The sequence below is a fragment of the Arthrobacter sp. LT660 genome (genome assembly GCF_056172845.1).
In genome coordinates this window covers 1,141,204-1,256,546 of the sequence record NZ_CM149651.1, presented here as the reverse complement: position 1 = coordinate 1,256,546, position 115,343 = coordinate 1,141,204, and the positions used below count along the sequence as shown (strand labels likewise).

The following is a 115,343-nucleotide window of genomic DNA, read 5'->3' as shown; positions in this document are numbered from 1 at the left end:
CGGATCTCTGGCCATCGGCGGCGCCATCGCGGCCTTCGCCATCCTCTCCCGCACCGAACTGCTGCTCGTGGTGCTGGCCGGCCTCTTCGTCATCATCACCCTGTCTGTCATCATCCAGGTCGGCTTCTTCAAGCTCAGCGGCGGCAAGCGGGTCTTCCTCATGGCTCCCCTGCAGCACCACTTCGAGCTCAAAGGCTGGGCCGAGGTCACGGTGGTCGTGCGCTTCTGGATTGTGGCCGGGTTGTTCGTCGCCGCGGCTCTGGGCATCTTCTACGCCGAATGGGTCGTCGGGCTGTGACGCACGCACACTTGGACGAACTGACCACCTGGGACGCCGACTGGGCGGGCCTGCGCGTGGTGGTCGCCGGGCTCGGACTGTCCGGGTTCTCCGCCGCCGACACCCTGATCGAGCTGGGCGCCCGGGTTGTCGTCGTCGACGGCGCCGACACCGACGAGAACCGCTCGCGCGCGGACACGCTCCGGATCGTGGGCGCGGCCGACGTCCTGCTGGGCGCCGCAGGCGCCTCCGCCCTGCCGCCGGTCGACGGACTGCCGCCCGAACTCGTGGTGGCCTCACCCGGATGGAACCCGCGGCATCCCGTGCTCGTGGCGGCCGAGGCGAGCGGCATCCCCATTTGGGGCGACGTGGAACTCGCCTGGCGCGTGCGCGAGCGCCGGGGGCGCAAGACGGCGGAATGGCTGGTCATCACCGGAACCAACGGCAAGACAACGACGGTCGGGATGGCCGAATCGATGCTGCGGGCCGCCGGCCTGCGGGCGATCGCGGCCGGCAACGTGGGTACGCCGATCCTGGACGCGATCCGCGATCCGGAGGGGTACGACGCCATCGCCGTCGAGCTCTCCAGCTTCCAACTGCACACCACACACACGATGTCCCCGCTTGCCTCGGTGGTGCTCAACGTGGCGGAGGACCACGTCGACTGGCACGGATCGTACGCCGAGTACCTGGGCGCCAAGGCCAGGATCTATTCGCGCACCCGGGTCGCGGCGATCTACAACGCGGACCAGGCCGAGACGGAACGCATGGTGGAGGACGCGGACGTCGTCGAGGGCTGCCGTGCCATCGGGTTTACCACCGACGTGCCCGGGCTCAGCATGGTGGGCGTCGTCGAGGGCCTGCTGGTGGACCGCGCCTACGGCGAGGATCGGAAGACCTCCGCAGCGGAGTTGGCCGCCCTGACCGACCTGGGCGATATCGCGCCGAGGCACACCGTGGCGAACGCCTTGGCCGCCGCGGCGCTGGTGCGGGCGTACGGCGTCGAACCCCGCGCCATTCGCGACGGTCTGCGCGCCTTCGACCCCGGGGAACACCGGATCCAAGCCGTGGCCCGTCGCGACGACGTCCTGTGGATCAATGACTCCAAAGCCACCAACCCGCACGCCGCGGACGCGTCGCTTGCGTCGTTCTCCTCGGTCGTGTGGATCGCCGGGGGTCTGTCCAAGGGCGTCGACTACGACGAGCTCGTTGCGCGCCACGCCGGGCGGCTCGCCGCGGTGGTCCTGATTGGCGCGGACAGTGCGTCACTCCGCGGCTCGTTACGGCGACACGCGCCGGACGTGCCGCTGATCGAGCCCGGGGTGCGGGAAACTGGAGGCGGGACACCGCCGGCAGACGGAGAGACCGGTTGGACCATCATGGCGGAAGCCGTCGCCGCGGCGGCCGGCCTCGCCAAGGCGGGCGACACGGTGCTGATGGCGCCGGCGGCCGCCTCGATGGACCAGTTCTCTTCATATGCCCACCGCGGAAACGCCTTCATCCAGGCCGTCCGCGGGCTGATGGAGGACACCACTACGTAAAGGAGTACCCGTGCCAGCCCCCACCTCGCCGCCGCGCGGCAGCGATGGCCGCAAACCCCGGGTACGCTCCTCAGGTCCCCGCGGCGGTCCAGGGAATGCCACGACAGCCTCCCGGGCCACGGCAACGACTCCGACCATGGGCCGCGCCGAGGTTGCGGCCTCCGACGCCGACGCCCGTCCCATGGCGAGGCTGTGGCGGATGGTCGAGGGGGACGCGGGTTCCGGGGCCAACACCGGCTACTACATGATCCTGGGCAGCGCCCTGGCCTTGACACTGATCGGCCTGCTGATGGTGCTGTCCTCCTCCGCGGTCGAAGCCATCACGCGGGAGACCTCCTCCTACCTGCTGTTCATGAAGCAAGGTGTTTGGGCCCTTGCCGGTTGCGCCCTGATGGTCACCATGTCGCGGCTGTCCGTGGCGACAATGAAGAAGCTCGCCGGGCCGGCCATCCTGCTGGCCCTGTTCCTGTTGCTGCTCGTGTTCACGCCGCTGGGCGTCGAGGTCTACGGCAACCGCAACTGGATCGGGATCGGCGGTTTCACGGCTCAGCCCTCGGAGGCGGCGAAGCTGGCGCTGGCGGTGTGGGCGGCGAAGATGCTCGCCAAAAAGGCGCCGTTGATACACCGCACCGGACACGCACTCATTCCGGTCGTCTTCCCGGGCGGCTTGGCGGTGCTGGCACTGGTCCTCGCGGGGCGGGACCTGGGCACCGGGCTCGTCCTGATCCTGATCATCGTCGCCACGCTGTTCTTCGGAGGGGCGCGGCTGAGGATCTTCGGCATCGCCGCTGCGGTCGCGGCCGTGGGCGCCGTGCTCCTGGTGCTGCTCTCCGGAAACCGCATGGGGCGCATCAACGCCTGGCTGGGCATCGACTGCGGCGCCAACGACGCCTGCTACCAGTCCCGCCAGGGCCTCTACGCGCTGGCCTCGGGCGGATGGTGGGGCGTGGGGCTCGGCCAGTCGAGGCAGAAATGGAACTACATCCCCGAGGCGGAGAACGACTTCATCTTCGCCATCATCGGCGAGGAGCTGGGCCTGATCGGGACCACGGTCATCATCGCCCTGTTCGGCATCATGGCGGTTGCCATGTACCGCGTGGCCGTCCGGCACTCGGATCCGTTCGTCCGGATCGCCACCGGTGGCATCATGGCGTGGTTGATCGGGCAGGCGTTCGTGAACATCGGCATGGTCACGGGCCTGCTTCCGGTCATCGGCGTCCCGCTGCCCTTCATCTCCTACGGAGGTTCCGCGCTCACCTTCGCCCTGATGGCCGTGGGCGTGGTGCTCTGCTTCGCACGCCAACATACGGACCCACCCGCCGCCGCATGACCAGCCCACCGACGACTCCCGAAAGCCGTGAAGACATGAACCCTGGACCCTCGATCGTGTTGGCCGGTGGCGGCACCGCCGGCCACATCTCGCCACTGTTGGCCATCGCCGACGCCCTCCGCACACAGGCGCCCGAGGCGGGCATCGTCGCCGTGGGAACGGCTTCCGGCATGGAAACCCGCCTGGTCCCGGCTGCCGGGTACACCCTGGAGACCATCGAGCGCGTGCCGATGCCGCGGCGACCATCCGCCGACCTGGTGAAGTTGCCGTTCCGCATGGTCCAGGCGGTCCGGCACGCCGGCGCCATCCTGGACCGCGCGCGGGCCGACGTCGTCGTGGGCGTCGGAGGATACGTCTGCACCCCCGTCTACCTCGCCGCGCGCAAGCGGCGGATTCCGGTGGTGATCCACGAGGCCAACGCGCGCGCCGGACTCGCGAACAAGCTGGGCGCACGGTTCGCGGCCCGCATCGCCACCGCGTTCCCGAACACGGAACTCGCCGGTGCCGAACTGGTCGGCATGCCGATGCGGTCGGCCATCGCCGCTTTGGACCGGGCCGCCGACCGGCGGTCGGCGCGCGAGTCGCTGAGTCTCGAACCCGGCGTTCCGACGCTGGTCGTGACCGGCGGGTCGTCCGGTGCCGTGTCCATCAACCACACCATTCGCACGTCGCTGCCGCTGCTGGCCGATTTGGCCGCCGCCGGCAATCCCGTCCAAGTCCTGCATGTCACCGGGCGGGGGAAGCAGATGCTCGACGACGACGGCGTCGTGTTCGCCGCTCCGGGCTATGTCCAGGTCGAATACGTGGACGGCATGGAATCGGCCTATGCCGCCGCCGACCTGATCGTCGCCAGGGCGGGCGCGGGAACGGTGTGTGAGATCGCCGCGGTGGGGCTGCCTTCCATCCTGGTTCCCCTGCCGATCGGCAACGGTGAACAGCGGCTGAATGCCGGACCCCTCGGCGACGCGGGTGCCGCCGTGGTCGTCGACAACGACTCGTTCACTCCGAGGTTCTTCGCGGGAACCGTCCTGCCGCTGCTCTCCAGCCCGGACAGGTTGGACATCATGGGCCGCGCGGCACACGCGCTGGGCAACCGGGACGCCGCGCGCCGCATGGCCCAGATTGTTCTCGAGACGGCGGGCCGCGCGCCGGCCCCCGGCGTGGGAAGGTAGAGGCATGCAGCAGAACCCGAGACTTTCCGAGCTGGGCCGCGTACACCTGATGGGGATCGGCGGCGTTGGTGTCTCCGCGGTCGCCCGGTTGATGCTGGCCCGCGGGGTCGCCGTCTCCGGCAGCGACGCCAAGGATCTGCCCGTGCTCCACGAGCTTCGCGCTCTCGGGGCACGGATCCACGTGGGCTACGCACCCGAAAACCTCGGCGATGCCGACACCTTGGTGGTCTCGTCTGTCATCAAGGCCGGCAATCCGGAGTTCGACGCCGCCCAACGCAACGGCCTACGGATCCTGCACCGTTCGGAAGGGCTCGCCGCCACGATGGAGGGCCACCACGTGGTGGCCGTCTGCGGCACCCACGGAAAGACCACCACGACGTCGTTGATCGCGGTGATGCTCCGGCACGCGGGCTTGTCGCCGTCCTTCGCCATAGGTGCGAACGTCGCGGGCCTCGGTGTCAACGCAGAGCAGGGGGCGGGACGGATTTTCGTGGCCGAGGCCGACGAATCCGACGCGTCGTTCATGAACTACCGCCCCGACGTCGTGGTCGTCACGAATGTCGAGGCGGACCACCTGGACCACTACGGCACCGCCGAGGCCGTTCACGAAAGCTTCCGCCGGTTCGTGTCCCTGCTGCCGGAGGACGGGCTCCTGATCTGCTGCGCGGACGACGCCGGGTCCAACGCGCTGGCTGTCCGGACGCGGCGCGAGCGACCCGACGTGCGGGTGCAGACGTACGGATTCAGCGAGACGGCCGACCGGCGCCTCCTGGATCCCACACCGTTGGCCGGCCAGCGCTACGGCTGCTCGCTCGAGTGGGGGAGCGGCGAGGAGGGACGGCTGGATCTCGCGGTCCCCGGCGACCACAACCTGCTGAACGCGGCAGCCGCCTTCGCGGTGGGTCTCGACTGCGGCCTGGAACCGGAGTCGGCGACATCGGGGCTCGCCGCCTTTGCCGGGGCCGCGCGACGGTTCGAATACCGCGGAGAGGCCTCGGGCGTCCGGGTCTACGACGACTACGCCCACCACCCCACGGAGGTGCTGGCCGCGCTCAAGGCCGCCCGGGCCGTCGCCGGCGAGGGACGCGTCCACGTCCTGTTTCAGCCGCACTTGTTTTCGCGGACGCGCGAGTTCTGGCGCGAGTTCGCCGACGCGCTGTCGCTGGCGGACACGGCGTTGGTCCTGGGGATCTATCCCGCGCGCGAGCTGCCCATCGAGGGCGTGACCAGCGAACTGGTCGCCGACGCGCTCAACACCGACGGGGGAACCGCGACGCGCTTCGACGCGCCCGGTAGGATCGCGGCCGCGGCGCGGCCCGGCGACCTCGTGATGACCATCGGCGCGGGGGACGTGACGGAAGCCGGCGTGGACATCCTGGCGGCTTTGGCGGCGGGTCGGTGAGCCACCTCGACACCGTGCCGGAGACCAACGTCGTTTCGCTGCCGGAGCCGCCCGCAAAGCGCCGTCGGCGCATGGTTCTCGTGGGCGTCGGTTCCGTGGTCGGTCTCATCGTCGCTCTGATCCTGGTGCTCCTGTACTCCCCGCTGCTGGCCGTGAAGAACATCGAGGTTCAAGGGATCGAGCTGACTCGGGAAGCGGCGGTGCGCGAGGCGCTGGAGCCCCTGGTGGGGACGCCGTTGCCGGGCATCGGCCCGGCGTCGGTCCAGCGGTTGCTGGAGGGCCAGCCGGCGGTCAAGGACGTGGTGGTCCAAGCGGAGGCGCCGTCGACCCTGCGGGTTGAAGTGATCGAACACGCGCCGGTGGCCATCGTCGAATCCAAGGGCAAGTTCCGGCTGGTGTCGGAGGACGGACGCACCCTCGCGCCCTTGGCCAAGCGCGACGGGGCCGACCTCCCGGTCATCGACGCCGGCGTGTCGGCGGCGGATCCGAAGGTCTTCGCGACGGTGACGAAGGTTCTGGCTTCCCTGCCGGAATCCGTCCTGAACCGCATGGACAAGGCCGGGGCCAAGACGATCGATTCCGTGGAGCTGCGACTGGTCAACGGCCAGACCGTGCTCTGGGGCAACGCCGAAAGAAACGCGGACAAGGCGCGGGTCGTCGAGGCGCTGCTGAAAATCAAGAACGAACCCGACGCCGCCGCGGTGAAGGTCTACGACGTCACGAGCCCGGACCATCCCGTGACGCGCTAGGGGAGCGGCGCCGGGAACCACGGCACGCAACTTTCCTGAAGGCAAAGGGGCGACACGCGGCCTAGGTCGTTGCATGGGGGATGGGCACCCCATAGCGTTTCAGTAGCAGGTACTTGACATAACTATAACCCTCAAGCTGAAGGTTAATGTTAGTCCGGTTGAAGCTTCCTAGATCAGCAGCACATCGAACAAGGGAACCAGGACGTGGCAGCTCCACAGAACTACCTCGCCGTCATCAAGGTCGTCGGCATCGGCGGTGGCGGCGTGAACGCCGTCAACCGCATGATCGAGGTCGGCCTCCGCGGCGTCGAATTCATCGCGATCAACACAGATGCGCAGGCGCTGCTCATGAGCGACGCCGACGTCAAGCTCGACGTGGGTCGGGAACTCACCCGCGGCCTGGGCGCGGGGGCGAACCCGGAGGTGGGCCGCCAGGCCGCCGAAGACCACGCCGAGGAAATCGAAGAGGTCATGCGCGGGGCCGACATGGTCTTCGTGACGGCGGGCGAAGGCGGCGGCACCGGCACCGGCGGCGCGCCCGTCGTGGCTCGGATCGCCCGATCGCTGGGTGCGCTGACGATTGGTGTCGTCACGCGCCCGTTCACCTTCGAGGGCCGCCGGCGCGCGAGCTCGGCGGAGGCCGGCATCGAGGCACTGCGCGACGAGGTCGACACGCTGATCGTCATCCCGAACGACCGGCTCCTGTCGATCAGCGACCGCAACGTCTCCGTACTCGACGCCTTCCGTTCCGCCGACCAGGTGCTGCTGTCCGGCGTCCAGGGCATCACGGACCTCATCACCACCCCGGGTCTGATCAACCTGGACTTCGCCGACGTCAAGTCCGTCATGCAGGGAGCAGGCTCGGCGCTGATGGGCATCGGTTCCGCCCGCGGCGAGGACCGGGCCGTCAAGGCCGCGGAACTCGCGATCGCCTCGCCCCTGCTTGAGGCGTCCATCGACGGCGCCCACGGTGTCCTGCTCTCGATCCAGGGCGGATCCGACCTGGGTCTGTTCGAGATCAACGAGGCCGCTCGGCTGGTGCAGGAGGTGGCGCACCCGGAGGCAAACATCATCTTCGGCGCCGTCATCGACGACGCGCTCGGCGACGAGGCCCGCGTGACCGTGATCGCCGCCGGATTCGACCAGGTCGACGTCACCTCGGCACCCGCCCAGCCGCAGCAGATCCCGCAGGTGCTGCCGCAGTCCCAGCCGGCCTCGGTGCCGGGTACGATTCCTCTGGCACCGGCGCAGTCGACTGCGGTTCCCGCCCACGCCTCCGCGCAGTCGGCCCCGGAGGCCGCACGCCCGGCGCAGCCGCGCTACGAGGAACTTCCGGCCATCGTGGAACAGGACCTCTCCGGTTCCTCCCACGACGACCTCGACGTGCCCGACTTCCTGAAGTAGGGAGAAAGCAGCGAGCGGTCGCGAACGCGAGGTTGCCCAAGATGATTCGTTTTGAACCGGTGGGACTGTCCGGGACCCGCGTTGGTTTCACCTCGATGACCGAGGGCAACCTCGCGTTGCATGTCGGGGACAACCCCGAAGCGGTCGCGGACCGCCGCAGGGAACTCGAGTCCCGGCTGGGCGTTCGGGACGGGTCGCTGCGCTTCATGAACCAGATCCACTCGGCCGACGTGCACGTGGTCGGGGACGAGTCGGGAAGCGCGAAGGCCCCAACGGCGGATGCCCTTGTATCCGTCGACGGAACCGTACCGCTGGCAGTCATGGTGGCGGACTGCGTGCCGGTGGTCTTCGCCGGGGTCGCCGGCGGTTTCGTGGCGACCGCCGTGGCGCACGCGGGGCGGGCAGGTCTGTTGGACGGCGTCCTCGAGGCTACGGTGCGCGCGCTGCGGAACGCGGGCGCCGTCGACATTCAGGCATGGATCGGCCCCGCGGTCTGCGGCTCCTGCTACGAGGTGCCCACGGAGATGGCGGAGACAGCGGAGAAACGACTCCCGGGGATCCGCACCACGACGCGTCGCGGCACCAGCGGGCTGGATCTTCCCGGAACCGCGCGCAGGCTGCTCGAGGCTGAGGGGATCGACGTCGTCCGCGTCGACATCTGCACCATTGAGGACACCCACTACTACTCGCATCGCCGGGATCCGCGTTCCGGAAGGTTCGCCGGCCTGGTGTGGGGCACTACCGCCGGCGGGGCGGGAGAGGAACGGACACCGTGAACACCACCGAAAATGGGGGCGGCACGGTTGCCCGGCGAGACGAACTCGAGCGTCGGCTCGCGGACGTGCAGCGGAGGATCTCCAAGGCCTGTCGTGATGCCGGGAGGACCGAGGAACCCGGGTTGGTCGTGGTGACCAAGTTCTTCCCTGCCTCCGACGTCCGGTTGCTCGCCGAGCTCGGGGTGCTCGAAGTCGGCGAGAACCGCGACCAGGAGGCCGCCGCCAAGGCCGCCGAACTCGACGGCGTCGACGTGGCTTGGAACTTCATAGGACAACTCCAGACGAACAAGGCAAAATCCGTGGCCCGCTACGCGGCCGCCGTGCAATCCGTCGACCGCATCTCGCTGGTATCCGCCTTGGACAAGGCCGTGGCACGCGAAAACGAACGCCTGGCGGAGGGCGGAAAGCCTCCGCGGGCGGCCCTGCGCTGCCTGATCCAAGTTGATCTGCGGGAACCTCCCGGCGAGGACGGCGGGCAGGCCGGCGCGGCCGGCCGCGGCGGTGCCCTGCCCGGCGACGTGCCCGCCATCGCCGACGCCATCGACGCGGCTGCCCTGTTGGAACTCGGCGGCGTCATGGCAGTCGCGCCGCTGGACGCCGACGCGGCGGAGGCATTCGACCGGCTCATGGAAGTTTCGCGCCAACTGCGCGCATCCTACCCCGGGGCCGATACGGTTTCCGCGGGCATGAGCCAGGATTTGGAGCAGGCTGTTGCCGCCGGTGCGACACACCTGCGTGTCGGTTCCGATGTGCTCGGGCCGCGACCGCCCTTGCGGTAGCGTCGTCATTGCGGAGACTCTTGCGGAACAGACCCTTGGACCGCGCACGATCATAAGGAGAAGACCATGGCTGGCGCGCTGCGCAAGACAATGATCTACCTGGGGCTCGCCGACGGTGACGAGCACTATGCCTCGGACAACTACGGCGTCGACGAGCATGAGGAGGCGCGGCGCACGGAGCCGGTTCGCGAGGATCGCACGCACCAGCCGGTGGCCGCGGTTCCGGAGACGGACACGGAGTACCGGGCACCGGTGACCCCCATCAAGCGGGCGCCATCTTCCAGGGACGAGGATTCTTCATTGCGGCAGATCACAACGGTCCACCCCCGCTCGTACAACGACGCCAAGATCATCGGCGAGAGTTTTCGCGAGGGCATTCCGGTCATCATGAACGTGACGGACATGGGCGAGGGCGACGCCAAGCGGCTCGTGGACTTCTCCGCGGGACTGGTGTTTGGGCTTCACGGAAGCATCGAGCGCGTCACCAACAAGGTGTTCCTCCTGTCGCCGTCATCGGTTGAGGTGCTTGGCGAGGACAAGAAGTCCTCCGAGGGCCAAGCGACCTTCTTCAACCAGAGCTAGCCGGACCGCGCCCCGCCGTGTCACTGCTCCTCGGTCTCCTGTATGTAGCGCTGACCATTGTCCAGGTCCTCCTGATGATCAGGATCGTGTTCGACGTCGTCCAGATGTTCGCCCGTTCCTGGCGGCCCCGCGGCCTCGCCCTTGTCGCCGCCAGCGTGGTCTACCGCGTGACCGATCCGCCGATGCGGTGGCTGAGGTCCAAGGTCAAGCCCGTCGACCTCGGCGGCATGAGGCTGGATCTCGCCTTCCTTATCCTCTATTTCGCCGTGATCATAGCCAAGATTGTGGTCCAATCCCTAGCGTAGGCCGGACGGCGAGACGGCTTCCGTAGTCAGGTTAGTTTTCCCGTACCGAAACGTTATAGTCTTGACGCAGAGGGCGCCGCAGCTGTGGCGTGTGCGCCCAAAGTGAATCAGCGTACGCGGGCCGCACCAGCGGTCGGTGGAAGAACCAAAGCAACTGAGGTGACCAGATGGCACTTACGCCAGAAGACGTAGTCAACAAACGCTTCCAGCCGACGAAGTTCCGCGAAGGCTACGACCAGGACGAAGTTGACGACTTCCTGGACGAGATCGTCGTCGAACTGCGTCGTCTGAACCAGGAGAACGACGAGCTCCGCCGTCGTGTCAGCGAACTGCAGTCCGGTGACTCGGAGTCCGACTCCGGCGCCGTACCGGCTCCCGTGGCGGCGGCCCCCGCCACCGAAGCGACCCCGGTTGCGGCCGACAAGTCCCAGGTTGTCGACAAGACCCCGAAGGACGAGCCCGCAAAGGGCGCCCCGGCTTCCGCCGCCGCCCCGTCCGCTTCCGCAGGCGCGGCCGCTCCGTCGGCGTCGGCAGGCGCAGCGGCGCCGTCCGCGCCCGCAGCCCCGGCCGGCCCCGCGGCCTCCGGCGGAACCGCCGAGTCGGCCGCCGGCGTCCTGGCGATGGCGCAGCGACTGCACGACGAATACGTCGGCGCCGGTGTGGAACAGCGGGACAAGATCATCGCCGAGGCGCAGATCGAAGCCAACGCCATGGTCAGCGACGCCGAGGAGAAAAGCCGCAAGACGCTCAGCTCCCTGGAGCAGCAGAAGTCGGTGCTCGAGCGCAAGATCGAACAGCTCCGTGGCTTCGAGCGCGACTACCGCGGCCGTCTGAAGGCGTACATCGAGGGCCAGCTGCGCGACTTGGATTCGAAGGGATCCGTCGCCACGCCGGAGTCGAAGGAAAACGCCTAGGCATAGGTAGCTGCCCCGACCGGGGAAAAGCAAGCCGTAGATCGTCGGCGGCCGGGTCTTCCGGCCGCCGACGTCACGTTAAGGGAGACCATGGAGCACGAAGCGACGGACCAGTCGGCCACCGGGCATTCGACGCGCGGCAACCGCGCCCTTCTCGGCCTCGCGGCCGCGGTCGCCGTGGCGGGCTATGCACTGGACCAGGTGACCAAATGGCTGGTCCAGGCCAACATGGAACTGGGCGAGAGCATCGAGGTCCTGCCGCCGGTGTTGAGCTGGCACTACATCCTCAACCCCGGGGCCGCCTTCTCGATCGGCACGAGCGTCACCTGGATCTTCACGATCGTGCAGGCCGCCGTGGTGCTTTACGTGCTGTTCATCCTGCGCAGGGTCGGCTCCAAGGTCTGGGCCGCGGGGCTCGGGGGATTGCTCGCCGGGGCGGCGGGGAACCTCACCGACAGGTTGTTCCGGGAACCGTCCTTCGGGATGGGACACGTCGTGGACTTCATTGCCTTGCCCAATTTCGCGATCTTCAACATCGCGGATTCCCTCGTTGTCTGCTCCATGGCAGTGATCTGCGTGCTGATTTTCCGTGGTCTACGAATCGACGGATCCCGCGAAACAACGGGGGACAAGCCCTGATGCCCGGCTTCACCGTCGCCGCCGAGCAAGACGGTTCGCGGCTGGACGCCGTCGTCGCCGCCCAGCTGGGGCTATCGAGGACACACGCAGCCCAGCTCTGCGCCGACGGGCATGTCCTCTTGAATGGGCGGGCCGCGGGAAAATCCCGCCGTGCCGCCGTCGGCGAGCAGATAGATGTCACCATTCCGGAGCGTCCGGATCCGTTGGAAGTGAGAGTCGAACCCGTGGAAGACCTGAGGATCCTCGGCGAGGACGAAGACTATGTGGTCATCGACAAGCCCGTCGGAGTCGCCGCCCATCCCTCGCCCGGCTGGGTGGGGCCCACGGTCGTCGGGGCGCTGGCCGCCGCCGGCTACCGCATCTCGACGTCGGGTGCGGCCGAACGGCAGGGCATCGTGCACCGGTTGGACGTCGGGACGTCCGGGGTGATGGTGGTGGCCACGTCCGAGCGCGCCTACACCGCCCTGAAACGAGCCTTCAAGGAGCGGACACCCGCGAAGACGTACCACGCGGTGGTCCAGGGCCTCCCCGATCCGCTGGAGGGTACGATCGACGCCCCCATCGGGCGGCACCCGGGGCACGACTGGAAATTCGCCGTCGTCGAGGATGGCCGGGACTCGGTCACGCACTACAAGGTCATGGAGGCGTTCGGCCGCGCGTCGCTGGTGGAGGTCAGGCTGGAGACCGGTAGAACGCACCAGATCCGCGTCCACTTTGCCGCACTGCGCCATCCGTGCGCCGGAGACCAGACCTATGGCGCGGATCCGCGCCTCGCCGCGGCGCTGGGTCTCACGCGGCAATGGTTGCACGCACACCGGCTCGGGTTTCCGCACCCGGTCAGCGGCGAGTGGGTCGAATACGCGAGCGATTACCCGGCCGACCTGTCCCAGTCCCTGGAACTGCTCCGCGACGGCGCCTTCTGAGGCCGCCGTCCGGGCGGGCAGGGCACGGCTCGCCCCGTGCGCGGGACCTCGACTTCGTCGGGTCTCCGGGCACCTAGAATTGATGGGTGGCTAGCTCAACTTCAGGCGGATTCGTCCATCTTCACAACCATACGGAATACTCCATGCTGGACGGCGCCGCCCGGCTGACCGACCTCTTCGCGGAGACGGACCGGCTCGGCATGACGGCCCTGGCCACGACCGACCACGGCTACCTGTTCGGCGCCTTCGACTTCTGGAAGAAGGCCACCGACGCCGGCATCAAGCCGATCATCGGCGTGGAGGCGTACGTGACCCCGGGCACCGCGCGCAATGACAAGACGCGCGTTCGCTGGGGCGAGGAGAACCAGCGCCGGGACGATGTCTCCGGCGGCGGCAGCTACACCCACATGACGCTGCTCAGCTACAACAACCAGGGCATGCGCAACCTCTTCCGCGCGTCTTCAATCGGTTCCCTGGACTCCGCGTTCGGGAAGTATCCGCGTCTGGACCGCAACCTCCTCGAGACGTACAGCCCGGGCCTGATCGCGACCACGGGGTGTCCCTCGGGCGAGGTGCAGACCCGACTCCGCCTCGGCCACTACCAGGAGGCAAAGCAGGCCGCGTCCGAATACCAGGACATCTTCGGCAAGGAGAACTACTTCTGCGAGCTGATGGACCACGGACTGGACATCGAACGGCGAGTCACGAAGGACCTCGTCCGGCTCGCCCACGAGTTGGAGATCCCGCTCGTCGCGACCAACGACCTGCACTACACCCACGAACACGACGCGAAGGCCCACGAGGCCCTGCTGGCCATCCAGTCCGGTTCCACGCTGCTCGAGCCGACCTACGACCAGGGAGGCTCGCGGTTCGCGTTCTCCGGCAGCGGCTACTACCTGAAGTCCCCCGCGGACATGCGCCGGCTTTTCGCCGACTTCCCCCAGGCCTGCGACAACACGCTGCTCATCGCCGAGCGTTGTGAGGTCTCGTTCAACACCAACGCGAACTACATGCCCAACTTCCCCTGCCCGGCGGGCGAGGACGAGACGTCCTGGCTGGTGAAGGAAGTCGACGCCGGCCTGGCCTACCGCTATCCCGCCGGCATCCCGGACGATGTCCGCAAACAGGCGGACTACGAGCTGGACGTCATCAATTCCATGGGATTCCCGGGATACTTCCTGGTCGTGGCCGACTTCATCAACTGGTCCAAGGACAACGGCATCCGGGTGGGTCCCGGCCGCGGCTCGGGCGCCGGTTCGATGGTCGCCTACGCGCTGCGCATCACCGACCTGGATCCGCTCCGGCACGGACTGATCTTCGAGCGCTTCCTAAACCCGGAACGCGTCTCCATGCCCGACTTCGACGTCGACTTCGATGACCGTCGCCGCTCCGAGGTCATCGACTACGTCACGCGGAAGTACGGCGACGAACGCGTGGCGATGATTGTCACCTACGGCACCATCAAATCGAAGCAGGCGCTCAAGGACTCCTCGCGGGTGTTGGGCTATCCGTTCAGCATGGGCGAGCAGCTCACCAAGGCGCTACCGCCGGCTGTCATGGCCAAGGACATCCCGCTGGGGGACATCGACGACCCGAAGTCCAAGCGCTACGGCGAGGCGGGGGAGTTCCGCGAGCTGGTCGCCACCAACCCGGAGGCCGCGAAGGTCTTCGAAACCGCCAAGGGCATCGAGGGCCTCAAACGCCAGTGGGGCGTGCACGCGGCCGGCGTCATCATGAGCTCCGACCCGATCATCGACGTCGTGCCCATCATGCGGCGGTTCCAGGACGGCCAGGTCATCACCCAGTTCGACTACCCGACCTGCGAGGGCCTGGGGCTGATCAAGATGGACTTCCTCGGGCTGCGGAACCTCACGATCATTTCGGACGCCATCGAGAACATCGCGGCGAACCGGAACGTCGAGCTGGACCTGGAGCGGCTGGAGGTCGACGACGCCGAGTCCTACAAGCTCCTGGCCCGTGGCGACACGCTGGGCGTGTTCCAGCTCGACGGCGGCCCCATGCGGTCTCTGCTCAAGCTCATGCGGCCCGACAACTTCGAGGACATCTCCGCCGTCATCGCGCTGTACCGCCCGGGCCCCATGGGCGCGAACTCGCACAACAACTACGCGCTGCGCAAGAACGGCCTGCAGGACGTCACTCCGATCCACGCTGAGCTCGAGGAACCGCTGCAGGAGATCCTGGGCACGACCTACGGCCTGATCGTGTACCAGGAGCAGGTCATGGCCATCGCGCAGAAGGTCGCCGGCTTCACGCTGGGCCAGGCGGACATTCTCCGTCGCGCGATGGGCAAGAAGAAGAAGTCCGAACTGGACAAGCAGTACGCCGGATTCCGCCAGGGCATGGTGGACAACGGGTTCTCGGAGGCGGCCGTGAAGTCGCTGTGGGACATCCTGCTTCCGTTCTCCGACTACGCGTTCAACAAGGCCCACTCCGCCGCCTACGGCATGGTGTCCTATTGGACCGCCTACCTCAAGGCGCACTACCCCGCGGAATACATGGCTGCCCTGTTGACGTCCGTCGCGGACGACAAGGACAAGTCCGCCATGTACCTGAACGAGTGCCGCCACATGGGCATTACGGTGCTGCCGCCGGACGTCAACGAGTCCGCGCTGAACTTCACGCCCGTCGGGGACGACATCCGCTTCGGCATGGGAGCCATCCGGAACGTGGGCACGAACGCCGTCCACGCGATGGTCGCCGCGCGCGAGGAAAAGGGCGCCTTCGAGAACTTCAGCGACTTCCTGCAGAAGGTGCCGGCCGTGGTCTGCAACAAGCGCACCATCGAGTCCCTCGTGAAGGCCGGGGCGTTCGACTCCATGGGCCACCCGCGCCGGTCGCTGGCGATGATCCACGAAGAGGCCGTCGACTCGGTGATCGTGCTCAAGCGCAACGAGGCCGCCAACCAGTTCGACCTGTTCAGCGCCTTCGACGACCCCGCCGTGGGGTCGGGGCTGGCCGTCGAGGTACCCGATCTGCCCGAGTGGGAGAAGAAGGACAAGCTCGCGTTCGAGCGGGACATGCTGGGCCTGTACGTCTCGGACCACCCCCTGAAGGGGTTGGGCGGGCTGCTCGACCAGCACGCCGAGCTGTCCATCACCCAAGTGCTGTCCGACGACGGCCCGCAGGACGGCCATACCGTCAAGATCGCCGGAATGATCACGTCCCTTCAGCGCCGCATCGCGAAGAACAGCGGCAATGCCTACGCCAAGTGCGAGGTGGAGGACCTCGGCGGCTCCATGGAGGTCATGTTCTTCGGCCAGGTGTACGGCCCCATCGCGACACTTCTGGCGGAGGACCTGATCGTGGTGGTGAAGGGTCGGGTCCAGCGGCGCGACGACGGTGCCATCAGCCTCAACGCGCAGGAACTGACGATTCCGGAGATCAGCGAGGACGGGCTGGCCGGCCCCGTGGTCATCAGCCTGCCGGGACACAAGGCCACGGAGGACGTGGTCTCCGCGCTGGGGGACGTCTTGCGCACCCATGCGGGCAACACGGAGGTGCGCGTGAAGCTGTCCAACACGAGAAGCGTCCAGTTGATGCGCCTGGGCATGGAGTTCCGCGTCAATCCGAACCCGGCGCTGTTCGGTGACCTCAAGGTGCTCCTCGGGCCCGCCTGCCTGGACGTGTAGGAGGGCGGGGCAACGTAAACTTGGGGTGTGACTTCCCCAGCATCCCAGACACCCGGACCCGACGCGCCGCGCGGCGTTGACCTGCGAGCGCTTGAGCTGCGCACCATCGACCTGCGGGGCGCGAGCCTGGATCACGCCGGTTTGAGGGCGGCACTGCCGCGGCCCGAACTCGACTTCAACACCGCGGCGTCCGCGGTCGAGGCGATTATCGAGCAGGTCCGCCGCGACGGCTTCGCCGCGCTGACCGAACTCGCGGCCCGCTTCGACGGCGTGGAGCGGGAACACACGCTGGTCCCGCGGTCCGCCCTCGTCGAGGCGCTGGAGCGTATCGACCCCGCCGTGCGCGCCGGCCTGGAGGAATCCATTCTGCGTGCCCGCGAATTCGCCACCGCCCAGGTCCCCGCCGACACCACCGTTTCCTACCCGCACGGTGCCACCGTCACGCAGCGCTGGGCACCCGTGCGGCGCGTCGGACTGTACGTGCCCGGCGGGCTCGCGGTCTATCCCAGCTCGGTCGTCATGAATGTGGTGCCCGCACAGGCCGCCGGGGTTCGTTCGCTGGCCATCGCCTCTCCTCCGCAGAAGGAATTCGGTGGACTGCCGCACCCCACGATCCTCGCCGCCGCGGAACTCCTCGGCGTTCACGAGGTGCACGCCATCGGCGGCGCCCAGGCCATCGCAGCCTTCGCCTACGGCGTGTCGGCCCCGGAGGGATCGGGTCTGGGTGCCATCGAGCCGGTCGATGTGATCACTGGCCCGGGGAACCTGTACGTGGCCACGGCGAAGCGTCTGGTGAAGGGAATCGTCGGTATCGACGCGGAAGCCGGGCCAACGGAGATCGCGATCCTGGCCGACGAGACGGCGGATCCCAGGTTCGTCGCGGCGGACATGGTCAGCCAGGCCGAACACGACCCGAACGCCGCGGCCGTCCTCGTGACGGATTCGGAAATCCTCGCCGACGCCGTCCGGGGGGAACTGCTCCGGCAGGTGGCAACCACGAAGCACGCGGACCGGGTCGCGGCCGCGCTGTCCGGACCGCAATCGGCCGTGGTGCTCGTGGACGGGCTGGACGAGGGGATCCGCGTGTGCGACGCCTACGCCGCCGAGCACCTGGAGATCCTCACGAAGGACGCCGCCGGTGTCGCCGCCCGCATCACCGCCGCGGGCGCGATCTTCGTAGGGCCGGACAGCCCGGTCAGTCTGGGGGACTACTGTGCGGGGTCCAACCACGTCCTGCCGACCAGCGGAACCGCTGCGTTCGCGTCCGGGCTCAACGTGTCCACCTTCCTGAAGGCGATCCAGGTGATCGACTACCCCCGCGAGGCACTCTTGGAGGTGGGCGGGCACGTCGTGGCTCTTTCGCGGGCCGAGGATCTTCCGGCGCACGGCGACGCGGTGCTGGTCCGAACCCAGGGACGGTCGTCGTGATCTGTCCCTTCTGCCGGAACTCGGATTCCCGCGTCGTCGATTCGAGGCTCACCGACGACGGCTCCGCCATTCGGCGGCGGCGACAGTGCGGCTCGTGCGGACGGCGCTTCACGACCGTTGAAACGGCCAGCCTCAGCGTCCTGAAGCGCTCGGGCGTGGCCGAGCCCTTCAGCCGGAGCAAGGTCATCAACGGCGTGCGCAAGGCCTGCCAGGGACGCCCCGTCACCGACGACGACCTGGCCGTTCTGGCACAGGAGGTCGAAGAGGCGGTGCGCGCTTCCGGAAGCGCCGAAATCAACGCCCACGAGGTGGGCCTGGCGATCCTCGGCCCGCTCCAGAAGCTGGACCAGGTGGCCTACCTCCGCTTCGCCAGCGTCTACCAGGGCTTCGAATCCCTGGAGGACTTCGAGACGGCCATCGGCAAGCTGCGGCGCGAGTCCGGCCTCTAGGAGGCGAAGCCGAAGTGGATGGCCGCCTGGAGCGCGCCGCCGACGATCCCGGCGTTGTTCTTCAGCGCGGCCGGAACGATCTCCGTGCGCAGGTCCAGCAACGGCAGGAAGTCCTCGCTGCGCTTGGAGATGCCGCCGCCCACGACGAACAGATTCGGTGAAAACAGGAACTCGACGTGGGAGAAATAGCGCTGCAGCCGGACGCCGTACTCGTCCCACGGCAGGTCTTCGCGTTCGCGGGCGGAGGCGGACGCGCGGGATTCCGCGTTGGCTCCGTCGATCTCCAGGTGGCCCAGCTCCGCGTTCGGAACCAGCACGCCGTCGTGGATGAGCGCCGAGCCGATCCCTGTGCCCAGCGTGATGACGAGCACCGTTCCGCCGACGTTCTTGCCGGCGCCGTAGCGGACCTCCGCCAGGCCGGCCGCGTCGGCGTCGTTCATGACCTGGACCGGGCGGGCGAGCTTCTCGGTGAGCAGCGTGTCCACGTCCGTGTCGATCCAGGACTTGTCGACGTTGGCGGCGGACAGCGCAATGCCCTTGTGGATGATTGCGGGGAACGTGACGCCGACGGGGACCTCGGCGGACGGGGCGCCGTCCTTCGTGGACAGCTCGGCCACGATGGCCGCGACGACGTCGGCCACGGCCTCGGGCGTGGAGGGCTTGGGAGTGTCGATGCGGAAGCGGTCACCGACGAGTTTGCCCTTCTTCAGGTCGACGATGCCGCCCTTGATTCCCGTGCCGCCGATATCGATCCCGATGGCGGTGGGGTGCTTGGTCTTGTTCTTGTCGGTCTTCGACATCGGGCTCCTCGGAAGATGGATGGTGCACAGCGGATGAAAGGGGGTGGCGCCTACGCCGCGGTGAGGACTTCGGCCCCGTCGTCGGTCACGAGCAGGGTGTGTTCGAACTGGGCGGTCCGCTTGCGGTCGCGTGTCACCGCTGTCCAGTCGTCGTCCCACATGTCCCAGTCGATCGTGCCCAACGTGAGCATGGGTTCAATGGTAAACACCATTCCCGTTTCAATGACGCGGCTGTACGCCGGTGCGGCGTCATAATGCGGAATGATCAGCCCGGTGTGGAAGGCCTCGCCGACCCCGTGTCCGGTGAAGTCCCGCACCACGCCGTACCCGAACCGCTTCGCGTACGCCGAGATCGCGCGGCCGATGACGTTGATCTCGCGCCCGGGCGCCACTGCCCGGATCGCCCTGCGCAGCGACTCCTCGGTGCGTTCCACCAACAGTCGCGACTCCTCGTCCACGTCGCCGGCCAGGAAAGTCGCGTTCGTGTCGCCGTGGACGCCGCCGGTGAAGGCCGTGATGTCGATGTTCACGATGTCGCCGTCCCGCACTTCGGTGGTGTCGGGGATTCCGTGGCAAATGACCTCGTTGATGGACGCGCAGAGCGACTTGGGGAAACCGCGGTAGCCCAACGTGGACGGATACGCGCCGTGGTCCAGGAGGAACTCGTGGCCGATCCGATCCAGCTCGTCGGTGGTCACGCCCGGGACGACCGCCCGCCCGACCTCTCGGAGGGCGCGCGCGGCGATGCCGGACGCGACCCGGATCCGTTCGATGGTCTCCGAGTCCTTGACCTCCGAACCCTCGAACTTCGCGGGCGCCGGCTTGCCCACATACTCCGGCCGGGCGATGGACGAGGGCACGTGGCGCGGGGGAGTGGGCGTGCCGGGGACGAGGTTTCCGACGGGCGCGGTGGTGGTGCTTGGCATGCGATTCATCCTATCGCCATCGTTCTTCGCACGAGTAGGGTGGCCCCATGAGCGAGAACACGGAAACGGGCCAGGGCGACTTCTGGTTCAACGTCAACACGAAGCAGGTCGAAACCGGTGCGCAGTCGGACTGGACCCAACTGCTGGGTCCCTACGCGACGCGCGCCGAGGCGGAAAAGGCGTTGGAGACGGTGGAGCGCCGCAACCAGGCGTGGGACGCCGAGGACGACGCCTAGTCTCGCGGTGGCTCCAGGGACGCCCTCGGTCATCGGGCTTCCGAGCCTTAGCTACTGCTGGAATCCGTGCTCGGCGGCCGGGAACGTTCCCGACAGCACATCGTCGTGGTAGGTGCGGGCGGCTCGCGAGATTTCCGTACCGAGGTCGGCGTAGCGTTTGACGAACTTCGCGACCTTCTCCGTGCGCAGCCCCAGCATGTCCTGCCAGACGAGCACCTGTCCCGTGGTGCCCGCCCCGGCGCCGATCCCGATCGTCGGGATCCTCAGCGCGGCGTCGACTTCGGCGGCGACATCCGCGGGGACCATTTCCATCAGTACGCAAAAGGCCCCGGCCTCCTCGAGCGCGAGTGCGTCGGCAACGAGCGCGGCCGCGGCCTCGCCCCGGCCCTGCACGCGGTACCCGCCGAGGGCGTGTTCGCTCTGCGGGGTGAATCCGATGTGGCCCATGGCAGGGATGCCCGCGGCCGCCAGGGCGCGGACGTGCCCCGCGTAATGGGCGCCGCCCTCCAACTTGACGGCGTGGACGAGTCCTTCCTTCAACAGGCGTACGGACGACTCCACCGCCTGCGCGGGCGAGACCTCGTAGCTTCCGAACGGCAGGTCGCAGACCACCAGCGGCCGGTTCGCGCCGGCGGTGACGGATTTGGCGAACACGATCATCTCGTCGAGCGTGATGGGCAGGGTCGTCGCGTAGCCCATGACGTTGTTGGCGGCGGAATCGCCAACGAGCAGGACCTCGATGCCGGCTTCGTCGAAGATCCGTGCCATGTACTGGTCGTAGGCGGTGAGCATCGCGAACCGGCGCCCCTCCGCCTTGGCCTGGGCCAGGTGGTGGGTCCTGATGCGGGCGATGGGCTTCGGCCCCGGAACCGGCTGCGCGGCACTGGCGGAACCGGGCCCGTAGGGGGCGTTCTCTTCGGGGCTCATGGCCGACAGCCTACTTCAACACCGGGCCGCACGGCGGGGTCCGCACGCTCGTCAACGCCGTAATGCGGGTCCTTCCGAGTAGAGTGGAAAACGGTGGCCGGAGCCATCGCCGCCGTATGCATTCCACCGTGGAAGGAGTCCCGCACGTGGACCGTCAGCAGGAGTTTGTCCTCAGGACCATCGAGGAGCGGGACGTGCGGTTCGTCCGCCTCTGGTTCACCGACGTCGTCGGATCCCTTAAATCCGTCGCCCTGGCGCCGGCCGAGGTGGAGGGTGCCTTCGAGGAGGGGCTCGGCTTCGACGGCTCGTCCATCGAGGGGCTCTCGCGCATCTTCGAGTCCGACATGCTCGCGCAGCCGGACCCGTCCACGTTCCAGATCCTCCCGTGGCGCGGGGACACGGAGCCGACGTCGCGCATGTTCTGCGACATCCTGACGCCCGACGGCGCGCCGTCGCCCGCCGACCCGCGCAACGTCCTCAAGCGACAGCTCGCCGCCGCCGCGGACATGGGGTTCACGTGCTACACGCACCCGGAAATCGAGTTCTACCTCCTGGAGTCCTCGGACATCGGAGCGGCCGGACCCGTGCCGGTGGACTACGGGGGATACTTCGACCACGTCACCGGAGGCGTCGGCCAGGACTTCCGCCGTAAGGCCGTGACCATGCTCGAGGCCGTCGGCATCTCCGTGGAGTTCAGCCACCACGAGAACGGACCGGGCCAGAACGAGATCGACCTGCGCTATGCGGACGCTCTGCAGACGGCGGACAACGTCATGACGTTCCGCACCGTGATCAAGGAAGTGGCCCTGCAACAGGGCATCTACGCCACGTTCATGCCCAAGCCGTTCTCGGACCACCCGGGCTCCGGGATGCACACGCACTTTTCCCTGTTCGAGGGGGACAGCAACGCGTTCTTCGAGGCGGGCCAGGAATACCAGCTCTCCACCACGGCCCGGCAGTTCATCGCCGGCCTGCTGCACCACGCGCCCGAGTTCACCGCCATCACGAACCAGTTCGTGAACTCCTACAAGCGCATGTGGGGCGGGGGCGAGGCCCCCAGCCACCTGTCCTGGGGCCACAACAACCGTTCCGCCCTGGTGCGCGTGCCCCTATACAAGCCCAACAAGGGCCAGTCCGCGCGCGTCGAATACCGCGGTCTGGACTCCGCGGTGAACCCCTACCTCGCCTACGCCGTCCTGCTGGGCGCCGGGCTCAAGGGCATCCAGGAGGGCTATGAGCTGCCCCCGGGGGCCGAGGACGACGTCTGGAGCCTGTCTTCGGCCGAACGCCGCGCCATGGGCCACGACCCGCTTCCCGGCAGCCTGCACGACGCCATCCGCAGCATGGAGGACTCGGAGCTGGTGGCCGGGATCCTCGGCGAGCAGGTCTTCGAGAGTTTCCTGCGCAACAAGCAGGACGAATGGCATGCCTACCGGCAGAATGTCAGTCCGTTCGAGATCAACCGCTATCTGGGCATCCTCTAGGAAAACACCATGAGCCTCACGCGCCGCCTGATCGCAGCGGGGTTCGACGACGTCGCCCGCGCCAAGCGCTTCATGGAGGCGCCCGAGCTCGCCGGCGTCGACCACGATGCGCTGCTGAGGGGGTTCGCCCTGTCCGCAGACCCGGACCAGGCGCTGCTGGCGCTCGTGCGGTTGGCCGAACAGTCCCCGCAGGCCGCCTCGCTGGTGGCCCGGGGAGAGGGGGCCGTGCCGCTGTTCCGCCTCCTGGGCGCGTCCGAGGCGCTGGCGGAGTTCCTGGTCCGGCACCCGGAGCACGTCGGTCTCCTGGACCGCGCGCCCGATCCGAGCCCCGAGGCCACGCCCGCCGAACGCCTGCGCGCGGAACTGATGGAAGCGGTCGGGGCCGATCCGGCGTCGGACCGTCCGCTCGTCCCCACCGCCGGAAAGGAAGCATACGCGGCCCTGCGCGTAGCCTACCGAAGGTGCCTCACCGACCTCGCCATCCGCGACGTGTGCGCCGCCGACCCCCTTGCCGTCATGCCCTTGGTGGGCCGCGAGCTGGCCGACCTCGCGGCCGCCGCCGTCGACGCCGCGCTGGCCGTTTCGCGCACCGAGGCCCAGGAGCGTTTCGGGGCGGCCGACGTCGCGGCAGTGCGGCTGGCCGTCATCGGCATGGGCAAGTGCGGTGCCGGCGAGCTGAACTACATTTCCGACGTCGACGTCGTCTACGTCCACGCGGCCGACGGGCTCGACGAGAACACCGCCGCGAGCATAGCGGCGGCGCTCGCGTCGGGGATCGCCCGGGCCGTTGGAACGGCCGGCATCGAGCCCGGCCTGTGGGAGGTGGACGCCAACCTGCGGCCCGAGGGCAAGGACGGCGCGCTGTCCCGGACCCTGGAATCGCACGTCGCCTACTACCGGCGCTGGGCGCAGAGCTGGGAGTTCCAGGCGCTGCTCAAGGCCCGGCGCATCGCGGGCGACGCCGAACTCGGACGCGCCTACGAGGAGGCCGTCGCGCCGATGATCTGGGCGTCGTCGGAACGCGACAATTTCGTGGAGTCCGTGCAGGCCATGCGCCGGCGGGTCACCGACAACATCCCCGACCACGAGGCGGGACGGCAGCTCAAGCTCGGACCGGGAGGCCTGCGGGACGTCGAGTTCACCGTCCAGCTGCTGCAACTCGTCCACGGGCGCGTGGACGAGGACATCCGCGTGCGGGACACGACGACGGCCATCGCCGCGCTGAGCGACGCGGGCTACATCGGCCGGTCCGACGCCGCGGAGTTCGACGCGGCCTACCGCTATCTCCGCGTGCTCGAGCACCGCATCCAGCTGGTGCAGCTGCGGAGAACCCACCTGATGCCGGTCCGGGACCCCGCGCTCCGGGCGCTGGCCCGCGCGTCGCAGGGCGCCGCCGCGCGGACCCGGCCCACCGCGGCAGAACTGCAGGAGCAGTGGCAGCGCACGAAGAAGTCCGTGCGGAGGCTGCACGAGCGCATCTTCTACCGGCCGCTGCTGGCGACGGCCGCGAACCTGAGCACCGACGAGGTGCGCCTGACCGCGGGCGCCGCCGAGGCGAGGCTCAAGGCCCTGGGATACGTCGATCCACGGGGCGCCATGCGGCATATCGAATCGCTGACTTCAGGGGTCCGCCGTCGCGCGTCCCTGCAGCGCCAACTGCTGCCGATCCTGCTCGGCTGGATCGCGGACGGCGTCGACCCCGACGCCGGCCTGCTCGGTTTCCGCCGACTGAGCGAGGCGTTGGGGGAGACCCACTGGTATCTGGGGATGCTGCGTGATTCGAGCGCCGGCGCCGAGCGGCTGTGCCATGTGCTGTCCAACAGCCGGTTCATCACCGACCTGTTGGAGGTGTCTCCGGAGTCGGCCGCCTGGCTGGGCGACGACAAGGAACTCAAGCCCATGCCCTTCGAACAGCTCTGGCAGGAAAACGCGGCCAAGATGCGGCGCAATCCGCGTCCCGATGCCGCCATGCGGCTGGTGCGGCTGAACCGGCGCCGCGAGATGCTGCGCGTGGCGCTGGCCGATTCGGCCGGCATGGTCGACGTCGACACGGTGGGCAGGGCCCTCTCGGACGCGGACCGGGCGGCTGTCCTCGGAGCGTTGCGGGTGGCGGAAACGGAGGAGTTCGAGACCACACCGCGACGGACGGATCTGCTGGTGGTGGCCATGGGACGCCAAGGTGGCAGGGAAATCGGCTACGGCTCCGACGCCGACGTGATGTTCGTCCACCGCCCCCGCGACGGCGCGGGTGCGCAGGAGGCCCAGGAGCAGGCGCTGCGTGTCGTCACACGGCTCGGCCAACTGCTCACCCAGCCTCTGAAGCCCGCCGTACAGGCCGAACCCAAGCTGGTCGTCGACGCCGCCCTGCGGCCGGAGGGCAAGCAGGGTCCCCTGGTCCGCTCGCTGGAGGCATACCGCGAGTACTACGAACGCTGGGTCCTGGTCTGGGAAAAACAGGCACTGCTGCGCGCCCGGCCGATCGCCGGCGACGACGCGCTGGCCGAGGACTTCATGGCGCTCGTCGACGGCGTGCGCTACGGATCGGATATCGGGGAGCTGGAAGTGCGGGAGATCCGGCGGATCAAGGCGCGCGTCGAAGCCGAGCGGCTTCCGCGCGGGGCGGATCCCGCCCGGCACGTGAAACTGGGACGTGGCGGCCTCAGCGACGTCGAGTGGCTGGTCCAGCTGCTGCAGCTGCAGCACGCCGGCGAGCACCCGGCCCTGCGCACGACCGGGACCCGCGAGGCGCTGCGCGCCATCGCCGCGGCCGGAATCCTGCCGCTGGAGGACGTGGAACTTCTGGACCGCGCCTGGGTGCTGGCGACGCGGATCAGGAGCGCCACCCTCGTCTGCACAGGCCGCGCATCGGACGTGCTGCCGCGCTCTGGACTGGAGCTCGAGGCCGTGGCACGCTGGTGCGGCTACCCGCGGGGCGATGCAGGCCGGATGGAGGACGACTACCGGAAGGCGGCCCGCCGCGCGCGGCAGGTCTTCGAGAAGCATTTCTACGGATTCTGACAGGCGGCACACGTCGCCGCGGACACGAGGAGCGCACATGCACGTCACCAAGGCAGAACTGGACGATCTCGCGCGCGAGCACCTGGCGAAGGCCGCGACGGCCGCGCACGGGCGCAGCGCCCACGCCGTGTTGAGGGACGGACGCCTGCGGCACACGCTGATGGCCCTCGACACCGGCGCCGTGCTCGGCGACCACGACAAGCCCGAGTCCGCGACGCTGCTGGTGCTCCAGGGGAGCGTCACCGTGTCATGGGACGGCGGCGAGCAGCGAGTCGACCACGGCGGTCTGTTCGTGCTGCCGAACGCGGTCCACAGCGCGAGGGCCGAGTCCCCGGCGGTGTTCCTGCTCAGCACGATCGCCGGATAAACGACGGTGGGGCCGCACCTTCGTGGAGAAGGTGCGGCCCCGCCGTCGTGCCGGTGGTGACTAGCAGCCGTAGTAGAGCTCGAACTCGTACGGGTTCGGGCGCAGCGACAGCGGCTTGATCTCGTTCTCGCGCTTGTACTCGATCCAGGTCCGGATCAGGTCCTCGGTGAAGACATCGCCGGCGAGCAGGAATTCGAAGTCCTCCTCGAGGGCCTCCAGCGCCTCCTCGAGGGACCCGGGGGCCTTCTGGATGTCCTTGGCCTCTTCGGCCGGGAGCTCGTAGAGGTCCTTGTCGATCGGGTCGGACGGCTCGATGCGGTTCTTGATTCCGTCCAGGCCGGCCATCAGCTGCGCGGCGAACGCCAGGTACGGGTTGGCCGAGGCGTCCGGGGCGCGGAACTCGATGCGCTTGGCCTTGGGGTTCGAGCCGGTGATCGGGATGCGGATGCCGGCGGAGCGGTTGCCCTGCGAGTACACCATGTTGACCGGGGCCTCGTAGCCCTTGACCAGGCGCTTGTAGGAGTTCACGGTCGGGTTGGTGAAGGCCAGGACGGCGGAGGCGTGCTTAAGCAGGCCGCCGATGTACCAGCGCGCGACGTCGGACAGGCCGGCGTAGCCCTTCTCGTCGTAGAACAGCGGGTCGCCGTTGGACCACAGTGACTGGTGGCAGTGCATGCCCGAGCCGTTGTCGCCGAAGATCGGCTTCGGCATGAACGTTGCGGACTTGCCCCAGGCGTCGGCGACGTTCTTGACGATGTACTTGAACTTCAGCAGGTCGTCGGCCGAGTGTGTCAGGGTGTTGAACCTGTAGTTGATCTCCGCCTGGCCGGCGGCGCCGACCTCGTGGTGGGAGCGTTCGACCTCGAGGCCGGCGGCATCCAACTCGACGCACATGGCATCGCGCAGGTCGGCCTGCTTGTCGGTCGGGGAGACGGGGAAGTAGCCGCCCTTGAAGGGGGTCTTGTAGCCCTGGTTACCGCCCTCTTCCTTGCGGCCGGTGTTCCACGGCGCCTCGTCCGAATCGACCTTGTAGAACGAACCCTCCGGCTTGGACTCGTACTGCACGTTCTCGAAGACGAAGAACTCGGCCTCGGGGGCGAAGAATGCGGTGTCGGCGATGCCGGTGGACGCGAGGTAGGCCTCGGCGCGTTCGGCGACGCCGCGCGGGTCGCGGTGGTACGGCTCTCCGGTGCGCGGGTTCACGATGGAGAAGTTGAAGGCCAGCGTCTTCTCGATGCGGAACGGGTCGAGGAAGCCCGTCGTCACGTCCGGGATCAACTGCATGTCGGAATCGGCAATGCCCTGGAAGCCCTTGATGGATGAACCGTCGAACAGCTGGCCGTTCACGAAGAAGTCGGCGTCCACCGTCTTGGCCGGGACATTGAAGTGCTGCTGGACACCCGGGAGGTCGGTGAACCGGATGTCGACGAACTTCACGTCTTCGTCGGCAATGTACTGGAGGACTTCGTCCGTAGTCTTGAACATCTAAAACTGCTCCTAATGGGGGCGTTAGATCCGGGCCGCGGGAGACCTGGGATCGGGCGATCGGTACCCGAAGTTGTGTCAACAATAACGAATCGGCGTTACCCGACCATGACACAATTGTTTCCGGCACGTTACACAACGCTTTTCCATCCCGCAATGCCGTGTCCGCGCTCACGCGTGGATGTGGCGGCGGGCCGGGGTGCGACGGCGCCCCGGCGGTAGTCTGGAGCGGTGGACAGAAAAGACTTTGGATCCTGGCTCGAGGGCCCGCCGCAACTCAATTCGGAGGCCTGGCCGGGCCGACGGTTGGGGCGACCCGAGTCCGGACAGGGGAGCGTCGCCCGGCTCGGGCGGCGGATCGGCGCCCTGAGCATCGACTGGGTTCTGGCGATGGCCCTGTCCTTCGTGTTCTTCGGCGGGGACCCGGGCGCCAATTTGGCGTTCTTCGCCGGCATGCAGATCCTGTTCGTCGGCGTGACGGGCCACTCGATCGGCCACCGCACCCTGGGCATGCAGGTCCAGCGCCTCGACGGGACGGCCGCGCGGCCGCTCGACGGCCTGTTGCGCACGGTCCTTCTTTGCCTGGTCGTCCCGCCGCTGCTCGGCGACGCGGACCAGCGGGGGCTGCACGACCGGGCGACTAAAACCATTCTCGTGCGTATCTGACGGCCACCGCCGCACTTCTCGAGCGGACGTCGGACGCGAATGGCCCGGACCAAGCGGTCCGGGCCATTCGTCTTGTGGCGGGCAGGCGTCCTAGCGTCCGCGCATTGAACGGCGGTCGGGACGGGCCTTCATGGGATCGATGCCCTTGGGAATCGGCAGCTTGGCGCTTCCGAGCGTCGTCAGCCGCAGGTCCACGGCATGGACCTCCTGCTTGTTGAGCGCCTTCGGCAGCTTTTTCATCTTCTTGGCGACGTCGCCCAGGGCGGTCTGCCCCTCGGCGCTGCCGGCGTTGATCACGTGCATCGGAACGTTGGGGAGCACGCGAGACATGCGGCGGCGTTCGGCATCCACCAGGGGACGCACGCGCGCCGTCGGACCCTCGGCCACAAGCACGACGCCGGCGCGCCCGATCGCGAGGAACACCAGGTCCTGCGTCCGCGGGCTCACGGCCACGGGCTGGTCCTTCAGGATCCAGCCCCGGCGCAGCACGCTCATCGACGCGCCGGCCGCGCCAGGGCGGCCCTCGAGCTGCGCGAACGCCGCCTTCTCCGCCCTGCGCGAGAGGATGAAGGTCGCCGCAAGGAGACCCAGCGGGATGGAGATCAGCAACAGGGTAATCCAGTTGTTGATCAGGAGGCCGATCACCAGACCCACCGCGACGGTTCCCAGGAAGGCCAACAGCATGAGCCAAACAACGTTCGGATCGTTGCGCCGGGTCATCTGGAAGACCTGGCCGAGCTGCTTCAGCCGACCGGGTTTCTTCGGGGCCGAGTCGGCCTTGGGCTTGCGGGAAAAGAGCCTGCGTTTGGGCTTCGCGTCGTCCACTGGGGAGCTATCGGGGGTCTTGGCCATAGTGAGTCGATTCTACGCGATGGAGGCGTCTCAGCGTGCCGAGAGAAGGCTGGATGCTTCCTGGCGCGTGCTGCCGGAGCTTTCGATGTGTGCCAGTGCCTCCGGAATCGGCAGGCCCTTCTTTCGCATGGCCCCGGCCCACAGGCGGCCGGCGCGGTAGGAGGATCGCACCAGCGGACCGCTCATGACGCCGAGGAAGCCGATTTCCTCGGCCTCCTTCTGCAGGTCGACGAACTCCTGCGGCTTAACCCAGCGCTCCACCGGGTGGTGGCGTTCGGTGGGGCGCAGGTACTGGGTGATGGTCAGCAGGTCGCAGCCGGCGTCGTGCAGGTCGCGCATCGCCTCGGAAACCTCCGCCAGGGTCTCGCCCATGCCGAGGATGAGGTTCGATTTGGTGATCATGCCGTTGTTGCGGCCCTGCGTCAGCACGTCGAGCGAGCGTTCGTAGCGGAACGCCGGGCGGATGCTCTTGAACAGCCGCGGCACGGTTTCGACGTTGTGTGCGTAAACCTCGGGGGCGGACGCGCAGATCTCGTCGAGGTACTCCGGCTTGCCGGAGAAGTCCGGGATGAGCAGCTCGACGCCGGTCCCCGGGTTCAGCTGGTGGATGCGGCGGACGGTTTCCGCGTACAGCCACGTGCCCTCGTCCTCGAGGTCGTCGCGCGCCACGCCCGTGACGGTGGCGTAGCGCAGATCCATCTTCTTGACGCTCATGGCGACCTTGAAGGGCTCGGCGCGGTCCAGGGCGGCCGGCTTTCCCGTGTCGATCTGGCAGAAGTCGCACCGGCGCGTGCATTCGGAGCCGCCGATCAGGAACGTCGCCTCGCGGTCCTCCCAGCACTCGAAGATGTTCGGGCAGCCCGCCTCCTCGCAGACGGTGTGCAGGCCTTCGGACTTGACCAGCTTCTTCAATTCAACGTATTCGGGGCCGATCTCGACCTTGGCCTTGATCCACTCGGGCTTGCGCTCCACGGGAGTCGCGGAATTGCGCTGTTCGATCCGCAGCATGCGGCGGCCTTCGGGTGCGAGGGTCATGAGAGGGCTCCTTCGGTGGCTGTTGTCTTCACGGCGGGCAGCAGTTGTGCCGCCAGTTCCTCTTCGACGCGGTCGAGCACATCGGACGGCTCCACGGTCCTGCCGGCCTCGGCCGAGATCGTGGTGACGCCGGCGTCGGTGATGCCGCAGGGGATGATCTGGCCGTACGGGGCCAGATCGTTGGAGCAGTTCAGGGCGAAGCCGTGCATGGTGACGCCGTGGTCGACGCGGATCCCGATGGCGGCGATCTTGCGGTCCGGCGCGACGCCGTCGCCGAGGACCCACACGCCGGAGCGGCCCTGGACGCTGACCGCTTCGATGCCGAATCCGGCCACGACGCGAATCAACGCCTCCTCCAGGCGGTTGACGTAGTCGCGGATGCCCGCGCGGTTGCCCAGCTCGACAATCGGATAGCCGACCAGCTGGCCCGGGCCGTGCCAGGTGAGCTTGCCGCCGCGGTCCACGTCGACCACGGGCGTGCCGTCCAGCGGCAGGTCCTCGGGCTCGGTGCGTTTACCGGCCGTGTAGACGGGCGCGTGCTCGAGGAGCAGGACCTGTGGCTCGCTCGTGCCGGCGGCCACCTCCGCGTGGATCGCACGCTGGAGGTCCCATCCCGTCACATAGTCGACGAAGGAGGGAGCGAAACCAACGCGCCGGAAGTTGATGGTCATGGCGTCAAGGTTACGCTTCGGGGCCGGGAGGTTCGAATTACGTGAACGGCCCCCGGTTGTGGATAACCTCTGCGGGCTTTCGGCGGCTCCGGTAGAAATGAACCATGGACTCGACACCGGTGACCCAGCGGCCCCCGATCATCGACGGCTATGTCGTGGAGCGCGAACTCGGGCGCGGCGGCACGGCGAGCGTCTACGAGGTGCGCCGCGAGAGAACGGGGGCGCTGTTCGCCCTCAAAATCGGCACGGGCACCGGCACCCGTTCCGCGGAGCTCCTGGCTCGGGAAGTGGAGGTGTTGCGCGGCATGGCACACCGGCATCTGGTGGGCGTCGAGGGAACCGCGCAGACGTCGCGCGGAGCAGGCATCCTGATGGAATACATGCCCGGTGGTTCGGTGGCCGATCTGGTGGCCGCCCGCGGGCCGGTACCGCTGGGGGAAGCCATCACCATCCTCGCACCGGTGGCGCAGGCGCTCGCGGCGCTGCACGGGGCCGGGGCCGTCCACGGCGACGTCGCCCCGGGCAACATCCTGTTCACCTCCGAGGGCATGCCGAAGCTGGGGGACCTCGGTCTGGCCTCGCTCGTGGGCCGCCCGGGAACATCGGGCGGTACGCCCGGGTTTTCCGCGCCGGTGGATCCGGGCGAGGGCAACAAATCGATCCACCCGGCGCGGGACGTCTTTTCGATCGGCGCGGTCGGTTGGTATCTGCTCACGGGGCGCACCGCCGCAAGCACCCCTCACCGCCCGCCGCTGGGCAGCCTGGATCCGACCGTTCCCGACGAGTTCGCGCGGCTCCTCGAGGACTGCCTTCAGGAGGACGAATCATTGCGGCCCTCGGCCGAGGAAGTCGCCCGGCGCGTGTTCTGCGGGACCGCCCCCGAACCGGTCGGGCTGACGGAGTCCGTGCATCCGGAAGCCATGGGGCACATGGTGACGCAGATGGCCGACCGCGGGAAGCGTGTGACCAGGCGCTCCCGTTTAAGCCGCCGGGCGGCACCCACGCCGGTCTGGGTGCGGAAGGCGAGCGGCGGTCCCCGGCCGTCGAACGGTCTCGGGGTCCGGCTGGGCGTGGCCGTGGCGGTGACTCTTCTCCTGCTGGCGGGCGCCGCGACGTGGTGGGTTGGCCGGCCGGGGCCCACCGAGGGCACGGTGTCCGGCGAAGGGCCGGCGCCGACCGCGTCGCCGGCTGCCGGAACGGGGACCCCTCCGGCGGGTGACGCCGCGGCCTCCGGCACCGTCCGTGCCTCGCCGTCACCCGGTACGACCCCGGGCGTCCCGGAGGATCCGGCACGTGCCGCCGTCGCGCTGGCCGCCCAGAGGGACGCCGCGCTGTCCCGCGCGGACGGGGCGGCACTGCGCCGGATCCACCATCCCGACGGAACGTCGCTGGCGGCCGACTCCGAGACCGTTAGCGCGCTGGAGGCCGACGGCATCCGGTACGACGGGCTGGTGACCGAGCTGACCGACGTCGAACCCGGTTCCGGAGCCGCGTCCGGGACGGTGGAGGTCGCGGCGACCAGCACCATGTCGCCGTACCGCGTCGTCGACGCGGAGGGCCGTACCGTGGCCACGGAGACGCGGGAAAAGGTGCAGCATGTGGTGCTGGAACTGCGGAGGTCCCAGGGGCGTTGGATGATCTTCCGCGTGGTGCGGGACACCGGCGGCGCGTAGGCCGGCCGCTGGCTGGATAGGATCGGAGAATGGAGCCCACTAGCTATCTGCGCTACCCGCACATTGCCAACGACCTGGTCACGTTCGTCGCCGAAAACGACGTCTGGATCGCCCCGCTGACCGGCGCCCGCGCGTGGCGCATTTCCGGGATGGGCCTGCCGGCGCGCGGTCCGCGGTTCACCCCGGACGGATCCGCCCTTGTCTGGAGCGTCCTGCAGGGCAGCGCCCCGGAGATCGTCACGGCAGGCACCGACGGTGGGGGATACCGCCAGCTCACCCACTGGGGACACCCCAGCACGCGTGTGCGTGGCTTCACCCCCGAAGGCGACGTCCTGGCCGTCAGCGCCCACGGACAGGCGGACGGCCGGCACACCTGGGCGCGCGCGCTCCCGCTCGACGGCGGTCCCTCCCGTATCCTGCCCCTCGGTCCGGTGGACTCCGTGGTCTGGGGGCCCAGCGTCGGCGACGACCGGCCTGTTGTCCTGGGCACGGCGCTGAGCCGGGAACCCGCGTACTGGAAGCGGTACCGGGGCGGTGCCGCCGGCAAGATCTGGATAGACCGCGACGGCGGCGGAGATTTCGGGCGACTCGTCCCGGAACTGGACGGCAACCTGTGCGATCCGGTCTGGGTGGGTGGGCGGATCGCGTTCCTCTCGGACCACGAGGGCTACGGGAATGTCTACTCCGTGTTCCCGGACGGCTCGGACCTGCGGCGGCACACGGACCACGAGCAGTTCTACGCGCGGCACCTTTCCAGCGACGGCGAGCGCGTGGTGTACGAGCACCGCGGTCGGCTTTTTGTCTTGGACACTCTGGACGGCGAGGCCCGCCGCCTGGAGATCGCGCTGGGATCCGCCGGCCATGGGCGGCGCCGGAAGGCGCTGGCTCCGGCGCGGCACCTCAACGCGGCCGTCCCGGACAGGGAGGGCGTCGCGAGCGTTGTGGAAACCCACGGCACGCTTCACCTGCTTAAGCACCGCGACGGACCGTCGCACGCCATCGAGGCGACCCCGGGCGTCCGCGGACGTTTGGGGCGGATGCTCGGCGGCGGACACGTTGGCTACATCGCGGACCGCGGCGGGGAGGAAGCCCTGTTCGTTCGCGATGTCGCGACCGACGCCTTCTTCGGCGCCCACGGACCCATCCCCAGCGCGCTCGAGGACGACTCCGCGCCCGGCGCCTCCGATGCGCCCGGTGCCCGAGCGATGTCCCGCGGCACCGAGGGCCACGAGCCGGTGGAGCCCCATGGATCCGATACCTTGGCCGCGGCCGACGACGAGGATGCCGGGGTCCTGCCCCAACCGGTCAGCGCCATGGCGGTCACCGGCGCGGATGCCGGCAGGCCGGCACCGGCGCGGGTACCAGATGTCGAAGCCCCCTCCGGCGACGGCGACGAGGGACAGGGCCACGAGGGAGACGGCGCGGGGGAACACGGCGACGGCGGCCGGTCCGCGACCACGCCGACGGAACACGACGGCGAAGCCGTCCCGGCTGACGGCCTCCGCCGGATCCAGCTGCCCTGCCGCGGTCGGGTGCGCAGCATGGAGTCGAGTCCGGACGGCCGGTGGCTGGCGATCGGCTCCGAATACGGGGAGGCCTATCTGCTGGACGTCGATGGCGGGCAGTGGCGGGAACTGTGCGCCACCGATTTCGGCGGCATCACTGACCTGAGCTTTTCCCCGGACTCCGGATGGTTGGCGTGGATCGAACCCGTGACCGCGTTCGAGGGCCGGAGCCGCATCATGCTGGCGTCCACCACCGATCCGGAACGTGGATCCATCCAGGTCACGGATGCGCGCTTCCACGACCACTCGCCGTCGTTCACGCACGACGGCCGCTACCTGGCGTTCCTGTCGGAGCGCAGTTTCGACCCGGTGTACGACACCCATAGTTTCGACCTGAGCTTCCCGGCGTCGACCAAGCCGTTCATGGTCGCCCTGTCCGACGCCACACCCAGCTTGTTCGGACCGTCCGTGTACGCGGCGGACGCGGGCCCGGACGACGCGCGGGGCGGAACCGCACCCGTGGACGCCAAGCCGGCTGCGGAAGGCGCCGCGGACGGGCCGGCGAGGACCGTCGTCGTGGAAGACGGGATCGGCCAGCGGCTGTTTGCGGTGCCGGTGGCCCAGGGCCGCTACAGCCGACTCGTGGCCGTGGAGAAGGGGCTGCTCTGGCTGGTCGACGAGTCCACCGGCGTGACCGGTGACGGACGCGGTCCCGACGCAGAGGCCCCCGCCCTGCGGCTCGAGCGTTTCGCGTATGCGGACCGGAGCGTCAACACCCTGGTGCCCCGGCTGAAGCAATACCGCGTGAGCGGCGACAAGCGCCGGCTCGTGTTCGTCGACGGGCAGCAGGTGCGCAGCGTGCCGGTGGACCGCTCGCTGGACCCGTCGTCGCCCGATGCGCACACGCTGGACCTGAACCGCATCCGTGTGGAACTCGATCCGGCCAAGGTCTGGGAGCAGGCGTTCACCGAGGCCTGGCGGCTGCAGCGCGACTTCTTCTGGACCGCCGACATGGCCGGGCTGGACTGGCCCGGTATCGCGGAGAAATACCGGCCGCTCATCGCGCGTCTGGGCAGCCACGACGACCTCGTCGACATCCTGTTGGAGATGCACGGCGAGCTGGGCACGTCCCACGCCTACGTCTCGCCGTTCGCCGCCACCGAGCCCGGGGCCGGGCGCCAGGGTCTGCTCGGTGCGGACCTGGAGCGCGTGGACGGGGTCTGGCGCATCGCCAAGGTGCTGGAGGGGGAGACCTCCGATCCGCAGGCGTACTCCCCGTTGACGGCACCGGGTGTTGCGGTGCGCGCCGGTGACGCCATACTTGCCGTCGACGGGCAGCGGACCCCGCACGACGGCGGTCCGGACCTCCTGCTCAGGGACGCAGCGGGACGCACGGTGGAGCTGACCGTCGAGGGTGGACCGGACAGCCGCAGGCCGGGCGAGGTGCGCCGCGTCGCCGTCGTGCCCGTGCGCGACGAACAGCGCCTGCGCTACCAGAATTGGGTCGCGGGAAACCGGCGCACCGTCCGGACGGCGTCGCAGGACGCGTTCGGGTATCTGCACATCCCAGATATGGCGGCGCACGGATGGGCCCAACTGCATCGGGATCTGGACACCGAGACCGAGCGCGACGCGCTGATCGTGGACGTCCGGCGCAACCGCGGCGGGCATACCTCGCAACTCGTCGCCGAGCTCATCGGGCGCAAGGTGACGGCATGGACCATGGCCCGGGAAACTCGCACGGGCACCTACCCCTCCAGCGCCCCGCGCGGACCGGTGGTGGTCATCGCCGACGAATGGGCTGGCTCCGACGGAGACATCATCACTCAGGTCGCAAAGCTGCGCGCCATCGGACCGGTGGTCGGGATGCGCACGTGGGGCGGGGTGGTGGGGATCGACAACCTGTTCGACCTGGCCGACGGCACCAAGGTGACACAGCCGCGGTATGCGACGTGGTTCGTTGGGGGCGTGGGCTGGGGTCTGGAGAACCGCGGGGTCGATCCGGACATCGAGGTCCCCTACCCGCCGCACGCCTACGCGGCCGGGGAGGACCCCCAGCTGGAGCAGGGCGTCGCCGTGCTCAAGGAGATGCTCCGCGAGATTCCCACCCAGCAGCCGCCGCGGCTCGCGGGATACCGTTCCCTGCAGCCGGCGCCGCTCCCGCCCCGCCCGCAGGACGTCCAGCCGACGACCGCCGCCGACGTGCCGTAACGGCACAGTCGACGCGAAGGAGCCCGTCCCGGCACGTGGCCGGAGGCGGGCTCCTGGTCCTTTTTGCCTCCTAGGAGGCGAGTTTCGCGTCGAGGGTGATGCTGGGGACCGACGCGAGCGCCTTCGACACCGGGCAGCCTTCCTTGGCAGCCTGTGCGCTCTTCTGGAAGGTCTCCTCGTCGATTCCCGGGACCGTCGCGACGACTATCAGCCTGATTTCGGAGACGAGCGGCCCGTCGGTGGTGTCGAAGTCGACCTCCGCGGTGGTGCGGATGCTGTCGGCGACGTGGCCCGCCTCCTTGAGGATGTTGCTGAAGGCCATCGAGAAGCACGAGGCGTGCGCGGCGGCGATCAGTTCCTCGGGGCTCGTCTTGCCCTCCGCCTGTTCCGCACGGGCCTTCCAGGTCACGTCGAAGGTGCCGATCCCGGACGTCTCGAAGGTGGTCCGGCCGCTGCCGGTGAGATCCCCGCTCCATTCGGTGCGCGCGGTACGAGTTGTAGCCATCGTGACTCCTCCATGGTTGCTCTTCGGCCGCCCGGTCGACGGCCCACTGGCCATCCTAGGACGGCGGGCCGGACGGGCGACACCCATCGCGTCGGCCAGTGGCGGTCCGTTGGCCCCGAAAGACCGCGACTAGCCCCAGAAGACCGCCACGGCGATGTTGATCAGTGCCATGCCGCCGACCGCGTGGGCCAATCCCTTCGGTACCTTGTCGCCCGCCTTGACCTTGCGCCGGCCGAGGAACGCGGCCACGGCGACCACGAGCGCGAGGACGAGCTTGACGGCGACCTTGACGTTGTTCACCTCGCCGTCCTGCATCTCCAGCAACCCCACCATCAAAAGGCCGGTGAGGAGCTGCGTCAGCGCCCCGATCCACTGCCAGAGGCCGACGGTTGGCGTCTTGAAGCGGGCGAGCCAGCCCCCGACGATGGCGGCGGCACCGAGAATGTGGAGGAACAGAAGCAGAGTGAAAAGAAAGTCCATGTCAACAGTCTATTGGGGTTGCGGTGGCGGAACGCGCCAACGCGGAAAGCGCCCGCGGCCGATCCCTGGGGACCGGCCGCGGGCGCCGCCGTGTGGTGCCTAGAGGCCGAGGTCGGCCTCGAACGCCCCGTCTTCGAGCCGCGTCCGCAGAGACTGCAGGAAGCGCCCCGCGTCCGCCCCGTCCACCAGACGGTGATCGTACGTGAGCGACAGGTACATCATGTGGCGGATGGCGATCGTGTCGTCGCCGTCGGCGTCCGTGACCACCACGGCGCGCTTGACGATGGCGCCGGTTCCCAGGATCGCGACCTGCGGCTGGTTGATGATCGGCGTGTCGAACAGCGCCCCGACCGAGCCGATGTTGGTGATGGAGAACGTTCCACCGGAGAGCTCGTCGGGGGAGATCTTGTTGCTGCGCGTGCGCGCGGCGACGTCGGCGATCTTGCCGGCGATGCCGGCCAGGTTGAGGCTGCCCGCGTCGTTGATGACCGGAACCAGGAGACCCTTGTCGGTGTCCACGGCGATCGCCAGGTGCTCGGCGTCGTAGTAGGTGATCTCCTGCCTGGACTCGTCGTAGGACGCGTTGAGCTTCGGGTGCTGCTTCAGCGCCTCCGCCACGGCCTTGGCAATGAACGGCAGGAACGTCAGCTTGGTGCCGTTGGTCGCCTGGAAGGAGTCCTTGGCCTTGGTGCGCAGCTTGGCCACGCGGGTCATGTCGACCTCGTGCACCTGGGTGAGCTGCGTGGAGACATCCAGCGACTCGCGCATGCGGCGGGCGATGACCTGACGGATGCGCGGGGCCTTCTCAACGGTGCCCCGCAGGTTGGAGGCGGGAGCGGCGGCCTTCGCCGGCGCCGCGGCGGCTGGCGCTGCGGAACCCGTCTGCGCGGCGGGGGCGGCCGGGGCCGTGGAGGATGCCTCTACGGCGTCGAGCACGTCCTGCTTGCGGATGCGCCCGCCGACCCCGGTCCCCGTCACGGTGGACAGGTCGATGTCGTTCTGCGAGGCGAGCCGGCGCACCAGCGGGGTGACGTAGCCGTCGCCCGATGCGGCGGACGCCGGGGCGGCCTCCGACTTCGGGGCTTCGGCCTTGGGAGCTTCGTGCTTGGGCGCTTCCTGATTCGGCGCCTCGGCCTCCGCTGCCGGAGCCTCTTCCCGAGGCGCCTCCTGCTTCGGCTCCTTCAGCTTCGGTGCCTCCTCCGCGGGAGCGTCCTGTTTCGGGTCTTGCTGGGCGGCGGGGGCCGCGCCGGAACCGATCACCGCGAGCACGGAACCGACCTCTGCGGTCTCGTCCTCGCCCACCCGGATCTCCTGCAGGGTGCCCGCGACGGGCGAGGGGATCTCGGTATCGACCTTGTCCGTGGACACTTCCAGCAGGGGCTCGTCGACGGCAACCTCGTCGCCGACCTGCTTCAGCCAGCGCGTCACGGTTCCCTCGGTGACACTCTCGCCCAGCGCGGGAAGGGTGACCTCGCTGGTCTCGCCGGAATCGGATGCGGGCGCCGCGGCCTCTTCCGTCTCCGGTTCCTTCTCGGTGGAGGGCTCGGCTGCCGGCTTTTCGGCCGCGGCATCCTCCGCCTCGGCCTGGGCGGGTTCGGAATCGGAAGCGGTCTCCTCGGCGGGGACCTCTTCGGCAGGGGCGTCCTCGGACGGCGATTCTGATCCCGAACCGTCGCCAATGCGCACCAGCGGCGCCCCGACGTCGGCCGTCTCGTCCTCGGCGACGAGGATTTCCTCGATGACGCCGGCGACGGGGGACGGAATCTCGGTGTCGACCTTGTCGGTCGAAACCTCCAGCAGCGGCTCGTCGACCTCGACGCGGTCTCCGACCTGCTTCAGCCAGCGCGTCACGGTGCCTTCGGTGACACTTTCACCGAGGGCGGGCAAGTTCACGGTTTCAGACATGGCGTCCCCGTTCTCCTTCAAAACTATGTATCTTCATGTGGCGGCCGGCCGGAGCGGCCCAATATGGCGTCTTTCGAGCTTAGTGCACCCCGGTCCGCGCCAGCGGAGGCGCGGACCGGGGTGTCCGGTAGCTAGCCGTGGAGCGGCTTGCCCGCCAGGGCGAGCGCGGTCTCGCCCAGGGATTCGTTTTGCGTCGGGTGCGCGTGGATCAGCTGCGCGACGTCCTCGGGGTAGGCCTCCCAGTTGACGATCAGCTGGGCCTCGCCGATCTGTTCGCCGATGCGCCCACCGATGCCGTGGACGCCGACGATCGGACCGTTCTTGACGCGGACCATCTTGATGATGCCGGAGGTGCCCAGGATCGATGACTTGCCGTTGCCGGCGAGGTTGTACTCCTGTACCTCGACCTGGTCCTCGCCGAACTTCTCCTTGGCCTTGGGCTCGGAGTAGCCCACGGATGCGATCTCCGGTTCGCAGAAGGTGACCTTCGGGATGTTGATGTCCTCGATGACTACCGGGTTCTGGCCGGCGATCTCCTCGGCGACGAAGATGCCGTGCTGGTAGCCGCGGTGGGCCAGCTGGACGCCGGGGACGATGTCGCCGATGGCATAGATGTTTCCGACGCCGGTGTGCTGGCGCTCGTTGGTGATGACGAACCCGCGGTCCGTCGTGATTCCCTGCTCCTCGTAGCCGAGTCCCTCGGAGACCGGGCCGCGTCCCACGGCCACCAGGACGATGTCCGCCTCGAACGTCTTGCCGTCGGCCAGGGTGACTTTGGCGGCGTCGTCGGTCTGCTCGACCTTCTCGAAGAAGGTGCCGGTGTTGAACTTGATGCCGCGTTTCTTGAACGCACGCTCGAGGTTCTTGATGATCGAGGGGTCCTCGTTCGGGACCAGCGAGGGGAGGCCCTCGATGATTGTGACGTCCACGCCGAAGGACTTCCAGACGGAGGCGAACTCCACGCCGATCACGCCGCCGCCGAGCACGATCGCGCTCTTCGGGATGGTGTCCAGCTCCAGGGCCTCGGTGGAGGTCAAGATGCGGCCGCCGATCTCGATGCCCATGGTCTTCGCGAAGGAACCCGTGGCCAGAACGATGTTCTTGCCCTTGTACTGAACGCCGTCCACGTCGATGGTGTCCTGGCCGACGAGCCGGCCGTTGCCCTCGATGACCGAGATCTTCTTCATCTTCAGAAGACCGGTCAGGCCCTTGTACTTTCCGGCGACGACGCCGTCCTTGTACTTGCGCACGGCGGCCATGTCGATGGACTCGAGCGTGGTGTTGATGCCGTACTTGGCCCCCTCGCGGGCGTTCTCCGCCAGCTCGGCCGAGTGCAGGAACGCCTTCGTGGGGATGCATCCCCAGTGCAGGCAGGTGCCGCCGAGCTTGGCCTTCTCCACCAAGCCGACGGTGAAGCCCAGCTGCACGGCCCGCAGAGCGGTCGAGTAGCCGGCGCTGCCGCCGCCGAGGATCAGGACGTCGAATTCTTGCGTTGTTGCCGTATCGGCCACGTGAACGCTCCCTCGCGTGTGTTTGGCCGTCGCGTGGCGGCGGCCGTCCTTTGGGTGCTCCGTCGCGGCGGGTACTCCGCGACGGTGATGCTGGTGATGTTTCAGGTTTACCTTAGCCCCATGGCTGGTGCGGAGCCACACGAGGTGACGAGGCCATCGCCGCCACGTGACGCCGTTCACCGTGGCCCGCCGCCGCGCCGCCGCCCGTCCGGCGGTGACGCGGCCCGTGGGCCGTGACTAGCGGTCCGCGAGTTCCTCGGCGTAGGCCAGCAGGGTCCGCAGGCTGCAGCCGGTGGCGTTCTTCGGCGTGTAGCCGTACGCCGCGCCGTTGTTGAAGGACGGCCCGGCGATGTCGATGTGTGCCCACGGGATGGGTCGCCCGTCGGTTTCCCCGACAAACTCGCGGAGGAAGACGGCGGCCGTCATCATGCCGCCGTGGCGTTCGCCGATGTTGGCGAGATCCGCGACCTCCGAGTCGATCGACGGGCGCAGTTCCTCCGGCAGCGGCATGGGCCAGGCGGATTCGCCCGACCTGTCGGCCGCCGACTTGAGCGCGTCGCGGACTTCGTCGTCGCCCATGATGCCGGCCGTTCGGTTGCCGAGCGCAATCAGCTGGGCGCCCGTGAGCGTCGCGATGTCGATGATCGCGTCCGGCTTCTCCAGTCCCGCCGCGACGATGCCGTCCGCCATGACAAGACGGCCCTCGGCATCGGTGTTCAGGATTTCCACGGTCTTGCCGCCGAACATGGTGACGACGTCGCCGGGCCGGGTCGCGGCGCCGGAGGGCATGTTTTCGGCGAGGCAGAGCCACGCGGTGGCCCGGACCGGCAGGCCGAGCTCCGCAATGGCGAGGACGGTCTGCAGTGCCGTGGCGGCGCCCGCCATGTCCGACTTCATGTGGTGCATGTTTGCCGGTGGTTTCAGTGAGATTCCGCCGGTATCGAAGGTGATGCCCTTGCCGACGATGGCCACGTGGGCGGAGGATTTGGCGGGGGAGTAGTCGACTTTGACCAGGCGGGGCGGGCGCTCCGAGCCGCGTCCCACGCCGATCAGCCCGCCGTAGCCGTCCTTCTCCAGCCGCTTCTCGTCCAGCACGGTGACCTTGATGGGGTGTGGCTTGGCCGCATCGCGTGCCGCCTGGGCGAAGGACTCGGGGTAGAGGACGTTGGGGGCGGTGTTCACGAGGTCGCGGACGCCGCGGACCGCGCGACCCACGATGGCCGCGCGCTTCAGCGAGGCGGGCAGGGCCCGGTCCGCGGAGGCGGCCGTCGCCACGACCGCCTCGCTGAGCGGCCGCTTCGCGTCGTCCACTGCGCTGGAGCGGTGGTTGCCGAAGGCGTAGGCGCCCAGGGCCGCGCCCTCGGCCACGGCGGCGGCCGCAGCGACCGTGGGCGCAGGAAGGGCGAACACGACCCTGCGCAGTCCACCCGATTCCCGTGCCGCTGCGCCCGCCGCGCGCCGCAGCGCCTCGTGTTCAACGACCTCCCCGTCCACGCGTCCGAGGCCGGTCAGGACCAGCACGTCGGCCCTGATGCCGTCCGTCGCGGGCAACCGCCGCACGTTGTCGGCCGCGCCGGTGACGCCGAGCGCGGAGAGCGACGCCTCCAATGCGGACGTCTCGTTCGCCGTCAGCGGCGAGGAGACCAGCCGCGCCGCGGTGGACCCCGGGGGAGCCTGGGCTACGCCGACGACGACCGCGTCGGCGGCGAGCCGCTTGATGTCGGCGGAAACGGCGGTCAGCTTGAGATCGCTGGCGTTGATCACGGAACCTGTCCTTAATGTGCGCCGGCCGCGGTGGCGGGCGGGCACGGTTGGCGGAATGTAGCGGGCGTAACAGTGCTTTCGATCGTAGCCGCAGGCGCCCACGGCGGCGGGCCACGGCGCCCCGGGGGCGCCCACGGATTAGAGTGGAGTCGACCCGGGGAAGAAAACCGGGCACGCGCGCCGTTAACGCCTTCGGACCGTCCGTAGACCTGGAAGGAGACGCCCATGCTTGATCCGCTGTCCCTCGTCAGGCTGAACCACGACGTCATTGACGACATCCGCCTTCAGGGCCTCGGCCTGATCGTTGCGATCGATGGGCAGGTCGACGCCGGACAAGCCGTTGCGCAGGTCAGGTCCCAACTCATGGACGCTCTGGAGCCGCAACTGGTCGCGACGTTCGACGCCGACCAGCTCGTCAACTACCGCGAGCGGCGTCCGCAGGTGTCGTTCCTGGGGGACCACTTTGCCGCCTACCAGACGCCGCGGATCGAGTTGTACCGCTTGACGGACGGGCTGGGCAGGGATTTCCTGTTGCTGGCGGGGCCCGAACCCGACCTGCAGTGGGAACGGTTCGCCACCGCCGTCGTCCGGTTGGCTCAGGCGCTCAACGTGCGCCTGAGCGCCTCGTTCACTGCGGTGCCCATGCCGGTGCCGCACACGCGTCGGCTCGGCGTTACCGTCCATGGAAATCGACCCGACCTCGGCGAGGGCATCTCCACCTGGAACCCCACGGCCGAACTCCCCGCATCCGCATCCCAGCTTATTGAGATCAAGCTTGCCGAAGCCGGGCGCGACGCCGTCGGCTACTCGATCCACGTTCCGCACTACCTCGCCGAGGCGGAGTACCCCCAGGCTGCCGTGGCGGCACTGGAGTTCCTCGGCGCGGCGCTGGGACTGGGCCTGCCCACGGACAGGCTCCGCGAATCCGCGCGGCGGGTCGAGGGCCAGATCGACGAACAGGTGGCCGGATCCCCGGACATCTCCCGCATGGTGTCCAGGTTCGAGGAGCGCTTCGACGAGCACGTGCCCGACGCCGACCGGCGATCGCTTCTGCTGGACCCCAATGACGCCATGCCGGATGGCGAGGACCTCGCTTCGGCCGCGGAGGCCTTCCTGATCGGGCAGGCCGGCGACTCCTCCGACGAGACCGGGCGGTGACCGCCAGAACCGGCGGATTGGACACCGCGGCTTCGTGGTGGGTGTGGGGTGCGGCCGTCTTCGCCTATCTGACGGCCGTGACCCAACGGACCAGCTTCGGCGTGGCCGGGCTGGAGGCGACTGAGCGCTTTGGCGCGACCGCCTCGGTGCTGGCCGCGTTCAGCGTGGTGCAGCTGGTGGTCTACGCCGGTCTGCAGATCCCGGTCGGGGTTCTGGTGGATCGGCTCGGCCCGCGCACCATGATCGCGGGCGGCGCGGTTCTCATGGTGGTGGGCCAAGGTTTGCTGGCCATCGCGGATTCGGTGGCCGCCGGAATCGTGGGACGTTTTTTCGTGGGTGCGGGCGACGCCATGACCTTCGTGTCGGTCATGAGGCTCCTGCCGGCGTGGTTCTCCGGCTACCGGGTTCCGATGCTGACCCAGTTCACCGGGATGCTCGGCCAACTCGGGCAGCTCGTCAGCCTTGTTCCCTTCGTGGCGTTCCTGCGACTCAGCGGCTGGACCACGTCCTTCCTGTCACTCGCGGCCTTGGGGGTCCTTTCGTTCGCGCTGGCCGTCATCATGGTCCGCAACCAGCCGGACGCCGCTGTTCGCCCGGATGTCGGCGCGCGCCCCAAGAGCCTGGCCATGCTGGCCGGCGCGTGGCGCGAGCCGGGAACCCGGCTGGGCTTCTGGACGCACTTCTCCACCCAGTTCAGCACCAACGTCTTCCTACTGGCTTGGGGCTATCCGTTCCTGGTCTCGGGCCAAGGCCTCGCGCCGGCACAGGCGTCCGGGTTGATGTCTATTTTCGTGGTGGTTGCCCTCGTGGCGGGGCCGCTGTTCGGCGGGGCCGTGGCCCGGCATCCTCTGCGGCGCTCGACGCTGGCCTTCGGCATCATCGCGGGTGTAGCCATCGCGTGGGGAACCGTGCTGTTGTGGCCCGGTCCGGCGCCGGTGTGGGTTCTGGCCATCATGATCGTGCTGGTGGCCCTGGGTGGCCCGGGATCGATGATCGGCTTCGACTTTGCCCGGACCTTCAACCCGCCGAACATCACCGGAACCGCCACGGGACTCGTCAACGTCGGGGGTTTCCTCGCCGCTTTGGTGACGGTGTACGCGGTGGGCGCTATCCTGGACGTCCGGTACGAGGCGGCGGGGGGCACGGGGCAGCTCTACAACCTGGATGCCTTCCGGTGGGCGCTGGCCTTCCAGTTCGTTCCCCTCCTGCTCGGGACCCTCGGGATGGTTCTCTCCCGTCGCAAGGCGCGGAGCCGCATGGCAGAACGCGGCATCGTGGTGCCGCGGTGGCGCGACGCGATTGCGAGGAGGCGGCGCAAAGACCGGGGTCTTGACGGCCGAGAGCGCTGAGACGGCCGGAAGCTCCTCCACAGTTTCGCCCGGCCACACAGCCGGGATCGTTGTCCACAGCGCGCGACGTCGGGCCCCACCGCGGGGGATTCCCGGCGGAGGGTGGGTCCATGGACACCTCAACGAACCAGCTTTCCGTCGCCGACGCAGAGGGCGTTCTCGCTCTTGTGCCCCACATGCTGGGGTTCCACCCCGAGCACAGCCTGGTCCTTCTGATCACGTCGGGCTCCAAACTCGTTGCCGCCTTGCGGGTCGACCTGCCGCCCGGGGGCGCCTCGCCTTTCGAGGAGCGTGCCCACGCGGTGAGGGTCGGCGAATACCTCGAGGACATGCAGGACGCCACCGGTGCTTTTCTGGTGACCTATTCGGCTTCGCCCGCCTCCCGCTTGGCCGGGCGTACGCGTTCGTCCCATCGGCGCGTGGTCAAGACCGTGGCGGAAGAGCTCGGGGCGCGATCCGTCGCGGTGCCGGACGCCTGGCATGTGGGTCCGGACGGTTGGCGGTCGCACTACTGCACCGATGAATCGTGCTGCCCCGAACAGGGGCACCCGTTGGAGAGCATTTGGCTCTCGGACGCCAACCTCGAATTGCAATTCGCCGGGAGCGCCCCCGGCTCCCGCCTTTGGGACGGCACGCCGTCGTCTCCATGGCCGGCGGCTGCCACGGTCCGCGACATGGTGGGTTCGATCCTGGGTGGCGTGCTGGGCGCTCCGGACGCCACGGGTTTCCTTCGGCGGTGGTGTGAGGCCATCGAGAGGGAACCCGCGGACGCGCTCGCGCGATTGCGGTCGGAACCGCTGGAGACGGGGATTCTGCTGGCGGGGTTGCACGATTACTCCGTGCGCGATGTGCTGCCTTTCGCGGCCGCCACAGCCACCGCGGACGGGATCGCCGTCGCCGGGGAACTCGACGCGGGAGGGGAGGCTCCGCGCCAACTGGCCGAAGTGTTGCTGGGCAGCGCCGAGTCTGCGCCGGACTGGGACCGCCTGGACCGACTCTGGAACATCGGTGCGGAGCTCGTCGCCGCCGCGGACGGGGAGGATCGTTGCGCCCTGCTGTGCGTGCTCGGGTGGATCGAATGGGCCAGGGGGCGCAGCAGCGCCGCGGCGGCGCTGCTGGACGGATGCCTCGCGGCCAACCCCGCCTATGCGCTGGCCGGGAAGCTGAAGACGTTTCTGGATCAGGGGCGGCTTCCCCGGTGGGCCCGGGATCCCGCGACGGCGTGGAGGCGCGGCACGGGTCCGGGTGCCATGCCTGGCCGGGAAACGTGAGAGACTGTAAGTCGCAGACCCGGTTGGGTCCGTGTCCTTGGGCCGCTCCGGCGGATTCCGGTTCAGCCCCCGCGGGGGTGGGAACAAATAGGTCGGCTGCAGGCGTTGAGGTTACGAGACCCTGCATCCGAACCGTCGTGTGACGGTACCCGGACTTGACAGGGTCATAGTGGTGTTACCCGTGTGGTTGCACCGCGGACATCCGTGAGAAAGGTATTTCGTGCCAGCTTCCGATTCGAGCTCCAAGGCAGCAGAACGTCCGGGCACCGCGCCTGCGGCCGACGTCGACGGCGCCGCCGTGGAAACAACGCAGCAGAAGTCCGCGAGGACGCGTGCCCGCAACAAGGCCGCGAAGGAGGCGGCAGCAGCAGCCGGAGGCTCGCCGGCCGAAGGCGCCGCCGCGGACAAGCGGCCCTCGAAGGCATCGGCCCCCGCGGCCGAGAGCCCGGCAGAGGGCGCCGACTCGGAGGAGTCGCCGGCACCGGCTGCCGCCGAGCCCGAGGAGGAGACCCGCGGGTTCATCATCACGACCGACGAGGACGACGCCCCCCAGCAGCAGGTCCTTGTTGCCGGCGCCACGGCCGACCCCGTCAAGGACTACCTGAAGCAAATCGGCAAGGTCGCCCTGCTCAACGCCGAGCAGGAAGTCGACCTGGCCTTGCGCATCGAGGCGGGCCTGTTCGCCACGGAGAAGCTGAAAACCGCTGACGACTCGATGGACAAGCGGCTGAAGTGGGACCTCGAGCAGGTCGTCCACGACGGCAAGATCGCCAAGAACCACCTGCTTGAGGCCAACCTCCGGCTCGTCGTGTCGCTGGCCAAGCGCTACACCGGACGCGGCATGCTCTTCCTGGACCTCATCCAGGAGGGAAACCTAGGCCTGATCCGCGCGGTCGAGAAGTTCGACTACACCAAGGGTTTCAAATTCTCCACCTACGCGACGTGGTGGATCCGCCAGGCCATCACTCGTGCCATGGCCGATCAGGCGCGCACCATCCGCATCCCCGTCCATATGGTCGAGGTCATCAACAAGCTTGCGCGCGTACAGCGGCAGATGCTGCAGGATCTGGGCCGCGAGCCGACCCCGGACGAGCTGGCGCAGGAACTGGACATGACTCCGGAAAAGGTCGTCGAGGTGCAGAAGTACGGCCGCGAGCCCATTTCGCTGCATACGCCGTTGGGCGAGGACGGGGACTCCGAGTTCGGTGACCTGATCGAGGACTCCGAGGCAGTTGTCCCTGCCGACGCCGTTAGCTTCACACTGCTCCAGGAACAGCTGCACTCCGTCCTGGACACGTTGTCCGAGCGGGAGGCCGGCGTTGTCGCCATGCGGTTCGGCCTGACGGACGGGCAGCCGAAGACGTTAGACGAAATAGGAAAGGTCTACGGCGTGACGCGCGAGCGCATCCGCCAGATCGAATCGAAGACGATGTCCAAGCTGCGCCACCCCTCGCGGTCCCAGGTCCTGCGGGACTACCTGGACTAAATCCGGTGCGCCGGGCCACTGGTCCGGCGCACGCGGCGGCATGGACGGACAAAAGGGGCGGGCCCCGGCGATATTCGCCGGGGCCCGCCCCTTACGTTTGCGCGTTGTCCGAGCGGACTAGTCCTCGTCGCTGTACGAGGGCTTCTCGTGCAGCCGGTTCGTTTCGTCCTGCCACTCGGCGGTCAGGGGGCGGAGTTTGGGCTCCACCGCGCGGGCATGGTGTCCGCAGAAGAGAAGCTCTCCACCCGAGGTCCCCAAGACCGCACGAACGTAAGCCTGTGCCCCGCAGCGGTCGCAGCGATCCAGGGAAGTAAGTCCGCGTGTTGCCACTGATGTTGCCGTCATGACGACCTCCTTAGTTCTCGTACGCTCCATACAACCAGCCGGGGCCGACATTCCATCGCATATTCCGCCCCCTTTCGCTCACCGCGTAGCCACGAGTGGATCACGGCCCGGACTCGTTTTGGCATCCCGGTGCCCCGTCGCTCGGCGGGGGAACCGGAGTTGCGCGGATTTTCGGACTAACCTTGGGACGGTCAGATTTTCCCGACGACGAGGAGCGCACGCGCGTGGCACCGAGTTCTGAGTACAACGCCCGGCACCTCTCCGTGCTCGAGGGCCTGGAGGCCGTGCGGAAGCGTCCGGGGATGTACATCGGATCGACGGACTCGCGCGGGCTCATGCACTGCCTGTGGGAGATCATCGACAACTCGGTGGACGAGGCACTCGCCGGGCACGGACAGAATATCAAGGTGATCCTGCACCCGGACGGCTCCGTGGAAATCCACGACGACGGCCGCGGCATCCCCGTCGACGCCGAACCGAAGACGGGGCTCTCCGGAGTCGAGGTCGTCTTCACGAAGCTCCACGCGGGCGGGAAGTTCGGCGGCGGGTCGTACACCGCCTCGGGAGGCCTCCACGGCGTCGGCGCGAGCGTCGTCAACGCGCTGTCGGCCCGGCTGGACGTCGAGGTGGACCGTGGTGGCAAGACCTACCGCATGCAGTTCCGCAGGGGCGAACCGGGGCGCTTCACCGACACCGGCAAGGCCAAGCCGGATGCCCCGTTCACCGCGTTTGTGGAGAACTCTGTCCTGGATGTCGTGGGCAAGGCCAAGCGGGGTGTGACGGGAACGCGCATCCGTTACTGGTCCGACCGCCAGATCTTCACGAAAGACGCCCGGTTCTCCCACGAGGAACTCCAGGCGCGCGCCCGGCAGACCTCGTTCCTGGTGCCGGGGCTCAAGATCGATGTCCGCGACGACCGGCGATTGCCCGGAACGCCGGGCGAGGCCGGCCCGGTGGAGGAGACGTTCCACCACGACGGCGGCATTTCCGAGTTCGTCGACTACCTGGCCAACGACTCCTCGGTCACCGACATCTGGCGGCTGCAGGGTTCGGGCACCTTCAAGGAATCGGTCCCCGTTTTCGACGACGACGGACGCAGCCACATCAGGGACGTCGAGCGCGTGTGCGAGGTGGATATCGCGCTGCGGTGGGGGATCGGCTACGACACGACCCTGCGCAGCTACGTGAACATCATCGCCACGCCCAAGGGCGGCACCCACCAGTCCGGCTTCGAGCAGGCGCTGCTGAAGACCTTCCGCAAATCGGTCGAGGCGAACTCGCGCAAGCTGAGGGCGGGCAACGACAAGATCGAGAAGGACGATGTCATGGCCGGCATGACGGCGGTCCTGACGGTGCGACTTGCCGAACCGCAGTTCGAGGGCCAGACCAAGGAGATCCTCGGTACGTCCGCGGTCCGGCAGATTGTCACGCGAGTCGTCGAGAAGGAGCTGGCCGCGCGGCTGGGATCGTCGGCGCGGGCGGACAAGGCCCAGTCGGCCCAACTTCTCGAGAAGATCGTCAGCGAGATGAAGTCGCGCATTTCGGCGCGCGTGCACAAGGAGACGCAGCGGCGCAAGAGCGCGCTGGAAACCTCCTCGCTGCCCACGAAGCTCGCGGACTGCCGAAGCGACGACGTTGCGCGCTCAGAGCTGTTCATCGTGGAGGGAGACAGCGCGCTCGGGACGGCCAAGTTGGCCCGGTCCTCGGACTTCCAGGCGCTCCTGCCGATCCGCGGCAAGATCCTCAACGTGCAGAAGGCATCGGTCGGGGACATGCTCTCCAACGCCGAGTGCGCTGCGCTCATCCAGGTGGTGGGGGCGGGTTCCGGGCGCAGCTTCGACCTCTCGGCGGCCCGCTACGGCAAGGTGGTTTTGATGACGGACGCGGATGTCGACGGCGCACACATCCGGACGCTCCTGCTGACCCTCTTCTTCCGCTACATGCGTCCCATGGTGGAGAACGGCCGCGTGTATGCCGCCGTTCCACCGCTCCACCGCGTCGAGGTGATCAACCCGGGCGCGAAGCAGAACGAGATGGTCTACACCTACTCCGACGCCGAGTTGACGCGGGTGCTGAAGGCACTGGAGGCATCCGGGAAGAAGCACAAGGAGCCCATCCAGCGCTACAAGGGTCTGGGTGAGATGGATGCCGGGCAGTTGGCCGAGACCACCATGGACCCGCGGCACCGTACGCTCAGGCGGGTCAACATCGCGGACGCGGAGCGCGCCGAGCAGGTCTTCGATCTGTTGATGGGCAGCGACGTTGCCCCGCGCAAGGAGTTCATTGTCTCGGGCGCCGAGCGACTGGACCGGGAACAGATCGACGCCTGAGCGAGTCCGCGCCCGGCATCCGGGTCGCTAGGCGAGCAGCCAGGGTGCGACCAGCAGCGTGGTCGGGAGGACGATCAGCAGTGCGGATGAGCCCAGCACCGCGGCGCGGCCGGCCAGCGGCAGGGGTCCCACGGAGGGCGACAGCAGGCGCTTGAGGCGCATCGAGGAAAGCTCCTCGCTGGGCAGTCCCGATTCGGAGCCCGGTGATACCTTCGTCCCGGACGCGACCGCAACCAGGGACCGCAGGAGCGTATCGGCGGAGACGTGCCGCAAGGCGGTGTCGTCGGCCAGCATCTCGATGAGTTCCTGCACCGCGTCGCGCGCCAAGCGCGAGGTGGGCAGCCACGGCAGCGCGTTGTGCCACGATTCGAAGGCGAGTACCAGCAAATCGTGCCGCTGGTCCAGGTGCGCGCGTTCGTGGGCGATGACCCCGCGCAGCCCCTCGTCGTCGAGGGCGTCCAGGAGACCCCGCGAAAGCACCGTCAGGGAACCGTTGAATCCTGGCAGGCAGTAGGCCACGGGAGCGCCGTGGGCCAGGACCACGGTGCCTGGCGTGGTGGGCGAGGGATCGCTGAGCAGGGCAAGCAGCCGGCGGTGCCTCTGCCGCTGGCGGGCGACGCGGTACGTGGACAACAGCAGCGTGAAGACCAGATGCGAGCCGAGCAACAGGGCGGTGCTGAGGGCAAAAACGTGAACCGGCTCCAGGGAAGGCGCGGAGGGGCCGGCGGTGAGGACCTGCCAGAGACCGGCGAGGGCCGCTATGAGGTTGGCGCCCAGCGGTTCCAGGCCCCACACTAGCATTGCCCCGATCATGGACAGCCCACCGGCGAGGGCTATGGCCTGCCAGAGGAAAAGGGCGGTAAACGGGGAGCGCGAGGTCCATGCCATCCGTGACAGCAATACCGGGGCGGGCCACGCCAAGATCACGGCGAGGCCTGCGAGGAGATAGGAGGCGATTAGCACGGGCGCCGCATGGTGTGGTCCCGGCCGGCTACGCGGTCTGGTTGCCGTTCAGGATGCGACGGAGGGCGGCTGCCTCGTCGCCGGAAATCCCGCCGATGAAGCGGGTCAACACGGCCTCGCGGTCCAGCACGGTGCCCAGTGCCTCGTTCATGAGTTCGACCGTGTGTTCCTCGCGGCTGGTGACGGCGTGGTAGCGGTGCGGTCGTGTGTCGCGTTCCCTGGTGACCAGGTGCTTCTTCTCAAGCCGCGCAAGGACGGTGAGAACCGTGGTAACGGCGAGTTCCTTGCCGTCGAGATCGCCCGTGGACTGCGCCAGCAGGTCGCGCAGATCGTTGGCCGTGCGGGCCTCCACGCTGTCCCACAGCAAATCCATTACCGAACGTTCGAGTTCGCCGAGAGTGGCCAATGCTGATCCTTAAGGTTTCACCGGTCGTCTGGGCGGCCCTTACCGGGGCGGGACCGCTTCCGGTTCCTAATTTACACCGATTCCCGGCAATTTTCTACATCCGGTAGAACTTAGGATATTCTACCGAGCGTAGAAGTACTTCTACGAACGGTAGAAAATATGCCGACGGGGCGGAAGCACCGCCCCTGCGGGAAGGGGAAGCAATGGATCCGCTCGAAATAGCACGGTGGCAGTTCGGGATCACCACCGTGTACCACTTCCTCATGGTTCCCCTCACCATCGGGCTCGGCCTGACCGTCGCGGTGCTGCAGACCGTCTGGCACCGCACCGGCGCGCCCGAGTACCTTCGGATGACCAAGTTCTGGGGCAAGCTCTTCCTCATCAACTTCGTGATGGGGGTCGCCACCGGCATCGTCCAGGAATTCCAGTTCGGCATGGCCTGGAGCGAGTACAGCCGGTTCGTCGGGGACGTGTTCGGGGCGCCGCTGGCCATGGAGGCGCTGTTGGCCTTCTTCGTCGAGTCGACGTTCCTGGGGCTGTGGATCTTCGGGTGGGACCGCCTGCCACGGCGGATCCACCTGCTCTGCATCTGGTGCGCCTCGCTGGCAACGATCTTCTCCGCTTACTTCATCCTGGTGGCGAATTCCTGGATGCAGCACCCGGTCGGCGTCGAGATCGTCGACGGGCGCGCCGTGATGAACGACGTCTGGGCAGTGTTCACGAACAACACCGCCTTGGTGACCTTCCCGCACACCATCTTCGGCGCCTTCTCCGTCGCCGGGGGATTCCTGCTGGGTATTTCCTGGTACCACCTGCACAAGCGCCGCACTGCCGGGATCGACACCGTGGACACCGCCGGCCGTGTGGTGGTGGGGGAGGACCCCCGCTGGGGTGCCGGCCGCGACGCCACCGACCATGCCGTGTGGATCAAATCCCTACGCATCGGGGCGGTCGTCGCGATGGTCTCCTTCGCCGGCGTCGGCATCACCGGCCACGCCCAGGCGCAGCTGATGTTCGAGCAGCAGCCCATGAAGATGGCCGCGGCCGAGGCCGCCTGCCACGACGGCACCGGCTTCTCCGTGCTGGCCATAGGCGACCTCACCAGCGGCGGCGCCACCACGTGCGACGACGTCGTCGGCGTCTACGAGATCCCCGGCCTGCTCTCGTTCCTGGCCAACGACGACTTCACCACCGAGGTGCGCGGGGTGAACACGCTGCTGCCGGAGTACGCGGAGAAGTACGGCAGCCACTACCCGGACCAGCCGGAGATCTACGGCGAACTGGCCGGGCAGGAGATCAACTACCTCCCGTTGATGGAGGTCACCTACTGGGGCTTCCGGCTCATGATCACGTTCGGCGGTCTGGCCGCGTTCGCCGCGGCCGTTGCGTTGTGGATGACGCGCAAGGGCACGGTCCCGGACAACCAGTGGATCTCCCGCCTCGCCGTCGTCGGCATCCTGGCACCCTTCGGCGCCAACTCCGCGGGCTGGATCTTCACCGAGATGGGCCGCCAGCCGTTCTCCGTGGTCCCCAACCCCACCTACGACGGCATCGACCAGGTCTTCCTCTACACGGCGGCGTCTGTCTCGCCGGGCGTCGGCGCAGGGGAACTGCTGTTCTCGCTGATCGCTCTGACCCTCGTCTACGCGCTCCTGCTCGTGGTCGAACTCGTCATGCTCTTTCGGTACGTGCGCGGCGGCGTGGCGTCCGCGATGCCGGAACTCGATCCCGCCGAACACCACGACGCCGGGCGGGACGACGGCGACGTGCTCGCCTTCGCCTACTGAACCGGCACGAGAAAGGACACGCCATGGATTCCCTGCCCACCCTGTGGTTCACACTGATTGCCGTCCTGTGGATCGGCTACCTTTTCCTGGAGGGCTTCGACCTCGGCGTCGGAATGCTGATGCGGACCTTCGCGCGGGACGACCGGCAGCGCCGCGTCCTGCTCAACACCATCGGTCCCGTCTGGGACGGCAACGAGGTGTGGCTGATCACCGCGGCCGGCGCCATGTTCGCCGCGTTCCCGCACTGGTACGCCTCGCTTTTCGCCGCGCTTTACGTGCCCATGGTGCTGGTCCTCCTGGCATTGATCTTCCGGGCTGTCGCCTTCGAATACCGGGGCAAGTCCCACTCCGCGCGCGCCCGCGGCCTGTGGGACGCCGCCATCGCCGGGGGATCGTTCGTGGCCGCCTTCGGCGTCGGAGCCCTGCTCGCCCTCACCACCACGGGACTGCCGCTGAACGCGAACGGCGACCGGGTCGGAGGGGCGTTTGCCTGGTTCAACGGCTACGCGGTGCTCGGTGGGCTGGCTGTCGTAGCGTTCTGCCTCATCCACGCGCTGGCCTTCCTAACCCTCAAGACCGACGGCGGAATCCGGACCCGGGCGCGGGGGCTGCTGGTGCGGTGGATGCCGCTGGGCCTGCTGCCCATGGCCGGCTGGGCGATCGCCGTCGTCGTGCCCGCGGCCGAAACCGTCCCGGCCCTGCTGCTGGCGCTCGGCCTCGGCGCGGCCGCCTTCGCCTGGAGCGCGTCGCGGGCCGGCCGCGAGGGACGCTGCTTCATCGGGTTGGGAACGTTCCTGGTGCTGGCGGTGGCGGCGATCTTCACGGCCGCCTACCCCGACGTGTTGCCGTCGACCCTGGACGATTCGTTCAACCTGACCGTCGCCAACGCCTCCTCGTCCCCGTACACCCTCGGGGTGATGAGCGTCGTCGCGGCGTTCGCCCTCCCGGTGGTGCTCGCCTACCAGGCGTGGACCTACTGGGTCTTCCGCAAGCGCATCACCGAATCCCACATCCCGGAAGCCCACCGGGTCACCCCGATTGTTTAGGACGCCATGAAACCCGCGCTTCCCGGCGGCACCGGAGGCCGCGCCGCTCTGGCCGTCCTGGCGGGCTGGGCCGCCGTCAAGGCCCTCGGCATGCTGCTGCTGGCCGACGCCCTCGCCACGGCGATCGCCGAACTGGCGGCCGGGGGAGGGGCCGATACGCGCCGGCTGCTCGTCCTCGGCGTCGCCGGTGCCCTGCTGCGCGCCGGCGGCGCATGGGCCACGGCGCACGCGGCAACACGCGCGGGACTCGGCGCCAAGGAGCGGCTCCGTGCCGAGCTGGTCACGGACGCCCTCGCGGGAAACGGGCCCACCAGCCCGGCGGATGCATGCGGCCTCGGCCACGGTGCGTTGTCGGCACTGGCGAGCCGCGGCCTGGACGGGCTGGACAACTACTACTCCAAATACCTGCCAGCACTCGTCGCCGCCGCGGTCATTCCGCCGGTGCTGGGGGTGCGCATCCTGGCTGCGGATTGGGTGTCCGCGCTCATCGTGGCGCTCACGGTGCCCCTCGTCCCGATCTTCATGGTGCTGATCGGCCTGCACACCCGGGACCGCATGCACCAGGCGGCCGTCGGTCTTGATGCGTTGGCGAACCAGCTGCTCGAACTGGCCCAGGGACTCCCGGCCCTCATCGGTCTGCGCCGCGCGGACGGCAAGGGCTCGGCGCTGCGCCGGGTATCGGAGGACTACCGCGCCTCCACAATGGGCACCCTGCGCACGGCCTTCCTTTCGGGGCTGGCGCTGGAACTGGTGGCGACGATCTCGGTCGCCGTGGTGGCCGTGTTCATCGGTCTCCGCCTGGTGTACGGGGACATGGCGCTGGGTGCCGGCCTCCTGGCCCTGATTCTCGCACCCGACTGCTTCGCCCCGCTGCGCGAGCTGGGATCAGCCCACCACGCATCCGAGGACGGCGTCAAGGCACTCGAGCGCAGCCGTGCCGTGTTGGACGCCCCGCGGGGAGTCCGGACGCCGGCCGTCGCCCCCGCACCGGGAACGGTGTTGGACGTCGGCCACCTGACGGTCACGCATGCGGGCAACGCGACCCCGACGGTGACGGGTTGGTCGCTGCGACTCGAACCGGGCGCGGCCGCGGTCCTCGACGGTCCGAGCGGCACCGGCAAGACCACGATCCTGCGGGTCCTTGCCGGTATCGCGGACGCCGATGGCGCCGATGCCCCACGGGTGTCCGGACGCCTGGGAATCGACCGGGGGAGCATTGCCTGGGTTCCGCAGCACCCGGTGTTCTCCGAGGAGACGGTCGACGCCGAACTGGCCCTGCACGCAGGGGTCGGCTCCACACCGGCCACGCGTGCGGTCGTCCTGGAGCGGGTCAATGCCGGCGCACTGGGCGGACGCCGCCCCACGGACTGCAGCCCCGGGGAGCTGCGCCGCGTCGCCGTGGCCCGTGCCTTGCTGCGCATCGAGACGGCGCCGGATGTCGTCCTGCTCCTTGCCGACGAGCCGACGGCCCACCTCGATCCGGTGAGTGCGGACGCGGTTCGCGCGGCCTTGTCCGGTCTGCGCGGAAGCGTCGGGATCCTCGTTGCCAGCCATGACCGCGAGCTTGCCCGGCAACTCGCCGCAGCCCCGGCCGGGGGTCCACGCGGCAGCGTCATGACAGCAGATACATCCCAAACCGGTACGTCGGCGTCCGCGGGCACAGTCCGGGAACCCGTCGCAGCGCCCGACGTGAAGCCCGCCTCGCCGTCCCGCGCGCCGTCCCGGCCACGGCGGAGTCTCGCCCACTGGGCACTCCTTCGCACACTGCCCTGGGGGAAGGGAGGCCTGGGTCTCGGCATTCTCTTCGCGGTCCTCGCACTCGCCGCCGGGGCCGCGCTGACCGGAATCTCCGGTTGGCTGATCGTTAGCGCCAGCCACCAACCCCATGTACTGCACCTGATGGTCGCGATTGTGGGTGTCCGCGCGTTCGGCCTCGGCCGCTCGCTCCTGCGCTACGTGGAGCGTTTGCGCGTGCACGACGCCGTCCTGTGGTGGGCGGGCGCCCTGCGCGAACGGACGTGGGACGCGCTGGCCGCGCGTCCCGAACACTGGGGCCGGATCACACGGTCCGGCGCCGCGCTGGGGCACCTCGTCGCCGAGATCGACGAGGTCCGCGACACCGTTCCGCGCGTGCTCGTCGCACCGGCGGCCGGCGTACTGACATGGGCCGCCATCGGCCTGGCCGTCGGACTCTGGGCACCGGACGCGCTGTGGGTCGCGCTGTCCGTCGGTGTCGGAGCATGGGTGTTGCTGCCCGCGGCTGTGCTGGCCGTCGAACGCCGCGCGACCATCGAGGCAGCACGGCACAGGATCTGGCTGGGACACCGTGTCCCCGCATTGTTCGCCGCGGCGCGGGACCTGCGCGCGAACGGCGTGGCATCCGCCGCCGCGGAGTCGTTTGCGAGCCACGACGCCGGGGCGACGCTCGCCATGCGACGGACTGCGTGGGGTGCGGGGATCGGACAGGCCGGCGCGGCCCTGCTCTCGTCCGCGGCCGCCGTGCTCGCGGTGGCCGGGACGGCGGGCGGCGCGGGAGAGGCCGCGGCCGTCGGGGGCCTGCTGATGCTGGCGCTCGCCGAACCGATAACGGACGCCTCGGCGGCGGTCCAGCGGATTCCCCAGCTCGACGACGGTCTGCGGCGCCTGCATAACAACCTGGGCGGCATGGCCGCCGAACGCGCGCTCCGGCCTCCCGCCCCGCACACCGCGGAACCGGACAATCGTCTTTCCATCCGGCTCCGCGGCGTCAGCGCCGGCTGGGGCGCCGGACCGGATGTGGTGGTCGGAGCCGACCTGGCGGTAGGCCCCGGGCAGTGGGTCGCGGTCACGGGGCCTTCTGGCGCGGGGAAGTCCACGCTGCTTGCCGTGCTTTTGGGTGCCCTGGAGCCCCGCTCCGGGCGGTTGGAGGCGCGAACCGGCGGCGGGGCGTGGCGCGGGGCGGCTCTTGCGGACCTGGGCCGCATCGCCTGGTGCCCGCAGGAGGGACACCTCTTCGACTCGACCGTGCGCCGGAACCTCTGCCTCGGACGCGACCTCGACGACCAGCCGACCGACGCCGAACTCGCCGACGCGGTGCGCGCAGTGGGACTGGGGGATTGGCTCGCGGGAACCCCGCGCGGCCTGGAGACGCGGATCGGCCCCGGAGGGCACCGGCTCTCCGGAGGCCAACGCCAAAGGCTGGCCGTCGCGCGCGCGCTCGTCGCCCGGGCGGACGTCCTGCTGCTGGACGAGCCGACCGCCCACCTGGGCGAGGACGAGGCAGGGGAACTCGTGGCGGACCTGCGGGCGGGCCTGCCGGAGAAGGCCGTGGTCCTCGTGACCCACGATGCACGCCTCGAGGCCACCGCCGACGACGTTCTGCGATTGGGCCCGCCCCACGCGGCAGGGCACCGCTAGGGCGCGGTCAGCGGGGAGGCACCGACGTCGTTCCGGTGGGATCGACCTCGACGACGTCACCGTCGGAGAACGGCAACGAATCCGCAATCGGCGCGGCCAGGGGCGCGCGGGCGGCCGGCTCCGTGGGCAACTCCGGATGGATCGGCAACTCCGGCACGGAGCCGGCGGAAGGTTCGGCGGCCGGGCCGTCGGCCAACAGCGATCCGCCGAGTGCCTCGACCGTCTGCGCCAGTGGCACGCCGGAGCCGTCGCGGCGCCCGTGCTCGGTGGGCAAGGAGCGGGCAACACCGGCCGCGGACGCGGCCTTCGCGGGACCGTGCCCCGCCCAGGCGAGGACCAGCGAGTCCTCGCCCTTGAGGAACCGGTGGGCCCGAACGCCGCCGGTGGCGCGTCCCTTGACCGGGTACTCCTCGAGCGCCGTGACCTTCACGGTTCCGGAACCTGTGCCGGGCAACGTGCCGGCGGCGGTCGCGATGGTCACGACGACGGCGGCGGGATCCGCGCCCGGGGCCACGCCGAAGAACACCACGGAATCGTCCGCGGCCAGTTTGATGCCGGCCATCCCGCCGGCGCCGCGACCCTGCGGGCGCACCCCGGCCGCCGGGAAACGCAGCAGTCGCGCCTGGGCTGAGATGAATACCAAATCGTCCCCGTCCGCCGGGACGCCCGCTCCCACGACCCGGTCCTTCGGCTTGAGGGCGATGGCTTCCCACTCGTCGCGGTTCAGCGGATATTCCGGCGTCACCCGCTTGACGATTCCCTGTTCGGTCCCGAGGGCGAACACGGCGTCCAGGGGCACCAGCGCGACGACGGATTCCTTGCGGTCCAGCTGGACGAATTCGGACACGGGTACGCCCCCGGTCAACTGCGGAAAGCCCGATGTGGCGGGCAGTGCCGGCATGTCCACCACCTGAAGCCGCAGCATGCGGCCGGCGGACGTGACGACCCCGAGCTCGCCCCGGGCCGTCGCGGCCACGCGCGAGGCGAGGACGTCGTGCTTGGCCCGGGGACCGTCGTCGCGCAGCGGGGAGCGGTCGGACGTCCTGGCTAGCTGGCCGGACTTCGACAGGAGCACCCAGCACGGGTCGTCGGCGACTTCCAGGGACAGCGGCGCCTTGGCGCCCTTGCCCTCGAGGGTGGGCATCACCGTGCCCTTCAGCGGCGTCGCGCCCTCGGCCTTGAGCAGGACGGTCCGGCGCGGGGTCGCGAAGCGCTCGGCGGCGTCGGCCAGTTCGGTGGATACGACCTCGCGCAGGAGGGAATCCGAGCCCAGGATCGACTCGAGGTGCTCGATCTCGCGCTTGAGTTCGTCCTGCTCCTTCTCGAGCTCGATCCGCGAGTACTTCGTCAGCTGGCGCAGGCGGAGTTCGAGGATGTGGTTGGCCTGGATCTCGGACAGGTCGTAGACGGCCATCAGCCTCTGCCGCGCGGACGCGGTCTCCTCCGAGGTGCGGATGATTTGGATGACTTCGTCGATGTCGACGATTGCCACGAGGAGGCCCTCCACGAGGTGGAGCCGGTCCCGCTTGCGGCCCAACCGGTAGGTGGTCCGGCGCCGGACCACCTCGAGACGGTGCCCCACATACACCTGCAGCAGCTCGAGCAGGCCCAGGGTCCGGGGCTGCCCGTCCACGAGGGCGACGTTGTTGATGCCGAACGAGTCCTCCATCGGCGTGAACTTGTAGAGCTGCTGCAGCACGGCGTTGGGGTTGAAGCCGTTCTTGAGCTCGATCACCAGGCGCATGCCGTGGGTGCGGTCCGTGAGGTCGATGACGTCGGCGACACCGAGCAGCTTCTTGGCGGTGACGGCGTCCTTGATCTTCTCGATCACCTTTTCCGGGCCCACCATGTACGGCAGTTCGGTGACGACCAGGCCGCTGCGCCGCGCGCTGATCTGCTCGAGCTCGACCTTGGCGCGGGTCTTGAAGGATCCGCGCCCGGTGGCGTAGGCGTCCGCGATCCCGTCGAGGCCGACGATCCGGCCGCCGCTGGGGAGGTCCGGCCCCGGCACGAACCGCATGACGTCCTGAAGCGTCGCGTCCGGATTGTCCACGAGGTGGCGAGCCGCGGCGACCACCTCGCCGAGGTTGTGCGGAGCCATGTTGGTCGCCATGCCCACGGCGATGCCGGTGGTCCCGTTGACCAGGAGGTTCGGGAAGGCCGCCGGGAGAACCTCCGGCTGGAGGAGCTGGTTGTCGTAGTTCGGGATGAAGTCCACGACGTCCTCGTCGAGGAAGTCCGTCATCGCCACGGCCGGCGCCGCCATCCGCGCCTCCGTGTAGCGCGGAGCCGCGGGGCCGTCGTCGAGTGAGCCGAAGTTCCCGTGCCCGTCGATCAGGGGCAGCCGCAGCGCGAATCCCTGGGCCATGCGCACCATGGCGTCGTAGATCGCAGTGTCGCCGTGCGGGTGCAGCTTCCCCATCACCTCGCCGACGACGCGCGCGCTCTTGACGTGGCCGCGGTCCGGGCGCAGGCCCATGTCCGTCATCATGTAGAGGATGCGCCGCTGGACGGGCTTGAGGCCGTCGCGGGCGTCCGGAAGGGCACGCGAGTAGATCACCGAGTAGGCGTACTCCAGGAAGGAACCCTCCATCTCGGAGGTCACGTCGATGTCGACGATGTTCTCGGTGAAGTCTTCCGGGGGTGCGGGAGTCGTCCGACGGGCCATGTTGTGTCCGGGTCCTCTTTTCCTTCTTGTCCTCGGCAACGCAGGCCGTAGGCTAAGCCTATGGTGGAGCAGCGTGAAATCGGGGAATATCCGGCCCATTGGGAAGCCGATGTCGTGCTCCGGGACGGATCGACGGCCCACCTGAGGCCGATTTCCGTCGACGACTCCGACGCGCTGCAGCGGTTGCACACCAGCCAGTCCGAGGCCTCGGTGTACCTGCGGTTCTTCACGTACAAGTCCAAGCTGACCCCGCGCGAACTCGAGCGGTTCACCCGCGTCGACCACCGTGACCGGGTGGCGCTGGTCGTGGTGCGCGGTGGCGCCATCATCGGCGTCGGACGCTACGACCGCCTCGACGATCCGCAGGACGCCGAGGTCGCGTTCAACATCGCCGACGCGTCCCAGGGCAAGGGCGTCGGGTCCATCCTGCTCGAGCACCTCGCGGCCGCCGCCCGGGAGCACGGCATCGAACGCTTCAGCGCCGAGGTCCTGCCCGAGAACCGCAAGATGCTGACCGTGTTCGCGGAGGCGGGCTACGAGGTCAAGCGCAAGTTCGACGACGGCGTCGTCATGCTGGAATTCCCCATCGACCCGACCGACAAGTCGCGCGCCGTGATGGAGGCGCGGGAACACCGCGCGGAGGCCCGCAGCCTCGCGGACCTGCTGGCGCCGGGGTCGGTCGCCGTCATCGGCGCCAGCAGGGAGTGGGGCTCGGTCGGGTACACGCTGCTGGAGAACATCATCGAGGGCGGCTACCGGGGCGCCGTCTACGGCATCAACCCGGAGGCCCTGGAACTGGCCGGCATGATCTCCCACGCGAGTCTCGCCGACGTCCCCGGGGCGGTCGATCTCGCGGTCGTCGCCGTTCCCCGCAAGGAATTGCGTGGCGTCGTGGAAGACTGCGCCGCCAACGGCGTCCGGGGCCTGTTGGTGGTCACCGGCGGGTTCTCGAACGACGGCGGGGACGGACTTCGAAGCCAGCGCGAACTCGTGCAGCTGGCCCGAAGCAACGGGATGCGGCTGATCGGTCCGGCCTCGCTCGGCGTCGTCAACACCGATCCGGAAGTCAACCTCAACGCGTCCATGGCCCCAGAGATGCCCCTGCGGGGAACCCTCGGCCTGTTTAGCCAGTCCGCGGCCATCGGGGTGCTGCTGTATGCCGCGGCGAGTCGCAGGGGCGTCGGGGTCTCCAGCATCGTCTCCGCGGGCAACCGGGCCGACGTCTCCGGGAACGACGCCATGCAGTACTGGGAAGACGACCCGAACACGTCCGCCGTGGGACTGTACCTGGAGAGTTTCGGCAACCCGCGCAAGTTCTCGCGGATCGCGCGGCGCCTGTCGCGCAGCAAACCGGTGATCGTCGCCAAGTCGGACGTGATGGGCCTGCGGCTACCACCCGGGCATGCCGTCCGCACCACCCAGGCGCCGCACGGAGCGGTCGACGCGATGCTCCGCCAATCCGGCGTCATCCGGGTGACGACCAACGGGGAGCTGATGGACGTCGCCCAGATCGTCGCCAGCCAGCCGCTGCCCGGCGGCGCGGGCCTCGCCGTCGTCTCCAACTCCGACGCCCTCGCCCGCGTCGTGGCGGACAGTGCCATCCAGCACGGACTGACGGTCGCCACGCAGGAGGACGGACTGGCCCTCGATGACGGGCAGTCCAAGGCCCTGCCCCGCCTGCGGGACGCGCTTCTGCGGGCACTCGCCGACCCCGGCACGCATGCCGCGGTGGTGGCGCTATTGCCGTCTCGCGGACTCACGGTCGAGGCGATGTCCTCCGTCATCAAAGACTGCGCGCTGGAAACGGGCAAGCCCGTGATCGTCTCCTTCGCCGGCGTCGTGGATCCGGCCGTTCCCACTGATGGCCTGTTGGCCGGGCTGCCGGGATTCTCCAGCCCCGGCCGCGCCGTGTCCGCGCTGGCCGCCGTCGTGCGCTATTCGGAGTGGACCCGGCGTGACTTCGGCGAGCCGCTGGCAGCCGAAGGCATCGATCGGGACCGCGCCGAGCGGTTGGTCGAGTCGCACCTCCGACGGGTCGGCGGGACGGAACTGCTGCGGCTGGGGAGCGCGGAGACCGCCGAGCTTCTGGGCTGCTACGGGATCGATGTGCTCGAATCGGTGGCGTTCGAGTCCGACGACGAGGCCGTGGCGGCGGCCGAACGGCTCGGCTGGCCGGTGGCGCTCAAGGCCACCGACGAGAACCTCCGCCACCGGCTGGACCTCGGCGGCGTCCGGCTGAACATCTTCGATGCCGATTCCCTGCGCGGGAACATCCGGCACATGCGGGAGATGCTGCGCCCCTTCGGCGCGGAGCGCCTCGAGTTGCAGGCCATGGCGCCGTCCGGCCAGGGGTGCGTGGTCCGGGCACTGGAGGACCCTTTGCTGGGCCCACTGCTGTCCTTCGGATTGGCCGGCGACGCGGTCAACCTGCTGGACGATTGGGCACACGCCATCCCGCCGCTGACCAACACGGACCTTGCCGAATTGGTGCGTTCGCCGAGGGCCTCGCGGAAGCTTTTCGGCTACCAGGGTCTCCCTGCCGTGGACGTGCGCAGCCTCGAGGACCTGCTGAACCGCGTGGCCACGCTCAAGGACGATCATCCGGCCGTGGCGCTGCTGGAATTCAATCCCGTGCTGGTTTCCGTCCGCGGCGTCACGGTCCTGTCCGCCGACGTCAGGTTGGGCAACCCGGACCAGCGCACGGACAGCGCCCGGCGGGCGATGTCCCGGTAGGGACCACCGGTAGACTTGCCCCATGATCTCCCGAAGCTCGGCCGCCGGCCGCGACCTGAACAGCGCACTGGAGCGGGCGGGCTTCTACCCCCGGCTGGTGGCGGACGTGGTCGATGACGCACTGGACAGCATGGAGCCGGTGGCGCACCTGATCCACCTCGAGACGCATATCGAGCACAACGAGGTGCATCGGCATGTGACGGCGCTGGTCCTGACGGACGAGGTCATGGTCGTGGTCCACGTCGACGACCAGCAACTCGACGAGCGCGGCGACAAGGCGATGGCCCAGGTCTCGACGGAGACCGTCGCGGTCCCCAAAATCGGCTCCGTGGTGCTCAGCTACGTCTACCAGCAACCGCAGGACTACCGTTCCGGCGACGCCGTGCGCGAACTGACGCTGGGTATCGCCTGGTCGGGCGGCCAGCGGGTGGACCTCACGCCTGCCGGCTGCGAAGACCCGCAGTGCGAGGCCGACCACGGCTACACGGGCACCATGCAGGAGGAGGACCTGATCCTGCGGGTCAGCGCCGAAGCCGACGGCAAGCAGGCCGTGGAGGACGCACGGAAGTTCGCCCGCGTGCTGCGCAAGCTCAACACCGCCGCGTCGCTCGCCCAGCGACCGCTGCCCAGCGTCGAGAATCGCACCGGTTGGGTTGGCGGCCGGTTCGTCCGCGGACACCACCAGGCCTAACGGGTTTGACCAGCGCAAACGGCCCCGTCCCGCCCCAGCCCCTGCCCGCGGCGCCGCGCTACGGGAGCGCGAGCCTCGCCGAACTGTTGCCCAGCGCCGCCGCCGTGCTCGGCGTGCCGGGGTACACCAACGTCCTGGGCCTGCCGGAGGCCCGTCGCGTCTGCATTGTCATGGCGGACGGACTCGGCAAGTCACTGCTCGCCTCCCGCGGGGGACACGCGCCGTTCCTGCGCCAGCGGATGAAGGGGGCGGCCACGCTCGACGCGGCCTTTCCGACGACGACGGCGGCCTCGCTGGCCAGCCTAGGCACCGGGCTGCCCCCGGGGCGCCACGGGATCGTGGGATACGACGCCGTCGACCCGGCCCGGCGGCGCACGGTCAACATGCTGGGCGGTTGGCCGACGGACCTGGACCCCGCATCGTGGCAGCCGCACCGCACGGTGCTCGAGGCGGCCGCCGAACACGTGCACGTCTCCACCGTGAGTCTTCCGCAGTTCGCCGACAGCTCACTGACCGCGGCGGCCCTGCGCGGGGGCGAATTCCGGCCGGCGCGAAGCGCCCAGGCACGCGTGCGGGAGGCTTCGGAAACCCTGGCCCGCCACGAGCGCATCCTGATGTACTGCTATTGGAACGAGCTGGACAAGGCCGGCCACCGCTACGGTAGCTCGTCGAGGCAGTGGGGCGAAGAGCTCGAGGAGCTGGACGCGGCCATGCGGACGCTGGCGGGCCGATTGCCGCCGGGCACCCTACTGCTGCTCACCGCGGACCACGGAATGGTCGACGTGCCCGAAGCCCAAAGGTACGACTACTCGGCCTTCCCGGAACTCGTCGAAGGCGTGGACCTGACCGCGGGGGAGCCCCGCGCCGTGCAATTGCACGTGGATCCGGACGCTCCGGCCGGCACCCGAGACCGGCTCGTCGCAAGCTGGAGGGCCGCGTTCGGGACGAAGGCGTGGGTCCTGACGCGCGACGAGGCCGTCGACCACGGCTTGTTCGGGGTCGTCGACGAGTCGGTGTTGCCGCGCATCGGGGACGTGATCGTCCTGCCGGCCCAGCCGATGGCCTTCTTCGACGGGAGGCGCGTGGCTCCGCAGGCCTTCGCCATGGTCGGACAACACGGGTCGCTGACCCGGGCTGAACGCGAAGTGCCGCTGCTGACCCTGGCCTCGCCCTGACGGACGGTTAGCTAGTCGTTCTTGCGCCCGAAGACGATTTCGTCCCAGCTGGGCACCGAGGAGCGCTTCTGCTTCGCCTTGCGCGGCTGTGACTCGTCGTCGGTTGCCTTCGTCGCTTCGTCGGAACCCTCGGCATCGTCCTGATCGTGGTCGAAGCGCATGGCCCGGAGGCCGGGAACCACGGAGAATTCACTGGTCTGCGTGCTGACGCCGTCGTGGAGATGCGGGATGTCGTCGTCGTCCACATTGGCTTCCGGGACCATGCCCAACCGCCGGGCCTCCGATGCGTCGAAAAACTCCTCATCGCGCGGGTGGGCCGCGGGAATGGAACCCTTGGTCAGCATTTCGGCCAAGGCGTCATCCCCTTCCTCGTCGGTTCCGAGGCGCTGTCCGCGGCGGGACCGTAGAATATCGAGGAAATCGTCGCGTTCCCGGTCGCGGTTCGACGCCGCGCCGGCCTCGGCGTCGGCCTCGGCGGCGTTCTGGGCGGCGTCGGCGTCCGTCTCGAAGTCGAAGGGGCGGTCGGCGACTGCCGTCAACCGGCGGCCGGCGACGGGCGTGTCCATCGGCTCCAGCTCACTGAGCACCTGGGCCCAGCGGTTGGAGTTCACAAGCGACTTGCGCACGGGGTGGTAGACCCACTTCGCGGGAGGCTCTTCCCCGATATTCGAACGCTGGTTGGCCGCGGCGACCTCGAAGCGGGCCTCGACGTCCCACGAACCGTCGGAGCGCCGCCACGCGTCCCACTCCACCGCGGCCGGGTCGACGCCGAAGTTGTTGAGGCGGACGTCTACCATCTCGCCCAGGCTGGCCGGCTCCTCACCGAAGGCCGAGCGGTATACGTCATTGGCCTGGGGTCCGGAGACCTCGACGGCGCGCGCCTGACGGGCTATGTGGTCTCGCTCGGCCCGGACGGGACCCTCGTAGCGCAGGACATTGGCCAGCGGGACGCCGAACTGCTCGGCGACCTCTTCGGCGGTTGATCCGGAGCGGATCCGTGCCTGGATTTCGCGCGGGGACAGCGTTGCCGCCTGGTCCGCCTGCGCAGCCGCCGGTCGCCCGATGGGTCGTGTCGTCGCGGCGCGCAACGCCTCGTCGAGGCGCAACGTAAAGCTCGAGCCGTCGTCACTGCCCAACAGCAGGTGCTCGCCGTCCTCGTGGACACCCACCAGCCTGAGTTCCCGCATGAAATCCCTCCGCAAAACCGTCACGTTCTCTGTGGGCACTCTGCCATCGAGACCGTTGTTTTCCTACGATATGCCTTGGTGTGGCGTGGATCGGTAGGCGGCTCCCGAAGGCACCGTGTCGCGCGGTCGCAGCTCGCCATCCGGAGCGATTGGATTTTTTGGCCCCCATGGTGAACAATCTGTGCGTCACGGGCGCAAACGGGCCCGTTGCGGCGTTGTACACCGCGGTACCTTGGGGACCGGATGCGCCGGGCTCGCCGGACCATCCCGGACCACGCGCCAGTCCACCTCCCGCATCCCGATCCTTGAGCGGGCGGGGGATGGTGCGGATCCACAGCTGCTAAACACGGGAGTGTGATTGAGAGACTATGGCGACCGACTACGATGCGCCGCGCAAGAATGAGGAAGAAACCCGCGAAGACTCCATCGAGGAGCTGAAAGGCCGCCGCACGGACAAGCAGTCCGCTGTGGTCGACGAGGACGAGGCGGAGACCGCCGACAGCTACGAGCTGCCCGGGGCGGACCTCTCCGGCGAAGAGCTGCTGGTGCGGGTCCTGCCCGCCCAAGCCGACGAGTTCACCTGCGCCTCGTGTTTCCTGGTGCGCCACCGTTCCCAGGTGGCCAAGGAAAAGGGCGGATTGCTCTACTGCCGTGACTGCGAGGGCTAGCTCTCGCGCCCGCGGAGCGCGGCAACGAGTTCCTCAGGACGCCGGGTGGCCGTCAGCCAGTAGGGCGTGATGTCGCGCTCGTCTGTGACCTCCACGCGCACCACCGGGTCGATCCACCCACGGAGGCACATGAACGCCGTGCCGTTGAGGCCCCGGCCGCGCTGGTACGTTGCGTCTTCTCCGCGGAAACCCTGAACCTCGCCGATGTGTGTGCGCTCGATCGTCGCGCGGCCCACGCTAAGGGACTCCGGGGTGACCACGATCGCGGGCGTCCCCACGAGGAACAGCACGACCAGGGCGGCGATGACCAGCACCGCCGCGACCGCGCCGGCGGCGATGCTCACGGGCGCCAGCGCCACGAACCCGGCGCCGCCGGTGCCGACCACCAGGAGCCAGATCCACCAGGCGGGCCACAGCTTTTCTCGGAACATCACGGCATGGGCGTCTGGAGCAGGGGTTTCAGGCATGGACCCAGCTTATTCTGCTTCGGCGCCCCCGTTCGGCGTTGGGTGTCCGGGCCGGGGCCGCTAGAGTGAAGTCGACCATCCACCGAACCATGGAGACCGCGGCGATCATGCCCGAGCAGTCGAACACCACGCTGGACGTCCAGCTGAAAATGTTGGATCCATCACTTCAGGCGCCTTCCTATGCGCACCCCGGCGACGCCGGGGCAGACCTTCGGACCAGAGAGGACGTCACGCTGGCCCCGGGGGAGCGCCGGCTGGTCCCCACGGGAGTGTCCATCGCGCTGCCTTTCGGATACGTCGCCTTGATCCATCCGCGGTCCGGGTTGGCGACCAAACACGGCCTGACCATCGTCAACGCGCCCGGCACCGTCGACGCCGGCTACCGCGGCGAGATCGCGGTCACCCTGCTCAACACCGACCGTCAGACTCCCGTCGTTCTTGCCCGAGGCGACCGGATCGCCCAACTGGTGATTCAGCGCGTGGAAACCGCACGGTTCGTGGCCGTGGAAGAACTGCCGGACTCGGTGCGCGGCGCCGGTGGTTTCGGCTCGACCGGCGGTTTCGCCACCGCGGCGACCTCCCAGTAGTCCGCCAAACGACGACGGCGATGCGGCCGGCCGCCGCGACGGCCCAAGAAGGAGCAACAATGATCTTCAAACGCAAGAAAACAAACGACGAAGCCCAGGGCGCTCAGGACGAATCCACGATGCCGGAGACGCCTGGATCCGAGGGCGCCGCGGGCGCCGGAGAACACGTCGAGGGACCCTTCGACGCGGACGACCACCCGGAGCGGGAAGGCTACATCGACCTTGGCTCCCTGCTGGTCGAGCCTGTGGAGGGGCTGCAACTGCGCCTCGAAGTGGAGGACCGTACGCAACGCGTGATCGCCGTCGCGTTGGAACTCGACGGCTCGCGCTTGCAGCTCCAGGTCTTCGCCGCACCCAAAACGGACTCCGTGTGGCCGGGGATCTCGCAGCAGATCGCAGAGGGCATCACGGAACAGGGCGGAAAAACCGACCGCGTCCAGGGGCGCTTCGGCGAAGAACTCATCGCCCGCGTTCCCACCAAGGGAGCGGACGGAACGGACGGCTACATGGTCGCCCGGTTCATCGGAATCGACGGGCCGCGTTGGTTCGTGCGCGGCGTCGTGGGAGGACCGGCGACCCTGGACCGAGCCGCAGCCGAGCGACTAGAGGACCGCATAGCCCGTTTGGTGGTGGTGCGCGGCGACAAGCCCATGCCGCCGGCGGAACTGCTGCCGCTCAGCATGCCGGCCGGCGCGGTCGCCCGCCCGGACGACGCACCCGCCCCGCAGATCCCGCTTCCCGATGCCAACCCGGTGCCGAAGGGCCCGGAACGGGGTCCGGAGACCACAGCCATTGGCTGACCACCCTCGGCTGGCGATCCGCTGCCCCAAACTGGCGCAGTTGCCGGAGCGCGGCCGCGTCGTTTCCTCGGGCTTCGTGGAGCACATCCGCATCATGCCGGCTGATCAGGCACCCGTGTTTTCGGCCAGCGTCGTCGATGCCCCGGCGCCGCCGGGAGGGCGGCGCAAGCCGGCGCCACGGGTTCGGCTTGTCTGGAACGGGCAGCGCAGGGTGCCCGGTGTGGATGCCGGCACCAGGCTCCGCTTCGAAGGCATGATTGCCGCGGTCGACGGTATTCCCACTATTTTCAACCCGCGCTACGAGATCCTTCCCAGCAGCGAGCAAGATGCGGAGCCAACGCCATGACCCATCCCGAACCCGAACCGGACCCGCGGGGCGAATTCGAACGTCGAGTGGCGGAAGGATCGGGAATCCATCGCGGTGCGGACGGTCAGGTGGACGTCCTCCGGACCGTAGGGGGCGTCCGTGGGCTGGCGGAGGGGCTTCTGCCCGGTATCGTTTTTTTGGTGGTTTTCACCGCCACCCAGGCGCTGAACCCAGCGTTGATCGCGTCTCTGGCGATGGCCGCCGTTTTCACGGTCGCGCGGCTCATCCAGCGCACCCCGCTGACCCAAGCCCTTGCCGGACTCATCGGCGTCGCGGTCTGCGCACTTGTTTCCCGTACCACCGGAGAAGCCAAGGACTATTACGTGCCAGGCTTCTATACGAACCTTGCGTACGGCGTGGCTTTGGTGGTCTCCATTCTGGCGCGGTGGCCGGTCTTCGGGCTGGTCTTCGGATTCATTCGCGGCGAGGGAACCGAATGGCGGGCGGACAGGGCACGCCTGCGCGTTTACGCACTGGCGACGTGGATCATCGTGGCCGTGTTCGTCGCGCGACTAGTGGTACAGGTGCCGCTGTACCTCGCGGACAATGTCCCGGCACTCGGTGCGGCCCGGCTCGTGATGGGGCTTCCTCTATATGCCATGGGATTGTGGCTCGCATGGTCTGTCTCGCGGCCGGTCGCCGCAGTCGGGCCGGACGCCGAAGAAGGGGAAGCCGGCACGCGCGCCTAAGCACAGGCATCCGTCACCTTCGGCGCCGCGGCTAGCAACGCTTCACGGGAGCCCGGTAGCTCGTCCTTGTGGCGGGGTACCGGGCTCCTTTTCTCTCTTGCCACGTCTTGCCCTCCTCGTTTTGTTGGTTGGCTTCGGGGGTGGGGTGTTGTCCACTGGCTGGTGGGCGGTTCCCAAAGTGTCGGGGGTCTCTTCTAGTGTGGCTGCATGGATACGAACATGGATTCGGTAGTGGTGGGGGGATGGGTCCTCACCCCGGATCCTGGCTTGCGTGGGGTGAACGCGGGGCGCAGGTTCGAGCTCGCGGAGGAGCTGCGGCGGTTCGCCGAGGCCCAGGCCTACCGGGCGATGGTGATCCTGCACGACGACGCCCAGCGCAAGACCCCCGCCCACCTGGAGGCGTTGGAGTCCGGGCCCGGGATGGGGATCTCCGCGCGGTCCGGGAACCTGGTCACCCGGCCGGGTTTCGCGGCGGCCGTCACCCAGATCGCGCTGGTCCGGGCGGTGCCCTCCGAGGTCGCCCAGCAGTGCCTGAACCACGCCGAGGTCCTGTCCACCGACCTGCCCGAAACCCTCCACGCCCTCACCGGGGGGACCGTGGATCCCTCCCACGTCGCGGTGATCGCCGAGCAGGTCCTGCGCATCGTCCCGCGGACCATCCCGGTCCCGGAGTCGAAGGACCCGGCGGCGCGGGAGGAATGGATGCGTCGGGTCGACGCGGAGGAACGCGCGGTGCACGCGGGCCGGAACGAGCTCGGGGGCAGGCTCCTGGACTACGCCGCGGGCCGCAGCCCGGCGTCGGTGCGGCAAAAGGGCAAGGCCCTGTTGGAGAAGTACGATCCCGTGTCGTTCGGGAAGCGGTCCAAGAAGGCCAAGGACGACCGGTGGGTGCGCGTGGAGCCCGGGAACAGAGGGTGTCAGATGGTGTGTGTAAGTAGCCTAGTCACCCTTGGAATGGAGCATGATTGTGACTGTGACTGACCACAAGAATCCGGTGATGAAAGTAGACGCGTCCAAAACCGCCGAGCGGATGGCTGCGGTGGGGGACATGGAGGCGCTGAAGTCTTCGGGGGCCTTTGACGAGTTGATGGGCCAGATCGACCGTGGGGAGATCGAGCTCGACGGCAAGGACGGGTTCATCCGGCAGATCATCAAGGCCGGCTTGGAGCGTGGCCTGAAGGCCGAACTGTCCGGGCATCTGGGGTATGAGAAGAACGAGTACGCCGGACGCGCGGTGTCCAACTCGCGCAACGGCACCTATCCCAAGACGGTGTCCACCAGTGCCGGGGACGTGGAGCTGGGCATGCCCAGGGACCGGGCCGGCACGTTCGTGCCCCGCCTGGTTCCCAAGGGATCGCGGCGCACCAGCGAGCTGGCCGACATGATCGTGAGCCTCTATGCCGGGGGCATGACGGTGCGCGACATCGAACACCACCTGGCCTCCACGATCGGCACCGAGCTCTCGCGCGAGACGATCTCCAAGATCACCGACGAGGTCCTGGACGAGGTGATCACCTGGCAGAGCCGGCCGCTGGATGCGATCTACCCGATCATGTACCTGGACGCGATCGTGGTGAAGATCCGCGACGGGCACCACGTGAAGAACAAGGCCGCCCACATCGCCGTGGGCGTGGACATGGAGGGCATCAAACACGTGCTGGGCATCTGGATCGCCGAGACGGAAGGCGCCAAGTTCTGGGCCGGGGTCTGCGCGGAGCTGGCCAACAGGGGCGTGAAGGACGTGCTGATCGTGTGCTGCGACGGCCTGACCGGGTTCCCCGAGGCGATCGGCGCGACATGGCCCCACGCCACCGTGCAGACCTGCGTCGTGCACCTGATCCGAGCCTCCACCCGCTTCGTGTCCTACGGAGACCGCAAGCAGGTCGCCGCGTCCCTGCGCACCATCTACACGGCCCCGACCCAGGAAGCCGCCCGGGAGGCCCTGGATGAGTTCGCGGCCGGGAAATGGGGGGTCAAGTACCCCGCGGCGGTGAAGACATGGGAGCACGCCTGGGAGCGCTTCACGCCGTTCCTCGGCTTCCCGCCGGCGCTGCGGAAGGTCGTCTACAGAGGGTGTTTCATTGTCTGTGTAAGGGTCCGGTCTCTAACTGGGGTGTGACCTGAGGTTTTACCCTGTGAAAGGACGGGCCGTTTTGGCCAAGAACACCATGATTGAGAATCCGTTGGATGGCGTTTTGAGCGCCGATCAGATCGACGCATTGGTGAGCGCCGCCGAGGACCTCGGTGAGGGCCGGCACGGGGTCGAGGAGCTGCTGTCCCGGATGACCAAGGCGGTCCTGGAACGGTCTTTGGAGACCGAGCTCAGCGACCACCTCGGCTACGAGTCCGGGGACCCCGCCGGAGCCGGGACGGGCAACTCCCGCAACGGAAAAACCACCAAGAGCGTGCAGACCCTGCAGGGCCCCTTGCAGATCACCGTGCCGCGGGACCGGAACAGCTCCTTCGAGCCGGTCATCGTCCCCAAGGGAGCCCGCCGGCTGGGCAAGGTCTAGGACATGGTCCTGTCCCTCTACGCCCGGGGGATGAGCACCCGCGATATCGGTTCCCATCTGGAGGAGATCTACGGATCGCGCGTCTCGGCCGCGACGATCTCCCGCGTCACCGACGTCATCGCCGACGAGATCACCCACTGGCAGTCCCGGCCCTTGGAGGAGGTCTACCCGATCGTCTATATCGACGCCATCTGGCTGAAGATCCGGGACGGCGGCGTCGTGGTCAACAAGGCCTGCCACGTGGCCGTGGGCGTTGATTTGGAGGGCCGCAAGCAGGTCCTGGGACTCTGGCTCGGCGCCTCGGAGGGGGCGAAGTTCTGGGCGAACGTCCTGACCGAAATCCGCAACCGCGGAACCCGCGACATCCTCATCCTGTGCTGCGACGGGCTGACCGGATTGCCGACCGCGGTCAACAGCGTCTACCCCGAAACCGTGGTCCAGACCTGCGTGGTCCACCTGCTGCGCACTGCCATGAAATACGCCTCCTACAAGGACCGTAAAACGATGGCCAGGGACATGCGCCCGATCTACACCGCAGCGACCGTGGAGGCAGCCCAGCTGGCCATGGAGCACTTCGCCGAGGCCTGGGGCACCAAGGCCCCCGGTGCGGTGCTGGCGTGGCGGAACGCGTGGGAGGACTTCACGCCGTTCCTGGCGTTCACCCCCGAGATCCGCAAGGTCATCTACACCACCAACCAGATCGAATCGATCAACTACCAGCTGCGCAAAATCACCAAAACCAGAGGTTCGTTCCCCTCGGACGAGGCCGCGATCAAACTGGTCTATCTGGGGATCCGCAACATCGAAACGACCAGGGGCGGAGAACTCGGAACCGGCACCGCCGGATGGCACCAAGCACTCAACGCATTCGCCATCCAATTCCCCAACAGACTCCCGATCTGACCACCTGGCAGACCGGATAACCGACCGGCCCCTTACACAGCAAACTTGACAGGCCCCATCTACACGACCAACGCGATCGAGTCGCTGAACTACCAGCTGCGCAAGGTCACCAAGACCCGCGGGCACTTCCCCAACGACCAGGCCGCCACCAAACTGCTCTGGCTGGCGATCTGCAACATCGAGGACAAACGCGCCCGCGAAAGGGCCAAGGCCCGCACCACCACCCGGGAATCGACCAGCGGAGGCCTCGTCGAAGGAGCCGGAACCATGGGCTGGAACCAGGCCCTCCAGCACCTGATGCTCACCTACCCCGAACGCCTCGAACAACACCTCGCATAACACCAAAACGGACCAGAAGACGCCAAGTCGTCCACCTCTGAAACGACTAAAACCACTAACTGACTAGTTCACTTACACAAACAGCTTGACAGGCCCCCGTGTCATACTTCTTGCTGTCCACACCGTGGTCACACAGGTGGGCTATCGTTGTCGCCCAACCGGCGCGGACTGGGCGGTCAAGTAGAACAGCCACAGGGAACCAGAGCATGAAAAGGGCCGAGGAATTGATGGACGACACATCGTTAGATGTGCGGCGAACGGGGGCCGCGGATCCGCAGTTGCTGTGGGCGGCTGTGCCCCTGGCCGAGGGCAACGGGTTACCTGATTCCTGGCTGGGACCGCAAGAGCGTGCGCGCGCGGCGGCCCACCTCCCCGGTGCCCCGCGACAGCACTTCGTAGCCGGCCGGCTGCTGGTGCGTCAGCTCGTCTCCCGGCTGTTGGACGGGCCGCTTCCCGGGTCGTTCCTTGGTGTCTCCGGAACTCTCGGGTGCACCGCCGCGGAGTTTTCGCTGGTCCAGCGGTGTCCCGTATGCGGGGGCTCGGCACATGGTCGTCCCGCACTGCTCTGGCGCGACCGCCCGATTCCCGTCTCGTTGTCCTACGCCCGCGCCGGTGGCCACTTGCTTGTGGGGGTGGCCCCCGGAGGCGGCATTCTCGGCGTCGACCTGGCCGACGCAGAAGCTCCGGCGTTCGCCGGAGCAACCGGTTCGATTCCGCTGGATGAATACGCCTATTCGCTGGCCGAGCGCTCCGTCTTGGCCGAGCTCCCGCCACCAGCGCGAGGCCGCCAGCGTGCGGCGTGGTGGGTATTGAAGGAAGCGGTGGGTAAAGCGACCGGACAGGGCATCACCGGTCCGGATGGTCTGCCGGTCGTTGTCGGAAACCCTCGACACCCGCTACTCGACGCGCCAGGAACCCTTGTTCTGACGACGACGACTGCGTCAGGGCCGGCGCTGACGCCGCAGGGTCTTCCGCGCGGCTTCCTTGCGGCGGCCGTGCTGGCTAGGCCGTAGTCTCGTGCGTGCCGGTCGGGCTGCCCGCGCCAGCCAGCGGCAGGAGGGGTAGCTCGGTGCGGTGCAACCACGGCTTCAGGAACGACTTCGCCGAGAGCCCTTCCGCCCCGTACCGGTCCACATGTTCGGAGAACCCGGTAGCGGACACGGTCGAATGCCGCATCAGCCGCGTCCAATCGCGGAGCATCGGGAAGAACGTCGCGTCTCCCAGCTGTAGGCGTAGCGCGTGCAGCGCCAGCGCGCCGCGCTTGTAAACGCGGTCGTCGAACATGTAGTCCGGGCCCGGGTCGCCGACGATAATGTCCTGTGCCAGGCCCTGCAGCCGCCTCCACGCCGCCCGCGCCCGCGCGTCCGCGGATGGGCCGCCGGAGGCCTCGGACCAGATCCATTCCGCGTAGCAGGCGAAGCCCTCGTGAAGCCAGATGTCGCTCCAAGACCCCAGCGTGAGCGAGTTCCCAAACCACTGGTGCGAGAGCTCGTGGGCGATCAGCCGCTGTTGCTCCCACCCCGTGTCCAAGTGGTTTCGGCCAAGGATGGATAGCCCCTGCGCCTCCAAGGGAATCTCCAGTTCGTCCTCCGTCACCACGACCACGTAGTCGCCGAACGGGTACGGGCCGAAAGCCCGGGAGAAGACCTCCATCATGCGCGGCTGGTCGGCCAAAGCCGCGAGTGCCGCGGAGGCCAGCGACGCGGGGACGGCCATGCGCTGCGACGGATGGGGACAGACCGGTGGCGCAGGCGGGGAGTCCGGTGGGCCCGACGCGGCGTCCGGCAATGCGGGCAGGTCCAGCCACTCGTAGCGGCCGATCTGCAGCGTGGCGAGGTACGTCGCCATGGGTTCGCGCTGTTCGTAAGTCCACGATTCGCGGCTGGAACGCCGCCCGTGGTCCACCAGAGCACCGTTGGACACGGCGCGGTATCCGGCGTCGGTTTCGACGCTGATGCGGAACGACGCCTTCCGGCTGGGATGGTCGTTGCATGGGAACCAGGTCGGCGCGCCGTGTGGCTGCCCCGCCACCAGAACGCCATCCTGCAGTTCCTCCCAGCCGACCTCGCCCCAGCTGCTGTCGCGCGGGCCCGGCGTCCCCCCGTAGCGCACGTCCAGCTCGAACCCGGCGCCGGCGTCGACGTGCGTCGGCAGAACGATCGCCAGACGGTTGCCGCGGTGGACGAACTTGCCGGCCTTCTTGCCGTTCACGGAAACCTTGGTGGCACGCAGGCCGGCGAGGTCCAGTTCGACCCGGTCCAGGTCCGTCAACGCCGTGGCTCGGATTCGTGCCCGGCCGTCGAGGCGGTTGCCGCCGAGTTTGCACTCGAGGTCCAGGTCGTAGTGCTCCACGGTGTAGTCGGCACTGCCGGACTGCGGAAGGTAGGGATCCGGAAGCGGACCGGCGGGGGCCGCTTTTCTTTTTGGACTCATGAAGTGGGGCGTTTCCAGGGTTTGACGGGATTGCCCATCCAGTAGCTGGAGGGCGGGACGGTTTCGCCACGCATGACAAGGGACGCGGGTCCCACGGTGGCGCCGGCGGCGAGGGATGCGGCGGGAAGGATGACGCCGTGCGGGCCCATGGTGGAGCCCGCGCCGAGTTCCACGGTGTCGATGGCCATCACCCTGTCGTGGAACAAATGGGTCTGTACGACGCAGCCGCGGTTGACGGTGGACGAATCACCCAGACGCACCAAGTCCGCCTCGGGCAGCCAATAGCTTTCGCACCAGACGCCGTGTCCGATTTTCGCGCCGAGCGCGCGCAGCCACCAGACCAGGGCGGGCGTGCCGGAGGCACTGCGTGCGAACCACGGGGCGCAGACCATCTCGATGAACGTGTCCACCACCTCGTTTCGCCAGATGAACGAACTCCACAGGGGGTGCTCGCCGGCCCGGATCGGACCGACGAGGATCCACTTCGCGGCCACGGCGCTCACGGCGGCGGCTGCCCCCGCCGACAACATGACGACGCCGCTGAGCAGCGCCGCAGGTACGTAGCCAAGGCCGACCGCGATGGCATCGAGCAAGGCCAGCACGAGGACCGCCAGGGCGACGGTGACCATCACGGGCAAGAATCGGCAGAGTTCCCACAGCGTCCGCGCCGCCTTGAGTCGCAGGGGCGGCTGGAACGTGAGCGACTCGTCGGACACGACGGCGGTGCGCCGCAGCCTGACGGGCGGGCTGCCCAGCCACGAAGAGCCGGACTTCGCATTGGCCGGTGTCGCTGACAGGACGGCGACGAGCCCGTTCTTGGGAACCCGACGGCCGGCGCCGGCCATGCCGGAGTTGCCGAGGAAGGCGCGCTTGCCGATCTTGGCGGGCGCAATATGCATCCATCCGCCGCCGAGCTCGTAGGACGCCACCATCGTGTCGTCCGCGAGGAACGCGCCGCTGCCGATGGTGGTCATCTTCGGCAGCAGCAGGACGGTGGAGGCTTCCACGTTGCGGCCCACCTTCGCGCCGAGGATACGGAGCCAAACCGGCGTGAACAGGCTGGCGTAGAGCGGAAACAACAGGTCCCGCGCCATGTCCAGAAGCCGTTCCGTGGCCCAGACCTGCCAGCCGATCCGGCCGCGGACGGGATGCCAACCCTCGCTGATTCCGATGGACAGCAGCCGGACCGATCCGGCGATCGTGGCCATGTTCACGAGGAACCAGATGGCGGCGGCCAGCGGAACCGTGGCCAGCAGCGTCGGAACGGCGGCGAACAGGGATGACTTTCCGTCCGCGGCCAAGGCGACGATGACGACCGCGACCGCCACGCTGACATACGGAATGGTGGCCAAGACGGCCGCGGCGACGCCGAAGCCGATGGTCTGCAGCGGGCCGGAGCGGGCACTGGCGTCGGGCCAGACGCGTTTGGCCCGACCGATGCGTTCGGCGGGCGAGCCGGCGTAGGCGACGTTTGCCTTGGTGCTTCCGGACACCGCGGAGCCGGGGGCCACATGGGCGCCGTCGGCGACCGTGGAGCCCGGAAGCAGGGTGCACCGTGCGCCGACGGTTGCCTCCGATCCGATCCGGACGGTTCCCACATGAACCCGGTCGCCGTCGAGCCAGACGCCACTGAGGTCGACCTCGGGTTCGATCGATGCGCCGCGCCCCAACTCCAGCATCCCGGTCACGGGGGGAACGGAGTGCAGATCGACGTCGCGTCCGACCTTCGCGCCGAGGGCCCGGGCGTAGTACGGCACCCACGCCGCGCTGGCGAGGCTGACCGGATCCACCAGGTCGGCGATGTGCTGGGCCAGCCACAGGCGCAGATGGACCTTGCCGGAGCGCGGATACGAGCCCGGCTTCAGCCCGCGCAGCAGCAGGCGCGCACTGGCGACGGAGATCCCCATCCGACCGACCGGGCTGACGAAGGCCAGCCAGGAAACCAGGACCCACCACCAGGACACGGTGGGGGCCGCCGTCAGCACGCCGAGGGCGCCGAGGACGTTGTTCAGCGCCATCAGGTACGTCAGCCAACGCATGCCAACGAGAATAAAGAGCGGAACGCCCAGAAGCGTCTGGAACACCTGTGCCCTGCGGGTGGTCCGCGCGACAGTCCGCGGCTCGGCCTCGAAATCTATACGGACGGTACCGGTCACCGCCGAGACGAGCGCGCCCACCCGCGGATGGGAATAGATGTCTCCGACCGTCACGGTGGGATAGCGCTGCCTCAGAGCGGAGACCAGTTGCGCGGCCGCAAGGGAACCGCCGCCGCTGGCGAAGAAATCGGTGTCGAGGCTGGAGACCGGCGCGCCCAGCACCGCGGACCACTGGTCTACGATCCACTGCGCCTCGGGCGGGAGCTCTGAGAGCACGCCAGAGTCGTTTGGTCCGGATCCCGGCAGCGGCCAGGGGAGGGCATTGCGGTCCACTTTGCCGCTGGTCTTGGTCGGCAGGTCGTGGACCACGGCCAGCAGCGGGATCAATGCCGCGGGCAGCTCGTCGCCGAGGGCGGTGCGTGCGCCGTCCACGTCGAAGCCGGCGGGCGCGGCGAGATAGCCGACGAGGATCTGGTTTCCGGCCGCCGTGGTCTTCACGGCTGCCGCGGCACCGGAGACGCCCGGAAGCGCCTGCAGCGCGGCGTCGATTTCGCCGAGTTCGATCCGTCGGCCACCAAGCTTGACCTGCTCGTCTGCCCGGCCCACGAACAGCAGCCCGGCGGGGTCGAACACCACGAGATCACCCGAGCGGTATGCCCTGTCCCAGCCGAGGGTTTCCATTGGCGCGTACTTTTCCGCGTCCTTGGCCGGATCGAGATAGCGGGCCAGGCCGACGCCCCCGATGATCAGCTGACCTGTTTCGCCCTCGGCGACGGGCACCCCCGCGTCGTCGACGACCGCCAGGTCCCAGCCGTCCAGCGGCAGGCCGATGCGCACCGGGCCCTCGCCCGTGAGCGGGGCGGCGCAGGCCACGACCGTGGCCTCGGTGGGTCCGTAGGTGTTCCACACCTCGCGTCCCTCGACGGCCAGGCGGGCGGCGAGTTCCGGCGGGCAAGCCTCGCCGCCGAAGATCAGCAGACGCACGTTTTCCAAGGCCTCGGCGGGCCACATGGCGGCAAGGGTCGGCACCGTGGACACCGCGGTGATGCCGCGCATCACCAGCCAGGGACCCAGGTCGACGCCGGAGCGCACCAGCGAGCGGGGCGCCGGCACCAGGCAGGCGCCGTGGCGCCACGCCAGCCACATCTCCTCGCACGACGCGTCGAAGGCCACGGACAATCCGGCCAGCACCCGGTCCTCCGGGCCGAGGGGTTCCCCGGCGAGGAAGATCCGAGCCTCGGCGTCAACGAAGGCGGCGGCCGATCGGTGGGTGACGGCGACGCCCTTGGGCGTACCAGTGGAACCCGAGGTGAAGATGATCCACGCGTCGTCGTCCGGGGAGGGGTTGCGCGGCGCCGGGTGGGGAGTGGGGCGCTTCTTGCCGACCACCATCTTGCCGCCACCCCGGAGGATGCCGGCCACCTTCGCCTCCGAAAAGACAAGGCGGGCACGCTCGTCGGGATCGTCGGCGTCCACCGGCACGTACGCGGCACCGACCGCGAGGGTGGCGAGAATGGCGATGTAGAGGTCACGGGTCCCGGACGGTATGCGGATTCCGATGCGATCGCCGGCCCCGAGGCCTGCCTGGTGCAGGGTCAGCGCCCGCGCCTTGACCTCGTCCAGGAGTTCCGCGTAGCTGAGCGAGACCTCTCCGTCGTCGATCGCGGGCGCATCGGGATGGAGCGCGGCCGTGGCGTTCAAGACGTCCAGCAGCGTGCGGGACCACGGCGTGCGGGCGGCGCCGGGCAATTGGGGGAGATAGGCGGAGGCGGCCGCGCCGGCCAGGGAGTTCAGGGGTTGAGCCACGTTAGGAGAGGCCTCCGGCGAGGCGCGAGCCGCCCGGAACCAGCAGCGTTTTCCCGGTCGTTGCACGGGATTCGAGGTCCGAGTGCGCGCGGCCGACATCCGCCAGCGGGTAGAGGCCGCCGATCCGGACGTCCAGCCGGCCATCGGCGGCAAGGGACATGATTTCCCCTGAACGCCACCGCACCTCGTCGGCGTCGCGTGTGAAGTCGGCGAGCTTGGGACGGGTGACCGTGAGGGATCCGAGGCCGTTCAGCCGCTGCAGGTCGAAGGGCGGCACCTGGCCGGAGGCACCGCCGAAGAGGACCACCGTGCCGCGGGTCCGCAGGGCCGCCAGGGAAGACTCGAAGGTGTCCTTGCCGATGCCGTCGTACACGACGTCGACGCCGCGCCCGCCCGTGACGGAACGGATGGCGTCCGGAACCTCCTCGTACCCCAGCACGTGGTCGGCGCCGGCGGCACGCGCAAGGGCGGCCTTCTCCGGAGTCGACGTGGTGGTGATGACGGTGGCTCCGCGCAGCTTCAGCAGCTGTGTCAGGAGCAGGCCCACCCCGCCGGCGCCGGCGTACGTGAGGACCTTGTCCCCGGGTGACACCTTGAAACTGGAGTTGATGAGGTAATGCGCCGTCATGCCCTGCAGCGGAAGCGCGGCAGCGGCGTCGTCGGACACGGCGTCCGGCACATGGAACGTCTTGCCGGCCGGCATGAGCGTGTAGTCGGCATACGTGCCGTTGCCGTCGCTGCCGGCGACCCGGTCACCGGGCGCGAAACCCTCGACGCCGGGACCGACCTCCACTACCGTCCCCGCGGCCTCGGAGCCCGGGATGAAGGGGTAGTCGACGGGGTAGACTCCGGCGCGCTGGTACGTCTCGATGAAGTTCACGCCCGCCGCGGCGACCTTGACCAACAGTTGGCCCGGGCCCGGAACGGGACGGGGGACCTCGACGGATTCGAAGACCTCCGGCCCACCCGCGCGGACCGCCTGGACTGCATACGGCATGAATCTCTCCTTGAACCTCGGTGGCGCTTGGGGACAACCTTAGACCGCCAGGGTGAACGGGTGGGGTGACCGCCGCGCTCGGCGACGCGTCCGGACACAGGACACCCATGTGTGAATATTTATTAGCCATCATGCATAAACCGGTTGTACGCTGGTCGACATGACCATCTCAGTAGCCGTATCCGGAGCCAGCGGATACGCAGGCGGCGAACTCCTGCGTCTGCTGGCTCACCATCCGAACGTCGAGATCGGGGCCATCACGGCCCACAGCAACGCCGGCCAGCCGCTCGGCGCGCTCCAGCCGCACCTGCGGACGTTGGCCCACCGCGTGCTGGTCGACACCACGGCGGAGAACCTGTCCGGGCACGACGTCGTTTTCCTGGCCCTTCCGCACGGCGCCAGCGCGGAACTGGCGGCAGCGTTGCCGGAGGGCACGCTGGTCATCGACGCAGGGGCTGACCACCGTCTCGAATCGGCCGCGGCGTGGGAAAAGTTCTACGGGTCTGAGCACGCCGGGACGTGGCCCTACGGCCTCCCCGAGCTTCCCGGCGCGCGGGACGCGTTGCGCGGAGCGAGGCGGGTGGCCGTTCCCGGCTGCTATCCCACGTCGGCGCAGTTGGCGCTGGTGCCCGGCTTCACGGCGGACCTGTTGGAGCCGGAGGACGTCGTCATCGTCGCCGCCTCCGGCACCTCGGGCGCTGGCAAGTCCGTCAAGCCCCACCTCCTGGGATCCGAGGTGATGGGCGGAATGGGCCCCTATGGGGTCGGCGGCGGACACCGCCACACGCCCGAGATGGAGCAGGGATTCTCCCGCGCGGCCGGCCGCCCCGTCACGGTTTCCTTCACGCCGACGCTGGCCCCGATGCCGCGCGGCATTCTCACCACGGCCACCGCCCGGGTGAAGCCGGGTGTGGACGCGACGATGCTCCGCACGGCGTGGGAGTCGGCGTATGCGAACGAGCCGTTCGTGCATCTCCTCCCCGAGGGCCAATGGCCACACACCAAGCAGGTCCAGGCGTCCAACCACGTGACCCTCCAGGTGGCGTTCGACCAGCACGCCGGCCGTGTGATTGTGGTCTGCGCGATCGACAACCTCACCAAAGGCACCGCCGGCGGCGCCATTCAGTCCATGAACATCGCGCTCGGGCTTCCCGAGGATGCGGGCCTGACCCTCGAAGGAGTATCCCCGTGACCAGCAATCCCACCACCGGCGCCCAAGCGTCCTCCGGCGTGACCGCCCCGAGGGGATTCCGGGCTTCCGGAGTCACCGCCGGCCTGAAGGCCTCCGGCAAGCCGGATGTCGCCCTTGTGGTCAACGACGGTCCGCTGAAGCACGCCGCGGCCGTCTTCACCTCCAACCGCGTCGCCGCGGCGCCGGTCCACTGGTCCCGCCAAGCGGTGTCCGACGGGCGCGCCGACGCCGTCGTGCTCAATTCCGGTGGCGCCAACGCCTGCACCGGGCCCCAGGGGTTCCAAAACACCCACGCGACCGCCGAGCATGTTGCCGCAACCCTTGGAGTCAGCGCGGGCGACGTCCTGGTCTGCTCGACCGGCCTGATCGGCGAGCAGCTGCCGATGGACAAGCTGCTTCCGGGAATCGACGCAGCGACGCGCGTCCTCGGCGACGGCGGCCCGAACGACGGCGGCGCCGCCGCGGCGACGGCCATCATGACCACGGACTCCGTGTCCAAGGAGGCCGGCTTCGCCGGGACCGGCTATGCGATCGGCGGCATGGCCAAGGGCGCAGGAATGCTGGCCCCGGGCTTGGCGACCATGCTGGTGGTGCTCACCACCGACGCCGTCGTCGAGCCGGCCGAGCTCGATGCGGCCCTGCGCGCGGCGACGCGCGTCAGCTTCGACCGCGCGGATTCGGACGGCTGCATGTCCACCAACGACACCGTGGTCCTTTTGGCATCGGGCGCGTCCGGTACCTCGCCGGACCCCGCGGAGTTCGCCGCCGGGCTCGCCGGGGTCTGCACCGACCTGGCCACCCAGCTCATCCACGATGCCGAGGGCGCGGCCCACGACATCACGATCCGCACGTTCAACGCCGCCACCGAGGCCGACGCCGAGGAGGCCGGTCGCGCCGTCGCGCGCTCCAACCTCTTCAAGACGGCCATCTTCGGCCGCGACCCCAACTGGGGCCGCGTCCTCTCCGCCGTCGGGACCACCGGGGCGGCCTTCGAGCCGGACCGGCTCAACGTCGCCATCAACGGCGTGCAGGTCTGCCGCGACGGCGGCATCGGCGAGGACCGTTCGCTGGTGGACCTCGCCGGCCGTGGGGTGCTCGTCGAGATCGACCTGAACGCGGGCACGGCCGAGGCGTCCATCTGGACGAACGACCTCACGCACGACTATGTCCACGAGAACTCCGCGTACAGCAGCTAGGAACGGTTAGTCATGAGCACCAGCGAGACCAGCGCGCCGGACCCCGGCAACCGGGCGGACGCCGAACGCAAGGCGGAGGCCCTGATCGAGGCCCTCCCGTGGATCCAACGCTTCGCCGGCACCACGATGGTTGTCAAATACGGCGGCAACGCCATGGTCAACGAGGACCTGCGCCGCGCCTTCGCCGAAGACATCGTGTTCCTCCACCACGCGGGAATCCATCCCGTGGTGGTCCACGGCGGAGGACCGCAGATCAACTCGATGCTCTCCCGCCTCGGCATCGAATCCGAGTTCAAGGGCGGCCTGCGCGTGACGACGCCGGAGGCCATGGACGTGGTCCGCATGGTGCTCACCGGCCAGGTCGGCCGCGAGCTGGTCGGCCTCATCAACTCCCACGGCCCCTACGCCGTGGGGCTCTCGGGTGAGGACGGGGCACTGCTGCGCGCCGAGCGCACGGGCACCGTCGTCGACGGGGAGGACGTGGACCTCGGGCTCGTCGGCGAGGTCACCGGCGTCGAGCCGCGGGCGATCCTGGACCTGCTCGAGGCCGGACGCATCCCGGTCATCTCCACCATCGCACCCGAGGTGGGGGCCGACGGCGAGACGACGGGCCAGGTGCTGAACGTCAACGCGGACACGGCGGCGGCCGCTCTGGCCGCGGCGCTGGGCGCCTCGAAGATGGTGATCCTGACGGACGTCGAGGGCCTGTACGCCGCGTGGCCGGACAAGTCGACGCTCATCTCCTCGCTCACGACGGCGGAACTCCGCGAAATCCTGCCTGGCCTGCAGTCGGGGATGATCCCGAAGATGGCCGCATGCCTCAAGGCCGTCGAAGAGGGCGTGGAGCGCGCCCACATCGTGGACGGACGGCAACCGCACTCGATGCTGTTGGAGGTCTTCACCTCGGCCGGAGTCGGCACGCAGGTTGTTCCGGAGGAGGAAAAGTGAACGAATCGGCGATCACCGAGGCGTTGGGACCGCTGGCGCAGTTGCACGGTCCCGAGCTCCTCGAGCGGTACAACGAGTCCCTGCTCGGCGTGTTCGGCACCCCGCAGCGCGTCCTGGTCCGGGGGGCCGGCTGCACCGTGTGGGACGCGGACGGGAAAGAGTACCTGGACCTGCTCGGCGGCATCGCCGTCAACGCCTTGGGACACGCGCACCCCTTCGTCTCCAGTGTCGTCGCCAGCCAGCTGTCCACCCTGGGCCACGTGTCCAACTTCTTCACCAGCCCCACCCAGATCGCGCTCGCCGAGAAGCTCCTGGCGCTCGCCGGCGCGCCGGCCGGGTCGAAGGTGTTCTTCGCGAATTCCGGGGCCGAGGCCAACGAGGCCGCGTTCAAGCTCGCGCGCCGGAACGACGGCGGTGCCGGGAAGCCCCGGCGCCGGATCATCGCGCTGCAGAACTCGTTCCACGGGCGGACCATGGGCGCGCTCGCGCTGACCTGGAAGCAGGCATACCGCGAGCCGTTCGAACCGTTGCCCGGGGGAGTGGAATGGGTGCCGGCCGGGGACGCGGACGCCCTGCGCGCCGCCGTCGACGAGACCGTCGCCGCCGTCTTCATCGAGCCCGTCCAGGGCGAGGCCGGAGTCCGCGGCTTTCCCGAGGGGTACCTTCGTGCCGCCCGTGAGATCACCCGCGAGGCGGGCGCGCTGCTGGTGTTCGACGAAGTGCAGACGGGCATCGGACGCACCGGCGCCTGGTTCGCGTCCGAGGGTGTGCTGCCGGACGCGATGACGCTGGCCAAGGGACTCGGCGGCGGCTTCCCGATCGGCGCGCTGATCACGTTCGGCGCGGAGGTCTCGGCGAAACTGACCGCCGGGCAACACGGCACCACGTTCGGCGGCAACCCCGTGGCCACGGCGGCCGCCCTGGCCACGATCCACACCATCGAGACCCAGGGGATCCTGGGCCACGTGCGGGAGGTCGGCGCCACCATCGCCGCGGCCCTGCGCGACCTCGACTTCGTCACGGACGTCCGCGCCCACGGGCTGCTCGTCGGCTTCGACCTGGACTCCGACGTCGCACCCGCCGTCGTCCGGCACGCGCTCGCGGCCGGGTTCATCGTCAACGCGCCGGGCCCGCGCACCGTTCGGCTCGCCCCGCCACTGATCGTCACCGCGGGGCAGCTGCTCGCCTTCGCCGCCGCGCTGCCCGCCATCCACGCCGCCGCACTTTCCGAGGAGACTCCGTGAACACCACCACCGTCCGCCATTTCCTGGCCGATACGGACCTGACCCAGGCCGAGCAGTCCGAGGTTCTCGATCTCGCCGCGGCCATGAAGGCGGACCGCCACGCCTACCGCCCCTACGCGGGGCCGCAGACCGTCGCGGTCTTCTTCGACAAGACGTCAACACGCACCAGAATCTCCTTCGCGGCCGGCATCACCGAACTCGGCGGATCGCCACTGGTGATCAACGCGGGAGAGTCCCAGCTGGGGCACAAGGAGACCATCGCGGACTCCGCCAAAGTCATCGGCCGAATGGTCTCCACCATCGTCTGGCGCACCTACGCCCAGGCCGGGCTCGAGGAGATGGCCGCGAACTCGCTGGTCCCCGTCATCAACGCGCTCTCCGACGACTACCACCCCTGCCAGCTCCTGGCGGACCTGCTGACGGTGCGCGAGCACAAGGGCGCCCTGCCGGGACTCACCATGGCTTACCTCGGCGATGCCGCCAACAACATGGCGAACTCCTACCTCCTGGCGGGCGTCACCGCGGGGATGCACGTGCGGATCGCCGGTCCGGAGGGCTACCTGCCCGACGCCGGCATCGTCGCCGCGGCGCAGGGACGCGCGGCGGAGACCGGCGGATCGGTCCTGGTCACGACGGACGCCGCGGAGGCTCTCGCCGGCGCCGACGTGGTCGCGACGGACACCTGGGTGTCCATGGGACAGGAATCGGAAAAGAAGGCGCGGATGGAGCTCTTCCGCGACTACACCGTGGACGCGGCGGCCATGAAGCGGGCGGCCGCGGACGCCGTCGTCCTGCACTGCCTTCCGGCCTACCGGGGTTACGAGATCTCCGCGGACGTCATCGACGGCCCGCAGTCCCTCGTGTGGGACGAGGCCGAAAACCGCCTGCACGCACAGAAGGCACTGATGGCCTGGCTGATGGAGAAGTCGGGTCTCGTCGGGAAGCCGGGCGCCGCGGCCGCGTCCCCCACGGCGGAACCGCGACGATGAGTGTCCAACCGCCGGGCCAGCCGAGCACTAAGATCGCCCGTCAGGCGCGCATCAAGTCGATCCTCGGCGCGGAGTCCGTGCGCTCGCAGGCCGAGCTTGCGGCCCTACTGGCGGCCGACGGCGTCCAGGTCACTCAGGCGACCCTGTCACGGGATCTGGTGGAGCTGGGGGCCATTCGGGTGCGAGGCGTCGACGGCGGGCTCGTCTACGCCATCCGCGCCGAGGGCGGGGACCGCACGCCGCGGACGGGCCTCACACAGGAGGTCCTGGACGCGCGCTTGGCCAAGCTCTGCGCGGAGCTGCTGGTCACGGCGGAGGCCTCCGGGAACATCGTGGTGCTGCGCACCCCGCCCGGTGCCGCCAATTTCCTGGCCTTGGCCATCGACCACTCTGTGCTTCCGGACGTGCTGGGGACCATCGCGGGGGACGACACGGTGATGCTCGTGACACGGGATCCCCTCGGCGGTGAAGAGGTGGCCGCGCGGTTCCTGTTGCTGGCCGATTCGCAGTAGTCGCCTATGCGAAGGCGCGGCGGAACGCTTCCTCGGTCTCCGCGCCGAACAGCACGAACCGGACCTCCGTGATTCCACCGCCGGGTGTATCCCCGCCGCGTGCCTGAGACCAGGCGCGGACCGCGGCGGCGGCCAGCGAAGCGACCTCGGACGCGGCCCAGCCGTAGACCCCGGCGCCGATTGCCGGAAAGGCGATGCTCCGGGCGCCCAGCCCGGCGGCGACATCGAGGCTCGAGGTGAAGCATGACGCGAGCACGGCCGGGTCTATCTGGCCCGCGTGCCGGTTCGGCCCCACGGCGTGGATCACCCAGCGCGCCTTCAGGCGTCCGGCTTCCGTCGCCACGGCGGATCCCGCCGCGAGACCGTCCGGCAGGGACGTTGCGCGGAGCCGGCGGCACTCCTGAAGCAACGCTGGCCCGGCCGCCACGTGGATGGCACCGTCCACCCCGCCGCCGCCGAGGAGCGAGGAGTTGGCGGCGTTGACGATCGCGTCGACGGACTGCGCCGTGATGTCGCCGCTGAGGATCACGGTTTTCATGCCGGGGCTCCCTACAGATATTCCTCGATCACGGCCCGTAGTTCGGGCAGGCCGAACATGTCCGTCACCGCCAGCGCGTTCTGCTGCCCCAGCTTCGGGTTGGCGCCGTGTTCGAGCAGCCAGCGGGTCAAGGGTTCGTTCTTGCGGAAGACGGCACAGGTCAGGGCGCCCTGACCCTTGTCGTTCAGGCGGTTCACGTCGGCGCCGCGCCCGACGAGACCCTCCACCACCGCATTGTGGCCGTTGTAGGCGGCCAGGATCGTCAGGGTGTCGCCCTTGGCGTCGGTCAGGTCCGCCGGAATGCCCTGGTCAACGAGGGCCAGGAGCTTGTCCGTCTCGCCGTTGCGCGCCAGATCAAAGGTGGAGTGGAGCAGCGCCAACTCCTCGTCGGTGAGTTCCGGGGTTCCGTGGGGGGATTCCTGTGTCATGTGCAACAGGTTACCGTTGCGGTGGTGTCCGAGCGCCAGGCGCACGGGAAGACGCGTGTGCGGGGATTGCACCCAATGCATATTTATGTAGACTTGTGAATAAGAAATGATTACCCCGATTTGAGCCCCCTGCGGGCACACGAAGGAGATCCCTGTGAAGGAACGCATTGTCCTTGCCTATTCCGGCGGCCTCGACACCTCTGTGGCCATCGGCTGGATCGGCGACGCCACGGGTGCCGAGGTCATCGCCGTGGCCGTCGACGTGGGACAGGGCGGCGAGTCGCTGGAGACCGTGCGCCAGCGCGCGTTGGGCTGCGGCGCGGTCGAGGCATACGTCGCCGACGCCCGCGACGAGTTCGCCAACGAATACTGCATGCCCACCCTCAAGGCCGGCGCGCTCTACCAGAACCACTACCCGCTGATCTCCGCGATTTCCCGCCCGGTGATCGTCAAGCACCTGGTCACCGCCGCCAAGCAGTTCGGCGCCACCACGGTCGCCCACGGCTGCACCGGCAAGGGCAACGACCAGGTGCGCTTCGAAGTAGGCATCCAGACGATCGGCCCGGACCTGAAGTGCATCGCGCCCGTCCGCGATCTGGCGCTGACCCGCGACAAGGCCATCGCCTACGCGGAAGAGAAGAACCTGCCCATCGAGACGACCAAGAAGAACCCGTACTCGATCGACCAGAACGTCTGGGGCCGCGCCGTCGAGACCGGCTACCTCGAGGACATCTGGAACGCCCCCACCAAGGACATCTACAGCTACACGGACTCGCCCGAGTTCCCGCCGGCCCCGGACGAGGTCACCATTTCCTTCCGCGAGGGCATCCCCGTGGCGATCGACGGCGTCGCCGTCACGCCGCTGGAGGCCATCGAACAGCTCAACCGCCGCGGTGGCGCGCAGGGCATCGGCCGCATCGACATCGTCGAGGACCGCCTGGTGGGCATCAAGTCCCGTGAGATCTACGAGGCCCCGGGCGCCATGGTGCTCATGGAGGCGCACAAGCACCTCGAGAACATCACCGTGGAGCGTGAGCAGGCCCGCTTCAAGGCCACCGTCTCGCAGCGCTGGTCCGAGCTGGTCTACGACGGACAGTGGTTCTCGCCGCTGAAGCGCTCGCTGGACACTTTCATCAACGACACCCAGACGTTCGTCTCCGGCGACATCCGCATGGTCCTGCACGGCGGCCGCGCCGTCGTCGAGGGACGCCGCTCCGACACCGGCCTGTACCGCTTCGACCTCGCGACGTACGACACCGGCGACACGTTCGACCAGTCCAGCGCCCGCGGCTTCATCGACATCTTCGGCCTGACCTCCAAGGTGGCCACGGAGCGGGACGAGCGCGTAGCGGGCGGCGGGAAGTAAATGGCCTCCGCGACCAACGAGGGTGCGCTGTGGGGCGCCAGGTTCGCCGGCGCCCCGGCCGACGCGCTGGCCGCGCTGAGCAAGTCGACGCACTTCGACTGGCGGCTGGCCCGCTATGACATCGCCGGTTCGCGGGCGCACGCACGCGTCCTGCACACGGCGGGCCTGCTCGACGAATCCGAACTCGCGGGGATGCTGTCCGCGTTGGACCGGCTCGAGGACGACGTCGTTTCCGGCGCCTATGTCGCGTCCGAGTCGGACGAGGACGTGCACGGGTCCCTGGAGCGCGGGCTGATCGAACGAGCGGGTCCCGCCCTCGGCGGCAAGCTGCGCGCCGGACGCTCGCGCAACGACCAGATCGCGACGCTCGGGCGGATGTTCCTGCGGGACCACGCCCGGATCATCGGCCGCGGCGTGTTGGCCACCATCGACGCCCTCGTGGCGCAGGCCGAGGCCCACCCGGAGGCGGCCATGCCCGGCCGCACGCACCTGCAGCACGCCCAGCCCGTCCTGCTCTCGCACCACCTGTTGGCCCACGCGTGGGCGTTGCTCCGCGACGTCCAGCGCCTGGCCGACTGGGACAAGCGGGCCGCGGTGTCGCCCTACGGCTCGGGCGCCCTCGCCGGATCGTCGCTGGGCCTGGACCCCAACGCGGTCGCCGTCGACCTGGGCTTCGAATCCGCCGTCTGGAACTCGATCGACGGAACGGCCTCGAGGGACGTGTTCGCCGAGTTCGCGTGGGTCTGCGCGATGATCGGAGTCGATCTGTCCCGGATCTCCGAAGAGGTCATCCTCTGGGCCACGAAGGAGTTCTCGTTCGTCACGCTCGACGATTCCTACTCCACGGGCTCCTCGATCATGCCGCAGAAGAAGAACCCCGACGTCGCGGAACTCGCGCGCGGCAAGTCCGGACGGCTGATCGGCGACCTCACCGGTTTGCTTGCGACGCTGAAGGGTCTGCCGCTGGCGTACAACCGCGATCTGCAGGAGGACAAGGAGCCGGTGTTCGACGCCGCAGACACGCTGGAGGTGCTCTTGCCCGCCGTCTCCGGCATGGTCGCCACGCTGGAGTTCAACACCGCTCGCATGCAGGAGCTGGCCCCGCTCGGGTTCGCGCTCGCAACGGACATCGCCGAATGGCTGGTACGCCAGGGCGTGCCCTTCCGCGACGCGCACGAACTCTCCGGTGCCGCGGTCAAGCTCGCCGAATCCCGGGGACAGGAACTGTGGGACCTCTCCGACGAGGACTTCGCCGGCATCTCACCGTCCCTGACGCCGGAGGTGCGCAGCGTGCTGAGCACCGCCGGTTCGTTGGGTTCGCGGAACGCGCAGGGTGGCACGGCGCCCGCCGCCGTCGCACGACAGCTCGAGGCGCTGAAGCACGAGGTCGCCGCGGCGCGCGACTACGCCGGCCGCGCGTAGGTTCCGTTCCCCGCGCGACGCGCCACGTGCCGACAGCCTGCCGCCGCGGACCCCATGGGGCCCGCGGCGGTAGGCTGTCGCCATGAATGCGCCCAACCCCTCGGCGCTCGCCGCCAGCGTCCGCGAGTCCGTCATCCTGTTCAGCGCCACGCTCGACGCGCTGGATCCCGATAGCCTGTCCCGGCCGTCCGCGTTGCCCGGATGGACCAGGGCGCACGTGGTGGCACACGTGGACGGCGTGAGTCGGGCGATCGCCCGGCAAATCGACCACGCGGGGAGGGGCGAACGCATCGCGTTCTACGACGGCGGCATGGAAGGCCGCAACGAGCGGATCGAACTAACGGCCACGGTGGCTCCGCAGAAGCTCCTGTCCCGCGTCCGCGAGGCGCTGATGCTGTTGCTCGAATCCGTCCACGACGTCCCTGCGGACGGATGGGACGCCTCCACCAGTTTCCGGGGCGAGGGGACGGTCGCGGACTGCGTGCTGGGCGCCTGGCGCGAGACACTCATCCACGCCTCCGATTTGGCCGGAGCGTCCACGCCCGCGGATTGGCCCGCTGAATTCTCCGCGCACCTGTTCGACTTCCTGTCCGCGCGCATTCCCGTCGGACGCCGTGTGGTGCTGCAGCCCACCGGGAGGCCGCCGCTGACCATCGGCGCCGGTCGCGACGGATGCGTCGTGACCGGGATGGAGTTCGACCTGGCCGCCTGGCTCGCCGGACGCGAACCCCTGGGACCCGTCGTGGCCACGGCAACGGCCGACGCGTCCGAGCTCCCCGCGCTTCTGCCGTGGCCCAGCGCGCTGGTTCCCAGCGTCGCGCCCGATCGGGCCCGCTAGGCGCAGTGGATGACGCGCGGTTGATTCTCCGGAGCGGTGCGCTGTCCGCCGCTCCGCTGCTTCTCGGCGCCGTGGTCCGGACGCATATCGATGGCGCCGAAGTGGCGGTGCGGCTGAGCGAGGTGGAGGCGTACGAGGGGGACGTGGACCCGGGATCCCACGCCTACCGCGGCCGGACGGCACGCAACGCGGTGATGTTCGGTCCCGCCGGGCGCCTGTACGTCTACTTCACCTACGGCATGCACTTCTGCGCGAACGTGGTGTGCGGCGAGGATGGCCGTTCCTCGGCCGTGTTGCTGCGGTCGGGGGAGGTTATCGAGGGACGGCCCGCCGCCCGATCGCGGCGGGGGCCCGCCGCAGACCGGTTGCCCGAGGCGCGGCTGGCCTCGGGACCGGCAAGACTGGCCCAGTGTCTGGGACTGGGCAGGGAGCACAACGGCATGGAACTCGCACGTAGGGGCGGGGGCGAATGGGCGAGCCTGGAAAGCCTGGGTCGTGTGCCGGAGGCATCGGTCGCGACCGGCGCGCGGGTCGGGGTCGCGGGTCCGGGTGGATCGTCGGAGTTCCCCTGGCGGTTCAGCATCGCCGGGGACCCGACGGTGTCCGTGTACCGAGCCGCGAAGCGCCGGGCGGGTGAACCGGCCCGCCGCGACTAGAGTAGTGGGGTGCAATCGCGGACCGAACCCATCGCCGACCTCCTCGACCGGCTCTGCGCCGTCGTTCCCGACTACCCCGTGCCCGGAGTGTCCTTCAAGGACCTCACTCCCGCCTTCGCCGACGCCGTCGGACTGAAACGCATCGTCGAATCCGTCATCGAGCCGTTTGCCGGGGAGTTCGACGTCGTCGCGGGCATCGAGGCCCGGGGTTTCGTCCTCGCCGCGGCGGCGGCGTACGCCACCGGTACGGGAATGGTCACCATCCGCAAGGCGGGAAAACTGCCCCGCGAGGTCCACTCCGAGGACTACACGCTCGAGTACGGAACGGCCACGCTGGAACTCCACCGCGACGACGTCGCGCCGGGATCGCGCGTACTGATCCTCGACGACGTCCTCGCCACGGGAGGAACGGTCGGCTCGGCCGTGCGGCTCGTCGAGCGCGCCGGCTGCCGGGTGGCCGGCGTGGGAGTGGTGCTGGAACTCGCGGACCTCGGGGGACGCGCGAGCCTGTCCGGACACCGCGTGCATTCGCTCCAAACCGTTTGACGAAACGGAGTAGACTTGTCTGTCCGCCAATGAGCATGAGGGAGCATCCGTGCCAGAACCGACGTCGTCCATGACGGAGCTGGAGCAAGAGCGCAGCTACGTGTCCGGCCTGTACGGCCGGCTCGACGAACTGCGCGAGGAAAAGGCCGGCCAGCTGGCCAGGGTCCGCGGCAGCGGAGCGGTCGGTTCCCTGCAGAACATCTCCGAACGCGACGCGTTCGCCAGCATGTACGAGGACCGCCTGGCCCAGTTGAATGCCGTCGAGGACCGGCTGGTCTTCGGCCGGCTCGACCTTGAGCGCGCGGACAGCGAACCCCGGGACGACGGCGACGGTGCCGCGCGCTACATCGGGCGCATCGGTCTCACCGACGAGCACCAGTCCCGGTTGATGATCGACTGGCGCGCACCGGAGGCCGGCGCGTTCTACCAGGCGACCGCCTTCGACCGCCACGGCGTGCGACGCCGTCGCCACCTGATCCTGAAGGGCCGCAACGTCGTCGCGCTCGAGGACGACGTCCTCGACACGGCGCTTCTCGAGGAGGGTCAACAGCACCAGGGCGAAGGCGCGCTCCTCGCCGCCCTGCGCTCCAAGCGCACGGGACGCATGGCGGACATCGTGAGCACCATCCAGGCCGAGCAGGACCGCATCATCCGTTCGGCCTTGCCCGGCGTCCTTGTCGTCCAGGGCGGACCCGGAACGGGCAAGACCGCCGTGGCGCTGCACCGCGCAGCGTTCCTGCTCTACCAGCACCGCGAACGGCTGAAGTCCGCCGGCGTGCTGTTGGTGGGGCCGTCGTCGTCGTTCATGCGCTACATCGAGCGCGTCCTGCCCTCGCTGGGCGAAACCGGCGTCGTGATGACCAGCGTCGGTCGTTTGCTGCCCGGCATCCGGGCCGTCGCCGAGGGCTCCCGCGAGGTGGCGCGCATCAAGGGCCGTCTGGAGATGGCCGACGTTGTTGCCCAAGCGGTGGCCAACCGGCAGCGCCTTCCCGCCGGGGACCGCCGACTGGTTGTCGAGGGCACGCCGCTGACACTCACGACCCGCCAGGTGCGGCGCGCACGCGACAAGGCGCGCGCGACGCACAAGCCGCACAACGAGGCCCGTGGCACGTTCGTCAAGATCCTGCTTCGCGAACTGGCCGACCAGCTCCAGGAAAAGCTGGAGGACTCGTCGGGTACGGGGAACTCCGTGGACCGCGCCTACCTTCTCGAGGACGTCCGGTCCTCCCGCGACGTGCGCATAGCCCTCAACCTCTGCTGGCTGCCGATGACGCCCGAGAAGCTGCTGCGGGACCTGTTCTCCAAGCCACAACAACTGGCGGACGCCGCACCACACCTCACCGACACGGAGCGCTCGGCTCTGCTGCGCTCCCCGGAGGCCCCGTGGACCGAGGCCGACGTGCCGTTGCTCGACGAGGCCGCCGAACTCCTGGGGCAGCACGACGCCACGGGCGGACACGAGAAGGCCCAGGCGGAGGCCTCCCGCAAGCGAGACATCGCCAACGCGGAGCAGGCGCTGCGCAACGTAGATTCGATGCTCCGCGAAATCGGCGTCGATGGCGTCGTGGACGCCGAGGACCTGGCCGACCTGAACGAGGAGACCGAGGCGGGCATGACGGCCGCCGAGCGCGCCTCGCAGGACAGGACCTGGGCCTACGGCCACGTCGTGGTGGACGAGGCGCAGGAGCTGTCGCCGATGCAGTGGCGCCTGTTGGTGCGGCGCTGCCCGCTGAAGTCGTTCACGGTCGTGGGCGACATCGCACAGGCCAGCTCCGCGGCGAGCGCAAGCAGCTGGTCCGCCGCCATGGAGCCGTTCGTGGGGGATCGGTTCACGCTTGAGGAACTCACCGTGAACTACCGCACGCCCACGCAGATCGCCGAGGCCGCCGCGCGGATGGCGCAGGAGGCGGGACTTGTGGTGTCCACACCGAAGGCCGTCCGCGAGGGAACGTGGCCGCCGATCGTGGACCGCGTGCCAGCGGGGAACCTCGTGTCCCACCTTGTCGACATCCTGCCGGGCGAGGTCGAACTCGCCGAGGGCGGGCTCGTCGCCGTGATCGCGCCGGCGGGGCGTCTGCGCGAGGTGCGCGCCGCCGTCGTCCGGCTGTACGGAAAGCGCGTCGGCACCGGTTCGGGCGGCCTTGAACAGGACATAGTGGTGACCACGGCGACCGACGCCAAGGGCCTGGAGTTCGATGTGGTGGTGGTGCTGGAGCCGCAGGAGCTGGTCGACGCCGCGGAGGGAACGGTCGGCGATCTCTACGTATCGATAACCCGCGCCACACAGCGGCTGCGCGTGCTGGCCGAGGGGAATGTCCCCGCTGGCATCGAATTGGTTTCCTGACCGAGACGCGCCAACTGCTAGGTTTAAGGGCGTGTCATCGAGCGAGCAGACTTCCGCCCTTTCGGGCCAGAGCAACGATCCGTCCTTCCCCAACATCTGGCAGGAGCTGAAGTGGCGTGGCCTGGTCCACGTTTCCACGGATGAGGCCGAGCTCGAGGAACTGTTGGCGGGGGAGCCGATCACGTACTACTGCGGCTTCGATCCGACGGCGCCTTCCTTGCATCTGGGCAACCTGGTGCAGTTGCTGAACATGCGCCGCCTCCAGCTGGCCGGACACCGTCCGCTGGGCCTGGTCGGCGGCTCCACGGGACTGATCGGAGACCCGCGCCAGACAGCCGAGCGTGTGCTCAACACCCCAGAGATCGTCAACGACTGGGTTGGCCGGCTGCAGGACCAGGTCGGTCGCTTCCTGTCCTTCGAAGGCCCGTCCGCCGCCCGGATGGTGAACAACCTGGACTGGACGGCCCCGATGTCCGCCATCGACTTCCTGCGCGAGATCGGCAAGCACTTCCGCGTCGGGACGATGATCAAGAAGGATATCGTCGCGGCCCGGCTGAACTCCGACGAGGGCATCAGCTACACCGAATTCAGCTACCAGATCCTCCAGGGCATGGACTACCTGCAGCTCCACCGCGAATACGGCTGCGTGCTGCAGACCGGCGGCTCCGACCAGTGGGGAAACCTCACCAGCGGAACCGACCTGATCCGCAAGGTCGAGGGAACCTCGGTTCACGCCTACGGGACGCCTCTGATCACGAATTCCGACGGCACCAAATTCGGCAAGAGCGAGGGGAACGCGATCTGGCTCGACGCCGGGATGTGCAGCCCGTACGCCTTCTACCAGTTCTGGCTCAACACGGCCGACGCGGATGTGGTCAACCGCCTCAAGGTGTTCACCTTCATGACGCGCGAAGAGATCGAGGCGCTCGGACAACAGGTCGCCGAGCGGCCCTTTGCCCGTGAGGGGCAGCGCGCCCTGGCCTACACCGTCACGAGCCTGGTCCACGGAACCGAGGCCACCGACAAGGTGATTGCCGCCTCGGCGGCCCTGTTCGGCCAGGGCTCACTGGCCGAGTTGGACGAGGCGACGCTCGTTGCGGCAACGGCGGAGCTCCCCAGCGTCGTCGTCTCCCGGGAAGACACGGGCATCGTCGAGCTTCTCGTTGCCTCCGGCCTGTCCGATTCGAAGTCGGCCGCCCGCCGGACGGTTTCCGAGGGGGGCGCTTACGTGAACAACCGCAAGATCGCCGAGACCGATGGATGGCTGGCAACGGAGGATTTGTTGCACGGGCGCTACCTGCTGGTGCGCCGTGGCAAGAAGAACCTGGCCATGGTGGAAGTCGCCGGCTAGGGGAACCAGCCCGTTCAACCGGACCACGGAATCGACTCGCCGAGACGCGGGGGATTCCGTGGTCCGCTCTCGTTAACGGTGGGCGTTGAGCGCCGACACGCCCGGGTGTTCACGACGATTTTGCATGGACGCCATCCGCCTGTATTGTTTTCTGAGTCGCCGGGACGAGGACAGCGGAAACGCTGAAGATCGCAGGCGGCCAAACCCTTCAAATCACCCGGAGAAATGCCGGACGCTTTCGGGCGCCGCAGATCACTGGAATGACCCGAGGGGAGCGCCAAATGGTCGCAAACGGTCAGCGAAAGCCGATTTGACAGCGAGCAGATGGTCGAATAAATTAGAAATCACTGCGGACGAAAAGCCAAAAGAATTCAGAAAGAATTGAATTCACTGGCTCGGAACCGTAAGTAGTCTGTTGTTTGAGAACTCAATAGTGTGCCATGTTTGTTGACACCGATTTTTTATCGATTATTGGTGAATGGCCCTTTTTGCCGCACCTCGGTGTGGTGGGAGGGTTTTTTTGCCGGGATTGTTTTGCTTGGTGCAATCGTTGGCCCGATTTTCCTTGGGTCTTCTTGGTTGTGTCTGTATTTTTTTACGGAGAGTTTGATCCTGGCTCAGGATGAACGCTGGCGGCGTGCTTAACACATGCAAGTCGAACGATGATCCCCAGCTTGCTGGGGGGATTAGTGGCGAACGGGTGAGTAACACGTGAGTAACCTGCCCCCGACTCTGGGATAAGCCCGGGAAACTGGGTCTAATACCGGATATTCTCCTTCCGCCGCATGGTGGGGGGTGGAAAGTGTTAGCGGTTGGGGATGGACTCGCGGCCTATCAGCTTGTTGGCGGGGTAATGGCCCACCAAGGCGACGACGGGTAGCCGGCCTGAGAGGGTGACCGGCCACACTGGGACTGAGACACGGCCCAGACTCCTACGGGAGGCAGCAGTGGGGAATATTGCACAATGGGCGAAAGCCTGATGCAGCGACGCCGCGTGAGGGATGACGGCCTTCGGGTTGTAAACCTCTTTCAGTAGGGAAGAAGCGAAAGTGACGGTACCTGCAGAAGAAGCGCCGGCTAACTACGTGCCAGCAGCCGCGGTAATACGTAGGGCGCAAGCGTTATCCGGAATTATTGGGCGTAAAGAGCTCGTAGGCGGTTTGTCGCGTCTGCCGTGAAAGTCCGGGGCTCAACCCCGGATCTGCGGTGGGTACGGGCAGACTAGAGTGATGTAGGGGAGACTGGAATTCCTGGTGTAGCGGTGAAATGCGCAGATATCAGGAGGAACACCGATGGCGAAGGCAGGTCTCTGGGCATTAACTGACGCTGAGGAGCGAAAGCATGGGGAGCGAACAGGATTAGATACCCTGGTAGTCCATGCCGTAAACGTTGGGCACTAGGTGTGGGGGACATTCCACGTTTTCCGCGCCGTAGCTAACGCATTAAGTGCCCCGCCTGGGGAGTACGGCCGCAAGGCTAAAACTCAAAGGAATTGACGGGGGCCCGCACAAGCGGCGGAGCATGCGGATTAATTCGATGCAACGCGAAGAACCTTACCAAGGCTTGACATGGGCCGGACCGCCGTGGAAACACGGCTTCCCCTTTGGGGCCGGTTCACAGGTGGTGCATGGTTGTCGTCAGCTCGTGTCGTGAGATGTTGGGTTAAGTCCCGCAACGAGCGCAACCCTCGTTCCATGTTGCCAGCGGGTTATGCCGGGGACTCATGGGAGACTGCCGGGGTCAACTCGGAGGAAGGTGGGGACGACGTCAAATCATCATGCCCCTTATGTCTTGGGCTTCACGCATGCTACAATGGCCGGTACAAAGGGTTGCGATACTGTGAGGTGGAGCTAATCCCAAAAAGCCGGTCTCAGTTCGGATTGGGGTCTGCAACTCGACCCCATGAAGTCGGAGTCGCTAGTAATCGCAGATCAGCAACGCTGCGGTGAATACGTTCCCGGGCCTTGTACACACCGCCCGTCAAGTCACGAAAGTTGGTAACACCCGAAGCCGGTGGCCCAACCCCTTGTGGGAGGGAGCCGTCGAAGGTGGGACCGGCGATTGGGACTAAGTCGTAACAAGGTAGCCGTACCGGAAGGTGCGGCTGGATCACCTCCTTTCTAAGGAGCAGCTAGCAAACGCCGTCCGCACTTGAGTGTGGGGGGTTTTGTTCAGTGTTTGCCCGTTGCGGCCGCGTTTGTCGGCCGGCGGGTGCTCATGGGTGGAATGTCAACGGATTGTGGCCTGTTCCGGCGTGTGCCTGGACCGTGCGAGTACGCCTCCCCTTTTGGGGGGGTTGGAAAGCGGTGGTCCGGGTCGGTGTCGGGGCGGGTCCATGGCGCACTGTTGGGCCCTGAGACAACAGGCCCGCGCCCTTCGGCGCATGTTCCGCACGGTTGTGCGGGGTGTGTGTTGGGGGGTTCGGTTGTGTGTCTTGGTTGTCCCCGCGCATGGCCTAGGCCCGCCGGTTCCGGCATCCCCTTTCGGGGGTGTTGGTGGTGGGGTGTGGGTGTGTTGGGGTTGTTGTTTGGGAACTGCATAGTGGACGCGAGCATCTTGTACCGGGGAACGCCCTTTGTGGTGTTTCCCGTGCAAATAGCAATTTCTTTGATTTGAGAACCCCGGTGGCCTGGCCCTTTGCGGGTCCGGTTGTCCGTGTGGTTCTCTCGATTTGTAGATAGCTCTTTGCTTGGCCTGTTTGTGGTCAAGTTTTCAAGGGCGCACGGTGGATGCCTTGGCATTAGGAGCCGAAGAAGGACGTGGGAATCTGCGATAAGCCTGGTCGAGTCGATAACCGGACGTTGACGCCAGGATTTCCGAATGGGGAAACCCCGCACAGCGCGCGAGTGTCTGTGTGACCCGCAGCTGAACACATAGGCTGCGTGGAGGGAACGCGGGGAAGTGAAACATCTCAGTACCCGCAGGAAGAGAAAACAACAGTGATTCCGTGAGTAGTGGCGAGCGAAAGCGGATGGGGCTAAACCGAGTCATGTGTGATAGCCGGCGGGCGTTGCATGGCCGGGGTCGTGGGACCATCCATATCAGTTCTGCCGGACTGGTGGGGCGAGGTGCGGAAGTATAGGCGAACCGGTTTGAATGCCGGACCATAGGGGGTGCGAGTCCCGTAGCCGTAATGCTTTCCGCCGCCCTGTGAAGGTATCCCAAGTAGTACGGGGCCCGAGAAATCCCGTGCGAATCCGCCAGGACCACCTGGTAAGCCTGAATACTACCTAATGACCGATAGCGGACAAGTACCGTGAGGGAAAGGTGAAAAGTACCCCGGGAGGGGAGTGAAACAGTACCTGAAACCGTGTGCCTACAATCCGTCGGAGCCTCCATTGTTGGGGTGACGGCGTGCCTTTTGAAGAATGAGCCTGCGAGTTAGTGTTACGTCGCGAGGTTAACCCGTGTGGGGAAGCCGTAGCGAAAGCGAGTCTGAATAGGGCGAGTCAGTGGCGTGATCTAGACCCGAAGCGAAGTGATCTACCCATGGCCAGGTTGAAGCGCGTGTAAGAGCGCGTGGAGGACCGAACCCACTTCAGTTGAAAATGGAGGGGATGAGCTGTGGGTAGGGGTGAAAGGCCAATCAAACTTCGTGATAGCTGGTTCTCCCCGAAATGCATTTAGGTGCAGCGTTGCGTGTTTCTTGCCGGAGGTAGAGCTACTGGATGGCCGATGGGCCCCAAAAGGTTACTGACGTCAGCCAAACTCCGAATGCCGGCAAGTGAGAGCGCAGCAGTGAGACTGTGGGGGATAAGCTTCATAGTCGAGAGGGAAACAGCCCAGAACGCCAACTAAGGCCCCCAAGCGTGTGCTAAGTGGGAAAGGATGTGGAGTTGCGAAGACAACCAGGAGGTTGGCTTAGAAGCAGCCACCCTTGAAAGAGTGCGTAATAGCTCACTGGTCAAGTGATTCCGCGCCGACAATGTAGCGGGGCTCAAGCACACCGCCGAAGTTGCGTCATCCGGATATTGAGGCAGGCCTTCGTGGTCCAGCCGTCCGGGTGGGTAGGGGAGCGTCGTGCCGGCAGTGAAGCAGCGGTGTGAACCAGTTGTGGAGCCGGCACGAGTGAGAATGCAGGCATGAGTAGCGAAAGACGGGTGAGAAACCCGTCCGCCGAATGATCAAGGGTTCCAGGGTCAAGCTAATCTGCCCTGGGTAAGTCGGGACCTAAGGCGAGGCCGACAGGCGTAGTCGATGGACAACGGGTTGATATTCCCGTACCGGCGAAGAACCGCCCATACCGAGCTGGCGATGCTAACCGCCCCAAACGCCCACCATTCCTCCTTCGGGAGGGATACCGGGTGCGCGGCGCGGGACCCGAGCCAGGGAGGTAAGCGTATTAACAGGTGTGACGCAGGAAGGTAGCCGGGCCAGGCAATGGAATCGACCTGGTCCAAGGGTGTAGGGCGAACGGTAGGCAAATCCGCCGTTCACGATGCCTGAGACCCGATAGGCGCCCCGTTCTCGGGGTGATCCGGTGATCCTCTGCTGCCAAGAAAAGCATCGACGCGAGGTTCCAGCCGCCCGTACCCCAAACCGACACAGGTGATCAGGTAGAGAATACCAAGGCGATCGAGAGAATCATGGTTAAGGAACTCGGCAAAATGCCCCCGTAACTTCGGGAGAAGGGGGGCCCCAACCTTGAACACACCTTGCGTGTGGGAGGGGATCGGGGCCGCAGAGACCAGGGGGAAGCGACTGTTTACTAAAAACACAGGTCCGTGCGAAGTCGCAAGACGATGTATACGGACTGACTCCTGCCCGGTGCTGGAAGGTTAAGAGGACCGGTTAGCCGCAAGGCGAAGCTGAGAATTCAAGCCCCAGTAAACGGCGGTGGTAACTATAACCATCCTAAGGTAGCGAAATTCCTTGTCGGGTAAGTTCCGACCTGCACGAATGGAGTAACGACTTCCCCGCTGTCTCAACCATGAACTCGGCGAAATTGCACTACGAGTAAAGATGCTCGTTACGCGCAGCAGGACGGAAAGACCCCGAGACCTTTACTATAGTTTGGTATTGGTGTTCGGTGCGGCTTGTGTAGGATAGGTGGGAGACGTTGAAGCCCGGACGCCAGTTCGGGTGGAGTCATCGTTGAAATACCACTCTGGCCGTACCGGATTCCTAACTTCGGCCCATGATCTGGGTCAGGGACAGTGCCTGATGGGTAGTTTAACTGGGGCGGTTGCCTCCTAAAGAGTAACGGAGGCGCCCAAAGGTTCCCTCAGCCTGGTTGGCAATCAGGTGTCGAGTGTAAGTGCACAAGGGAGCTTGACTGTGAGAGCGACAGCTCGAGCAGGGACGAAAGTCGGGACTAGTGATCCGGCGGCACGTTGTGGAACGGCCGTCGCTCAACGGATAAAAGGTACCTCGGGGATAACAGGCTGATCTTGCCCAAGAGTCCATATCGACGGCATGGTTTGGCACCTCGATGTCGGCTCGTCGCATCCTGGGGCTGGAGTAGGTCCCAAGGGTTGGGCTGTTCGCCCATTAAAGCGGTACGCGAGCTGGGTTTAGAACGTCGTGAGACAGTTCGGTCCCTATCCGCTGCGCGCGCAGGAAATTTGAGAAGGTCTGTCCTTAGTACGAGAGGACCGGGACGGACGAACCTCTGGTGTGTCAGTTGTACTGCCAAGTGCACCGCTGATTGGCTACGTTCGGATGGGATAACCGCTGAAAGCATCTAAGCGGGAAGCCCGCTTCAAGATGAGATTTCCATACCATTTATGGTGAGAGGCCCCCAGCAGACCACTGGGTTGATAGGCGGGACGTGGAAGCGAGGACCAAAGACTCGTGAAGCCGACCCGTACTAATAGGCCGACAACTTACACCACAAACACCACACCAACAGCGTGTGGCAAGAAACGCTGCGTCCACTATGCGGTCCCGAAACAACAACCGTTTCGGAAAACCACAACAAAATAACCCGCCACCACGGCACACCCCCAACCACAACAGGGGCGCGCCACGGTGGGCGGGAACGTCACGAAAACAACCGTGACCCACACGATTTCCCACCCCCACACCACCAGGTGCCGGGGGAACGGGACACAGGGTTACGGCGGTCATAGCGTGGGGGAAACGCCCGGTCCCATACCGAACCCGGAAGCTAAGACCCACAGCGCCGATGGTACTGCACTCGGGAGGGTGTGGGAGAGTAGGACACCGCCGGACAATCATTACCAGGACCCCCAACCAATGGTTGGGGGTCCTGACGTTTAAGCACTGATCACCGAAAGCTGGCGATCATGCCACTAGCTGGTGCCTTCGGCTGCCTGCAGGTGGTGACTCGACTAAGATTGAATGAGTCGAAATTATAGGCAGATCCTGCCGACAGTATTTGAAATAACATCCAGGCGCAGATTTCGGGCGCCACAGAGAGGAACGGCCACCTTGGCTGAAGACCAGAGGAACTCCGGCGACGATCGCCCACGTAAGTTCAATAAGCCGGATTCCGAGAGTCGTGGCCAGCGTCCCGCTACCGGTGATCGCCGTCCGCCCAGTAGTGACCGCCGTGAGGGTGGTTTCCGTGGTGGGGATCGTCCGACTGGTGACCGCCGTGAAGGTGGGTTCCGCAAGGACAACGACCGCCGCGAGGGTGGCTTCCGTGGTGGCGATCGTCCCACGGGCGACCGCCGTGAGGGTGGTTTCCGTGGTGGGGATCGTCCTACGGGTGACCGTCGCGAGGGTGGTTTCCATGGTGGGGATCGTCCCACGGGCGACCGCCGCGAGGGTGGGTTCCGCAAGGACAACGACCGCCGCGAGGGTGGCTTCCGTGGTGGCGATCGTCCCACGGGTGACCGCCGCGAGGGTGGGTTCCGTGGTGGGGATCGTCCCACGGGTGACCGCCGCGAGGGTGGTTTCCGTGGTGGGGATCGTCCTACGGGTGACCGCCGCGAGGGTGGTTTCCGTGGTGGGGATCGTCCGACTGGTGACCGCCGCGAGGGTGGCTTCCGTGGTGGGGATCGTCCTACGGGCGACCGTCGCGAGGGTGGGTTCCGCAAGGACAACGACCGCCGCGAGGGTGGCTTCCGTGGTGGGGACCGTCCGACCGGTGACCGCCGTGAGGGTGGGTTCCGTGGTGGGGACCGTCCGACGGGCGACCGCCGCGAGGGTGGTTTCCGCAAGGACAACGACCGCCGCGAGGGTGGGTTCCGTGGTGGGGACCGTCCGACGGGCGACCGCCGTGAGGGTGGGTTCCGTGGTGGGGACCGTCCGACGGGCGACCGCCGCGAGGGTGGTTTCCGCAAGGACAACGACCGCCGCGAGGGTGGTTTCCGTGGTGGGGACCGTCCGACGGGCGACCGCCGCGAGGGTGGTTTCCGTGGTGGGGACCGTCCGACGGGCGACCGCCGCGAGGGTGGTTTCCGCAAAGACAACGACCGCCGCGAGGGTGGTTTCCGTGGTGGGGACCGTCCGACGGGCGACCGCCGTGAGGGTGGTTTCCGCAAGGACAACGACCGCCGCGAGGGTGGTTTCCGCAAGGACAACGACCGCCGCGAGGGTGGTTTCCGTGGTGGGGACCGTCCGACGGGCGACCGCCGCGAGGGTGGTTTCCGCAAGGACAACGACCGCCGCGAGGGTGGTTTCCGTGGTGGGGACCGTCCGACGGGCGACCGCCGTGAGGGTGGTTTCCGCAAGGACAACGACCGCCGCGAGGGTGGTTTCCGTGGTGGGGACCGTCCGACGGGCGACCGCCGCGAGGGTGGTTTCCGCAAGGACAACGACCGCCGCGAGAACACGGGCGACGACACGCGTTCGTTCCCAGGGGTGGCCGAAGGTGAGCGCGCCGCGCACAACCCAGCCGACCTGCGGAGCGCGAACCGCGCTGACCGTCCGCGGTCCCCGGAGATCGATGACGACGTCACCGGCAAGGAACTCGACCGCGTCACGAAGGCCGAACTCCGCTACCTGGATGAGAAGAACCTTGACTGGGTCTCGAAGCACCTCGTGATGGCGGGCCGTCTGATCGATCTCGACGCCGAGCTCGCCCACGAGCACGCGCTGGCCGCCAGTCGCCGTGGGGGACGCGTCGCCGTCGTGCGGGAAGCCGTCGGCCTGACCGCCTACGCATCGGGTCAGTACGCCGACGCGCTGCGCGAGTTCCGCACCTACCGTCGCATCAGCGGATCGAACATCCACCTGCCGATCATGGCGGACTGCGAACGCGGACTGGGCAAGCCGGAGAAGGCACTCGAGACGGCGCACAGCGAAGAGGCGTCCGCGCTCGATGCCCCGGCACGCGTCGAAATGGCGATCGTCGCTTCGGGCGCGCAAACCGATCTCGGCAATCGGGAGCAGGCCTTGGCCGAACTCCAGATTCCGGAGCTCGACATCAACCGGGCGTTTTCCTTCAGCCCGCGCCTCTTTGCCGTCTATGCGGACGCGCTCGAGGCTCTGGGGAAGAACGACGAGGCGGTGTTGTGGCGCCGGCAGGTGGTCGTCGCCGAAAACGCCCTCGGCGTGGGTGAGTTCGCCGAACCCGAGATCATGGACCTGGTTGACGAGGACGACGAGCCCATCGAGCGCAAGCCGCGGGTCAAGGACGTCCTCGACGGCGATGCCGAGGTAGCGGGTGTCGATGCCGAGGACGGCCTGACGTCCACCGACGGCGTCGATCTGGGAGCCGAGGCCGTGACCGACCCCGAGGACGAGGCCGGCGAGTCCGATGCCGACGTCGCCACGGGGAACGACGGTTCGGATGGTGCCGTCGCCGAGGCCGTTTCCGAGGACGTCAAGGCGGATGCCGAATCCGAAACGAACGAGGAAGAAGGCGTCGACAACGCAGGGGAATTCTGGGATTCGGAGGATTCCGCCGTGGCGGCCGACGAGCAGGATCCGACGTCGATCGACACCAACGACGACAACCGATAGGCCCTCGGCACGCATGTTGATCACTGGTTTCGACGCCGTTCTGGCGGACCTTGACGGCGTGGTCTATGCCGGCAGCGAGGCGATCCCGGGGGCTACCGAGTCCCTGGATCGCCTCGCTGGTGTTGGCGTGGGCCTGGCCTACATCACCAACAACGCCTCACGTTCACCGACGGCGGTGGCGGATCACCTTCGCCACCTGGGCGCGCCGGCGACCGCCGAGACCGTCTTCGGCTCCGCCGACGCGGGCGCCGACATGCTGGCGGCGGCCCACGACCGGGGGGACCGCGTTCTGGTGGTCGGCAGCGCATACCTTCGGGACTGCGTGGCCCGCCGCGGATTCCGGTTTGCCGAATCGGCAAAGGACCGGCCCGACGCCGTGATCCAGGGTTTCGACCCGGCAATCGGCTGGAAGGACCTCGCCGAGGCGTCCTACGCCATCGCCAATGGCGCGGCGTGGTTCGCCACCAACACCGACCTGACGATTCCGCAGGCCGGTGGGATCGCGCCGGGAAACGGCTCCCTGGTCAACGCCGTAGCCGCGGCGACCGGCGCCATTCCGCGCGTCGCCGGCAAGCCCGAGCCGGTGATGTTCCGGCGCGCCGCGGAACACCTGCAGGCCAACCGACCGCTAGTGGTCGGGGACCGTCTCGACACCGACATCCTCGGTGGGAATCGGGCGGGCTACACGACGGCGGCCGTCCTGACCGGCATCGATTCCACCCGTTCGATCCTCGCCGCACGCGCAGCCGAGCGCCCAGACTTCATGTTGCGCAACCTCACGGAGTTGTTCACCGCCTATCCGGCCATCAAGGCCACGGGCAGGGACTTCGAATGCGGCCGTTCCCGGGCATGGATCGAAAACGACCGGCTGGTGGTTGCGGGCGCCGAAGACGACGTCGATTCCTGGCGGGCCGCGTGTGCGGCCTGGTGGTACGCACACCCGAATTCGGAGACCGCGCGCGAGCCCGACCTCGATTTCCAGTCCTGACGCGGTAGCAATCCGACCGAAACCTCTGAGACGCCAACCCGGGGAGATCCGTGAACGAACGCGAAACGACTGCAGAGTTGCCCACCCGAGACCAGCCGACGGGCGATCCGTTGGTCGACGATGCACTCGGGGCGCTTGAAACGCTGCCGACAGCGCCGGTCTCCGGCCATTCCGCCGTCTACGCCTCCGTGCACGACGCATTGCGCGCAGCGCTGGAGGAGCACGACGGAGAAGAGCCGTGAGCCGCCTCGACCAGGAGCTGGTGGTCCGCGGTCTTGCACGCTCGCGGACCCATGCCGCCAAACTGATCGCCGAAGGCCGGGTCAGGGTCAACGGCGAAGGCGCCAACAAGGCCGCCCGGACCGTTGGAACCGACGCCGACCTCGATGTCCTTCCCGCCGAGGGCGAGGAATACGTCTCCCGCGCGGGGAACAAGCTGGCCGGCGCGCTCGAGGCGTTCGGCCCCGTGGGGGTGTCCGGCCGGCGTTGCCTCGACGCCGGCGCGTCCACCGGCGGTTTCACCGACGTCCTCCTGCGCAGAGGGGCCGCCCGGGTGGTCGCCGTAGACGTCGGGCATGGCCAGCTGGTCGAACCACTGCGCGTGGACCCGCGGGTGGATGTCCACGAAGGCGTCAACGTTCGCTACCTGGAGGCGGAGGACATCGGCGGACCGGTGGATCTGGTCGTGGCGGACCTCTCGTTCATCTCGTTGAGGCTCGTGGTGGGTCCGCTGGCGGCCGCGACACGCCGCGGGGGAGACCTGGTGCTGATGGTGAAGCCGCAATTCGAAATTGGACGCGAGAACCTTGCGCGCACCGGAGTGGTGACCGACCCCGGGTGGAGGCGCCGGGCCGTCGAGGGGGTGGTGGCCGCGGGAACCCGGGAGGGCCTCGAACTGGCCGGGTTGGCTCGCAGCCCCCTGCCGGGTCAGGATGGAAACGTGGAGTTCTTCCTCTGGATGCGGCGCCCCGGCCACGCGGGTTCTCCACTTTCGCCAGCGGAGCCTCCGGCGCTGCCAAAGGTTGACTATTCTTGAGCAGGGCCCCCAAACTCGGGGTTCGCCCCGCGGCAGTCGACGGAAGGAACGCATGAGAAGGATCCTGGTCCTCGCGCACACCGGACGTGCGGATGCCCTGCAGGCCGCCCTGGACACCTGCCGCAGCCTCCGGGCCGCCGGACTCATTCCCGTCATGCGCCGCCTCGAACTGCAGAACCTCCGCAACGCCGTCGACGGCGAGTCGCTCGAGGTGGAGATCCTGGACGAGGACGTCGAACTGGACCGCGTGGACCTCGGCATGGTGCTCGGTGGAGACGGTACGGTTCTGCGTGCCGCGGAACTCGTCAGGGTGTCGGGCGTTCCGCTCTTGGGAGTCAACCTCGGGCACGTGGGTTTCCTTGCCGAAAGCGAGCGGGCGGACCTGGACCAGACGGTCGAATGGGTCGTCAACAAGGAATACACGGTCGAGGAGCGCATGACGATCGACGTGCAGGTCTGGCTGGACAACCGCCGCATCGCGCACACGTGGGCCCTCAACGAAGCCGCCGTGGAGAAGGCCAACCGCGAACGGATGATTGAGGTCGTGATGGAGATCGACGGCCGTCCCATCAGTACCTTCGGATGCGACGGCATGGTCATGGCCACCCCCACCGGTTCCACGGCCTACGCGTTTTCCGCGGGCGGACCCATCGTCTGGCCGGAGGTCGAGGCCCTCATCATGGTTCCGATCAGCGCGCACGCGCTCTTCGCCAAGCCGCTGGTCGTCTCGCCGACCTCCACCATGGCACTGGAGATCCTGACCCGCACGGATGCGCAGGCCGTCCTGTGGTGCGATGGCCGACGCACCATCGACCTGCCGCCGGGCTCGCGCGTGGAAGTCACGCGGTCGACCACCCCGGTGCGGCTGGCGCGGGTGAACCGCACCCCGTTCAGCGAACGGCTGGTCAGCAAGTTCGAACTGCCCACGCGCGGGTGGCGCGGCCCCGTCCCGTCCGCCGACCGGATGACGGCTACCAGCGCGCTTCCGATCACCTCCGCCCCGCTCCACGTCGTCGAGCCACGCCACCACGAACCGCGCTCGGAAACGGAGCCCCGCCCATGATCGAGGAAATCCGGATCTCCGACCTCGGCGTCATCGAACAGGCCACGTTGCCGCTGGGCGCCGGCCTCAGCGTGGTCACCGGTGAAACCGGCGCGGGCAAGACCATGGTCGTCACCGCGCTCGGCCTGCTCCTGGGCCAACGTGCCGATCCGGGTGCCGTGCGCCACGGGTCCAAGCAGGCGGTCGCCGAGGCGACCGTCCGGCTCCCGGCCGGAAGCCCCGCAATGGCCAGGGCAGAGGAGGCCGGCGCGCTCGTCGAGGAGTACGACGGCTGCGCCGAGCTCATCATCGCCCGCGTCCTGAGCGCCGAGGGCCGCAGCCGGGCCGCCGTGGGCGGGCGGTCCACACCGGTGGGCGTCCTCGCGGAGATCGGTGATTCCCTCGTTGCCGTCCATGGGCAGACGGACCAACTCCGGCTCAAGGGTGCCGTCGCGCAGCGGGAATCGCTGGACAAGTTCGGGGGGGCGGAACTCGGTGGGGCACTGGGGGACTACCGCGCTGCCTTCGACCGCTGGAGGGACGTTCGTTCGTCCCTCGAGGAGCTCGTCGCGCAGGCGCGCGAACGGGTCCGCGAGGCCGAGTCGCTGCAGTTGGCGCTGGAGGAGATCGACGGCGTCGATCCGCAGCCGGGCGAGGACGAGACTCTCAAGGCGGACGCCCAGAAGCTCTCCAACGTGGAGGGTCTGAGACTCGCCGCGGCCGCCGCGGGAACCGCGCTTTCCTCGGACGAGTTCGGTGGAGAACCGGACGCGGTGAGCCTCGTGGACGCGGGAAAGCGGGCACTGGAGCAGGTGGAAGACGACGACCCCCAGATCAAGGCCCTGGCTGGCCGCATGGCGGAGATTGGATTCCTCATGGCGGACGTGTCCGCCGATCTGGCCAGTTACGCCGCGTCGCTGGATTCCGAAGGGCCGGAGCAACTGGGCGCTATCGAGTCCCGGCGGGCCGACTTGAACGCCCTGATCCGCAAGTACGCCCCCAGCATCGACGAGGTCCTGGAATGGGCGGCGTCCTCCCGAACGCGCCTCGCGGAGCTGCAGGACGACACCGGTCGGATCGAGGCCCTGACCGCGGAGGAGGCGGACCTCCAGGAACGCCTGGATTCCCTCGGTTCCCTCGTGAGCAACCTGCGGATCCGGGCCGCGGGGGAACTCGCCGACCGCGTGAGCGCCGAACTCGCCGCGCTGGCGATGCCGGACGCGCGGTTCGTCGTGGAGGTCGTGCCTGCCGCCGAACCGGCACGCCATGGACGGGACGAGATCCGCATGCTGTTGCGGCCCCACGCCGGCAGCGCGCCGCGCCCGCTGGGCAAGGGCGCATCCGGGGGTGAGCTCTCGCGCGTCATGCTGGCCATCGAGGTGGTGCTGGCGGAGGTCGATCCCGTCCCGACGTTTGTGTTCGACGAGGTGGACGCCGGGGTGGGAGGTAAGGCCGCCGTCGAAATCGGCCGACGGCTGGCGATGCTGGCCCGCCACGTACAGGTGATCGTCGTGACGCACCTGCCCCAGGTGGCGGCGTATGCCGACCGCCACATTCGCGTGATCAAGAACTCCGATGCCGGGGCCGACGGCGGCGCGGGCTTCACCGCGAGCGACGTCGTGCTCCTTGACGGGGCCGAGCGCGTGCGCGAACTGGCGCGGATGTTGGCCGGACAGGAAGACTCGAACACCGCCCAGGCCCATGCCGAGGAGCTTCTCGACGATGCCCAGCAGGCGGTCGCGGCGCTTCGTTGAGGCCGTCCAGTAGAGTGATCCCCAAATCCGTCCGGCGAAAATGATGATAGGCTCGAATTCCGTGGTGCAGCGAACATTTTCCCGTAATTCCCGGTCCTCCGAAACTACCAAGCAGATCTTTGTCACCGGCGGTGTCGCCTCGTCCCTAGGCAAGGGACTGACGGCTTCGAGCCTCGGTCACCTGCTTCGGGCGCGCGGCCTATCCGTCACCATGCAGAAGCTGGATCCCTATCTGAACGTGGATCCGGGCACGATGAACCCCTTCCAGCACGGGGAGGTGTTTGTCACCGACGACGGAGCCGAGACCGACCTCGACATCGGCCACTACGAGCGCTTCCTCGATGAGAACCTCGACGGCATGGCCAACGTGACGACCGGTCAGGTGTATTCGACGGTCATCGAGAAGGAACGACGCGGCGACTACCTCGGCGACACCGTTCAGGTCATTCCCCACATCACGGACGAGATCAAGCGCCGCATGCGCCTCCCGTCCGAGGGTAAGAAGGCCCCGGATGTCATCATCACCGAGATCGGCGGAACGGTCGGCGACATCGAGTCGCAGCCCTTCCTCGAATCCGCCCGCCAGGTCCGTCAGGACATCGGACGCAACAACGTCTTCTTCGTGCATGTCTCCCTGGTTCCATACATCGGACCCAGCCAGGAGCTCAAGACCAAGCCGACGCAGCACTCGGTCGCGGCGCTGCGTTCCATCGGCATCCAGCCGGACGCGCTGGTCATCCGCTCGGACCGAGAAATCCCCGAGGAGATGCGCATCAAGCTGGGGCGCACGTGCGACGTCGATCCCGAGGCCGTCATCAACTGCGCCGATGCCCCGAGCATCTACGACATCCCGGTCGTCATCCACGAGCAGGGCCTGGATGCGTACATCGTGCAGACCCTGGGCATGAAGTTCAAGGATGTCGACTGGCGCCAGTGGGACCGGTTGCTCGAGGCCGTCCACCACCCCAAGCACCATGTTGAAATCGCCCTGGTCGGCAAGTACATCGACCTGCCCGACGCCTACCTCTCGGTGACCGAGGCCCTGCGCGCCGGCGGCTTCGCGAACGAGGCCAAGGTCAACATCCGTTGGGTTCCCTCGGACGACTGCCAGACCCTGGAGGGGGCCCAAAAGGCCCTCGCCGGCGTGGACGCGATCTGCGTGCCCGGCGGGTTCGGCATCCGCGGGCTCGAGGGCAAGCTCGGCGCGCTGAAGTTCGCCCGCGAGAGCAAGCTGCCGACTCTGGGCCTGTGCCTGGGCCTGCAGTCCATGGTCATCGAGTACGCCCGCAACGTCGTCGGGCTTGAGGGCGCGTCCTCCACCGAGTTCGAACCGGACACCGAATTCCCGGTGATCGCGACGATGGCCGAGCAGCTCCACATCGTCGACGGCAAGGGCGACCTGGGCGGAACGATGCGGCTGGGCCTCTACGAGGCGAAGCTCGCCGAGGGGTCCGTCGTGGCCGAAACCTACGGCAAGACCGAGGTCTCCGAGCGCCACCGCCACCGCTACGAGGTCAACAACGAATACCGGGAGCAGATCGCCGCGGCGGGACTGGCCTTCTCCGGAACCTCCCCGGACGGCAAACTGGTCGAATACGTCGAGCTGCCCCGGGACGTGCACCCGTACTACGTCTCGACCCAGGCGCACCCCGAGCTGAGCTCGCGTCCGACCCGGCCCCACGCGTTGTTCTCCGGGCTGGTCAAGGCCGCGCTCGAGCACCAGAAGGCCGGTCGGTAGACATGGCCGAAGCCGACGGCGGAGGGCTGGCCGACCAGGCGAGCCCCCGCCGTCTGCTGTCTTCGGAGACCGTCTACAAGGGACGGATCTGGAACGTCGTCCAGGACAGTTTCCGGTTTGCGGAGGACCAGGCGCCACTGGTGCGCGACTACATCGACCATCCGGGCGCGGTCGCCGTCGTCGTGATGGACGACCGCGGGCGCGTCCTGTTGATCAACCAATACCGCCATCCGGTGGGCATGACGCTCTGGGAGGTCCCCGCGGGGCTGCTCGACGTCGACGGCGAGGCCCCGCGGCTGGCGGCGGCGCGCGAACTCGCTGAAGAGGCAGATCTGACCGCGGCGACATGGCACACCCTCGTTGACGTGTTCAACTCGCCAGGCTCCTCCAGCGAGGCGATCCGGATCTACCTCGCGCGCGGTCCCGCGCCCGTGCCGGAGAACCAGCGGCACGTGCGCACCGACGAGGAAGCGGACATGCCGGTCGCATGGATGCCGCTCGGCGACGCCGTGACCGCGGTCCTCGACGGACGCATCCACAACCCTTCCGCGGTCGCCGGCCTGTTGGCCTGCCACGCCGCGGCCGCGGACGGTTTTGCCAGGCTGCGTCCAGCGGACGCGCCGTGGGAGGCCCACCCCCGGATGCGGCGGTCGTCGCCGCCCGTGTCGCCGTCCGCGCCGTAGGCCCACTGATGTCCGCATCGAGCTCCGACGCGCCCGCCGCGCACACGACGCACACAGCGCTCGAATCCACCCGACCGGGCCGCCAGATGGCCGCCTACCTTCAGCACCTCGCGGTGGAGCGGGGCATGGCCGCCAATACCGTCTCGGCGTACCGCCGCGACCTCGGACGCTACGCCGCGTTCCTGGCGGCACAAGGGATCGAGGCGGCGGACGACGTCGAACGGACGGTCCTCACCGCGTTTGCGCAGGCCCTCCGGGACGGGGCCGACGGCGGATCGGTTCTGAGCGCGCGGTCCGCGGCGAGGTGTGTCGTTGCGGTGCGCGGGCTGCACCGCTTCTGGGCCCTCGAGGGGACGACGCGTGACAACCCCGCGTCCGACCTCCGGCCGCCCGCGGCGGGCCAGCGCCTGCCCAAGGCCATCACCGTCGCGGAGGTGGGCGCGATCCTCGAATCCGTGCCGACCGAAACCGAGACCGGGCAACGGGACCGGGCACTCCTGGAGTTCCTTTATGCCACCGGAGCCAGAATAGGCGAGGCCGTGGGGCTCGACGTCGACGACCTGCACCTCGAGCGCCCCAGCGACGGCCCCGCCGTCGTCCGGCTGACCGGCAAGGGATCCAAGGAGCGGGTCGTTCCACTGGGCTCGTACGCACTGTCGGCCTTGGAGGCCTATCTGGTGCGCGGCCGTCCGGCGCTGGTGGCCAAGGGCAAGGGAACCCCCGCCCTGTTCCTGAACGCCCGTGGCGGTCGCTTAAGCCGGCAGTCGGCCTGGACCGCGCTCAAGGCCGCTGCCGAGCGCGCCGGAATCGCCAAGACGGTCTCGCCGCACACGCTGAGGCACTCCTTCGCCACGCACCTGCTGGAAGGAGGGGCCGACGTGCGGGTGGTGCAGGAGCTGCTGGGCCACGCCTCCGTCACCACGACGCAGGTCTACACGTTGGTCACCGCCGACACCCTGCGCGAAGTCTACGCGGCGGCACACCCGCGGGCCCGCTGACCGTGCCTACACTGGGGCCATGAGCACCGCCGTCGTCCTCTGCCTCGTGTTGCGTCGCGATCGCGGGGGTACCAGCGTCCTCCTGGGTGACAAACAGCGCGGATTTGGTGCCGGGAAGGTCGTCCTGCCGGGCGGAAAGATCGAACCCGGGGAATCGGCGGCGGTGGCCGCCGCACGGGAACTGGCCGAAGAGACGGGGCTGACCACCGATCCGGGGGCGCTCCGGGAGGTGGCCGGAATCCGCTTCGAATTCCCTTCCCAGCCGCAGGCGGACATGGAATGCACCGTGATGCTGGCCCCGCACACCGCGGGGACGCTGCGCGACACCGACGAACTCCACGGAGCCTGGCATCCCGCGGACGCGCTCCCGACCGACCGGATGTGGGAAGACTCCCCGCGCTGGCTGGTACCGCTCATCGAGGGGAGAGCCCTGGACGTCCACGTGGTGCTGTCCCGGGACAACGAGAGCGTCGCGGGGTACACCGTGACCGATCGTCGCGTCGCGGACTCGCCGCAACGCGCCACGGTGGGGAAGACGGACACGTGTCACCCTGGCGGCGTTGCCGGACATAGATAGGCACAGGGGTTTCCGCGGGGGAGACCGTCGAAGGGGGCACCGTGATCGACCGGAAGACGCTGGACGTCGAAGACCTCCATCGCCTGCATTCGACTGCCGTTTACCGTTACATCTACCGGAGGGTTCCCGCGCCCGACGTCGCCGCGGAACTGGCCAACGACGTGTTTCGGATCGCGTGGCAACGCGGCATCGCCCAGGATGATGCCGCCCTTCCATGGCTGCTGGTGACGGCACGGAACCTGGTGGCGAACGAGCAACGCTCGACCGGCCGCCGGCGCCGGCTGGAATCGAAGGCGCGTGACGAGGCGCTGGTGGCGCTGCGGTCCGCCGACCACGGACCGGAACAAATTGTCCGGGACGTCCTCGACAAGCTGAGCGCGCGGGACCGCGAGGTACTGATGCTGGCGTATTGGGACGGGCTGCGTGGAATCGATCTCGCGGAACTCCTGGACTGCACCGTCGACAGCGCGAAAACCCGGCTGTCGCGCGCACGCAAGGCGTTCGCCAGGCTAGCGCCACGGGAACTGATGGAAGGAGGGACCCTCTGATGGACCGCATCGAAGAGCTGATTTCCGCGGCCGACCCCGCGGGCCGCGAGGGAGCGGGTCGGCCCGGTCCACTGGAACTCGGCGAGCCGACCCCCCTGATTGTGGAACGAACGGGGCCGCATGACGCCGAATCCGGGCGACGGGGACGCCGCGCGCTGTGGTGGACGGCCGGGGGCTGGCCGCTGCGGCCGCCGTCGTCGTGGCCACGGTCCTGAACCCCTTCGGCACGGGCACGCCCGAGCCGGCGCCGCCCGCCGGGCCCTCACCCACGCAGTCCGGGACACCGACGGTGCAGGAACTGCCCAACGGCCTGCTCCCCGCGCACCCCAACGTCCACTGGGACGATTCCCAGGCATGCCGTTCGCTGGACGTCGGCACCGTGCTGATCGCGCCCGTCACCGGTGACGCGCCGCCGACCCCGCTGGAAGGCGATCCGGACGTCAACCGGGCCGTGGGCTGCGTCGGGGACCATGCGGCCTTCACGGTTTTCACGGATCTCGCCCATTTCGACGCCGATCACGGCGACACCTTCGCGGGC

91 protein-coding genes, 3 rRNA genes and 3 pseudogenes (2 of these 97 only partly in view) are annotated in these 115,343 nt (G+C 68.3%); 73 read left to right on the top strand and 24 right to left on the bottom strand.

The window, feature by feature from the left end; all coding sequences use genetic code 11:
• From mraY to nrdR, 17 genes are all read left to right on the top strand, one after another.
• A protein-coding gene (gene mraY / locus AC0QSG_RS05755) for a phospho-N-acetylmuramoyl-pentapeptide-transferase (protein ID WP_435726528.1) crosses the window boundary here: on the top strand, positions 1–298 show its end. The gene continues 809 nt to the left of window position 1, outside the view; 298 of the gene's 1,107 nt are visible here — the last part of the coding sequence; the start codon falls outside the window, past its left edge; the stop codon is at positions 296–298.
• On the top strand, positions 280–1,818 hold the full coding sequence (murD, locus tag AC0QSG_RS05750) for a UDP-N-acetylmuramoyl-L-alanine--D-glutamate ligase (RefSeq protein WP_475376923.1): 1,539 nt from the start codon (positions 280–282) through the stop codon (positions 1,816–1,818). The genes mraY and murD overlap by 19 nt, the downstream gene beginning before the upstream one ends.
• Before the next feature lie 136 nt (positions 1,819–1,954).
• Complete coding sequence (ftsW, locus tag AC0QSG_RS05745) at positions 1,955–3,148, top strand: putative lipid II flippase FtsW (RefSeq protein WP_475376922.1); 1,194 nt, start codon at positions 1,955–1,957, stop codon at positions 3,146–3,148.
• A gap of 35 nt (positions 3,149–3,183) precedes the next feature.
• Positions 3,184–4,320, top strand: a complete 1,137-nt coding sequence (gene murG, locus AC0QSG_RS05740) for an undecaprenyldiphospho-muramoylpentapeptide beta-N-acetylglucosaminyltransferase (protein WP_475376921.1) — start codon at positions 3,184–3,186, stop codon at positions 4,318–4,320.
• A gap of 4 nt (positions 4,321–4,324) precedes the next feature.
• Complete coding sequence (gene murC / locus AC0QSG_RS05735) at positions 4,325–5,722, top strand: UDP-N-acetylmuramate--L-alanine ligase (protein ID WP_475376920.1); 1,398 nt, start codon at positions 4,325–4,327, stop codon at positions 5,720–5,722.
• Complete coding sequence (locus AC0QSG_RS05730; RefSeq protein WP_475376919.1) at positions 5,719–6,471, top strand: cell division protein FtsQ/DivIB; 753 nt, start codon at positions 5,719–5,721, stop codon at positions 6,469–6,471. The genes murC and AC0QSG_RS05730 overlap by 4 nt, the downstream gene beginning before the upstream one ends.
• A gap of 204 nt (positions 6,472–6,675) precedes the next feature.
• Positions 6,676–7,875 (top strand): cell division protein FtsZ, encoded by a 1,200-nt coding sequence (ftsZ, locus tag AC0QSG_RS05725; protein WP_435726534.1) that lies wholly within the window; start codon positions 6,676–6,678, stop codon positions 7,873–7,875.
• Positions 7,876–7,916: 41 nt separating this feature from the next.
• Positions 7,917–8,651 carry a purine nucleoside phosphorylase YfiH/LACC1 family protein gene (locus AC0QSG_RS05720; protein ID WP_475376918.1) on the top strand — a complete coding sequence of 245 codons (735 nt, stop codon included), beginning with the start codon at positions 7,917–7,919 and terminating at the stop codon, positions 8,649–8,651.
• On the top strand, positions 8,648–9,430 hold the full coding sequence (locus AC0QSG_RS05715) for a YggS family pyridoxal phosphate enzyme (RefSeq protein WP_435726536.1): 783 nt from the start codon (positions 8,648–8,650) through the stop codon (positions 9,428–9,430). Before AC0QSG_RS05720 ends, AC0QSG_RS05715 begins: the two co-directional genes overlap by 4 nt.
• A gap of 66 nt (positions 9,431–9,496) precedes the next feature.
• On the top strand, positions 9,497–10,012 hold the full coding sequence (locus AC0QSG_RS05710; protein ID WP_435726537.1) for a cell division protein SepF: 516 nt from the start codon (positions 9,497–9,499) through the stop codon (positions 10,010–10,012).
• Between the two features lie 17 nt (positions 10,013–10,029).
• Positions 10,030–10,317: a YggT family protein gene (locus tag AC0QSG_RS05705; RefSeq protein WP_435726538.1), complete on the top strand. Its 288-nt coding sequence runs from the start codon at positions 10,030–10,032 to the stop codon at positions 10,315–10,317.
• A 167-nt stretch (positions 10,318–10,484) separates the two neighbouring features.
• Positions 10,485–11,231: a DivIVA domain-containing protein gene (locus tag AC0QSG_RS05700; RefSeq protein ID WP_475376917.1), complete on the top strand. Its 747-nt coding sequence runs from the start codon at positions 10,485–10,487 to the stop codon at positions 11,229–11,231.
• Between the two features lie 90 nt (positions 11,232–11,321).
• Positions 11,322–11,870: a signal peptidase II gene (gene lspA, locus AC0QSG_RS05695; RefSeq protein ID WP_435726540.1), complete on the top strand. Its 549-nt coding sequence runs from the start codon at positions 11,322–11,324 to the stop codon at positions 11,868–11,870.
• Positions 11,870–12,793 carry an RluA family pseudouridine synthase gene (locus AC0QSG_RS05690; protein WP_475376916.1) on the top strand — a complete coding sequence of 308 codons (924 nt, stop codon included), beginning with the start codon at positions 11,870–11,872 and terminating at the stop codon, positions 12,791–12,793. Before lspA ends, AC0QSG_RS05690 begins: the two co-directional genes overlap by 1 nt.
• A 143-nt stretch (positions 12,794–12,936) precedes the next feature.
• Complete coding sequence (gene dnaE / locus AC0QSG_RS05685) at positions 12,937–16,443, top strand: DNA polymerase III subunit alpha (RefSeq protein WP_475377279.1); 3,507 nt, start codon at positions 12,937–12,939, stop codon at positions 16,441–16,443.
• Between the two features lie 27 nt (positions 16,444–16,470).
• Positions 16,471–17,871, top strand: coding sequence for a histidinol dehydrogenase (gene hisD / locus AC0QSG_RS05680; protein WP_475376915.1), 1,401 nt, complete (start codon positions 16,471–16,473; stop codon positions 17,869–17,871).
• A complete protein-coding gene (gene nrdR / locus AC0QSG_RS05675; protein ID WP_435726544.1) occupies positions 17,868–18,320 on the top strand; it encodes a transcriptional regulator NrdR in 453 nt (150 codons plus the stop codon). The genes hisD and nrdR overlap by 4 nt, the downstream gene beginning before the upstream one ends.
• On the opposite strand, the gene ppgK is transcribed toward nrdR, so the two are convergent.
• Entirely contained in the window at positions 18,317–19,120 is an 804-nt protein-coding gene (gene ppgK, locus AC0QSG_RS05670) for a polyphosphate--glucose phosphotransferase (RefSeq protein ID WP_435726545.1), read from the bottom strand. The two genes, nrdR and ppgK, sit on opposite strands and share 4 nt — an antisense overlap.
• A 50-nt stretch (positions 19,121–19,170) precedes the next feature.
• Positions 19,171–20,046, bottom strand: a complete 876-nt coding sequence (map, locus tag AC0QSG_RS05665; RefSeq protein ID WP_475376914.1) for a type I methionyl aminopeptidase — start codon at positions 20,044–20,046, stop codon at positions 19,171–19,173.
• 47 nt (positions 20,047–20,093) lie between these two features.
• On the opposite strand from map, the gene AC0QSG_RS05660 reads away from it, so the two are divergent.
• Positions 20,094–20,282 (top strand): SPOR domain-containing protein, encoded by a 189-nt coding sequence (locus AC0QSG_RS05660; RefSeq protein WP_435726547.1) that lies wholly within the window; start codon positions 20,094–20,096, stop codon positions 20,280–20,282.
• A 51-nt stretch (positions 20,283–20,333) separates the two neighbouring features.
• Here the strand turns inward: AC0QSG_RS05660 and panB are convergent, their stop codons facing one another.
• The gene (gene panB / locus AC0QSG_RS05655) at positions 20,334–21,209 is read right to left on the bottom strand and encodes a 3-methyl-2-oxobutanoate hydroxymethyltransferase (protein WP_475376913.1); all 876 of its coding nucleotides are present in this window, start codon (positions 21,207–21,209) and stop codon (positions 20,334–20,336) included.
• Between the two features lie 146 nt (positions 21,210–21,355).
• Between panB and glnA (AC0QSG_RS05650) the strand changes: the two genes are divergently transcribed.
• From glnA (AC0QSG_RS05650) to AC0QSG_RS05640, 3 genes are read left to right on the top strand one after another with little or no spacing between them, the layout of a single operon-like run.
• Positions 21,356–22,693 carry a type I glutamate--ammonia ligase gene (gene glnA, locus AC0QSG_RS05650; protein ID WP_435726549.1) on the top strand — a complete coding sequence of 446 codons (1,338 nt, stop codon included), beginning with the start codon at positions 21,356–21,358 and terminating at the stop codon, positions 22,691–22,693.
• 9 nt (positions 22,694–22,702) lie between these two features.
• Positions 22,703–25,711, top strand: coding sequence for a bifunctional [glutamine synthetase] adenylyltransferase/[glutamine synthetase]-adenylyl-L-tyrosine phosphorylase (locus AC0QSG_RS05645; RefSeq protein ID WP_475376912.1), 3,009 nt, complete (start codon positions 22,703–22,705; stop codon positions 25,709–25,711).
• 37 nt (positions 25,712–25,748) lie between these two features.
• On the top strand, positions 25,749–26,078 hold the full coding sequence (locus tag AC0QSG_RS05640) for a cupin domain-containing protein (protein WP_475376911.1): 330 nt from the start codon (positions 25,749–25,751) through the stop codon (positions 26,076–26,078).
• A 60-nt stretch (positions 26,079–26,138) separates the two neighbouring features.
• Here AC0QSG_RS05640 and glnA (AC0QSG_RS05635) read toward each other — a convergent pair whose 3' ends face one another.
• Complete coding sequence (gene glnA / locus AC0QSG_RS05635; protein WP_435726552.1) at positions 26,139–27,563, bottom strand: type I glutamate--ammonia ligase; 1,425 nt, start codon at positions 27,561–27,563, stop codon at positions 26,139–26,141.
• 231 nt (positions 27,564–27,794) lie between these two features.
• Here glnA (AC0QSG_RS05635) and AC0QSG_RS05630 point away from each other — a divergent pair, with 231 nt between their 5' ends.
• Positions 27,795–28,229 carry an RDD family protein gene (locus AC0QSG_RS05630; protein ID WP_475376910.1) on the top strand — a complete coding sequence of 145 codons (435 nt, stop codon included), beginning with the start codon at positions 27,795–27,797 and terminating at the stop codon, positions 28,227–28,229.
• A 90-nt stretch (positions 28,230–28,319) separates the two neighbouring features.
• On the opposite strand, the gene AC0QSG_RS05625 is transcribed toward AC0QSG_RS05630, so the two are convergent.
• From AC0QSG_RS05625 to lipB, 3 genes are read right to left on the bottom strand one after another with little or no spacing between them, the layout of a single operon-like run.
• Positions 28,320–29,081 carry a DUF4191 domain-containing protein gene (locus tag AC0QSG_RS05625; RefSeq protein WP_435726554.1) on the bottom strand — a complete coding sequence of 254 codons (762 nt, stop codon included), beginning with the start codon at positions 29,079–29,081 and terminating at the stop codon, positions 28,320–28,322.
• 30 nt (positions 29,082–29,111) lie between these two features.
• Positions 29,112–30,116, bottom strand: coding sequence for a lipoyl synthase (lipA, locus tag AC0QSG_RS05620; protein ID WP_435726555.1), 1,005 nt, complete (start codon positions 30,114–30,116; stop codon positions 29,112–29,114).
• Positions 30,113–30,787 carry a lipoyl(octanoyl) transferase LipB gene (gene lipB / locus AC0QSG_RS05615; protein WP_435726556.1) on the bottom strand — a complete coding sequence of 225 codons (675 nt, stop codon included), beginning with the start codon at positions 30,785–30,787 and terminating at the stop codon, positions 30,113–30,115. Before lipB ends, lipA begins: the two co-directional genes overlap by 4 nt.
• 104 nt (positions 30,788–30,891) lie before the next feature.
• On the opposite strand from lipB, the gene AC0QSG_RS05610 reads away from it, so the two are divergent.
• Together AC0QSG_RS05610 and AC0QSG_RS05605 are read left to right on the top strand one after the other, a co-directional pair.
• Positions 30,892–32,460, top strand: a complete 1,569-nt coding sequence (locus tag AC0QSG_RS05610) for a serine/threonine protein kinase (RefSeq protein ID WP_435726557.1) — start codon at positions 30,892–30,894, stop codon at positions 32,458–32,460.
• A 29-nt stretch (positions 32,461–32,489) separates the two neighbouring features.
• A complete protein-coding gene (locus AC0QSG_RS05605) occupies positions 32,490–36,176 on the top strand; it encodes a S41 family peptidase (RefSeq protein ID WP_475376909.1) in 3,687 nt (1,228 codons plus the stop codon).
• 70 nt (positions 36,177–36,246) lie between these two features.
• Here AC0QSG_RS05605 and AC0QSG_RS05600 read toward each other — a convergent pair whose 3' ends face one another.
• From AC0QSG_RS05600 to AC0QSG_RS05580, 5 genes are all read right to left on the bottom strand, one after another.
• Entirely contained in the window at positions 36,247–36,681 is a 435-nt protein-coding gene (locus AC0QSG_RS05600) for an OsmC family peroxiredoxin (protein ID WP_435726559.1), read from the bottom strand.
• 129 nt (positions 36,682–36,810) lie between these two features.
• Positions 36,811–37,161, bottom strand: a complete 351-nt coding sequence (locus AC0QSG_RS05595; RefSeq protein WP_435726560.1) for a hypothetical protein — start codon at positions 37,159–37,161, stop codon at positions 36,811–36,813.
• 99 nt (positions 37,162–37,260) lie between these two features.
• The gene (gene sucB, locus AC0QSG_RS05590) at positions 37,261–39,066 is read right to left on the bottom strand and encodes a 2-oxoglutarate dehydrogenase, E2 component, dihydrolipoamide succinyltransferase (RefSeq protein ID WP_475376908.1); all 1,806 of its coding nucleotides are present in this window, start codon (positions 39,064–39,066) and stop codon (positions 37,261–37,263) included.
• A gap of 131 nt (positions 39,067–39,197) precedes the next feature.
• Positions 39,198–40,577, bottom strand: coding sequence for a dihydrolipoyl dehydrogenase (gene lpdA / locus AC0QSG_RS05585; RefSeq protein WP_435726562.1), 1,380 nt, complete (start codon positions 40,575–40,577; stop codon positions 39,198–39,200).
• 237 nt (positions 40,578–40,814) lie between these two features.
• Positions 40,815–42,341 carry a leucyl aminopeptidase gene (locus AC0QSG_RS05580; protein ID WP_475376907.1) on the bottom strand — a complete coding sequence of 509 codons (1,527 nt, stop codon included), beginning with the start codon at positions 42,339–42,341 and terminating at the stop codon, positions 40,815–40,817.
• Positions 42,342–42,566: 225 nt separating this feature from the next.
• Here AC0QSG_RS05580 and AC0QSG_RS05575 point away from each other — a divergent pair, with 225 nt between their 5' ends.
• The 4 genes from AC0QSG_RS05575 to AC0QSG_RS05560 all read left to right on the top strand — a co-directional run bounded on the left by AC0QSG_RS05575 (position 42,567) and on the right by AC0QSG_RS05560 (position 47,605).
• Positions 42,567–43,499 (top strand): proteasome assembly chaperone family protein, encoded by a 933-nt coding sequence (locus AC0QSG_RS05575; RefSeq protein ID WP_475376906.1) that lies wholly within the window; start codon positions 42,567–42,569, stop codon positions 43,497–43,499.
• A 17-nt stretch (positions 43,500–43,516) separates the two neighbouring features.
• Positions 43,517–44,848, top strand: a complete 1,332-nt coding sequence (locus tag AC0QSG_RS05570) for an MFS transporter (RefSeq protein WP_475377278.1) — start codon at positions 43,517–43,519, stop codon at positions 44,846–44,848.
• Positions 44,849–44,958: 110 nt separating this feature from the next.
• Positions 44,959–46,119: a DUF4192 family protein gene (locus tag AC0QSG_RS05565; protein WP_475376905.1), complete on the top strand. Its 1,161-nt coding sequence runs from the start codon at positions 44,959–44,961 to the stop codon at positions 46,117–46,119.
• A gap of 220 nt (positions 46,120–46,339) precedes the next feature.
• Positions 46,340–47,605, top strand: a complete 1,266-nt coding sequence (locus AC0QSG_RS05560; RefSeq protein ID WP_475376904.1) for an RNA polymerase sigma factor — start codon at positions 46,340–46,342, stop codon at positions 47,603–47,605.
• A 117-nt stretch (positions 47,606–47,722) separates the two neighbouring features.
• Here the strand turns inward: AC0QSG_RS05560 and AC0QSG_RS05555 are convergent, their stop codons facing one another.
• On the bottom strand, positions 47,723–47,950 hold the full coding sequence (locus tag AC0QSG_RS05555; protein ID WP_475376903.1) for a DUF7455 domain-containing protein: 228 nt from the start codon (positions 47,948–47,950) through the stop codon (positions 47,723–47,725).
• Positions 47,951–48,174: 224 nt separating this feature from the next.
• Here AC0QSG_RS05555 and AC0QSG_RS05550 point away from each other — a divergent pair, with 224 nt between their 5' ends.
• Complete coding sequence (locus tag AC0QSG_RS05550) at positions 48,175–50,280, top strand: DNA gyrase/topoisomerase IV subunit B (protein WP_435726567.1); 2,106 nt, start codon at positions 48,175–48,177, stop codon at positions 50,278–50,280.
• A 27-nt stretch (positions 50,281–50,307) separates the two neighbouring features.
• Here the strand turns inward: AC0QSG_RS05550 and AC0QSG_RS05545 are convergent, their stop codons facing one another.
• Together AC0QSG_RS05545 and AC0QSG_RS05540 are read right to left on the bottom strand one after the other, a co-directional pair.
• Positions 50,308–51,243, bottom strand: coding sequence for a M56 family metallopeptidase (locus AC0QSG_RS05545; RefSeq protein ID WP_435726568.1), 936 nt, complete (start codon positions 51,241–51,243; stop codon positions 50,308–50,310).
• Between the two features lie 28 nt (positions 51,244–51,271).
• Complete coding sequence (locus AC0QSG_RS05540) at positions 51,272–51,649, bottom strand: BlaI/MecI/CopY family transcriptional regulator (protein WP_435726569.1); 378 nt, start codon at positions 51,647–51,649, stop codon at positions 51,272–51,274.
• Positions 51,650–51,852: 203 nt separating this feature from the next.
• On the opposite strand from AC0QSG_RS05540, the gene AC0QSG_RS05535 reads away from it, so the two are divergent.
• Genes AC0QSG_RS05535 through cydC form a run of 3 tightly spaced genes read left to right on the top strand, consistent with a single transcriptional unit; the run spans position 51,853 to position 57,878 of the window.
• Positions 51,853–53,436, top strand: a complete 1,584-nt coding sequence (locus AC0QSG_RS05535; protein WP_435726570.1) for a cytochrome ubiquinol oxidase subunit I — start codon at positions 51,853–51,855, stop codon at positions 53,434–53,436.
• 23 nt (positions 53,437–53,459) lie between these two features.
• On the top strand, positions 53,460–54,482 hold the full coding sequence (cydB, locus tag AC0QSG_RS05530; protein WP_435726571.1) for a cytochrome d ubiquinol oxidase subunit II: 1,023 nt from the start codon (positions 53,460–53,462) through the stop codon (positions 54,480–54,482).
• Positions 54,483–54,488: 6 nt separating this feature from the next.
• Positions 54,489–57,878, top strand: coding sequence for a thiol reductant ABC exporter subunit CydC (gene cydC, locus AC0QSG_RS05525; protein WP_475376902.1), 3,390 nt, complete (start codon positions 54,489–54,491; stop codon positions 57,876–57,878).
• Between the two features lie 7 nt (positions 57,879–57,885).
• On the opposite strand, the gene AC0QSG_RS05520 is transcribed toward cydC, so the two are convergent.
• The gene (locus AC0QSG_RS05520; protein ID WP_475376901.1) at positions 57,886–60,546 is read right to left on the bottom strand and encodes a DNA gyrase/topoisomerase IV subunit A; all 2,661 of its coding nucleotides are present in this window, start codon (positions 60,544–60,546) and stop codon (positions 57,886–57,888) included.
• A 60-nt stretch (positions 60,547–60,606) separates the two neighbouring features.
• Here AC0QSG_RS05520 and AC0QSG_RS05515 point away from each other — a divergent pair, with 60 nt between their 5' ends.
• From AC0QSG_RS05515 to AC0QSG_RS05505, 3 genes are read left to right on the top strand one after another with little or no spacing between them, the layout of a single operon-like run.
• Positions 60,607–63,279 (top strand): bifunctional acetate--CoA ligase family protein/GNAT family N-acetyltransferase, encoded by a 2,673-nt coding sequence (locus AC0QSG_RS05515; RefSeq protein WP_475376900.1) that lies wholly within the window; start codon positions 60,607–60,609, stop codon positions 63,277–63,279.
• 22 nt (positions 63,280–63,301) lie between these two features.
• Positions 63,302–63,970 (top strand): DUF5998 family protein, encoded by a 669-nt coding sequence (locus tag AC0QSG_RS05510; protein WP_475376899.1) that lies wholly within the window; start codon positions 63,302–63,304, stop codon positions 63,968–63,970.
• Between the two features lie 5 nt (positions 63,971–63,975).
• Positions 63,976–65,145 carry an alkaline phosphatase family protein gene (locus AC0QSG_RS05505; protein WP_475376898.1) on the top strand — a complete coding sequence of 390 codons (1,170 nt, stop codon included), beginning with the start codon at positions 63,976–63,978 and terminating at the stop codon, positions 65,143–65,145.
• A gap of 11 nt (positions 65,146–65,156) precedes the next feature.
• Here AC0QSG_RS05505 and sepH read toward each other — a convergent pair whose 3' ends face one another.
• Positions 65,157–66,332 carry a septation protein SepH gene (gene sepH / locus AC0QSG_RS05500; protein ID WP_475376897.1) on the bottom strand — a complete coding sequence of 392 codons (1,176 nt, stop codon included), beginning with the start codon at positions 66,330–66,332 and terminating at the stop codon, positions 65,157–65,159.
• A 368-nt stretch (positions 66,333–66,700) separates the two neighbouring features.
• Here sepH and AC0QSG_RS05495 point away from each other — a divergent pair, with 368 nt between their 5' ends.
• A complete protein-coding gene (locus tag AC0QSG_RS05495; RefSeq protein WP_435726578.1) occupies positions 66,701–67,000 on the top strand; it encodes a DUF4193 domain-containing protein in 300 nt (99 codons plus the stop codon).
• Here AC0QSG_RS05495 and AC0QSG_RS05490 read toward each other — a convergent pair.
• The gene (locus AC0QSG_RS05490) at positions 66,997–67,467 is read right to left on the bottom strand and encodes a DUF3093 domain-containing protein (protein WP_435726579.1); all 471 of its coding nucleotides are present in this window, start codon (positions 67,465–67,467) and stop codon (positions 66,997–66,999) included. The two genes, AC0QSG_RS05495 and AC0QSG_RS05490, sit on opposite strands and share 4 nt — an antisense overlap.
• Positions 67,468–67,556: 89 nt before the next feature.
• Here AC0QSG_RS05490 and dut point away from each other — a divergent pair, with 89 nt between their 5' ends.
• The 9 genes and pseudogenes from dut to AC0QSG_RS05445 all read left to right on the top strand — a co-directional run bounded on the left by dut (position 67,557) and on the right by AC0QSG_RS05445 (position 74,678).
• A complete protein-coding gene (gene dut, locus AC0QSG_RS05485; protein WP_435726599.1) occupies positions 67,557–68,054 on the top strand; it encodes a dUTP diphosphatase in 498 nt (165 codons plus the stop codon).
• Positions 68,055–68,113: 59 nt separating this feature from the next.
• Positions 68,114–68,854, top strand: a complete 741-nt coding sequence (locus tag AC0QSG_RS05480; RefSeq protein ID WP_475376896.1) for a DUF3710 domain-containing protein — start codon at positions 68,114–68,116, stop codon at positions 68,852–68,854.
• The gene (locus tag AC0QSG_RS05475) at positions 68,847–69,200 is read left to right on the top strand and encodes a single stranded DNA-binding domain-containing protein (RefSeq protein WP_435726581.1); all 354 of its coding nucleotides are present in this window, start codon (positions 68,847–68,849) and stop codon (positions 69,198–69,200) included. Before AC0QSG_RS05480 ends, AC0QSG_RS05475 begins: the two co-directional genes overlap by 8 nt.
• Complete coding sequence (locus tag AC0QSG_RS05470; RefSeq protein WP_475376895.1) at positions 69,197–69,910, top strand: DUF3159 domain-containing protein; 714 nt, start codon at positions 69,197–69,199, stop codon at positions 69,908–69,910. The genes AC0QSG_RS05475 and AC0QSG_RS05470 overlap by 4 nt, the downstream gene beginning before the upstream one ends.
• A gap of 219 nt (positions 69,911–70,129) precedes the next feature.
• Positions 70,130–70,891, top strand: coding sequence for a hypothetical protein (locus tag AC0QSG_RS05465; protein WP_475376894.1), 762 nt, complete (start codon positions 70,130–70,132; stop codon positions 70,889–70,891).
• Positions 70,892–70,907: 16 nt separating this feature from the next.
• Positions 70,908–71,978, top strand: a pseudogene (locus tag AC0QSG_RS05460) (IS256 family transposase); the annotation flags it as partial.
• A gap of 100 nt (positions 71,979–72,078) precedes the next feature.
• Positions 72,079–73,326: pseudogene (locus AC0QSG_RS05455) on the top strand (IS256 family transposase).
• A gap of 57 nt (positions 73,327–73,383) precedes the next feature.
• A pseudogene (locus tag AC0QSG_RS05450) lies at positions 73,384–73,665 on the top strand (transposase); the annotation flags it as partial.
• A gap of 206 nt (positions 73,666–73,871) precedes the next feature.
• Positions 73,872–74,678: a 4'-phosphopantetheinyl transferase family protein gene (locus AC0QSG_RS05445; protein ID WP_475376893.1), complete on the top strand. Its 807-nt coding sequence runs from the start codon at positions 73,872–73,874 to the stop codon at positions 74,676–74,678.
• Here AC0QSG_RS05445 and AC0QSG_RS05440 read toward each other — a convergent pair.
• The 3 genes from AC0QSG_RS05440 to AC0QSG_RS05430 are packed head-to-tail and all read right to left on the bottom strand — an operon-like array spanning position 74,668 to position 80,997.
• A complete protein-coding gene (locus AC0QSG_RS05440; protein WP_475376892.1) occupies positions 74,668–76,098 on the bottom strand; it encodes a M1 family metallopeptidase in 1,431 nt (476 codons plus the stop codon). The genes AC0QSG_RS05445 and AC0QSG_RS05440 overlap by 11 nt on opposite strands.
• On the bottom strand, positions 76,095–80,000 hold the full coding sequence (locus tag AC0QSG_RS05435; RefSeq protein WP_475376891.1) for a Pls/PosA family non-ribosomal peptide synthetase: 3,906 nt from the start codon (positions 79,998–80,000) through the stop codon (positions 76,095–76,097). Before AC0QSG_RS05435 ends, AC0QSG_RS05440 begins: the two co-directional genes overlap by 4 nt.
• A gap of 1 nt (position 80,001) precedes the next feature.
• Complete coding sequence (locus AC0QSG_RS05430; RefSeq protein ID WP_475376890.1) at positions 80,002–80,997, bottom strand: quinone oxidoreductase family protein; 996 nt, start codon at positions 80,995–80,997, stop codon at positions 80,002–80,004.
• Between the two features lie 160 nt (positions 80,998–81,157).
• Between AC0QSG_RS05430 and argC the strand changes: the two genes are divergently transcribed.
• From argC to AC0QSG_RS05400, 6 genes are read left to right on the top strand one after another with little or no spacing between them, the layout of a single operon-like run.
• Positions 81,158–82,189, top strand: coding sequence for an N-acetyl-gamma-glutamyl-phosphate reductase (gene argC / locus AC0QSG_RS05425; protein WP_475376889.1), 1,032 nt, complete (start codon positions 81,158–81,160; stop codon positions 82,187–82,189).
• Positions 82,186–83,385: a bifunctional glutamate N-acetyltransferase/amino-acid acetyltransferase ArgJ gene (gene argJ / locus AC0QSG_RS05420; protein WP_475376888.1), complete on the top strand. Its 1,200-nt coding sequence runs from the start codon at positions 82,186–82,188 to the stop codon at positions 83,383–83,385. Before argC ends, argJ begins: the two co-directional genes overlap by 4 nt.
• Positions 83,386–83,397: 12 nt before the next feature.
• Positions 83,398–84,333, top strand: a complete 936-nt coding sequence (argB, locus tag AC0QSG_RS05415; RefSeq protein WP_475376887.1) for an acetylglutamate kinase — start codon at positions 83,398–83,400, stop codon at positions 84,331–84,333.
• The gene (locus AC0QSG_RS05410; protein WP_475376886.1) at positions 84,330–85,577 is read left to right on the top strand and encodes an acetylornithine transaminase; all 1,248 of its coding nucleotides are present in this window, start codon (positions 84,330–84,332) and stop codon (positions 85,575–85,577) included. Before argB ends, AC0QSG_RS05410 begins: the two co-directional genes overlap by 4 nt.
• The gene (gene argF, locus AC0QSG_RS05405; RefSeq protein WP_475376885.1) at positions 85,574–86,566 is read left to right on the top strand and encodes an ornithine carbamoyltransferase; all 993 of its coding nucleotides are present in this window, start codon (positions 85,574–85,576) and stop codon (positions 86,564–86,566) included. Before AC0QSG_RS05410 ends, argF begins: the two co-directional genes overlap by 4 nt.
• Positions 86,563–87,078: an arginine repressor gene (locus tag AC0QSG_RS05400; RefSeq protein WP_475376884.1), complete on the top strand. Its 516-nt coding sequence runs from the start codon at positions 86,563–86,565 to the stop codon at positions 87,076–87,078. Before argF ends, AC0QSG_RS05400 begins: the two co-directional genes overlap by 4 nt.
• Positions 87,079–87,082: 4 nt before the next feature.
• On the opposite strand, the gene AC0QSG_RS05395 is transcribed toward AC0QSG_RS05400, so the two are convergent.
• Positions 87,083–87,616 carry an O-acetyl-ADP-ribose deacetylase gene (locus AC0QSG_RS05395; RefSeq protein WP_475376883.1) on the bottom strand — a complete coding sequence of 178 codons (534 nt, stop codon included), beginning with the start codon at positions 87,614–87,616 and terminating at the stop codon, positions 87,083–87,085.
• Between the two features lie 11 nt (positions 87,617–87,627).
• A complete protein-coding gene (locus AC0QSG_RS05390; RefSeq protein WP_475376882.1) occupies positions 87,628–88,044 on the bottom strand; it encodes an ankyrin repeat domain-containing protein in 417 nt (138 codons plus the stop codon).
• A 154-nt stretch (positions 88,045–88,198) separates the two neighbouring features.
• Between AC0QSG_RS05390 and AC0QSG_RS05385 the strand changes: the two genes are divergently transcribed.
• From AC0QSG_RS05385 to rrf, 10 genes are all read left to right on the top strand, one after another.
• Positions 88,199–89,410: an argininosuccinate synthase gene (locus AC0QSG_RS05385; RefSeq protein ID WP_475376881.1), complete on the top strand. Its 1,212-nt coding sequence runs from the start codon at positions 88,199–88,201 to the stop codon at positions 89,408–89,410.
• Positions 89,411–90,832 (top strand): argininosuccinate lyase, encoded by a 1,422-nt coding sequence (gene argH, locus AC0QSG_RS05380; protein WP_475376880.1) that lies wholly within the window; start codon positions 89,411–89,413, stop codon positions 90,830–90,832.
• 82 nt (positions 90,833–90,914) lie between these two features.
• Positions 90,915–91,670 (top strand): maleylpyruvate isomerase family mycothiol-dependent enzyme, encoded by a 756-nt coding sequence (locus tag AC0QSG_RS05375; protein WP_475376879.1) that lies wholly within the window; start codon positions 90,915–90,917, stop codon positions 91,668–91,670.
• A 5-nt stretch (positions 91,671–91,675) separates the two neighbouring features.
• Positions 91,676–92,326 (top strand): DNA-3-methyladenine glycosylase, encoded by a 651-nt coding sequence (locus AC0QSG_RS05370; protein WP_475376878.1) that lies wholly within the window; start codon positions 91,676–91,678, stop codon positions 92,324–92,326.
• A gap of 9 nt (positions 92,327–92,335) precedes the next feature.
• Positions 92,336–92,872 carry an adenine phosphoribosyltransferase gene (locus AC0QSG_RS05365; RefSeq protein ID WP_435729118.1) on the top strand — a complete coding sequence of 179 codons (537 nt, stop codon included), beginning with the start codon at positions 92,336–92,338 and terminating at the stop codon, positions 92,870–92,872.
• Positions 92,873–92,942: 70 nt separating this feature from the next.
• Entirely contained in the window at positions 92,943–95,216 is a 2,274-nt protein-coding gene (locus AC0QSG_RS05360) for a HelD family protein (protein WP_475377277.1), read from the top strand.
• Positions 95,217–95,247: 31 nt separating this feature from the next.
• Positions 95,248–96,567, top strand: coding sequence for a tyrosine--tRNA ligase (gene tyrS / locus AC0QSG_RS05355; RefSeq protein WP_475376877.1), 1,320 nt, complete (start codon positions 95,248–95,250; stop codon positions 96,565–96,567).
• 594 nt (positions 96,568–97,161) lie between these two features.
• Positions 97,162–98,687, top strand: a 16S ribosomal RNA gene (locus AC0QSG_RS05350).
• A 582-nt stretch (positions 98,688–99,269) separates the two neighbouring features.
• A 23S ribosomal RNA gene (locus AC0QSG_RS05345) occupies positions 99,270–102,401 on the top strand.
• 223 nt (positions 102,402–102,624) lie between these two features.
• Positions 102,625–102,741: ribosomal RNA gene (gene rrf, locus AC0QSG_RS05340) — 5S ribosomal RNA — on the top strand.
• The 16S, 23S and 5S rRNA genes sit together here, the layout of an rRNA operon.
• A 72-nt stretch (positions 102,742–102,813) precedes the next feature.
• Here rrf and AC0QSG_RS05335 read toward each other — a convergent pair.
• A complete protein-coding gene (locus tag AC0QSG_RS05335; RefSeq protein WP_475376876.1) occupies positions 102,814–104,364 on the bottom strand; it encodes a hypothetical protein in 1,551 nt (516 codons plus the stop codon).
• Between AC0QSG_RS05335 and AC0QSG_RS05330 the strand changes: the two genes are divergently transcribed.
• The 12 genes from AC0QSG_RS05330 to AC0QSG_RS05275 all read left to right on the top strand — a co-directional run.
• Positions 104,338–105,441 (top strand): hypothetical protein, encoded by a 1,104-nt coding sequence (locus AC0QSG_RS05330; protein WP_475376875.1) that lies wholly within the window; start codon positions 104,338–104,340, stop codon positions 105,439–105,441. The two genes, AC0QSG_RS05335 and AC0QSG_RS05330, sit on opposite strands and share 27 nt — an antisense overlap.
• Before the next feature lie 13 nt (positions 105,442–105,454).
• A complete protein-coding gene (locus AC0QSG_RS05325) occupies positions 105,455–106,429 on the top strand; it encodes an HAD-IIA family hydrolase (protein ID WP_475376874.1) in 975 nt (324 codons plus the stop codon).
• A gap of 50 nt (positions 106,430–106,479) precedes the next feature.
• Positions 106,480–106,671, top strand: coding sequence for a hypothetical protein (locus AC0QSG_RS05320; RefSeq protein ID WP_435728419.1), 192 nt, complete (start codon positions 106,480–106,482; stop codon positions 106,669–106,671).
• Positions 106,668–107,465, top strand: coding sequence for a TlyA family RNA methyltransferase (locus AC0QSG_RS05315; RefSeq protein WP_475376873.1), 798 nt, complete (start codon positions 106,668–106,670; stop codon positions 107,463–107,465). The genes AC0QSG_RS05320 and AC0QSG_RS05315 overlap by 4 nt, the downstream gene beginning before the upstream one ends.
• Positions 107,466–107,517: 52 nt before the next feature.
• Positions 107,518–108,528, top strand: a complete 1,011-nt coding sequence (locus tag AC0QSG_RS05310) for an NAD kinase (RefSeq protein ID WP_475376872.1) — start codon at positions 107,518–107,520, stop codon at positions 108,526–108,528.
• Positions 108,525–110,261 carry a DNA repair protein RecN gene (gene recN, locus AC0QSG_RS05305; RefSeq protein WP_475376871.1) on the top strand — a complete coding sequence of 579 codons (1,737 nt, stop codon included), beginning with the start codon at positions 108,525–108,527 and terminating at the stop codon, positions 110,259–110,261. Before AC0QSG_RS05310 ends, recN begins: the two co-directional genes overlap by 4 nt.
• A gap of 43 nt (positions 110,262–110,304) precedes the next feature.
• Positions 110,305–111,999, top strand: a complete 1,695-nt coding sequence (locus AC0QSG_RS05300; protein WP_475376870.1) for a CTP synthase — start codon at positions 110,305–110,307, stop codon at positions 111,997–111,999.
• 2 nt (positions 112,000–112,001) lie between these two features.
• Positions 112,002–112,682: an NUDIX domain-containing protein gene (locus AC0QSG_RS05295; RefSeq protein ID WP_475376869.1), complete on the top strand. Its 681-nt coding sequence runs from the start codon at positions 112,002–112,004 to the stop codon at positions 112,680–112,682.
• Between the two features lie 8 nt (positions 112,683–112,690).
• Entirely contained in the window at positions 112,691–113,680 is a 990-nt protein-coding gene (gene xerD, locus AC0QSG_RS05290) for a site-specific tyrosine recombinase XerD (RefSeq protein WP_475376868.1), read from the top strand.
• 19 nt (positions 113,681–113,699) lie between these two features.
• The gene (locus AC0QSG_RS05285) at positions 113,700–114,257 is read left to right on the top strand and encodes an NUDIX domain-containing protein (RefSeq protein WP_475376867.1); all 558 of its coding nucleotides are present in this window, start codon (positions 113,700–113,702) and stop codon (positions 114,255–114,257) included.
• Positions 114,258–114,298: 41 nt separating this feature from the next.
• Entirely contained in the window at positions 114,299–114,805 is a 507-nt protein-coding gene (locus tag AC0QSG_RS05280) for an RNA polymerase sigma factor (RefSeq protein WP_475376866.1), read from the top strand.
• Positions 114,806–114,962: 157 nt separating this feature from the next.
• Positions 114,963–115,343: the 5' end (the start) of a hypothetical protein gene (locus tag AC0QSG_RS05275; RefSeq protein ID WP_475376865.1), read on the top strand. 753 nt of this gene lie beyond the right edge of the window; only the first 381 of its 1,134 coding nucleotides appear in the window; it begins with the start codon at positions 114,963–114,965; its stop codon lies off the right edge, out of view.

Coding starts and splice junctions, on each gene's coding strand:
- AC0QSG_RS05600 (WP_435726559.1), bottom strand. CDS start 36,681: ATGGCTACAACTCGTACCGCGCGCACCGAATGGAGCGGGGATCTCACC.
- dut (WP_435726599.1), top strand. CDS start 67,557: ATGGAGACCGCGGCGATCATGCCCGAGCAGTCGAACACCACGCTGGAC.
- AC0QSG_RS05360 (WP_475377277.1), top strand. CDS start 92,943: ATGACGGAGCTGGAGCAAGAGCGCAGCTACGTGTCCGGCCTGTACGGC.
- argH (WP_475376880.1), top strand. CDS start 89,411: ATGGCCTCCGCGACCAACGAGGGTGCGCTGTGGGGCGCCAGGTTCGCC.
- AC0QSG_RS05565 (WP_475376905.1), top strand. CDS start 44,959: ATGGACACCTCAACGAACCAGCTTTCCGTCGCCGACGCAGAGGGCGTT.
- ppgK (WP_435726545.1), bottom strand. CDS start 19,120: ATGTCGAAGACCGACAAGAACAAGACCAAGCACCCCACCGCCATCGGG.
- murD (WP_475376923.1), top strand. CDS start 280: ATGGGTCGTCGGGCTGTGACGCACGCACACTTGGACGAACTGACCACC.
- lspA (WP_435726540.1), top strand. CDS start 11,322: ATGGAGCACGAAGCGACGGACCAGTCGGCCACCGGGCATTCGACGCGC.
- AC0QSG_RS05640 (WP_475376911.1), top strand. CDS start 25,749: ATGCACGTCACCAAGGCAGAACTGGACGATCTCGCGCGCGAGCACCTG.
- cydC (WP_475376902.1), top strand. CDS start 54,489: ATGAAACCCGCGCTTCCCGGCGGCACCGGAGGCCGCGCCGCTCTGGCC.
- AC0QSG_RS05520 (WP_475376901.1), bottom strand. CDS start 60,546: ATGGCCCGTCGGACGACTCCCGCACCCCCGGAAGACTTCACCGAGAAC.
- AC0QSG_RS05470 (WP_475376895.1), top strand. CDS start 69,197: ATGACCCATCCCGAACCCGAACCGGACCCGCGGGGCGAATTCGAACGT.
- sepH (WP_475376897.1), bottom strand. CDS start 66,332: ATGCGGGAACTCAGGCTGGTGGGTGTCCACGAGGACGGCGAGCACCTG.
- argB (WP_475376887.1), top strand. CDS start 83,398: ATGAGCACCAGCGAGACCAGCGCGCCGGACCCCGGCAACCGGGCGGAC.
- AC0QSG_RS05595 (WP_435726560.1), bottom strand. CDS start 37,161: ATGGACTTTCTTTTCACTCTGCTTCTGTTCCTCCACATTCTCGGTGCC.
- AC0QSG_RS05440 (WP_475376892.1), bottom strand. CDS start 76,098: ATGAGTCCAAAAAGAAAAGCGGCCCCCGCCGGTCCGCTTCCGGATCCC.
- AC0QSG_RS05605 (WP_475376909.1), top strand. CDS start 32,490: ATGGAGCCCACTAGCTATCTGCGCTACCCGCACATTGCCAACGACCTG.
- AC0QSG_RS05535 (WP_435726570.1), top strand. CDS start 51,853: ATGGATCCGCTCGAAATAGCACGGTGGCAGTTCGGGATCACCACCGTG.
- AC0QSG_RS05495 (WP_435726578.1), top strand. CDS start 66,701: ATGGCGACCGACTACGATGCGCCGCGCAAGAATGAGGAAGAAACCCGC.
- AC0QSG_RS05660 (WP_435726547.1), top strand. CDS start 20,094: ATGAGCGAGAACACGGAAACGGGCCAGGGCGACTTCTGGTTCAACGTC.
- AC0QSG_RS05295 (WP_475376869.1), top strand. CDS start 112,002: ATGGCCGAAGCCGACGGCGGAGGGCTGGCCGACCAGGCGAGCCCCCGC.
- AC0QSG_RS05445 (WP_475376893.1), top strand. CDS start 73,872: ATGAAAAGGGCCGAGGAATTGATGGACGACACATCGTTAGATGTGCGG.
- cydB (WP_435726571.1), top strand. CDS start 53,460: ATGGATTCCCTGCCCACCCTGTGGTTCACACTGATTGCCGTCCTGTGG.
- murG (WP_475376921.1), top strand. CDS start 3,184: ATGAACCCTGGACCCTCGATCGTGTTGGCCGGTGGCGGCACCGCCGGC.
- AC0QSG_RS05515 (WP_475376900.1), top strand. CDS start 60,607: ATGGTGGAGCAGCGTGAAATCGGGGAATATCCGGCCCATTGGGAAGCC.
- xerD (WP_475376868.1), top strand. CDS start 112,691: ATGTCCGCATCGAGCTCCGACGCGCCCGCCGCGCACACGACGCACACA.
- AC0QSG_RS05430 (WP_475376890.1), bottom strand. CDS start 80,997: ATGCCGTATGCAGTCCAGGCGGTCCGCGCGGGTGGGCCGGAGGTCTTC.
- AC0QSG_RS05710 (WP_435726537.1), top strand. CDS start 9,497: ATGGCTGGCGCGCTGCGCAAGACAATGATCTACCTGGGGCTCGCCGAC.
- map (WP_475376914.1), bottom strand. CDS start 20,046: ATGCCAAGCACCACCACCGCGCCCGTCGGAAACCTCGTCCCCGGCACG.
- AC0QSG_RS05300 (WP_475376870.1), top strand. CDS start 110,305: ATGATAGGCTCGAATTCCGTGGTGCAGCGAACATTTTCCCGTAATTCC.
- AC0QSG_RS05395 (WP_475376883.1), bottom strand. CDS start 87,616: ATGAAAACCGTGATCCTCAGCGGCGACATCACGGCGCAGTCCGTCGAC.
- dnaE (WP_475377279.1), top strand. CDS start 12,937: ATGCTGGACGGCGCCGCCCGGCTGACCGACCTCTTCGCGGAGACGGAC.
- murC (WP_475376920.1), top strand. CDS start 4,325: ATGCAGCAGAACCCGAGACTTTCCGAGCTGGGCCGCGTACACCTGATG.
- ftsW (WP_475376922.1), top strand. CDS start 1,955: ATGGGCCGCGCCGAGGTTGCGGCCTCCGACGCCGACGCCCGTCCCATG.
- AC0QSG_RS05375 (WP_475376879.1), top strand. CDS start 90,915: ATGAATGCGCCCAACCCCTCGGCGCTCGCCGCCAGCGTCCGCGAGTCC.
- AC0QSG_RS05325 (WP_475376874.1), top strand. CDS start 105,455: ATGTTGATCACTGGTTTCGACGCCGTTCTGGCGGACCTTGACGGCGTG.
- AC0QSG_RS05465 (WP_475376894.1), top strand. CDS start 70,130: ATGGATTCGGTAGTGGTGGGGGGATGGGTCCTCACCCCGGATCCTGGC.
- sucB (WP_475376908.1), bottom strand. CDS start 39,066: ATGTCTGAAACCGTGAACTTGCCCGCCCTCGGTGAAAGTGTCACCGAA.
- AC0QSG_RS05690 (WP_475376916.1), top strand. CDS start 11,870: ATGCCCGGCTTCACCGTCGCCGCCGAGCAAGACGGTTCGCGGCTGGAC.
- AC0QSG_RS05510 (WP_475376899.1), top strand. CDS start 63,302: ATGATCTCCCGAAGCTCGGCCGCCGGCCGCGACCTGAACAGCGCACTG.
- AC0QSG_RS05720 (WP_475376918.1), top strand. CDS start 7,917: ATGATTCGTTTTGAACCGGTGGGACTGTCCGGGACCCGCGTTGGTTTC.
- AC0QSG_RS05700 (WP_475376917.1), top strand. CDS start 10,485: ATGGCACTTACGCCAGAAGACGTAGTCAACAAACGCTTCCAGCCGACG.
- AC0QSG_RS05310 (WP_475376872.1), top strand. CDS start 107,518: ATGAGAAGGATCCTGGTCCTCGCGCACACCGGACGTGCGGATGCCCTG.
- AC0QSG_RS05490 (WP_435726579.1), bottom strand. CDS start 67,467: ATGCCTGAAACCCCTGCTCCAGACGCCCATGCCGTGATGTTCCGAGAA.
- AC0QSG_RS05400 (WP_475376884.1), top strand. CDS start 86,563: ATGAGTGTCCAACCGCCGGGCCAGCCGAGCACTAAGATCGCCCGTCAG.
- AC0QSG_RS05285 (WP_475376867.1), top strand. CDS start 113,700: ATGAGCACCGCCGTCGTCCTCTGCCTCGTGTTGCGTCGCGATCGCGGG.
- AC0QSG_RS05610 (WP_435726557.1), top strand. CDS start 30,892: ATGGACTCGACACCGGTGACCCAGCGGCCCCCGATCATCGACGGCTAT.
- panB (WP_475376913.1), bottom strand. CDS start 21,209: ATGAGCCCCGAAGAGAACGCCCCCTACGGGCCCGGTTCCGCCAGTGCC.
- AC0QSG_RS05390 (WP_475376882.1), bottom strand. CDS start 88,044: ATGACACAGGAATCCCCCCACGGAACCCCGGAACTCACCGACGAGGAG.
- AC0QSG_RS05645 (WP_475376912.1), top strand. CDS start 22,703: ATGAGCCTCACGCGCCGCCTGATCGCAGCGGGGTTCGACGACGTCGCC.
- recN (WP_475376871.1), top strand. CDS start 108,525: ATGATCGAGGAAATCCGGATCTCCGACCTCGGCGTCATCGAACAGGCC.
- glnA (WP_435726552.1), bottom strand. CDS start 27,563: ATGTTCAAGACTACGGACGAAGTCCTCCAGTACATTGCCGACGAAGAC.
- AC0QSG_RS05480 (WP_475376896.1), top strand. CDS start 68,114: ATGATCTTCAAACGCAAGAAAACAAACGACGAAGCCCAGGGCGCTCAG.
- lipB (WP_435726556.1), bottom strand. CDS start 30,787: ATGACCATCAACTTCCGGCGCGTTGGTTTCGCTCCCTCCTTCGTCGAC.
- AC0QSG_RS05555 (WP_475376903.1), bottom strand. CDS start 47,950: ATGACGGCAACATCAGTGGCAACACGCGGACTTACTTCCCTGGATCGC.
- lipA (WP_435726555.1), bottom strand. CDS start 30,116: ATGACCCTCGCACCCGAAGGCCGCCGCATGCTGCGGATCGAACAGCGC.
- argC (WP_475376889.1), top strand. CDS start 81,158: ATGACCATCTCAGTAGCCGTATCCGGAGCCAGCGGATACGCAGGCGGC.
- AC0QSG_RS05575 (WP_475376906.1), top strand. CDS start 42,567: ATGCTTGATCCGCTGTCCCTCGTCAGGCTGAACCACGACGTCATTGAC.
- AC0QSG_RS05625 (WP_435726554.1), bottom strand. CDS start 29,081: ATGGCCAAGACCCCCGATAGCTCCCCAGTGGACGACGCGAAGCCCAAA.